This window comes from Chitinophaga pinensis (assembly GCF_007896845.1).
Classification (GTDB): Bacteria; Bacteroidota; Bacteroidia; order Chitinophagales; family Chitinophagaceae; genus Chitinophaga; species Chitinophaga pinensis_C.
Genome location: NZ_VOHS01000013.1, coordinates 57,672 through 143,500, shown reverse-complemented (window position 1 = coordinate 143,500; position 85,829 = coordinate 57,672). Strand labels below are relative to the sequence as shown.

The following is an 85,829-nucleotide window of genomic DNA, read 5'->3' as shown; positions in this document are numbered from 1 at the left end:
TTGTATGCGTACAGGCTGTAGTAGCTGATGAAAAGGGATATCTCTGGGTGGTAGATGCCGCTGGTATCGGACTGGGACCTGTTTTCAGCATAGCAACAAGTTGTGAAGATTAATCTCTCTACAAACAAGTAGAACGTATCTATCACTTTCCCGACAGCGTCACCGCAAGCGATAGTTATATCAATGATATCCGTATTGACAATACTAACGGTTGCATACATGACAAGTTCTTCAAACGGAGGGATTGTTATCCTGAATACAAATAGTGGGCAGTCACGTTTGTATTGCACCATTCTCCTTCTGTGATGTCCGATACCGCGTATCATTTCACCATGGATGGCCGGGAACTGACCAAAGCAGATGGCAGCATTCCTAAAATCAATTCTGACGGTATCGCATTGTCTCCGGATAAAGCATGGTTGTACTACAAACCACTTACTGATGACAGACTTTATCGCATCAATACCGCGTTGCTGCGTGATTTTTCCACACCTTCTCAAAAGATTGATAACGTGTGGAAGATCTTGGAAAATTCGTAACCTCTGATGGTATGGAATTCGACAAGAATGGTAATCTGTACCTTGGTGATCTTGAAAAAAGCAGTATTGTGAAAATCACGCCTGACTTAAAAATGCCATACAATCGCTGTAGATACAGTGAGGTTTTCATGGCCCGATAGCTATAGTATTTCAGCTGATGGATACCTGTATATTTCTGCTTCGCAGATAGCTCGTATGCCATGGTTTAATAATAACCAGAACCGCACTGTCTATCCTTACAAAATTTTCAGACTGAAATTGTAAGCAAATAGCATATGAACGGATAATAATCACATTGTTGTTTGTCGCAGTACAGTTACATCTGAAATAGCGCAGCTGGAAAAAGTAGCCACGGCTGATATGATATGGAATGGAGTCACTGTCACTGCTGATAAGCGGATATTTGTTGATTCCCCCGACTCGAAGGAGATAATGGCATCCGCATAGGAGAGATTCTTCCGGACGGAAAGATCGTTCCGTATCCGGATACTGACTGGAATAACTGGCAAACGGGTGCAGACGTCAATAAAAAATTCGTACGGACGAATTCCCTCCGCATAGGACCTGATGGATTACTTGGATTGTAGATACCGGTACGCCGGCAATGGGAGCGCCCCTTTACCTGACAGTGCGGCTAAGCTCGTAGCCATGATACCAGAACAATCGCATTGTACGTATCATTCCATTGGCGGGTGTTTCCACACAGGCAACATTTATTGATGATCTGCGTATGACCGGAATACAATCTATCTCACTGATGCCGGTGATCCGGCCTTGATGTAATGGATAAACAACCGGAAAGGGCAGGAGAGTCTTAACACACCATCGTTCTACAACAGACGAAAAGGCAATATGGGCAGAAGGTCATATCATGAAAGATAAAAGCGGAAAAGATGTACATATCCATGCCGATCAGCTCGAGATCTCTCCTGATGGGAAATGGCTCTATTTTCAGGCAGCAAGTGGTCCGCTATGGAAAGTCGAAACAAGATTGCTCAACAATGCAGATCTGTCAGAAAATGAGCTGCGAAGTCATGTAAGACTATTTTTCCAAACACCCTCTACAGGAGGGACCGCAATAGACGCCGCCGGTAATATCTATGTAAGTGATGTGAATAAACAACAGATTGTTCGTATCTCTCCGGAAGGAAAGCACAGGTTATTGTAAAAGATAACGCTTAAGCTGGTGTGATGCATTATGGATTGATGAAGATGGATATCTCTGGATGCCTGCCGGACAATTACATTTGCTGGCGCCATTTCTACAAGGTGTGGATAAAGTAAAATTGCCCGTTGTAATCTATAAAATGAAAATTAACGCAAAACCATTCAATAGCTGAAGATCTTAGAATATTCATATGGGGTTACAGGATGTTTCCTGTAACCTTTTTCATTTAGGAGATCCGATTATACCTGCTTACATAAGTATATTTCTCTGCCATAATAAACTAATTCTATTTTCCGTTTTTAAAGGGTATAATCAGCATGTTACAATTATATCTGGGAATCTATGTCGGAGAGACAAGTAACACATGAACGGAATCCCACACCTACATCGGAAAACCGCATTTCAAATCCACTGGACCTACGTTCTCTACAGGAACTCATCCATGAAAAGCGTTGTCTTACCCCGATAAGTCCGCATTGCGCTTCAGGGATCACGTAATAACATATCATAATTAAATAATTCTGCAAACCAATTTGCCAGACTGCTGGCCGATTACGGCATTCGTAAGGTATTATAGTCGGGCTTGCTGTAGATCGTTCTCCGGAAATGCTCTACTGTTGCTGGCTATTGTAAAGGCTGGTGCAACCTATCTGCCGTTGGATCCCGAATATCCACAGGCACGAATTGAGTTCATGCTGCAGGATGCAGGGGCTGCTTACCTGATTACATCAGAAAAATATAGTGACAGGTTTCAGACGATGGCTAAGAATATATTGATGGAAGATCTCCTGAGGCAGGCTCCTCAATATGATGTTACACCGCCGGATGTGATGATCACGATGCAGGATGTTGTCTATGTATTGTATACATCAGGCTCTACAGGACAGCCCAAAGGTGTACAGATTACACAGCTTGGTCTGGTGAATTCCTGATAGGCATGTTAAAAGAACCTGGTCTTGATCAACATGACAAGGTGCTTGCATTGACGACTATTTCCTTTGATATATCTGGTCTTGAATTATATCTCCCTTTATTAGTAGGGCGGGAAATCATCCTGACGGATGTGCAGACCTCCAGAGATACGCGTCATCTGATGGACATTGTCAGGCAACAAGGTGTAAACGGTCATGCAGGCTACACCTGCGACATGGAGAATGATGCTGGAATCTGCCTGGGAGGATCGCTTACCGTTAAAAGCGCTGATAGGTGAGAAGCCTTGTCTAAAAACTGGCAGAACGGCTGCTGGAAAAATGTGATGGTCTGTGGAATATGTACGGCCCTACGGAGACCACTGTATGGCTCACTGAAGAAGATCATATAGACGATGAAATTATTACAGTAGGCCGGCCCATCGGGAATATGTTTGCATACATATGGATAATCAGCTCCGGCAAGTACCGGACGGTACCGTGGGAGAAATCTTTATCGGTGGAGTGGGAGTCGGGGTAGGATATCTGAACAGGCCGGAACTGAATGAAGAACGCTTTATGTCTGATCCTTTTCTTCTTTGCCGGCGCCCGTATGTATAAAACAGGAGATCTCGGGAGGATCGTGAATGGAGGAGAAATCCAATGCCTCGGCAGAATGGATCATCAGGTAAAGATCAGAGGGTATCGCATTGAGTTGGGCGAAGTGGAACATGCACTCGGTAAACAGGCAGGCATCAAAGACGTGGTTGTATTGCCGAAAGATGAACGATTGATCGCCTATGTTGTACAAGAGAACGGTATTACAGCCAACTTCCCGGCATGGCAGCAGGCATTGAGAACTTCTTTGCCGGAATATATGGTGCCAAGCAATTTCGTATTGCTGCCCAGATTTCCATTATCTCCCAATGGAAAGGTAGACCGGAATGCACTGGAGGCGATGGGACAGGAGATAGAAAAAGCGAACCGTGTATACACAGCTCCCCGTACCGAACAAGAAAAGTTGATTGCAAAGATCTGGGAAGATTACCTGTACGTAGAGAAAGTGGGTATAAAAGACGATTTCTTCGAATTAGGGGTACTTCTATTGTAGCGATGCAGATCATGGCCCGCATAGAAAAAGAAATCGGGAAAAGGCTTCCGTTGGCGAGTCTGTTTACCGCCAATACGGTTGAAAAATTAGCTACTGAAATGGAACTGGATGATCAGTCCATTTCCTGGGATCTGCTGGTCCCCGTTAAACCCACCGGTACCAAGCCGCCGATATTTATCGTGAATGGTCTGGACATGAATGTGCTGCTGTTTAATAATATCGCCCGTAATATGGAGCCTGATCAGCCGGTATATGGTTTTCAGCCCCGTGGCCTCAACGGTGTTGATGAACCCTTTGAAACACTGGAAGATATGGCGGCGGAGTATATCGCTGCACTGCTCGAAAGAGATTTTCCTGATGGTTATGCTTTGGCGGGATATTCCTACGGTGGCGTAGTGGCTTATGAAATGAGCAGGCAATTACAGGCAATGGGGAAGAAAGTAAAATGCTGGCCATGTTTGATACCTACGCTTATAACAAAGGCCATTTTGAAACAGGCGTACCAAAATACATCCGTAAGATCAAACGTCAGTTCCCTAAATTCCTTTTTATTACGCAGTCTTTAATCCGGCATCCCAAAGAAACGCTGGACTATCAGCAAGCCTTTTTTGTCAGGAAATATAATGAGTTGGCCGTCTATATCGGACTGCAAAGACCTCCTGAATCAGACAGGGCAGAAGATAAGATTAACGAGAAGTATGAAGCGGCTTACCGCAAATACCATATGCAGACCTCTGATGCATGTGCCATAGATCTGTTCCGTGTGGATACCCGGCTTTACTATCTGGATGATCCGCTTTACCTCGGATGGAAGCCATATGCATTGAAAGGAATTAACGTGCATGATGTAAAAGGGGATCACAAAACATTTCTCATGCCGCCTAATGATAAAGATTTCGCTATCTTGCTGCAGCAATTGGTAGATGAGCGCATGAAAGCCTGAAACCAGTTTTAAAAACTGCTGACCTAAATGAAAAATCGTATCCTATCGTGCTCCTTAGCACTGCCTTTCCTGTTGTTAAGTTTACATAGCTCCGCACAGGACAACAATACCAGACAAAAGCGAATGAAATTGCCGCTACAGCCCGTGGGCATGTAGGTGTGGCCATGATGTCTCTGGAAAGTGGCGACACCATGACGATCAATGGACATGACCATTTCCCGATGCAGAGCGTATTTAAAGTACCATTGGCTATCGCTGTACTGGATCAGGTAGATAAGGGTAAGTTATCACTTGATCAGGTGATCCATATCACGAAGAAAGAATTACTGCCTTTTACCTGGAGTCCGATAAGGGAAAAGTATCCGGAAGGCACAGATATGAAGCTGAGAGAATTACTGACTTATACCGTATCGCAGAGTGATAATAACGGTTGCGATATTTTATTTAATCTGGTAGGCGGTACAGCATATGTTGAACAATATATCCATGGCCTGGGTATTGATAGCATCGCTATCAAAGCGAATGAAGAAAGAATGGCACAGGCATGGAAAGTACAATATACCAACTGGAGCTCACCTCTGGCGATGTTACAATTATTGAAAGGTATCCATACCGGAAAGTACCTGTCTAAAAGCAGTAATGAATTCCTGCTAAAGATCATGAAAGAAACAACGACAGGTCCTAAGAGAATGAGAGGCATGTTACCTGCTGATGCAGTAGTAGCACATAAAACCGGCTCTTCTGATACAAAGGACGGTTTGACCGCTGCTACCAACGATGCGGGTATTGTCACACTACCTGACGGCTCACACGTAGCTATCGTTGTTTTTGTCAGTGATACCAAGTGAATGAGGCTATCAGAGAAGGAGTGATCGCAAGGATAACCCGCCTTTTCTGGGATGCGGCTAACTAAGTTGTTGCTGCTTTAGCATCGCTACCCTCGATTCGTAATATTTACTCAGAAAATGATAAATCACCAGTTCATGTTTCCGCTGATTGGATGACAACATTCTGTTAAGAAACATGTGAATATAACTGGATAATAGCTCGTCCCATGTATGAACAGCCACATCTTTTATGGCTTGTCTTATGTGGGACGATCTTTTTTCCAGCAATTGAATAGCTTCTTCGATCTCATTGTCAATATCCTGTTGTGGATCCAGAAAGCTGCTTATCTGCCGCATATGCTTCCTGTAGCCGGCATTCAGTTGTGTTTGTAGTGACTGTCCTGCGCCAAATTCCCGGAAAAAGTGTTGCTGTAATCTTTTCAGATAGGTTGACTTGCGGGAAAGGGTATAACCAAAATCATCCATCAGCATATCAACTCCACGTATTGCCAGCAACCAGCGGAAATGTTCTCCCTCTTCTCCTTCCAGCAGATCTGCACAACCCAGCACCGCTTCACTATCATAACAGAAAATACGTTCACTTACAGCCATTGTGGTAGCGCCATATCTTTCCAGTTCCCGTACATAGGTATCAGTCTGTATCCTGTGGATAAGTCCCGGATCTATTGCGGCAGCTAAGCGCTCATGTAGTCCGGCAAGTACGATCGTCCAGAAATCTTTACGGTTTGCATGATGGAAGCGTATCCTGATATGATCTTCCGGATCGGTATAGCGGATGAAAAACCACTGCTCAATGACGCCGTCCCTCATCAGATGCTCCACCATTGGTTTAATAACCGTAGTCAGTATTTTCTCAGCAGTATTGATGCCGGCATATATCTTCACATATAGCCATTCACTGCCGGGAGGGAAATGTCGTTGTGGCTGATGGGGCGTCAATGCTGATGAAATGGTGACGGGTTGCAACGCATTGCTTTTAAACGGAAGAATAATCTCATTGGTAAATCTTCCCGCCTCCCCCTTTACCCAACATTGTGCGGGTGTCTGTAACACTTCCTGTAATGTCAGCTGCTCCCTTTTAAGCAGGCTAGTGACCAGCAGATGTACACAGGACGCATTTTCAAGGTCTATAAACAACTCATTGTCCCTGTCTGCTATACTTATGTACCTTGGAAGCTTTAAGGCATCTTTGATAGCCGAAAATGCCTTAAAATGCAGCTGTACGGATGCATTTTTCTGTAATGAAGGATAATCCTTACTGTGGATAAGCCAGGTGCATTTCTGCAATACGATGTGCTTATACCGTACCCTTGGCAGGAACGGCGCTTCTATTGGTAACTGCCATTGCCATCCGGTAGCATGTCGTAACTGCTGAAACTGTAGGTCACCCAGAAACTTGTATAGCGGCAGACTCCCTGTTGTAAAATTATGTGCTGTACTCAGTCTTGGAATGACTCTTTTATTGAATCGCTTCGAACGCAATATAACCTGCTCATTTTGTACGCTCACCAGCAGGTCTGTAACTGGTAGTTGTCTCTCTTCTGTCACACTGCCATTGCCCAGATAAACTATTTCATAGTCTCTCAGCTGCGGTCTTAACAGGATATTACCCGTTCTGGCCTCCGGCAGATGGATGATTTCTGCATAAATGACTCCGGGCTGCTGGCCGGCCTCTTCGTCCAGACAGTCCCTGACCAGTTGCTTTAAAGCGTTATCACCATGACAAAAGCGCCCCAGCAGATTCCCCGCAGAAGGACCTCCACAGGAGCTGAAATCAAAGAGATAATCGCCTTGATCCATAGCGGCTGCGTTCTCGCTGACAATACTCCCCATCAGGTAAAAACTGTCAGGTATGGGGGCGGTTGACGTGGTGGCCAGACTGTTGATATCATCATCAGTTAATAATACTTCCGGCTGCTGCATTTGAAGGCACTCCATATATCGCCTTAACTGAAACTGCCGCATAGTATTCCACGGGATCGTATCAGGTGTCCCCGTATTTCTGATCACGACTTCTTCCAATAAAGGGGCATAAGCCGCATAATGGCTGGTATAAGCACCATAACCAATGCCGGTCTCCGTATCCAGTGCAAGTGCCAGTGGTATTTCCTGCTCTTCATAGCGCTGACTGAAGGCTTTACAGAATTGTAGCAGATCGGGTTGCTTATTGACAACAGACAGCTTCCACAATACTTCCATCTGTGTCTGTATATCATTGATGACAGCCTCGCTGATCGTGTTGCTGGTAGTGGCCAGAAAGAGGTCAGTCTGTACCAGATCTTTGTTTTTTGTATCCGGTAATAACTGTTTTACAAGTGCATGCGTATGCAGATACTTTTCGATACCCGGTTGTGAAACGGTCAGTTGTTCCCTGATAGCACAGAGAATGTCGTATACAGGTTGTATACCTTTCAGTTTGCCCAGTTTATCTGTTAATACATGAAAGAATTCCTCACCGGTAATTGTGGGTTCCAACTCGCTGATCAAAAGTTGACTGTCAATTAGTTCGTCAATGAACGTACGCGCCTCTTCCTCCGTAATATCATCAGCTGTAATATGCTGATAAAGCATCTGTCTGGTAGCGCCCTTTTCCGCTATATCTAATATAGCTTCCAGATAAGGGGAATGATTTACCGCTGTCAGATCATACTGACGGAATTTATCTTTTACCGTGAATGCTGCATAACGGTAAGTATCTCCGGTCCTGTAAACAGAATTGTTCCGATAATAGCGTAATTGTTCCTGTACAGCTGGCATACCTGCAATCGTTTCTGCCAGTTCCGCCACATAGTTCATATCCAGCCGGCAATGCTGTTGATGTGCTGTCACAGACTGTATATATACGCTCGTGACAGATCCGGTATAACCAGTACTACAACCTGCAAATAAGCCATAAGGTGTACAGCGCGTGCTCATCCTTAACAGATAGCGGAAAAGTGATAATACCAGTTTCTCCTGATCCTTTTCACTGAAGATCTGCCCTTCCTGCCATTTCCTCAGTTCGCTGCTCAGTTCGGGGGAAGCAATGTAGATCGCCTCAGCCAGATAGGATGTAGCAAATACCTTTTTTATTTCATCAGCCAGCTCTTCATAAGGCAGCTGTAAAAAGCGGGTTAAAAATTCTATCGGCATCAGTGGAGCCCTGAGCAGATAGAAGCCTTTATTAGTTATCATAGTGATCCGGATAGAACCAATAAGTTAACTTTTATCCATATAGTGATAGCCCCCCTTAAAAGGTGATATTTCAACAACTCGAAAAAAACTACAGAAAATCCCCCTTTCCAGTGATAGAGCTGAGCGGCCTTTATCCTTATCTTTAAGAGTAATGAAACCCGAACCCTCATTGCCCAAAATAAACCTGACTGCTAAAGAACAGTATTCATTTCTTAATATTTAAACCACTTGTTAACTATGAAAAAAGCGTCAAGCAGAAAGCTGAACCTTGGCAAGATCAAGATCGCCAGATTAAGCACAACAAAGCAGGAAGTTGCCAATCAGCAAGCTAATGCGCCAACTTACACTGGTTGCAGCCTGTTTAAATGCCCTCCTCCTCCGGATGCCAGAAACTAAGTACAACAGTTTATTCAAAATCTAAAACCACATTCTTATGAAAAAGAAAGTTGAAAAGAAACTCGATCTCGGGAAGATTAAATTAGCTAATCTGAACCGTGAAAAACAGGATTCGATGAATGGTGCAGCTTTTGCTCCTACCACCACCGTACTCTCCTTTAAAGTGTGTACAGACGATATTAGCCAGGGCGCGCCAATTTGCAGCGTAGACTCCTGCCGTTTCTAATTTTATGATCATGGTGCGGTGGTGTAGTAATGCAGACCGCATCATGATTTGTTGTGATGACCGTATATGGATTATAAGAAAAGTGCCGGGAAGATCTTACAGGATATCAGCAGCTCGCTGGACAGTTTTACAGAAAAGGATGCCTCTCCCGGTTTATTAGGGGGATATACAGGCGCCGCTTTATTCTATGCTTACTACTATCAGCTGACAGAAAAGGAAGAACACCTGAACAAAATACATCAGCTGCTGGAACGTGCGGTGCATGATCTGGCGGCTACTGCATTGCCATTCTCCCATTGCAATGGTATTGCCGGAATCGTATGGGGTATACAACATCTCATAAAAGCAGGCTTTGCTGGGGAAGATGAACTGGAAGATATTTTTGAAGAAGTAGATGAAGTACTGGGAAGAGAAATGCTATCCGCTTTACAACAGGGGGGCTACGATTTTCTGCATCAGGGCCTTGGTATTGCGCTGTATTTTCTCGAAAGAAACCATTATACTGCTGCCGGCCAATGGTTGCCCGCATTGGTGGATACCTTGCAATCCACCGCTATTGAAACCTCCGCCGGTATTACCTGGAAAGATCAGCTGACCGGACTGGCCGATCGTCCTGCAGGGTTACATTCATTTAACCTCGGACTTGCGCACGGCGTACCAGCTATTATCTCTATTCTGGGAATGATCCACAGTAAAGGTATCGCCGTCTCACAGACAGAAAGTATGATCCGGAAAGGGATCAGCTGGATCGAAGCCTGCAGGAATCTTCCTGAAGAAGAAAGCACGTCTTTGTACCCGGTATTGGTGGATGAGCGACATAAGGCGCTTACTGGTAAGCAAAGCCGCTTAGGCTGGTGTTATGGCGATCCGGGCATTGCCACACTCATGCTGAATGCCGGCAGATGGCTACATGATGACTACTATGTAGAAAATGCTTTGCGCATATTTCATCATACGATCCGACATAGAAACCTCCAAAACAGTCATGTACATGACGCCTGTCTTTGTCATGGAAGCGCAGGGATTGCTCATATTTACAGACGTGCCTGGCTGCAGACAAAAGAGCCATTTTTACTCAATGGTGCAACAGATTGGTTACAACATACCTTACAGATGAATACACATAAGGAAGGCCCTGCGGGCTTCCGTTTTTATGGTAAAGATGACTACGAAAACAGCTATGGCATCCTCGAAGGCGTAGCTGGGATAGGACTTTCACTCATTGCAGCTATCGATCCGGATACAGATCCCGCATGGGACCGGTGTATCTTATTATGCTGATATTTTCCTTATATTACATATAAAGCCGGTTGCCTCTTGTAAAGTCGAATGTTACCCATTACTGTCCGCATTGGCATATTTTAAATGGATACAAATGATCCGCCTGTATTTCGTAAACAATCATCCTCTCATTCTCGAAGGTCTGCATGCATTTTTTGATGACGAAAATGACATATTGATCGCAGGACATGCCAGGAGTGGTTATGGTTGTCTTAAATTTCTGATGCACAATAGTGTTGACATCATCATTATTGATACCTGCCTGCCTGATATAGACAGCGCAGCATTGTGTGCCAACATCAGATTGGAATATCCGGCTGTAATGATATTAGTGCTCAGCTTCCTGAAAGAAGAGAGATATATTGACCGGCTGTTGCAGAGCGGCGCAAATGGATATGTACTCAATACCGCAGATAAAGAAGAACTGCTTTTTGCCGTTCATTCAGTTTATGCCGGAGCCATTTATCTCTCTCCGCCAATCAAACAGGCCATGAGCAGTGAACGGGTTGGGCTACAAAAAAATTTCCCTTCTCTGACGAGAAGGGAAAAAGAAGTGTTAAGTCTGATATCTGAAGGAAATACCAATGCTGAAATTGCAGAAAAGTTGTTTATCAGCGCAGATACTGTGAATAGTCACCGGAAAAAATTACTGGCCAAACTGGAAGTAAAGAATACCGCTATGCTGATCAAGTACGCTGTTGATAACAAACTGCTGGTCTGATCAGTTACTTACAAAAGTGATCTTTTCCACAACAACGCCCAGTTTCTTCATCGCTGAGGCATCGCTTTTCACCTTTTTATCACCGGTTACCTGATCATATAATTTAGGGTCGCTGGAGTTGTTGGCTTTGAACATGATATTCACACCTTTACCTGCGAAGGAACCTCCTTCCCAGTCTGCTATTTCTCCACCGTTATCCCATTCGAAACCATTGATTCTGAAGTCACGGCCGTTTACTTTAACTACTTTATCCAGCGGATCGCCTACTTTAATACCAAATGGCGGTTTCCATTTTGAATTCTCTTTAGTGAAAGTAACACCGGTTTTAGTCCCTTCGAATGACACTTCTATTTCATTGTCCGTATCCGGGAATATAAAATAGGCCGTACCAGCATCGTTTCCCTGAAAATCCTGTGCAGAACGTGCCACCACATTATCCTTTCCGTAAAGCGCATACAACTGTTCCGGTTCACGCACCTTGAAAACAGGTCTCACATCCCAGTTGAAATTATCTGATGAAGCACTCACTGGTGCAGCAGGTGTACTTCCGGGTTCTGCGGGTATATCATTACCACTGGCAGTAGCACTTGTCGTACTTGTAGTTGATTCGCCGGTAGTAGTAGTGGCATCCGGAGAACTGCTGTTAGCATCCGCAATAGCAGGTGTTGGCAGCTGCAATGGCGGTAGTTTAGCCGGAATAGCCCCTGTTGTATAGAGCGTCGCTTTTTCTTCAAGAAGTGCTTTGTTTTCCCCCTTAAACTTATTCACGGTATAAGTTGCCAACGGGAATACACTGTTGGTCTGCAGGTTCATCGCGCGAAGATTGGCAATGAACTGTTGCCTGTTCGTATTGCTGTACTGATACACAAATTTCAGAGAAGCATCCAGCGCAGCAGGATCTTTCACCAGTTCTGTCATTGTCTTATCAATATCCAGTCCGGCAGCGCCGCTTCTTGACATCTGTTCGGTCACAAAAACGATAAGAGAATCGTTCCTCACTTCATAACGTTTTGCAAACTTAGTGGCGTAGTCTTCTGCGATCTTGTCCTCCAGTTTTGTCTGCGCTTGTATGGTAAGGGGTAAAGTGAATGCTAATATGGCAATGATGCGTTTCATGCATGGTCGTTTTAGTAACAGGAAATTGGCCTGGTAACAACCAGACTATTACCATTACTAAATTATAGAATAATCCTGATTGTTAGTGCGGATATAGCTTTTTTACCTTGCGAACCGGCTGTAGGGTGAAGAAGACTGCCATCCCCCCGGCCAGTATCCCTGAGAGCACCGACAGTAATATTCCGTTAAAACTGTAGTTCTCCGGTAAACAGACATATACCCCGACCATAGCGGCTAACGTCAGAACCAGCGTAAATATTGCGTTAATAGTAGCGGTTTTTAGCATGAAACGCAGCTTTATCTGTTTAGATGGGATAAAGCTGACCAATTGCTCCTTTTCCAGTAATGTGGTGGTTTTGTTTAATATATCGATAGTAATAAAGAAGGGTAGCAATAATGCCATCGGTAACAGGAACCTCGCAATGGGATGCTCCCCCTGAAACAGATATACATTATTCAGATCGTCAAATCCATAATAGGGCACCAGCGCATTGATCACGAGGTTAGTGGTGAAATAAAAGATAGCCTGACGCTGCGAAAACTTCTCTAAAACACTATTGATGCGCGGGTTCATGCTGATGGTTTGTGGATAGTAAAACCTGCATTTGCTGCAGAATAGCTCTGGCTTTTTCAGCCGGGAGGAATGCCTCCTGCGAGATGAAAGAAAAGTCTGCCTGTCCGCCGAAAGTGCTGATCACAAGCGTGTTGGCGTTTCGCCATGGGAACGCTGCACTGGGACTGTAAATAGTTTCCAATACAAAGTTGTCATACTGCTCCGGAATATCCAGCCTGCCCATATTTGATAACGTGACATCGTGTGTGCCGTCTGTCTGTTTCAATAGCCTGACCATATACCTGCCTGCTGAATGAAAATAATCACTGGTGAACAGGAGTTTTCGTATATCCATTTTATCTATAGCATCTGTCAGGTCATTTTTCAGCTGACGTGCCCTGGCCCAGAAATCAGCTCCTTTTTCCGCACTGGTCGACAATTCCGCTATCGGTGCAAAAGCAAATAACTGATCCGTTTTGATCTCAGGAATAAACCTGCGGATATCTACCGGAGAGATCACTTTTTCATGAGATGCCGCTCCCATGACCTGCCGGTGAGCCTCCATAAAAGCTACCGCAAATGCAGCATGCATGCTTGTCTTTTCTGTCTTACAACAGTTGGCTAGTCGTGACGTTACATTGCTATCCATTTTCCAATGCAGGAGGTAATGATCACCGGGGACCGGGACCTTCCCGCGTGTTTTCAACCGGAGTACCAGCCAGGCAAGTCCGGACAGTAAACGCAGCCGGATCTTTAACCCGACATTGTTTATCAGTGTATTGGGTATAAATGTCAGGATATCTTCAAATGCCGGATAAGCAATCAGTCGCGTTTCCGGTTTATCCAGTACCTGCAGTAACTCCCGCATTAAAGTCAGGATAGAGCTCCCGTCACAAATGCAATGTGCACACACCAGCATCAGTTCTGATACATCTGTTGAACGGATCCATACCAGTCTGGCCAGCGGACCTTTTTCCACATCAAACGACTGTCTCCACTGTTCCGTAGATATGCGCTTCCAGTCCTCATCTGACTGACGTTCAGTAATCTGTACCGGAATAGGAGGGATCCGGGTGTCTGTTACGAAATAAGGCCTTACCTGCTCGTTTTCCCTGATCACAACACCCAGCAAAGGGTGTTTCTGCTGGATCTTTGTAAGGGCATAGGTCAATCCTTCAAGGGTGAGCTGACCACGTACCTTCGCAGTAAAAATGCAGTTCACGGTGGCCGTGCCATCCACATACATGATCCGCTCACCCAATATTAACTTTCTATTCATACGCTGGTTAAATAATTGATGACAAGGCTGCCTCCGGCGCCTGTACAGGTAATTCTTTTGTTAACAGCTCCATCGCCATTTCCCTGATAGCAACGGCATCCTGATAATCCAGTACCTGATAATTGGATACAAAAGAGAAATCAATCTGCCCTTTATAGGTGGAGGTAATAATGGTGGTTGGATTGGAAAAAGGGCCTATTACCGTCGGACTAAAAATCGTATCTATTGTAAAATGTTGATACCGTTCGGGAACGTCCAATTTCCCCATGTTAGAAAACATCAGGTCATATACCGGTTTGCCGTAAGTCAGGAACTTTCGCATATACTTAATGCCGCCATGTGCATATTCAAAAGGCAGCATAAAAGCATAAGGATTCATCTGTTTTATTTTGCGGGAAGCGACTGTCTGTAGCGCCTTCGCCCGTTGCCAGAAAGGAAGCTGTTGTGAGTTGTTGAGTGATAACTCCAGCGACAGGCCAAAAGAGAAAATCACATCTTTCCTGATCTCAGGAATAAACCGGCGTATGTCCACCGGACAAATAATTTTATTCATCGCTTTTTCTCCCTTCACCAGTTTAAATGCACGTAAGAAAGCCACACAAAGCGCTGTATTAACTGTCACCTCCTGTAGCGCACAATGCTGAAACAAGGCAGCTGATACCTGCCGGTCCAGTTTCCAGTGTAACAAATAATCCTTCTCCCGGCTGATCGGCTGCTTGCCCCGGGTATTAACCATGGCTGATACAGCAGCCAGTGCGCCCTTTATAAACAGCCCTTTCAGTTTCGCTTTAAAGATCTGCTGCTTCCCATTGAGTATATGCGCCGGTACTATATCCTGCAGGGTGGTAAAAGCAGGATGCGCGCCAATCTGTTTATCCGGGTCATCCAGTACGGCCAGTATCTCTTTTACCAACATTAACCCTCCGCCACCATCACACATGCTATGATGAAAGGTTAATATTAGTTCCGACTGCGGATCTCCCTTTAACCACGTCAGATTGATCAGGGGACCTGATTCAATATTAAAAACACTTGCCCATGCATCCCGCACCTCCTGCTGCCAGTCAACAGCAGAAGTACGCTCTTTGATGATCAGCGGTATCGGTTGATAGACCTCTGGTATTTCAAACCAGGGAGCACCGCTGGCGTCGTTGCGGACGGCTGCCCGTAACGAAGGATGCCTGGCCTGTACTTTGGCTAACGCAACAGACAGTCCGGCTGCTGTTATAACGCCATTAATGCTGATCACATACACACCGTTGAATGGGGCCGTCCCGTCTCCAAGCATGAGCCTTTCGGGAAGCAGTAATTTTCTTTTCATAACGCTGGATTTATTAAACAGATAGGGTACTTTTCTTCTCCTTTGCAAATGTTTCCAGTAATGCGACAGCCTTATCATTGCCGCCGGCTTTGATGAATGTTTCCCTGATGTATTGTGCTGATTTCCGGTACTTCGGATTATCCAGCACCTCCCACATCGCCGCTTTCAGATCAGGGACACGTAGTCTTTTATAGCGTAGTTTGATGCCACAACCTGCATTTTCAATAAGAGATGCAGTATGGAAATGATCATAGGCAATAGGTGTGATTAACATGGGGAGTCCATTCACAAAAGCATCATTCACCGTGTTAAAACCTCCATGGCAGATCACGGCCTGCATATGTGGCATTAATGCAGATTGTGGCACAAAGCCCTGTACAATGAAGTTGTCCGGCCATTCGGAAAAAATAGCGGGATCGGTAGCTGCCACAATAGTAATAGGTTCATCCGCAAATGCTTCTATCAGCTTCTGGAAAAACTCTTTCCTGATATCCACCAGCAAGGTACCCAGGGATACAAATACCTTGGGTGACATGGCCCTTGCCAGCTGATCCCAGTCAAAAGGCGTATTGTTTGGTCTGCCTTTTACCGGTCCTACAAAACGCATATGTGGCAGCGGCTCTTTACTGCCGGCAAATTCCTGCGACGTGAATACTATATTTAGTTCCCGTGAATGGATCACATATTCATCCGTATAGATCCCCAATTCTCTCTGTAATGATCTGATCAGGTTTTGCTGCCATTCAAATATCTTCGGCGACTGCATCGCATCTCCTGTTACATCAGGAGGAACCGGTGTCGTTGTTACACAGGGTATATCTTTGATATGAGCGCAAAGGGCACCGGCAAACGTGATACAGTCGCTGATGATCACATCCGGTCTGAACTCGCCTGCGATCCTTGATACCCCTGCCAGCATATATTTCGCAAAGGGGATATAGGTGTCTTCCAGCGCCAGTTTCAATGTCTCTGCACCTGATAGTTTAGGCCCCTCATCCTGCAATTTCAGTATTGCCTGTATCGCGGACTTATAAGGCGCCAGTTCTTTGTGTGGTACAATAAATTGTCCGCCGGCAGGGATATGTTCTGCTCCGAGCTCTTTCAGCCCTACCCATATCACTTCATGACCTCTGGCCAGCAGACTACCGCCTACACTCAGGGTCGGACTGATGTGCCCAAAGAACGGCGGTACTACAAACATAAATTTTGACATGTGTTGACATTGATTAATGATGGAAATGTTTAGGGATAGCCAATTCTTCCAGTAAGGCAATAGCAGTGGCGGCGCCACCTGCCTGCGCAAAGGATTGTTGTATGCGTTGTGCGGCTGTTTTGTAAGATGGATTGCTTAGTACATCCCACACTGCTTCTTTCAGATGTGTGGCCTTAAACCGCTTGTAATTCAGCCGTAAGCCGCTTGCTGCCTGTATCACTCTTCCTGCCACATGAGACTGATCATAGGCTATAGGGATAACCACCAATGGCAGGCCGTGAGATAAGGTTTCACATACGGTGTTATGACCGCCATGGCATACGACTGCATCCAGATAAGGCAGGAGTTCCAGCTGCGGAACTTTGTCCTGTACGATAAAATTGTCAGGCCACTCTTCAAAAAGACTGACAGCTGACACGACGATCACTGTGAGCGCTGCTCCTCCCAATGCGTCTATTACTTTGCCGAAAAACTCTTTTTTATAACTATGGTCGAATGTAGTACCGATAGAGACCAATATCCGCGGATGTTTATCCAGTTGCCGGAATCGCTCCCAGTCGAATGCATGAAGAGATTGTCTGTTTAGTATCACCGGACCAACAAACTTATAGTGATCAGGTAAAGCCATATCACCAAAAAATGTCTTCGAAGTGTATACCAGTGTCAGTGCCTCTGACGTAGCCACTGAAACGTCTCCCGGGATACCCAGTTCCTGTTGTAAACCCACAATCTGTCTGATCTCCCATTCATGTATACCCGGCAGATCTTCCATCATTTTGATTGCTGCAGGTGCGGTGACAGATGTCGCATAAGGGATTTTCAACTGATAGGCTGCAATCGCACCAGCAAACAACTGATGATCATGGATAATCACATCGGGCTGAAACTGGTGTAGTATATTGATGATGCCGTCATACATAAACCTGTTTAAGGGAATCAGTACTTCTTCATACAGGAACTTGATACTCTCAATACCGGAAACATTCTTTTTAGTGATCTGATCAAGGTATTGTTCATTGTCTTTTTTCGCTGCATCATCCTGATCATATCGCACGTGTAACAGTTCACCTCCTTCCGGTAATCTGCTGGCCAGCGTCGCATCAAGGCTGATCCAGCCAACCCTATGTCCGCGTCGCAGCAATGCAGCTCCCAGACTGAGCGTCGGATTAATATGTCCCATCAATGGGGGAACTATAAACGCAAAGCTTGCCATAGTCTGTTGTTGATCTGTTTGATTTTGACCTGCCATCCTTCGAAGAAATCTTTCAGTTTGCCGGCCGTTTCTGCTGGCTGTTGTATCGGCAGATTATGATCTCCCTCAATGAGGATCAGTTTTGAACGGGGTACCGTGTGATATAGCTTCCGGCCGGAAGGCAGGCAATTGGATGATTTCCCATAAATAAGCAGCGTCTCCTGTGGAATGCTGTCCAGTGCTTCAGCTGAAAAGAAGAAACGTTCATTGTGCATATCTTCCTTAATACTGGTCTGGTAGAACAGGTATTCATACATCCGGTGATTTTTATCCAGCTGCCGCTTACCTACACGCATCCGCGTCGTATCTGTGTAGTTGTTGATATAGTCCACCAGAAATTCTTTGCTGTAGATGTCAATAATGCTCAGCGTCTCGCTGTCACTGGGGTCGGGGGCTTCGATCACCGCCAGTTTTTTCACTCTTGATGGATAACGCATCGCCATTTTCATGGCTATAAGTCCACCGTAGCTGTAACCAGCCAGATAGACTGATTTCAGGCGCAATGCATCCATCAGGTCGCGGAGGTCATCTGTCATGGAAAGCAGGTCGTAACCATATTCACAGCGATCACTCATACCATGACTTTTCATGTCATATAACACAACATGAAAAGACTGCGCAAGTACAGGTGCGATATTGAAATAATACACAGAGAGATTACTGAACATACCATGGATCAATACAATAGTTTCTTTCGCACCTTTATTGTATTCCTGAATATGAACGCTCTTGTTTTTACTTTGATGACTGGCATGATTCAATGTATTTAATGATGTCATCCAGTTTAAGATTGATCAGCTGGTCAAGGTCCATACCGGAAAGCCAGCCGGTGAAGTCAATATGCTCACCAAAATGTGACTTTACTTTTTCAGAGAAAGAAACGATCTCGATGCTGTCCATCTCAAGATCTCTTGTAAAAGAACTTTCACGCGAAATATCCAGGTCTTCCACAAATTCTTCTCCGATCACTTCAGTAATGAAGGTCTTAAGCAGATTGAAGATCTGTTCGCTGCTTAAAGGCTGTTGAGTAGTTATAGCGTCCATCCTATGATATAGTTATTGTGTTTAATTGTTTGAACGGTGATATCACCAATCCTTAATTTCTCACCACTAATGCTGTCTATTTTGTATTTCTTCGGATTGCCCTGCAGCCCTTTACCAATGTATTTGCCATAGGCCTCTTTCGCTACCCAGCACCGGATGATCCATGCTGTATGATCAGCTGCTGGCAGTAAGGCCAGTTCCTCCGGGTGAAAGGCCAGTCCGATAAAACCATCCGTCTTTTCTGCTATAAGCTCTATATCAATACCGGCAGGCCTCCCTGATCGGGCAATACCAACTGCTTCCTTATCTTTATGGGCGATTGAGATGTGGATATCCTGAGTCATGGCCCCTTCGGGGAATGGTTGTCCCGACTCATCATTCCTGATCTCAAATTCTATGGGGTAATACGCTTCCTGTTTTTCTTGTTTTAACAGGGCTCTTATGGCGTCTTTTACTGCCACCCGGCTGATAATACGTTCCTTGCGTTTGTTGGGCAGCATAGCCCTTAAACTGGCCTTTTCTGCCTGATTGAAATAACGCTTCATGATGAAGTCCCACGATACAACCCTCTGATAGGCGTTACGGAACAGGAATATACCCGGTGCGATTTCTTCTGACAGACGGTTATGCAGCGGCGACATTGAAACCTTCCATAGCGGTTCATCTATTTCCAGTCTGGCATTCTGCCAGCCTCTGATGATGGCCCAGGTACGGTTATCTCTGCGGAGAATGAAATCTGCCGTGGCGGTATCGTCAGTCATGTCAGTCAACTGACAGGTACATTCAAATACTCCCTGCTGGTCTTCCATATCTTCATAAAAGATCACCTCCTGAATCTTCACAGGGAATGCGATCCTGTCTTTTTCAGTGTCAGTTGCAGCCAGAGTCCGAATAATTGCCCTGCATTATCCAGCAACGAACCTTTGCCCGTACTGCTTTCGATGATACCGGTGATTCCTTTATCTCCCACAGTGATGATCTTCCGGATACCCTGATAAGCAGGTCCGTGAAACATATGTTGCTCATAGATCTCCGTCGGAGTTCTGGTGATCTGAAGTGGTGTGCCGGTATGTAGATGAAGTGTTGGAGCGATTTCCGGTCTGTCAGTTACATGCACCAATGCATGCGCATATTTGTCAATGCTCATCGCAATAGTATGATTGCCCTGCCATTCTCCTTTAACAATCTCTCTGAAAGGTGCCGCTACATTCATCCATTGGAATACCTGTATCTGTGAGATGCTTTTCACCTTGCTGTCAGCAGCATGTTCAGCCGCGATATCGGCAAACAGTTCGAAGATCATTGTCATCGGAATAACAGGATCCATATCATCGGGGCAATGCCAGCCGGGTTTCTGCCGTAGCAGTGCATGGTCAATGAGATAAGGGGTATTTTCCAGTGAAATATTCAGCTGTCTGGACACCGGCGTCCGCCTGGGGGCAACAGTGGTTGTTGTATTGAACAAGGCAATGATCTCATCCTGTATCGCCGTAATCTCCTCGCAATTCTCCAGAAATGACTGCATCACCGGTGTTGCTGCTACAGGCATAGCCGCTCTTGCCTGCGTTGGCCGGAGATGGGCTAATGCTGTGATGTTTTTTACGATCGGTGAACCCAGTTGTAGTTTTACAGGTTTGCCTTTCGGAATTGTCTTTTCCCGTGTACTGTTGATGCCGAGAAAAGATAAGTCTACTGCTTTCCCTTCGGTAAAAAGGGCGGCCAGTACTCTTTGCAATTGTTCCAGTCCCGTGCGGGTTGGTATATTGGCAGATAATGCGCTATACGATTGCCCCTTTAATGTATCATCTACGAAGCCTGTCAGTCCTCCCGACCCCACCTGTACAAATACCCTGACACCCTGCTCATACAATTGCGTGATCAGTTGCCTGAAGCGTACCGGTTTGATCAGATGGTCTATACTAAGTTGCCTGATCGCTTCAGCATCATTGGGATAGGTACTCAGGGTAGTGGCCGACCATAAAGGAATGGTAGTTTCCTGAAAGGTGACCTGACTGATACCCTTGAGTAACATGTCCAGCTTCCCCGCCACAAAAGGAGAGTGGAAGCCGGACTGGAAAGGAAGTACCTGATGGAAAAGTTGTGCGGATCTGAGTACTGGTATCAGCTGATCTACTGCTTCATTGGTACCGCAGAGGATGACCTGCTGCGGACAATTATCCATAGAAAGATGAATATCTGCAATGCCTTCCAGCATAGGTGCTAAGCGTTCATAGCCACAGCCTACAACCAGAAAGCGGGTATTCTTTTGTTCAAATGCAGCCGGATTGAGTTCCTGTAATAACATCCTCACTGAACTTTCTGCTGCCAGTCCTGAAGATCGCCCCGCCAGCCATTCACCGAGACTATGTCCTGCATTCATGTCAGGGTATACGCCCAGTTGTTTAAGGGCTGTATCCAGTACATGACTCTTCTCCAACAGCTGCACCGCAGTATCCCATACGCCTTCTTTACTGATGGCAGATGTTGCAGTCAGCGGTAATTGGAAGTATTCCGCCACACTAGCTGTTTCTCCGCCTGCCAGTCCATCCAGTCCGGGAAAGAGAAATGCTACTTTACCGCCTTTGCTGATAAGCGGGGTATTGGTAAACCAGATATCCTGTTTATTCCGCCACGGAGAATTTCTCTCTACGATCTTGATGGCCTTGCGTATACGTTCCGGTGTAGGATCAAAAAGGGCAATACGGTAGTCTCCCTGACCGGGATCCCTTGCCTGTTGTTCCAGCGCCTGTATCAATGCCTCTTGGCTTTCTCTGGCCAGTAATAACAATGCCGGTGTAACCGGCGCGTTACCATTGAATAATTTACGGACAGGCACCAATTGTTCGCTGACGCCTTCTACGACTACATGGGCATTGATTCCTCCAAAGCCAAAAGCGTTAATGCCGGCGCGTTTTGGCAAACCTGTTTCCTGCCAGTCCAGTGGAGCAGTAACCGGTGTAAAACGCGTCTGTGCCATTATCTCAAGCGGTGTATCACAGTGCAGTGTAGGGGGGAGTTTACCATGATATAATGCCAGAGCAGTCTTAATCAGTCCCGCAATCCCGGCAGCAGGCATGGTATGCCCTATCATGGATTTAACAGAGCCAATACCTGCTTTGGGCAATTTCCCCGGCTGACCGAATACTTCCGCCAATGTTTCCAGTTCTGTCCTGTCACCCAGCGGAGTACCTGTGCCGTGCGCTTCTATATAGCCTACTTCTGCTGTTGATATGCCCGCAGCTTCCCAGGCCTGTCGGATAGCGGCTGCCTGTCCTTTTACAGAAGGACTCATCACACTGGTGCCGGCTCCGTCACTGGCTACACCGGTGCCTTTGATAACCGCATATATTCTGTCCTTGTCACGGATCGCGTCTTCCAGTCTTTTTAATACCACAAATCCGCATCCTTCTCCAATCAGCAGGCCGTCCGCTTGTTGATCGAAGGGACGGATCTGCTGACGCCGGGATAACGCGCCCAGCTGAGTAAAGATGCTCCAGAAAGGGGCATTTTGTGAGACGTGTACACCACCGGCAATAATCATGTCTGACCGGCCGGTACTTAATTCCTGTATGGCGTGATCTATGGCAAGCAATGAACTGGCACAGGCGGCGTCAATGGTGTAAGCCGCCCCGCCGAGATTCAAACGGTTGGCTACCAGAGAGGCTACCAGATTGGGGATCAGTCCCATGGCAGTATCCGGACCAAAACGTCCTTTCTGCTGCTGGAACTCCTTTTTGACTTTATCCAAAGCTTCCTGCCCCAGATCTGGCAACAGGTTTTGCAATACCTGTACGATCTGTTCTCCTGTGCGCACAATCTCAATCGCTCTGGTAGCACCCGGGCCTGTATAATTGCCTTTTCCGATGATAATGCCCGTCCTGTCCAGTGGCGCATGGCTGTCTGTTACGCCGGCATCCTGTAACGCCTGTCTGGCGAGTGTAAGGGTGAGGAGTTGTTCCGGTTCCGTCCCTTCTACCGCCAGTGGCAGAATACCAAACTGGATAGGATCAAACCAGGCATAATCATCGATAAAACCTCCTTTCCGGCAATAGAAACGATCTACATCGGTGGAACGGGTATCAAAATAACTGGCATCCAGCCGGTGGTCCGGTACAGGCTGGATAGCATCTCTTTTATGAATAATATTTTGCCAGAACGTATGTATGTCACCGGCGCCCGGGAAAATACCGGACATGCCTATAATAGCAGCGTCAATCTGTTTTTTCATTGTCACGACTTTAGTTGTGGTAATTGCCTATTCCGCCATGATCAGTACCTGACTCTCGTTGCCGTATTTCAGTTCGTTTACAAATGTTTCCATACCTGCCTGTAAGGGGATCAGGGCAATACCTCTGCGTTCGTATTCCTTTTCCAGTGTGGGCGATACCATACCGGTGCCTTTCCACGGTCCCCAGTTGATAGTAGTCACCTTTCCTTTGATCAGATTTTTCAGTTCCCACGCATATCTGTCCAGCACACTATTGGCCGCCGCATAATCGGTCTGTCCGCGGTTGCCATATACAGACGCCACGCTTGAAAAGAGTACGACAAATTGGGTATCTGCCTGTAGCTTTTCTACCAATATTCTCAGTGGTGTGACCTTGGTGGAAAACACTCTTTCAAAAGAGTCTGCTGTCTTCTGTCTGAAGAGTTTATCTTCCAGCAGTCCGGCTCCATGTACCACACCATCTATGCGGCCATGGGTCTCATACAGGGTGCTGATCAGCGTATGCAATGCTGCCTCATCTCTGAGATCCAGTGAATAATAGGATACAGTGGAACCATTCTCTTCCAGTGCCCGTATCGTTTGTAAGATCTGATTGAATTTGTGGATATCTGAAGCACGTTTTTCAATTGCAGCCGGCGTGGTGATCTCACCCTCCCTGATCAGCTGCTGTTTGATATCTTCTTTTGTTTTCAGTGCCGTATAATTCGGCAGGTCCTGTGTCCGGGGATCCTGAGAACGGCCTACCAGCACATAATGGCAGGGATAATCTTTGGAAAAGCGTACCATTAGTTCAGCTGTAATACCCTGAGCGCCGCCCAATACCAATACGACTGAATCTTCCTGTAAAGCAATGCGAGAGGTGTCGCCTGCCGGTAATTGCTTAGGCACCAGATCAAAATGTGCCGTACGCCATCATGATAAATAACTTCAGCAGGTATATCCGGATGGAGTAGTTCTCCAGTATAATAGCAGGGATCTTTTCGGGGAATAGTTGTCCTGTAAGACTGATACTTCTGCATTTTGCATGATCCCATTCCTTGTCCAGACTTTTCAGGAAACCGGGATATCCCTGCACCTCACGCAGCTGTTGTATATCACCGGTGTTCAGACCAGATATTGCATACACCCATTGTACATGCTCAGGATGCAGCTTTTTGATAGTAGCAAAAGTGGACAGTATATCCGGTCTGTCAGGAGCCGCGACCATATCGAGGATGATCAGGCCCTGATAGTATTCGAGTATATCTTTTTCGGTGATAATATCTACCTGAGCCCCTGCTTGTTCCAATAGTTTTTGATGGCCAGCGGCAGATGAGAACCATCATCTGTCACGGCAAACTTTTTACCACTGATGCTGACTGCATCTTTTCGTTGAATGCATAGGGGGTCAGTGAAAAAGTAATTCTCGACAGAGATGCTGGTGCCGGGTTGGTGATGGGGGGGATAGTCGCTTCAACAGCAACAGATGCTGTAGCAGGAGAAGAAGGTAGATTGCCTGCAATCCAGTTGACCAGTCCGTTTAAAGTTTTAATGCCTGCCAGCGCTTCTGTATTGCCTGCGGACTGGGACAGTCCGCCGATCTTCACTTTCAGCTCTCCCAGTATCTCCATACGCTTGATAGAGTCAATACTCAGATCAGCTTCCAGATCGAGATCCATACCCAACATATCAGTCGGGTAACCGGTCTTTTCACTGACGGTCAGCAGTATGGTGCTCCTGATGTCACTTTCAGTCAGGGAAGCGCCGGCAGGTGGAATATTGGTTGGTTTTTCAATAGCATGTTGTAAAGAGATACCGCCGGTTTCAGCCTGTGCCTCACTGACATTGTCAGCGATCCATTCCAGCAATCCGTTCAGCGTTTTAATACCGGCGAGTTGCTCTACTGCACCTTCATCGCCTTTACCACTTTTATTAAAGCCACCCATCTGTGTTCTCAGTTCACCGATGATCTCCATACGCTTAAATGGAATCAATGCTCAGATCTGCTTCCATATCCATTTCCATACCCAGCATTTCATGTGGATAACCTGTCTTGGCACTTACCACTTCAATGAGGATCTTTTTTACATCCTGTTTACCTTTTACAGGTTGCGTGTTGACGGATACGGTGATCTGTGTCGGAGCAGTCTCTTTTCTGGCCGGCGTAACAGGTAAGGCAGACGGTGTAGCCGGTATTTCCAGCCGGTTAATATTCGCAGGATTTTGACCCAGATAGCCAAGAATCACATCCCTCTGTGCCTGTACAAGATATTTGACGCTGTTCAGGTACTCCTGTACCATCAGTTCTGCATTACCTCCCGGTGCGACTACTGTTTGTGCAGGAACTGCTGTACGCAGCTGGATCGGTTGTAATACCGGCATCGCTCCATGTGCGGGTAGTTTACCTGCAGCAGGAACCGCCAGCTGACCATTTACATGCCAGATCGTAGCGCTCTTTTGTATTGTTCAGGGCATTCAGGTTGATGGTGTGGACATTTCTGTCTTCGAATAGCTTGTCCAGTTGCACACTTCTGCCTGTGGCCATATATTTTGCGATGGTATGCAACAGGTGTGTGATCGCAGCTGGTTCGGCATCTTCTGTATGTAGTAATACATTGTCTTTACCCACGATGGCGCGGGTTAATCCTGTCAGCACTTTACCCGGACCTACTTCTACAAAGATCCTTGCACCGTCAGCATACATCTGTTGTACCTGATCAGAGAAAGTACGGGGCTCACAAGATGTTCCGCCATACGTGTTTTAATAGCAGCAGGTGTATCCGGATATAAGGCCGCCGTTGTATTGGACCATACAGGGATAGATGTCTTATTAAATGTAGTATCTCTGATAGCGGAAGTATATAATGCGGCTGATTTCGCGATCAGCGGACTATGAAAGGCACAGGCTACTTCCATTTGTTTGAAAGAGATCTTTTGTGCTTTCAGTTCGCTCATCAGAGTTTCCATGGCCGGAGTAGTACCCGCCAATACCCATTGTTGTGGCGAATTATGATTCACTGCATAAACGCCTGACCCTGTTGTTATGAATGGAGCCAGCGCTTCTTTGGTACTGTTTACAGCCACCATGATGCCCTTATCACCTTCCACCGCCCCGAGTATGGCTTGTGCTCTTTTCTCGCTTAATGGTATCAGCTGCGTGGCCGGGAATGCACCTGCGAAACAAAGCGCGGGCAATTCACCGTAACTATGTCCTGCCACCATATCCGGCTGAATACCCAGTTCCTGTAGAAACTCCGCTATAGCCAGATCGACGATACCGAGCAAAGGTTGTGTGATACGGGTGTCTTTTATCTTTTCTTTCTGTTGGTTGATCTTCTCTTCACTGAAAGCAGCTGGGGGGAACAATAATTTCTCATACTGCGGATATAGCTTTAACAGGTTTCGCATCTGCGGGAAAGCTACAAATAGTTCTCTCGCCATATTGACGCGTTGACTGCCCTGTCCGGGAAACAGGAAAGCCACTTTCCCTTCTGATTGAGTAGTTACATAGATCTCTTTTGATGTAGCGCCAGATAAGGCCAGATCTGTTTTCAGCAGCAGATCTTCCCGTGTGCCGGCCACGACTGTCAGGCGTACAGGTGCGTTACTGTAATGATAAAGACTGTAGGCGATATCTTTTAATGGGATCTGATCATTGCCGGAGAGTATGGTATGGACTGCCTGCATCAGTTGTTTTACATCCGCATCATGCTCTCCACGGAATACAAATAACTCAGCAGGCCAGTTAGCAAAAGTAGCGGCTTTAGGACTTGTGGTCTGATCATTTCCGATAACCGCGTGGAAGTTCGTGCCGCCAAACCCGAATGCGCTGACACCTGCAAGCCGTTCTTCTTCCAGCCATACACCGGCAGTAGTGTTGAACAGGAAGGGGCTGGTTGTCTCATTATAGAAAGCATTCGGATTCCGTATATGCAGGGTAGGAGGTTTGACGCCATGATACACCGAAAGTGCTGCTTTGATAAGACCAGCGATACCGGCGGCACATTTGGTATGACCGATCTGTGTCTTTACGGAACCGAGGTAGGTTTGTCCGGCGATCGCACCTGATTGTACCAGCATATCCGACAAAGCACTCAGTTCTGTTTTATCTCCTACGACGGTACCGGTACCATGTGCTTCCACCAGTCCGAGGGCTGCAGGAGATATCCCGCTTTGTTCATATGCCCTTTCCAGTGCCTTTATTTGCCCTGCTTTACGCGGAGCAGTCAATCCTAAGCTCTTGCCATCGCTGGAGCCGCCAACGCCCTTAATAACGGCATAAACATGGTCTCCGTCGCGCTTGGCATCAGTATATCTTTTTAAAACAAGCATGGCCACACCTTCACCAAGGGCAATACCATCGGCAGCAGCATCAAAGGTCATACATCTTCCTTTGCGGGATAATGCATGTGTGCTTGCAAACATGAGATAGTCATTGATCCCGTTGTGCAGGTCTGCGGCTCCGGCCAGTACCATGTCTGATTTACCTAATATCAGTTCCTGACAGGCCAGGTCAACAGCAGCAAGTGAGGAAGCACAGGCTGCATCTACGGTATAATTGCGTCCTCCCAGATTGAGCCGGTTCGTGATACGACCGGAGATAACATTGGCCAGTACACCGGGGAAAGAGTCTTCTGTAAGTTTAGGTAGTGCATTGTCCAGTTCTTCCGGCATTTCCCCGAGAAATTGCCTGTACAGGGAGCGGAAGCCGTAATTATTGGCCAGATCATTTCCTCCTTCTGCACCAATGATCACAGAGACATCTTCTGTATTGTAGTCGCTGTGACCATAGCCGGCATTTTCCAATGCCTGTTTAGCGACAAGTAAAGCCAGCAGCTGGGTTGGGTCGATAGCAGCCAATGATTGCGGGGGGATACCAAAAGCAACCGGATCAAAATCTATACGGGGAATGAAGCCGCCCCATTTTGAAGGCGACTTATCACCATCATTGGAATTGCCGTCATAGTACAGTTCTTTGTTCCAGCGTTCGTCCGGTACTTCTGTCACGCAATCTTTACCCGCCAGTATATTGGCCCAGAACTCCTCCACATTGCGTGCACCGGGATAGATACAGGCCATGCCGATAATCGCCACGTCCAGCGCTTTTGCTGATGCAGATAAGGGTTCCGGCAAAGGAGCCGCCTGTATATAATTGAAATTCTCTTCTGCCACATCTTTATGGAGATCGGTCATTGACACGATGGCCTGTCTCATGGCAGCCACCTGACCGATCATGTACATACCATCCTGCAGCTGTTGTGCGGTGTCGATCTGTATAAGTCCGTTTTCTTTCCGCCCGACTCCTTTTGCGGCAATACGTAATCTGCCAACATTGAGGTCTTCCAGTCTGGCCCAGATCTCTTTCTTATCCAGTTGTTCATCCTGCAGTTGTTTCTTCTGTTGCTGGAAGAATGTAGTAAATGGTGATTGCAGACAGCGCGTTTCATGACCCGGTGCTGTTTCCAGTAGTACGGTACTGTTGTGCAAAATGGCCTGATCCTGAAATTGTTGGAGGATAGCGCCTGTGGCAACTGCCTCTTTGGTGTAGATATAGGCGGTGCCCATCAATACACCGATTTTGGCGCCTTTGGTAGCCAGTGAAGCTGACATCACCGCTATGAAAGCGGCAGACAGTGCATCATGAATACCACCGGCAAAGAAGATACTGAAGGCATTGGCCTGTTCTTCCTGTAACAGGCGTTCGATCTGTTTTTCCCACAATACAAGGCTGGACAGTGGCCCTACGTGTCCACCGCATTCTCTGCCTTCGAAAACAAATCTTCTTGCACCTTCCTTGATAAACATATCCAGTAAGGAAGCAGAAGGCACATGCAGGAAGGAGGTAATACCCATATCTTCCATTTCCTTTGCCTGTGAGGGACGTCCGCCGGCAATCAATACCATGGGAGGTTTTACTTCTTTGATATAGGCGATCTGCTCATCCCGCAATTCCTGTGGTGCAAATCCAAGTATACCTACACCCCATGTCTTTTTATCCGCGAGTGTTTTTGTTTGTTGCAGGAGTGTTTTAGCTGTATCACCTTTTAACAGAGACAGCGCTACAAAGGGTAATGCCCCTGCATCGACCACTGCTGCAGCAAATGCAGGAACATCACTTACGCGTGTCATCGGACCTTGTGCAATAGGGTAGGTAATGTTAAGCTCTTTTGCCAGTGCATTATCCGGAGATAATATATTGCCGGCTTTAGCTTGTGCAATATGACCACGGATCGCTTCATGCAATCCTCTGATCATCCGGTTGAGTTTCCTGTAGCGTTTCACAAGGTCAACAGAAATGGCTACATCCTGTCCGATAGGCAGCAGGCCTTTGTCCAGGTCAATGATATCAAGATATGGTGAAATGTCTTTTTGGGTGGCATTCTCCGGCAGTGCAGGAGAATTGGGGCGTATCAGTACACGGAACTGATCGATTACACGGGCTTCATTGCCATTGAGTTTTTCACAGACGTTTTTGATGGCAGCAGGTGCTTTACACTCAGGAAAAAGCAACAGCTGACTATCCAGTACAACACCCGCTGCGCCTGTGGCAATGAGTGCTGCCGTAGTATGTATGCCTGCACCGCCCTGTACCCAGATCTTAGTATCCGGGAGGGCTTTGACGATCTGTTGAAAGAGGATAAAGCTGGATTCATCTGCAACTCTTCCTGCGCCCTCATTGCCTTTTATAATGATACCATCTGCCTGTTCCTGTACTGCCTGAAGCGCTTCTGACAGAGAGTGTACCTGATAGTAGACAGTAATGTTTTTCTGCACACTGTTTCTTATAACAAAAGGAGCGATGATCAGAGTGACTTGTGCCGGTAACGAAATGTCTGCCATCTCACTAACGGAGTAGCATACACCGAATGTATGATGTTGTTGTGATAGTACGTTCAATGCATTTTCAGCAGCTACTTTATTGCGTCCGAGATGTAATACAGGGAACGCTTCTGTCTGCGCAAGGGCAAGGGCTAATGGTGCATCAGGATGCTCCATCGGGGTAATACCGATAATTGTAGGTGTATCCATAGTAGATGTTTAATAGGTAACAGGCATGACTCATCCTGACCATGATTTTTAAATCATCGTGAGATGTTATACCGCGTGTATTAATTTCAAATTTCTAAGGTATATCTGGCTGCAATTCCTCGTCATGCCCTGTCAGACGTCATTTACAAGACACAACACTCCTGTTTCTCGATTAGGATATCAGCTTTTTCATAGCGCAGAATTATATAGGCTAAACGGCCCGATCTCTCACATGAGCATTAATTATATCACTGTTCACTGTTCGTCGTGTAATCAATTTTTAATTATATGTGATAATATTTTTTTGTTGAATGTGCATTGTGAATAGTGAAATGAATTTGTAGTATACCCTTACGGGTCGCGTCTTTTCGCCGGGTTATAGGATTCATAAAATACAAATATGGTTGTTATGGTTATCTGAGATGCATTCCTCAAATGGAAGCATATGTCTTAAAGGTCTGTTAAAAATAATGAAATAAATTCTATAAAAGAAGAGGTGATGTGAATTATAAGTCGGTTAACATGAACTTAATATATACGTGCTTTTATATATCGTCTTAAAAAGACAAGTGGAACATTGCGGCATCGCGCCACTATGTTCCACTTGTTCATTTAGTTAGAAGAAGGATTAATTGTCAGCAGACATTTTACCGACAATTTTATAACCCCGTGAATTATCGGCGTTGGTTACTTCCTGATAATACATACCGTCGGGAGAAACATACAGTTGCTGACCGTTGATTTCCACACCACGACTGCCATCAGGTAATGTTGCATATACTTCATCCGCAGGAGGTACTGAACTTTCATCCTGACCATCCTGATTGTTACCTGTATTGAGTTCTCCGTTCTTACCCACTACAACATATTTTATCTGTTTATCCTGTTGTACTTCCTGATAGAAGGTCCCGTTTTTTTCGTAGTAGGTATTGCCATCGATGACAACTGTTTTTGCTCCACTCGGCAGAGATGGTATCACAACACCCATAGGTGGATCTACCACTTCATATTGTTCTGTTTGCGTTTGTGCATTTGCATAGGGACGGTAGAAGAAACCATCGGAGTAGTAATAAGGTCCCCAACCGGTATTAAAGGTCAGGAAGCCGTAAGGTAATATGCCTACGCGAAAGCCGATAGGCGGACCGTAATAACGGTAAGGACGATAATAGTAACCCGGACGGTAATAATGACCACCGTAGTAACGGGAAGGGCCATGATAATAGCCGCCACCCCAGCTCCGGTATCCACCATAACCTATACCTACTCCGATCCTTGTGGATACGCGTGGTGCAGAAACAATCTGTCTGCTCACGCCCCGTCCGACAGATACATGTCCTCCACCTCCAAAACGTCCTCTCTGGGCTGATGCGCTGTTTACTGAGCTCACGGTGGCCAGGGCAATGAGCGCGCCCAGTAAAAATATCCTGTTTTTCATTATTGATGCATTTAGTGTGGTGCCACAGCCTGATCAGTTGGCCGCAAATCAGACTGTCTTACTACGCGTTCAAAAGAGAGCTTTGTCTGCTCGCTGTTATTGATATTTAGACCCCTGTCTAACTCCGGAGTTTAACGACTAATTTTATTTTAACAATTCCTATACCAAATAATTTTTATTTGATAATCAATTAGATGTGGAAGATGAGATAGGGCAAAGCAGGAGTTGTCATTGCTGCGCAGGGAGCTATATTAGCTTAAAAACAGGTGACAACCAACCACTCTTCCGGAGTGAACAGTTGAAAGCCGGGTGGACGTAAAAAACACGGCAGTAGTGCGGGGATAAATTGCGGGGAGATAGCTTTTTGCAGACTAGTATAGCTGGTTCCGGAGTATTCTTTTGATCATATGTATGGTGCTACGGCTGATCTGGCCTTTATACCTTTCGAGGATGGCATTTTCACTTAGTCCTGCGCCAAGGTCATTCACTATCCGTAGCCATTTACTCAGGAATTCAGAGTTCGGGGTACGGTATTTCAACAGGCGGCGTACGGTTTCGATCACTGTTTTGCTCACCTGACCTTCATTGAGTTCAAAAATCTCATCAGTACTCAGGCCGAGCTCAATATCCTGCGCAACCCGGGAATAATCCTGCAGGTATTTTTCATTGGCTTCCATGACCTGTAACAGGGGATTGTCGCTGTAACGGATCACGTTATATTTTCTGGCTTGTTTATGTAACTCTGTCAATGCGTAGTTACGGGCAATATTATCGCAGATCACAAGATCCTCTTTGGTCAGTTCAAACCATTCACCTTTCACTCTTTTATGCTGAAATACGATATGCAGGCATTCTTCCAGTTCAGTCATATTCGCAGCAGCATACTGTCTGATCACCCGGAACATTACAGGCAGATGGGTATGATAGGCCGCCAGTCTTTTTTGGAGATCCTGCGTCTTGCCTATTTTAAAAAGGTTCTTTCCCGTATTGATAATATAAACACACTTTCCGATCTGTACCTGTTCCATCGGTTGATAAGTTACGAGGGTGTCATAAAAGGTTACAGCTGCAAATTGCCGATTTTTTTGAGAATCGCCCAGTTTATATGAACCGGCAGGTATCTGTTTAAACAATTATTACCAGTTATCGGGGCTGGTAATAAAATAGCTGAGGCAGGATTGGCTGCAATACCATCCTATTGTAAAGTACATCCTGTATAAAATATGGCAACTGTGAAGTTGTCGCTGCATTACGGCAAACTATAAACTTTTTCAGCCTCTCCAAAGACACTAAGACATTCATTTCGTATTCGATTGGGTATTTACCACTTAAGGTAGATTTTCCATAGGCTAGCCGTACATACCCCGTAGATAAGCCGTAGATAACCCGTATCTATAAGAATGGCTTATATACGGCTTATCTACGGCTTATCTACGGGGCATCTGCCGGATATCTTCCTGACCAGAGCCTGATGCTATCGGTATCAGGTGGCTTCATTTTCGACACGCGACCGCAACCGGTTAGAAAGAAAATTATGGGTTGAACTGCTGTCAGGGGTACATCGGGATCAGATTGATAAGGATAATATCAAATCAATAAGTGGTTGATCTTTAATTTGTTAATTCCATTATTTGAATAACTTGCAGCTATGAAACCTGCAAAAATATATGATGTCAGGGCTGGTAATCCTGACTATCATAACCTGTTATCCCCGGACAAGACATTTATTTTCTGGAACGAGTCTGCACTTAGTGACGTCACTCCGGGAGAGATTGTCTTCTTCGTTAACCGCGGGGAAAAAGAGGCGCTATATACCGTTGCGACGCCTGTTACCTGTACTGCGGTGCGTAACAAGCTGACCATGCTAAAGGAGTTTGATTACGAAAATGGTACTTATGCCGGTACGGAAGGCGACGAATTCCGCCAATATGAGGTGCAACAGGTAGCCAATATCCCCAGCGGCTGGAAATGGCAAAAGCCGCTCCGGCAGGTTGCTATTGCAAATTTGTGGAGTGAGGAGGGGGACAATACCGGCAGACTGGAAAGGATCAGTGACCTGCAGGCGCTGTTTATTGACGGTCCTGCCTTCGATGCACTGGAGGGGTATAATATGCACGTAGAGGCCATAAAGATGCCTGTTAACCAAACAAGCGTACAAATGAAACTGATTAGTCCTGTTAAAAGAAAGGAGGGCTTAAAACAGCCTCAAAACCGTATTCCGGTTAAACCAACTGTTATTCCATTTGAACATCCTTACCGCAAATTGTTAATGGCTTTACGGACAAAACCTTTCGTCTTATTAGGTGGTATCAGTGGAAGCGGAAAGTCGTGGACAGTACGTAAGCTGGCTTATATGACCTGTTCAGATCCGGTGTTGCGCACCGGCAATAGTCCGGGTAATTTTGAAATGATCCGCGTCAGACCTGACTGGCATGAACCTGATGATCTGCTGGGTTACGCGATCACCCACAACGGAATATTACGATACCATAGTACAAATCTGTTACGTTTTCTTGTAAAGGCATGGCAATATCCGGACGTCCCCTTTTTTCTATGTCTTGATGAAATGAATCTTGCGCAGACTGAACACTATTTTTCTGACTTTCTGAGTGTATTGGAGACTGTCAGAGTACACGAGGGTAAAAGAATATATGATCCATTTATCAATGCACAGGAGTTAGCGCATTACAGTTATGAAGATCATACTTTCTGGCGGCAACTGGGTTTGTCTGAAGACAATGTTTTACAACAGCATTTTCTGGAAAATGGAATCAGCATGCCAGCTAATTTATTTGTGGTAGGGACTGTTAATATGGATGAAACTACCCGTACTATCAGCACCAGAGTACTTGATAGAACCATGACTATCGAGGTAAAAATGAAATCACTACAGGAAAAACTGGTTGAAGAAACTGAAAAATGGAAATATCCACCAACTTATGAAGTCGCAGAGTGGCTTATGGCCCCTCCACTGGACAGGTTCGTTGCTTTTCAAAACCATCCTCATATTGGTATGCTTATCTCAAAGCATCTTGAGAGACTATATTTCATACTAGAGGATACAAAATTTGCATTGGGTTATCGTATGTTGCATCAGACACTGGTATACTGTTTTCTCCATTACGAAGGGACTAAAGCTGATTTACCGGCAGATTGGCTATACACCTGTCTGGATGAAGTGATCGCTATGAAAATTCTGGTAAGAATAGCCGGAGACACAGATACCTGCCATTTGCTGCTCGAACGTCTGCTACCGGAAATGGCACATTTCCCTGTCTGTCAGCAAAAATACAACGTATGCAGTCGGTTCTTGAAAATGTTGGTTATACTTCTTACTGGTAGCAAATGCATATACTATCTGTTGAACATGAGCACTTTAGTCTGGTAATAGCGCTGGCTGATGGTAGAGATGGAGCGGAATTTGAAGAAGTGGTTCAGACTGCCGGACAAAGACACCTGGCAACGAATTTAGTGACGGCATATGTTTGTTCTGTCGGCAAATGTATCTTCCGCATATGGAATCGTAAAAACCATTCATTTGAGGAGACAAGTATTCTACAGGCAAATTATCCGGTTATTTTTGATAAGATCAGGTATAAGTTTACGCTAAGCTTCCATCGGGAGGTATTACATCCTTCTGTATATACAAAGCTTGAAAGTCTGGAGAACATCTTTCAAATGCAGAAAACGAAAGAGAATAGCTATGTATCTCCCGCCGTACTTGATTTCAGGGACGAGCCGGGCGATTTTGAACTAATTCTTCATTATCAGTTCAGGACTATTCCACAGCGTGTTTCTTTCAAGTTTCAGGTCTATCCTGTAAATCTGGACTTCAAGCGGGATTTGCCTGCTATGCAGCGGAGTGTAGAGGTGATTCATCCTCGTTATTTATTGATCACCTGAAAAAAACCTCTCATCCTTTTGAGCCATGTGGTACAGACGATAGTGCCATAGTATGGTGGATCATGTTCAGAAATCTTTTTAGAAGTGTTGTAAAGAATGTTAATATGATAATTGGCGCTCCTCACAGAAGTCGGAGTTTGAAATGAAAAGCGTAAAGAGAACAGCGGTCGGCAATCCCAAAGGGAAACTTTCTGATAAGCTGAAATGTTTGTGGGCAAACCAGAACACTTCTTTAATACGGTAGCGCAAAGCCTGATGGAGGATAATTACGAGAACCGTTTTGTAAAGTATATTATTAAAGATTTCTGTCAACTTACCGGGATGTCTACAAAAAATAACCCGGGATAGCAGTTTTAAGAGAATTGCACGAGAGTATCGTATACAGCTGGAATTTTCAGAAGAAGCCCTGAGTAGTTTGCTGAAGCGAAGTTTTTTGAAAGAAATTAAACCATTTGATGGCAAGCGGCTACGTTCGCAGATCTTCCAATCACATCCGGGATATGCAGGTCTAAAAAGGGACTGGGAAACCCTGAGAAAAGGATATCAGGTATTGGATGGTTTGTATGAAATGGAATTGAAAGATGTCGGGTACATGTATAAGGTCTGGACCTTCTTCGGATTAGCAGATCTTATCAGACAAATTACAGTGTATCTCCTGAGATCCATAAAATGGCTGCGATTAAAAAACAGGATTCGGAATCGTGCCGCACAAAGATGTACAATCGAAAATGACCTTTCATTGTCCGATGACCTGGTAGTAGAATTGTATCAGGAGCCTCATCATACAGGCGATTTTATGGATACAATTGCTGGTGGTCAGCGAGAAGAAATATGCCTGCATATTATTATGAAAGTTGGATGGAAAGGTCAACACACCGACTTATATCAAACATACATATTTGATCCCAAATACAGACTGATAGGTCTAAGCAATACGATGATATTGATGTTCCTCTGGAATCGGATATCCGGCAGCTGAATAACTACATACGTGTGTTTTATACAAACCAGAGGAGGACGGCGGACATGGTTACAAAAAAGGTATAACAGCTGCCTACATACTATTTCCCGGCAGGGAAGGAGGGACTGCCTACAAGCAATATTATGATGAGGTGATTTTGACAAAGACGAGGGCGGCTTCGCTTTTCTTCCTTATCACACAGCAAAAAAGCTGCTGAAGAAGCCCTGCGCAAGCTGATTAAAGAAGATAGTAAAAAGCATTTGCAACAGTTACTAAACCCAGAAGGTCCTGCTATCAATTAATGGACGCATATGTAATTGTTATGCCTGTAAAAGTGAACGATCATACATTGATTGAAACATCCGTGTCTCAGGTGCCACTTTATATCCGCTCAGTCATCTTGATCCGGCAATAGGAGCAGGCATAGTGACTCGCATAGCGCCCTATTTTGAGGGACAAGGCATCATCTGTTACTATGACATCAGCGCGATTCAGATAAAGGCATGGCGGGATATTATCCGCCTACGCATCCTCATTCAGGGACGAAGCAGAAAGTATGTTGTACTGACCCTGAAGAATAAAGTAATGCTGGACGATTACGTCCGCATAAAAGGCATTGGCTAACAATAAACGCTATACGCAGATAAAGTTCCTGTATAATCCTGTGGGTGATTGATCAAAACAGTCACCAGTGCAGCCGTGCTGAATACTACCCGTAAATCTTCCAAAAAGGATAAGCGGAATTGCTTAAATTAGGTGTATGAACTACAAATACTTGGCAATTCCAGTGAGATTGCATTTGGGTGTATGTCCCTGAATGGCAATGCGGCTGAAAATGAATACCTGATCGCACAGGCACTTGATAAAGGCATTAATTTCTTTGATACAGCCGATCTGTATCAGCAGGGAGAGATGAAAAGCAACTTGGTAAGGCGTTAAAGGATAGACGGAATGACGCGATCATTGCCACAAAAGTGGGTAATCAGTGGCGGGCTGATGGTAGTGGCTGGGACTGGAATCCCAATCCGGAGTATATAAAAAAGCGGTGGAAGATAGTCTCCGCAGACTGAATGTCGAGTATATCGACCTTTATCAGCTGCATGGCGGTACAATGGAAGATCCTATTGATGATATTGTAGACTGCTTTGAGCAATTACAACATGAAGGGAAGATCCGCTACTATGGGATCTCCTCGATCAGACCTAATGTGATCAGGGAATGGGTACAACGATCCAATCTGAGCAGCGTGATGATGCAATACAGTGCTGGACAGACGCCCGGAGGAAGACATGTTGCCATTATTGGATAAACATAATATCGGTGTACTGGCAAGAGGCAGTGTTGCAAAAGGACTGCTGGCGGGAAAACCTGCTGAGTCATATCTGAATTATACCGCCGAAGAAGTGCATAAAATGGCCAATGCTGTGGCGCAGTTTTCGGCGGATAAGCGTACGCCGGCACAGACTGCAATGTGTTATATTCTTGGCGAGCCGGCTGTCAGAGCCGCTGTAGTAGGAATAAGAACGCTGACGCAACTGGATGAGGCGGCAGGACTGCCGTTGACCACTCCACTCACGTCAGCGGAAAGAGTATTGTTAGGATACGAGCTGGTTGCCAACTATTATGACCAGCATCGTTAATAAAGATTAGTGAATGCGGTTGCCGATACGGTAGTCCACCATCCCATTAAATTTCGGGGAAGTAATGGAGTACTGGATAGCAGAACGTTGATTGGCAGTACTTTGCGTCAGCACTCTGGCATTGGCACTGGTTCTTGCAAAACTGCCCGTATTGATATAGATATAATTGAAGATCTTGTCCAGATTGTCGTATCTTGTCCAGATTGTCGTATAGTCATTGGCCGGCTCATCAGGGGCTATACCAGTATAGTATCCGCCTGCATGGTTGGCATTTTCTGTCGCAAAGTTGATAGCATACAGATCGGCAAGGTATTGTTTGGTATGTGTGCTATCATATTTTGAGATATTGAACGTAATGAATCCCACCGGTTTACCATAAGTAGTATCTCCCACCAGTTTCACATTCATATAAGGCAACAGATTGTTCAGCGTCAATTCGCTGGCAGAAGCCGTATGAGAAGAGGTGATAAAGAAGACATTTTTGAGTGATAATCCGCCGGTATTGCCCGGGAAGGACACACTGCTTTCCAGTCCGGTACCGTCCAGATCAGCAGTCAGCTTATCATTATACTTATAGTAATACATTGGTTTGCCTGCTGCAGAAGCCGGCGCAATAGCACTATCCAGATATTCTGCGGTAGCAACGGAGCCTCCGCCATTATAACGCAGGTCTACGATCAAATTGGTGATACCGGCGGATTTAAACTTTGCAAACAGCGCATCTAATGTGCTTTTGGTCAGTGTAGCTGCGCCTTTACTATTTATAGTGTTGGTAAAGGTGTAGAAAGATTTAAACTTTGCAAACAGCGCATCTAATGTGCTTTTGGTCAGTGTAGCTGCGCCTTTACTATTTATAGTGTTGGTAAAGTGTAGAAAGAGAAATAACCTGTTTTCTGATTATTCACCGTATATACTGTATCAAACAACACCGGGTTGATACTGTAAGAGCCTGACTGTAAGCTGTAGGTGGCAACGGTACCGGTCACGGCCTTCTTACCTGTAAGGTAACGGAGGTTGAATTGTAGATGGCATTGGTTACCTTCTGTACGTTGGTGTTTGCCGTCATAGGAGATATTGCGTCTCCATTGATGGCTACGATCTCATCATCTCCGCGGTTAAGGCCTTTCTTGCCGGCAGGAGAGTTTTTATCTGCATAAAGAATGTAGAGGTAACTCTTACCATTGGCATCGGACGCATAACTGACTTCCATGCCGTAAGTACCGGTAGCGCTGACCTTGTTAAAAGTTTCAGACAGACCGTCCTGCAGGAGCTGGACAATGAACGGTTTCTGTCAAGGAAGCTGTAACGGTCCAGTACCTGACCATTGCTGACACTAGAATTTCATGGTGGCTAACAGATCGTCAGCGTGGCATAGATGCTGGCAGATGGATCCATTGTGGTACCTTTTGTACCAGAAGTAAGTTGGCAGGTTGGTTGTTTTGTTACGTCCCCCGTCTACATAAGTTACCTGCATAATGCGGTACATCAGGTATTCAGGAATCTTCGTCACTGACAACAGAAGAAAGCAGTTGGTGTGGAATTGTCGACTTTGGCGTCGTTTTTACGGCAGGCCTAAGCATGGCACTGCCAAGCACTCCAAATATCGCCATCTTCATGGCTAGCGTAAAATGTTTATTCATGTGTTCAAAAGTTCTTTAAAAGAATCCGTGTCAAATGGGACAATAAAATGAATGCTGATATGGAAGGGATTTGCATCGAACGATACTAAAACGGCAGATTTGCGCTTCTGGTATATTAATTATTCACATGTCTTTTTTGTCTGCCGGACCGCTAAAATCCATCATTTGACTACCAAAGATGGGGCAGGTTTATTTCATGACAAAAACATATTATTTTTAATAAAGATGGTGCTAAAGCTACACGAAGCTAAAACATTTTAGCCTCGCTATAGGTCATGGTATCGCCATTATAAAATAACTAGTACTTTTCCCGTGAAACGCTATTTTTACAGACTTATAAAAGCTAAAATTCCATTCAGTCTCAACATGAAAAGAGTTATCTTATCCGCCCTTATGCTGGCATCCTGCTGGGTAAAGGCGCAGACAGTCAACAGCGTAACCGATCCGGTAGAGTGGGTCAATTCTAAAGGTTCCCTCTCTACGAAATAATCCTGCCATTGCTATCCATGGGGTATGAACTTCTGGATGCCGCAGACAGGCAGAATGGGAGACGGTTGGGCTTATACCTATGCTTCTGATAAACTGCGTGGCTTCAAACAGACTCACCAGCCAAGCCCATGGATCAATGACTACGGCCAATTTGCCATCATGCCGGTAACCGGAAAGGTAAAATTCAAGGAAGATGACAGGGCCAGCTGGTTCTCTCACAAAGCAGAGGTGTCCAAACCTTACTACTATAGCGTATATCTGGCAGATCACAATGTGACTACTGAGATCACGCCTACAGAAAGAGCAGCTGCTATCCGTCTGACCTACCCTAAGACTGACAGTGCCTTCCTCGTAATCGATGCACTGGATAAAGGCTCTTATATCAAAGTTTTACAATCTGAGCATAAGATCATAGGCTATACTACCAAAAACAGCGGTGGTGTACCTGCTAACTTCAAGAACTACTTCGTACTGACTTTCGACAAGCCGTTTACCTATGTAGCTACCTTTAAGAATGGTGAGCTGAAACAAGGCGAAGCGGAAGCTCAGGACAAACACGTAGGTGCTGTAATCGGTTTTGCTACTGCAAAAGGGGAGAAAGTGAACGTAAAAGTAGCTTCTTCCTTCATCAGCCCTGAACAGGCTGAACTGAACCTGCAGAAAGAGATCGGTAACAGCAGCTTTGACCAGATCAAAGAAAAGGCAAAAGCTGCATGGAATACTGAGCTGGGCCGTATCAAGGTAGAAGGCGGTACTTCTGAACAGACCCGTACTTTCTATTCCTGCCTGTACCGTACTATGCTGTTCCCGCGTAAATTCTATGAATACGATGCGAAAGGTGCTGTAGTACACTATAGCCCATACAATGGTCAGGTACTGCCAGGTTATATGTTCACCGACAACGGTTTCTGGGATACTTTCCGTGCTACTTTCCCATTCTTCAACATGATGTATCAGTCTATGAATGCACACATCATGGAAGGTATGGTAAATGCTTACAAAGAAAGCGGCTGGTTACCTGAGTGGGCAAGCCCCGGTCACCGTGACTGTATGATCGGTTCTAACTCTGCTTCCCTGATCGCAGACGCTTACTTAAAAGGTGTAAGAGGTTTCGATATCAACACTGCTTACGAAGCCCTGCTGAAAAATGCTGATAATGCTGGTCCGCTGACTTCCGTTGGTCGTGCTGGTGTGAAATATTACAACGAACTGGGTTATGTACCTTATGATGTGAATGTTAACGAGAATACTGCCCGTACACTGGAGTATTCCTACGACGACTTCACTATCTACAAACTGGCAAAGGCGCTGAACCGTCCTGCTGCTGAAGTAGACAGATTCGCAAAACAGGCGCGTTACTACCGTAATGTGTTTGATCCGGAAACTAAACTGATGCGTGGTAAAAACAAGGATGGTAAGTTCCAGACACCATTTAACCCATTCAAATGGGGTGATGCCTTCACTGAAGGTAACAGCTGGCACTACACCTGGTCTGTATTCCACGACGTACAGGGTCTGATCAACCTGATGGGTGGTAAAGAGACGTTTGTTTCCATGCTGGATTCAGTATTCAATATGCCTCCGGTATATGATGACAGTTACTATGGTGGTACTATCCATGAGATCCGCGAAATGCAGATCATGAATATGGGTCAGTATGCACATGGTAACCAGCCTATCCAGCACATGATTTACCTGTATAACTATGCAGGTCAGCCATGGAAAGCACAGTACTGGATCAGAGAGGTGATGAACCGTCTGTATTCAGCTACTCCTGATGGTTATTGTGGTGATGAAGATAACGGCCAGACTTCTGCATGGTATGTATTCTCTTCCCTCGGTTTCTATCCGGTATGTCCGGGTACCCAGCAGTATGTAGTAGGTGCGCCTTTATTTAAAAAGACCACCGTTACTCTGGAATCAGGTAAGAAAGTGGTGATTGCCGCTCCTAAGAACAGCGATGCTAACCGTTATATCAAAGCCGTTACTGTGAATGGTAAACCTTATACCAATAACTGGCTGGATCACAATGAACTGATGAAAGGTGCTGTGATCAATGTGGATATGGATGCTGTTCCTAACAAGACAAGAGGTATTTCTGACAAGTCTGTACCTTACTCCCTGACACAGGAACTGAAATAAATAAGATAGATGAAGGGGACGAATGTCCTCCGAACGATAAAACAAAGCCCGGCTCACATAAAACGAGCCGGGCTTTGTTATTAATTAACGGATAATCATTAAATTAAACTACCAAAGAAGTATTCGATGAAGCCATATTCCCGTTTACTGTTATGGGTAATAGCCGCAACCGTATATGGTTGTGCTCCGAAACCCTACGCGACGACCAATAAATTATACCGCCAGCAGGCAAAGCAGTATGCTGCAACCCTGAAGGCAGAACCGGGAGCTATACCTTCGACCGGTGCGCCGACGGCGGTGAACTGGATCGGGACGACCAATTTTAACCTGCGTAAGCCCAATTATGTGATCATTCATCATACGGCTCAGGGCTCCTGTGATACGACCTTTAATACATTTACATTGCCCCGTACACAGGTAAGTGCACATTACGTGATCTGTAAGGACGGGACAATTAATCATATGCTGAATGATTATCTGCGGGCATGGCATGCAGGTATTGCCAAATGGGGAAATGTGACGGATATGAACTCCTGTTCTATTGGTATCGAACTGGATAATAATGGATTGACACCTTTTCAGCCCCGGCAGATTAATAGTCTGTTGACATTGCTGGATTCCCTGAAGCACCGTTTTAATATTCCTGCAGCCAACTTTATTGGTCATGGAGACATTGCTCCGGGCAGGAAGGTAGACCCAAGTGTATGGTTTCCGTGGCAGCAGCTGGCGGAGAAGGGTTTCGGATTATGGTATGGCGATACCTCAAAGATTATTGTACCGGGAGATTTCAGCAGTAAACAGGCCTTACGCATCGTAGGATATGACACCCGGGATACTGTGGCCGCTATTAAAGCGTTTAAAAGACATTTTGTGCCGACTGATACAAGCAACAGTACCAGTCTCGATGAAGGGGAGAGGAAGATCTTATTCAGTCTGATGGAAAAAAGCGAATAAACCTTTTCAATCATATACATATGCGATCCTTATTACTCCGGTCCTGTTATCTTTTAGTAATAACATGTATGATGACCGTTTCCACGTTTGCACAGAAAGGAGATTGGTATACCCTGACCACAGGAGCAGTACCGGTCTGCCACATCAAGATCGACGATGATGATCTGGCCGTGGAAAATGCAGGCTCGCCATCCAGGGAAGTAAAGCTGGCAGGCGCCGGAGGGAAAGGAAAGGCAGACGCTATGGAGCATCTTGAGGTAAGAAAGGTCAATGCCAATGGCAGGTTTTATATGATCCTGCTTTCAGAAGATGACCTGTACTTCTGCACCACCTTCAAATACTTTAAAGACCGTGATTCATTGCTGATGTACTGTGCCGACGGAGTAGATGATGGTTATAAGTCCATGCAGGATGCACTGAACGCCATCAAGAAAGATACTGGATCACATTTCAGCATTACCCTATACAGAAGAGAGCAACTGGATGTACAAAAACGTAAAACCCCGATTTCCAAGGTCACAGAAGAAGACTTCAGTGCAGGACTGACCCGTTTTTCTCAACAGATGGACCAGTTCTGGCAATACCGCGGCTATGGCCGTTACGAGCCGTTTTATATGTGGATGGGACTTATTTATGGTAATGCCTTTGGCAATGCGTTCAATGATGGCTATAGTACATTGAGTCTCGACGCGAAGAATTTAAAGATACCTATCAGTAAATATGGAGGTAATCCTACGATAAAAAAGCAATTAGAAGACGCCGGCCTTGCAGGCGCAGGAAATCAGTAGATATTTATCTTGTTCATTATCAATACTATTTGCAAATAAATAAATATTATTTCAGTCTATTTAGTCTACTCGCTTTGTAGATTACTAAATGTATGTTAATTTTGACCCCATACTTAAAGTCATACATTAAAAATGTTTATAGCCTATATGCTACATAAGGGTGCTGCAACAGGGGTCTCTCCCAACGTCGTAAATTCAATGTCCGGGTGTTGTCCCGGGATATTCTACTCTTCTTGTTCGTGCATGTAATAATGCCAGCTTCAGGTACATAAAAAATCAAAGAAACCAACTGACAGTAACTACCGGTCTTCACCGGCGGAAGGGGAATTCCTTTGCCTTGACAGATCTGTAATCCTTCTTATAACAATCTGATAAATTCTGATACAATGATCAAACAATTACACAGAACAGCCGTGATACTGTTATTGGTGTTACTGGGTCTGCAAGGGGCTCAGGCGCAGGATAACAAGATATCCGGTGTGGTAACTGCCCGTTCCGATGCACAGCGCATTCCGGGTGTTATCATTACTGTAAAGGGGAAAAACCGTGGGACAAATACAGATGCAGATGGTAAATATTCCATCGTAGCCAATCCAAATGATACACTTCACTTTTCCTTTATAGGTTACGGAGCGGTTGACCAGGTAGTAGGTACCAATAAAGTACTGAACGTAGGGCTGGAAAGCACCGAAAGCAAACTGAACGAGGTAGTGGTAACTGCATTAGGTATTTCCAGAGAAAAACGCTCACTGGGTTATGCGGTGCAGGAACTGAAATCCAAAGATATTGCTGACGCAAAAGAAACCAATCTGGTAAATGCGCTGGCAGGTAAGATCGCCGGTGTGACTGTTACCAACAGTCAGGGTAATATGGGGTCGTCCCGTATCATTATCCGTGGTGAGACTTCCATCGCAGGTAACAACCAGCCGCTTTTCGTAGTGGATGGAGTACCTGTAGATAATAGTCAGCTGGGTATCGGAACCGGTCGTGACTTCGCAAATGCGATCTCTGACCTGAACCCGGATGATATCGAATCATTAAACGTACTGAAAGGACCGAACGCTGCGGCGCTGTATGGTTCACGTGCTGCGGCTGGTGTATTGGTGATCAAGACAAAAACCGGTAAAAATGCGAAGGGACTGGGTGTGACTTTAAACTCCAGTGCGACTTTTGAAAGTCTGCTGGTGCTGCCTAAGTTTCAGGACGTATACGGACAGGGTTCCGGCGGACAGTTCTCTTATGTAGATGGTAAAGGCGGTGGATTGAACGATGGTGTGGATGAAAGCTGGGGACCTAAAATGGATGGCCGTCTGATACCACAGTTCTTCTCTAACGGTCAGCCTGCGCCTTTTGTAGCGCATCCTGATAACGTAAAAGATTTCTACGAAACAGGATATACCCTGAATAACGGCGTATCTGTAGCAGGAAACAGTGAGAAGATCGATTATCGTTTCTCTTATAATAATACCAAACAGGAAGGTATTCTGCCTAACACTGGTATTACCCGTAACTCATTCGCTTTAAACAGTACTTACCGTATTGCGCCAAAGCTGACACTGAGCACTTTCGCCAACTATACAAGAGCAGGCGCTGATAACCTGCCGGGTGTGGATGGTCGTCGTGGTAACAGCGTAACCTTACAGTTCATCTGGTTTGGTCGTCAGGTAGATACCCGTTTATTGCGTAATTATAAAGCGGCTGATGGTACCGATTACAACTGGAACCACAGCTATTACAGTAACCCGTACTGGATTCAGAACGAGAACACTGTTGGTCAGGGACGTAACCGTTTCTTCGGAAATGCACGCCTCTCTTATGAGATCACCAACTGGCTCTCTGCCAACCTGCGCGTAGGTACTGACAGCTACAATGACAAGCGTAAATACAAAGTAGCGTTCTATACTAATGGTACTCCATTCGGCTCCTATACTGAAGACAACTATGTAGTACAGGAAACCAACATCGAGTTTACCCTGAATGCGAAAAAGAAAATAAACAGCGACTTCACAATCGACGGACTTGTAGGTGTGAACGAGCGTACCAATCAGTTTGAACAGAACTATCAGCAGGCACCTAAACTGGCCGTGAGAGATGTGTACACCCTGAACAACTCAAGGGACCCATTGATCTCTACCAGCTACTTCTCCAAACTGAGAGTATATAGTGCATTTGCATCTGCTCAGCTGAGCTTCAGAGACTGGGCTTTCTTAAACGTAACAGCACGTAACGACCGCTCTTCTACACTGCCTTCAGAAAACAACTCTTATTTCTATCCTTCCGTGAATGCAGCAGTTGTACTGAGTGATGCACTGGATATCAAGAGCAATGTATTAACGAGTCTGAAAGTAAGAGGTGGATGGGCACAGGTAGGTAAAGATGCAGATCCTTACCAGCTGGTGAATACCTATCCTTTCAGTCAGCCGTTCGGTGCTTATCCTCTGCTGACCGTGAATGATAAATACCTGAAAAAAGATCTGAAACCAGAGATCACCAGAGCCAGCGAGTTTGGTCTGGAAGCAAGTTTCCTGAATGACCGTATCCACACTGATGTGACCTATTATACTTCCAGCAGTTACAACCAGATCCTGCTGGCTGACGTAAGCGCCACTACCGGTTATCTGAAAAAACTGCTGAACGCAGGTAAAATCAATAACCATGGTGTGGAAGTAACCTTAGGTGGTACACCAATCACTACACCTTCCGGTTTCATCTGGAACATCAACTTCAACTATGCGAAGAATATCAGTAAAGTGATCGAGCTGGATCAGGAAGGATACCTGAACGATTATGTACTGGGTAGCTCCGGCAACATTCAGGTACTGGCCAGCAAGGGTAAACGTTATGGCGCATTGTATGGTAAGGCATATGCACGTGATGCAGAGGGTCGTATACTGGTTAATGCAAACGGTACACCGCAGATCGCAAATGATAAAAAAGTATTGGGTTATTATACACCAAAATGGACAGGTAGTGTAAACAACGACTTCGCCTTTAAAGGCTTCACATTAGGCTTCCTGATTGATACAAGACAGGGTGGTTCTATCTGGTCAGGTACCAACTACACAGGTATCTATACCGGTGTACTGGCAGCGAGTCTGCAGGGTCGTGATGCAGAACATGGAGGTCTTCCTTACTACTATGCAGGCAACAATACCAATGGTACTGCAGTAAAACTGGCTGATCACAATGCGGCAGCACCAAACGGAGAAACTGTTTACCATGACGGTATTGTTTTCGACGGTGTAACTGCAGATGGTAAAAAGAATGAGGCGATCCTGCCAGCACAGCGTTACTATAAATCAGTATATAGTTCTTCGCTGAACGAAAGCAGCGTGTACAGCGCATCTTTCATCAAACTGCGTGAAGTAAGACTGGGTTATGCACTGCCACAGGAGCTGATCAAGAAATGGGGACTGCAGGCAGTTAATCTGACTGTGACTGCACGTAACCTCTGGTACATCGACAAGAAAGTACCTAACATCGATCCGGAAACAGCGTTCAACACAGGTAACGGACAAGGTCTTGAAACACTTCAGATCCCAACTACCCGCAGTCTGGGTCTTAACCTGAGGGTATCCTTTTAATGAACCGATTAAAGCAGTAAATCATGAAACTAGTTAAATATATATTAGGGTTGGCTGGTGCCGCAGTGATCCTGAGCAGTTGCCAGAAAGAGCTGGAGGACATCAACAAGAACCCGAATGAATCAGAACAGGTACAGCCGGATTATCTGCTGTCCAACGGTATCAAAGCAAACGTGGATACTTACTGGGGTACTGATGCGGCGATGGAAACGAGTCTGCTGTATGTACAATACTGGGCGAAGATCCAGTATACTGATCCTGACAGGTATATTCCTGCTGCGACCAGTATCCAGACGGTATGGAACAACTTTTATGCACAGGGTGTAGCAGATTTCTCTAAACTGATAGAGTTGGGAGATACATTGCACAATCCTAACTATAAAGCGACAGGTATCATCATGCGTTCGTGGATATTCCAGGTGCTGACTGATTTCTATGGTGATATTCCTTATTCACAGGCAGGACAGATTGATAAATATCTGACGCCAAAATATGATGCACAGAAAGATGTTTATCTGGGACTGCTGGCAGAGTTAAAAACTGCCTCCGGTCTGATCACACCGGGAGCAAACGCCATTGCGGGAGATATCCTGTACAATGGTGATATGAACAAGTGGAAGAAGTTTGCAAATTCATTGAGGTTGCGTATTGCATTGCGTATTTCTGATAAAGAATTTGCTGCGGCAAAAGCTGTATTCGATGAGATAGGCGCTGATGATGCTAACCTTATCGTAAGCAATAGCGATAACGCACAACTGGTATATCAGGCTTCTCCAAACCAAAACCCGGTAGCAAGGAACAGGGAAACACGTAATGATTACAGGATCAGTAAGAGCATTGTTGATAAACTGAATCAGCTGAACGACCCACGTTTACCGATCTATGGCGCTGTACCGAGAGACACAAACAAGATTGTTGGTGTAACGAATGGTCTGGCGACAGATTCTGCTGCACGCCTTGGTTTCAACAAGACTTCTGATGTAGGCGCCGTATTTACCGCGACTGCTGCACCTGCAGTATTATTCAATGCATCAGAATTATTGTTTATTAAAGCAGAAGCGGCGCAGATCGGTTTATTATCTGGTAATGCAGCCACTTTATACGCACAGGCCGTAACAGCCTCTCTTAAACAATATGGTGTAAGTGATCTGAGTGTGACTACTTATCTGGCGCAACCAGCAGTACTGTATGATGCAGCCAATTACAGAAAGTCAATAGGAGAGCAGAAGTGGCTGGCGTTGTTTGGTGACGGACTGGAAGGTTTTGCAGAGTGGCGCAGACTGGATTATCCGAAGTTGCCGGCTGCTTATACCGGTACATTGGGTGGTAAGATTCCTACAAGAATGACTTATCCTTCTTCAGAACAGGCACTGAACGGAAGCAACTATAAAGATGCGGTTGGGAGACAGGGAGCAGATGCGTTGACTACCCGTTTATGGTTTGACAAAGAATAAAGAAAGCGGGAGAGTTTTCCCGCTTGCGTAAATAAATTTCCGTTTTTGCTTTACAGAATGCGACAGGAATGTGGATTTTTGTCAAATCAGATACACACTTGTTCAATTTGTAATAGTAAAAAGTGATGAATCAGGCCCCGGTTTTTGCCGGGGCTTTTATTTTGTGATAAGCTTAGAGTACGGGTGTTCTGCCACCATCCACACAGATATTCGTACCGGTGATGTAAGCCGCAGCCGGAGTGGCCAGGAATGCTACCGCAGCGGCAATTTCTTTAGGGTCGCCAAAACGTTTCATGGGGATCTCTCTCAGATATTCTTCCTCTATACTGGTAAGTGTCGTATTACGTTTGCTGGCGTTATATTCCAGCATGGACTGCAGACGTGCCGTATTGGTCATGCCCGGCAGTACATTGTTCACTGTAATGCCATAAGGCGCCAGCTCTCCGGCCATTGTTTTGGCCCAGGAAGCGACGCCTCCGCGGATAGTGTTGGATACGCCTAAATTCTTCAGCGGCGCCTTCACAGATGTTGATACGATATTGATAATGCGGCCATAGCCGGCAGCTGTCATGCCGGCTATGACTGCCTGTACAAGTATATGATTGATGATGAGATGTTGCTGAAAGGCATCCGTGAATTCGTGGATATCGGCTTCCATAACGGGGCCGGCTTTCGGGCCACCGGTATTGTTAACAAGTATATGCACCGTTTTCTTTTCGGTAATACTTTTTATAGCCTGTTCCACTTGTTGGGTGTCACGGAAGTCAGCTACCACATAACTATGCTCCTGCAAATGGTCCGTAGCCAGTCCTGCGACTGCGGTCTTAAGACTTTCTTTATTCCTTGCCAGGAGGATGCATTCTGCGCCTAATGTAGCCAGTTCCCCGGCTGTAGCCAATCCTATTCCCTGAGTGCTTCCACAGATAACGGCGGTTTTCCCCTTTAACGATAGTTCCATACTATTAGATAACTGATAATTACACAATGATCTGCAAAAGCCGTTGAGATTGTTTTCAGCTAAGATAGCATATCCTGTCCTATTCTAAACACGTACGTATATACGCTTTTTATCAAGTATCTTACCGACACTCCAACAGAACAACATATATACTAACGCAAAGAGCAGGGATCCCGGTTTACCCGGTGCTATCGGCTGGAAGATATTTGTATTGATCCATCTGTATACGCTTATACCACCTGCCTGAAAGAAGAAGAGGAAGATGACCACTACTTCGGAGAGTAAGTAAAGGAACAGTGGGTTTTTACCAAAAACAGTAAAGAAGCTTGTCCATCCTTCCTGTTTTTTAAAGTCAATTACATAGATGAGCAAAGAGAGTATGAGTAAATCGATACCTACGGTATAAAGTACATAAGAGCTGGTCCATAGTTTCTTATTGATAGGGAATGCCATGCTCCATACCAATGCTACGAGTATCAGCAAGGCGCCCATCTGTAGTAATTTACGCAGACCTTTACCCGTTTTGCCCTCCTGCTGGATGAACAAACCTGTATAGTAACCTGCGATCACATTAACGATAGCGGGCAGTGTACTTAATAATCCTTCAGGATCGAAAGCGATACCTTCTCCATGATACAGATGGCTGTCACCCATGATCAGTTTATCAAAATGCAGGGCTGCATTACCCGTCAGACTATAGCGGTCCGCCGGATCGCCAAATGTATACATGATAGCCCAGTATCCCAGTAAGAGGACTGCGCTCACCGCCCATACTGCTTTTTTAGGCAGGTAATGGATCAGGAGGGAGGCAAAACAATAACAGAGCGCAATACGCTGTAACACACCTAGTATACGTGTATCAGAGAGCGGGATAAATTCCAGTCCTGATTCGGTATGTCTTACGAAAGGCAACCAGTACATCAGGAAACCCAGCAGGAATATCAGGAGCGTACGACGGAAGATCTTTGATAGTACGGCCGTGTTTTCCAGCTGTTGAAATTTACGCATACTAAAGCTCATAGCGTTACCCACCGCGAAGAGAAAGGAGGGGAAGACCATGTCAGTCGGCGTACATCCATTCCACTGTGCGTGGTTGAGTATGTAATAGGAGGTGTCCCAGCCCGGCGTATTCACGATGATCATAAAGCATACGGTCAGTCCCCTGAATACGTCCAGTGGCAGGAAGCGCTGCGGTGTTGTGTTATTCATAGCAATCTGTTGGATATTCTATAAATATAATACAACCATTTTACTACGCATAGTCAGAAATTTTGGCGTATCCGGAATGATTTTTTTACTTTAGTGGAAAGCATCCCCTTCGTTGAATAACAAAGTCACTATAGCAGATATTGCCCGGGAACTGAATTTAACCGGTGCAACTGTTTCCAGAGCCTTGAATAACCGCAAAGGTACGAGTGAAGAGACACGTAAGCTGGTACAGGCAGCTGCGGAGAAAATGAACTACAGGCGGGACAGAATAGCCTGGTCACTCCGGTCAGGACGTACCAACATTATCGGCGTAATCATTCCCAGTGCGGAGATTAACTTCTTCGGATCTGTTGTCCACGGTATCGAAAGTCTGGCCAACCAGCATGGCTATAATGTGCTGATATACCAGTCTAATGAAAAGCCGGAGTATGAAAAGAAGGCAATAGAAACCTTCCTGAGTACCCGAGTGGATGGTATCCTGGCGTCTATTGCCAAAGAGACCATGGAGTTCAGTCATTATCTGGAGATTACGGACCGCGGTGTACCGCTGGTCTTTTTTGACCGCGCAAATGACAGCCTGAATATTCCATCTGTGGTGGTGGATGACTTTAAAGGGGCATACTATGCGACGGAGCATCTCTTAAAGCAGGGATATACCCGTATTGCACATATTGCGGGGCAGCAGCATCTGAAGATCTTCAAGGATCGTCTGGAAGGGTATAAGGCTGCGTTGAGTGCCAACAATATTGCTTTTGACGAGTCGCTGGTCTTCTTTGGAGATGTGTCCATAAATGCAGGTCGTGAGGCAATTGCTCACCTGCTGGCGTTGAATGTCCCTCCTGATGCAGTATTTGCCGTAGAGGATTTTACTGCCCTCGGTGCTGTCAAAGAACTGAAAGACAGACAGGTAGATATTCCTGCTGACTTTGGGGTGATTGGATTTGCCAACGAATCCTTTGATGAGCATATTACGCCAAGCCTTTCCAGCATAGACCAGCAAACGGTAGAGATGGGTAAAGAGGCATTCCGTCTGCTCATGGAACTCATAGAAGGGACAGGGGCAGTCAGCACACAGGCACGTACTAAAATTGTACTGGAACCAGTACCCCGTTTCAGGCAATCTTCACAGAAGTAACGTGTCGCTTAGCTGCATTCCTATTTATCAGGTTGCCGTTTATTTTATCATATAAAGGCTTATACCGGGCACTGCCTTAGTATGGGCAGGCCCTAAACCTTGCGGGAGGGCATTTGCAAAATTGAAAGTAAACGATTACATTTATTGTCTATTCCACATTCTTTTTTCGTACAGTATTGTTTATCAATGGTTTAATGTTTAGATGCCAATAGCGTGAGTGTGCCACACTGTATTTTTGAGAGAAGTATTGTAATCGTTTACGTAAATCTTTTAACTTTGAGAATTATTCCACAAAAATTGAATTCCATGGATATATCCACAGTCAGAATATAAATGTCAACAGCGTTTCTTCATACTTAACATACAAGCTCCACACAATTGAAAAAACACATGAAAATGAAAGTATTTCTGACTGTACTGCTCGCAGCAACAATGGCCAATGTTGCTTTTGCGCAGGGACAATCCAGAGAGATCTGGTCTAAAAAGAAAGCAGCTAAATGGTATAAGCAGCATGCCTGGCAACGGGGAAGCAATTTTATTCCAAGTTATGCCATCAACCAGCTGGAAATGTGGCAGGCAGAAACCTTCGATACTGCTGTCATTAACAGGGAACTGGGTTATGCTGCAGGTATCGGAATGAATTCTATGCGCGTATTCCTGCATCATGCCGCCTGGGAACAGGATCCGGCAGGATTTAAACAACGCATCAGTACTTATCTGGACATTTCAGACAGAAACGGCATCTCCACCACCTTCGTACTGTTTGATGACTGCTGGAATAATACTTATGCCACAGGTAAGCAACCGGCACCTAAAACCGGTATACATAATTCAGGCTGGTTACAGGATCCGGGCGTACGCCGGGAAACGTCACCAGCACTGACAGATACACTGGAACGTTATGTAAAAGATGTACTGACCACCTTCGGTAATGATCAACGCATCCTGTTATGGGATCTTTATAACGAGCCGGGTAATTCTAATTATGGCGATAAAAGCATGGACCTGCTGAAGCAGGTATTTGTCTGGGCAAGACAGGTCCCTGTTACACAACCGGTATCAGCAGGTGTATGGAACAAGAGCCTGACCGACCTGAACGTGTTTCAGCTGAATAATTCAGACGTGATCACTTATCACAATTACGCAGATGAAAAAGAACATCAGCAGACGATTGACAGTCTCCGGAAGTTTGGTCGTCCGCTGATATGTACAGAATATATGGCCCGTACAAGGGGCAGCCTTTTCCAGAATATTATGCCGTTACTGAAAAAGAAAAAGTAGCTGCGTATAACTGGGGACTGGTATCTGGTAAGACCAATACGATCTATGCATGGGATACGCCGATGAAAGATGGCGGCGAACCTGCAGTATGGTTTCACGACATTTTCCGTCAGGATGGTAAGCCATACAGCACGGAGGAAGTTACAGTCATTAAATCATTGACGGGAGCGCAGTAATCTCCTTTTAGTTATATCATCAAAAAAATAAACACAGTGGAGCAAGCAAAATTAAATGCCTTTTCTCAACAGCACTTCGACCAGGAACCTATTATGGTGAGGGCGGCAGGACGTATTAACCTGATCGGAGAGCACACCGACTATAATAACGGGTTTGTATTGCCCGCTGCTATAGATAAAGCTATTTATCTGGCTATTGTAAAACGCAATGACAATAAGATCGTGCTGCATGCGCTTGATGTGAATGATCGTTATGAAGGTACACTGGACAGTCTGGTTCGCTCCCCGAAACAGTGGCCTGATTATCTGTTAGGCGTTGTACAGCAGTTACAACAGGCAGGTCATATCATCGGTGGTTTCGAATGTGCTTTTTGCGGTAATGTTCCCCTGGGCGCCGGCCTTTCATCCTCCGCAGCAGTAGAATGTGCAACCATCTATGCATTAAATGAGCTTTTCGGACTGGGAATCGGCCGTAAGGATATGACCTTGCTGGCACAGGCTGCAGAGAACCACTTTGTAGGGGTTCGTTGTGGTATCATGGACCAGTTTGCAAGCATGTTCGGTAAAAAACAACAGCTCATCAAGCTGGATTGCGCTTCACTGGATTATGAATACATTCCTTTCAATTTTGACGATGTAAGCCTGGTATTACTGGATACACAGGTGAAACACTCTCTTGCTTCTTCTGAATACAATACCCGTCGTGAAGAATGTGAAGCAGGCGTGGCGCTGATCAAAAAGCACCATCCGCATGTGAACAGTCTGCGCGATGCGAATATGGATATGCTGGATGCCTATGTAAAAGGACATAATGGAACCGTATACGATCGTTGCCGCTATGTTGTGGAAGAGATCCAGCGTTTACAGGATGCCTGTGAAGATCTGCAGCGTAATGATCTGGAAGCATTTGGTAAAAAAGTATTTGCGACACACGAAGGACTGGATAAGCTGTACAATGTCAGCTGTCCAGAACTGAACTGGCTGGCTGAATTTGCTGCCGGTCAGCAGGGTGTACTCGGTGCCCGTATGATGGGTGGCGGCTTTGGTGGTTGTACCATCAACATCGTGAAGAAATCAGCTGTACCAGCATTACTGGAAAAAGCTGCTGCCGGTTACGAACAGGCTTTCAAAACACCACTGAAAGCGTATGTAACCAGCATTGAAGATGGCTGCCGCACTGTGAATAATCTTGTAAATAACTAAGTCAATAGCAGAGGACAGTCCGTTACCATGTCCCGGACTGTCCTCCATTAAATGTTCTGAGAGAATGTCTGAAAATACCTTTGATCTGACGGCTCATCCTCATACCCGTTTAAATATTCTCACCGGAGAATGGGTATTGGTATCGCCACACCGTTCTAAACGTCCATGGCAGGGTAAAGTAGAAGCTCCTGCTTTGGCGCAGCGTCCCGCCTATGTGGAAGATTGTTATCTGTGTCCGGGCAATACCCGCGCAGATGGTACGAAAAATACACAATACGATGGACCTATTGCTTTCACCAATGACTTTTCCGCACTGCTGGCTGATACGCCAAAAGGAGAGGTGGATGAAGACGAATTGCTGATCGCACGTTCACAGAAAGGCATTTGCCGCGTGATCTGTTTTAGTCCACGTCATGACCTGACATTACCTGAAATGGAACTGCCGGATATCCGTAAAGTCGTAGACCTCTGGCACACCGAGCTGGAATCACTGGCAGCAGTACCATTTATCAAATACATACAGATCTTCGAAAATAAAGGAGAGATCATGGGTTGTAGCAATCCACACCCGCATGGTCAGATCTGGGCTTCTGAAGATGTACCGATGGAACTTGAAAAAGAAACCCGTCAGCAACGTAATTACTTCCAGCAACACGGACGCAGCCTGCTGACTGCGTATCTGGAAAAAGAACTGAAACAGGGAGAACGTATCATCGCAGAAAACGAACATTTTGTTGCGCTGGTGCCTTTCTGGGCAGTATGGCCATACGAGGCGATGATTATCAGCCGTCGTCATGTACCTAGCCTGCTGCAGTTCACAGCTGCTGAACGTGATGGACTGGCTGCGATCCTGAAAGATCTGACTACCCGTTACGATAACCTGTTTGAAACATCATTCCCATATTCCGCAGGTATGCACCAGATGCCGTTCAATGATGGTGATAGTCATCCGGAATGGCATTGGCATATGCACTTCTATCCACCATTACTGCGCTCAGCGACAGTGAAGAAATTCATGGTAGGATATGAAATGCTGGCACATCCTCAGAGAGATATTACGCCTGAATTTGCGGCGGCACGTCTCAGAGAACAGCCGGTAGTGCACTATAAGAAACAAGCCGGTGTACCTGCTTAAACTGTTTATTTTTTTGAACCAATAATGTGTGCGGGGACTGCTTTTTAGCAGTCCTTTTCTTTTAAAAAGAAAGCGGGTATATCCATCCGGATATACCCGCTTTTGCTATAATGACAGCTATCGGATTATAAAGTCACTCTGACGCCACCATAGTAGTTTCTGTCAGGAGCAGGGTTGTAGTAACGCGCACCTACTGCATTCAGGTCGTTACCAAGGTTATAGCGCTGGTTAAGCAGATTATCTGCACCGGCATATACTGCCAGCCATTTATTCACACCCCAGTTAACTTTAGCCTGTACCAGATGATATTCCTTCGCAAAAGCGGTATTGGCATCATCGAGTGGTAAACGGTCCACGAAATTATACTGACCATAGAGGGACACTCTGGCAGGCAGTTCTATCAACAGGCTGCTTGTTACAACTGTCTTAGGTACGCCGGTGAGTGCATTACCGGAGAAATCCTTTCCGGCACTGCTGTAATTGCTGAAACGGAAATGGCTGTAAGTATAACCTTCCTGTAATTGTATACCACGGAGGAAGCCCTCACGACGCGGCATCTGTAACCATGCACTTCCCTGAAACTCTACGCCTGTCTGGTTGGTGCCACCTGCGTTATTGAAAAACTCTGTGCCGTTGTCATGCAGCTTGCGTACGATCGCGTCCTGCAATTTGTAATAGAACACGGCTGCATCTGCCATAAAACGATTATTACGGGAATTCAGGCGAAGCCCGGTTTCGTAGTTCCAGCCGGTTTCTGCCTGCAGGCCTGTGTTGATAATATTATCAGAAGCCCTGACTTCCGCAATAGAAGGAGGGGAGTAGCCCCTGCTCACTGTCGCACGTGCTGCCAGTGCTGGTGTAATCAGGTAAGACAGGGAGAAGCGGGGCATCAGTTCTGCCGTGAATTTCTTTTTCCCGTCTACACCTGCCGCAACATCATTAAAATGGTAGCGGTAATAGTTCACACTGACAGCTGCTTCCGCCACCCATTGTTTACCGGGACGCAGGGTCAGACCGGTGAAGTAGAAGTATTGTCTGGCGGTGATATCACTGGCTGCCTGCAGGGTATCTCTTACCCCGGCACGGTTACCGTAGTTGTCGATGTCGGAAGTGGTCTGTTGCCATTCCACACCGGTAGTCCAGTCAAGACGCATGCCGCTGTTGCCCAGTGGCTGATCCTGCAGGGCGATATAAGTACGTGCGCCGGCAGTATTTTCGTCCCTTGCCTCATAATTGGTGATGAAGGGATTCTCGAAATGTGTATTACTGCCGTACACGGAAATAACATGTTGCCAGTGTTCAGAGAGTTGAGAGGTGTGTACCAGTCCACCGAAAGCGGTTTTATTACGGATACCGGCTTTCTGGGTGATGGCGCCAGGTAATGCAGGTGTCGCAGGACGTGCTGCCTTTGGATTGGCGTTCATCTGGGCTTCTGTCAGACCACCGGGTGTACGGTAATCCAGATCGCTGTAAAACGCAATCAGCTTCAGTTGATTGTGTGCGTTGTACTGCCACTGCTGCGCGGTTTGTATATAATACCTCTGCATGGCGCTGTTATCGCGATAGCCGTCAGAACGGTGTACCGCCTGATAGATATTCAGTTTATAATTTCCCCATTGCTGTTGCCAGCCTACCTGTTCGCGGAACAGGCCATAACTGCCTCCCTGTACATCTGCACGTAAACGGCTGCTGTCAGGCAGGGTACCTGCAGGATGCAGGAGTATCACGCCGCCTGAGTTAGCGCCGAACTGGCTGCCGTCTGGTCCTTTTAATACTTCAATCCCTTGGAAACTGCCCGGATCGGAGAGGTTCAGGTAAGAGTTACCACCTGCATCTGTCAAAGGAATTTCATCCAGATAGATCTTTACATTGCGGATGCCAAAAGGAGAGCGCAGGAGGCTTCCTCTCAGAGAAAGGCGGTAACTGCCGGGAGAGCGTTCTTCCATACGTACGCCGGGTACTGTGTTCATGGCAGGCAGCAGGGTAACACCCTGTTGTAATTGTAACTGCCGGGAAGTCAGTACAGTACTGCTGGTAGGTACCTGGAGCAGGGTAAACTGTTTACCGGGATATGCCTGAATCACTACTTCGCGAAGGCGATGCGTAGTATCAGAATATGATTGTGCGTACGTGGCCAGCGGGAATATGCCAAGCGCCAGAAGCAGTTTTTTCATCGGGTAGTGTCTTCTATTATTTCAAAGCTAATAGTATTTTCCCTATTTGACCTGCCAAATGGTATTACCGGCATCATCAGCAACCAGCAGTGCGCCGTCTGCTGCAACTGCGATGCCTACCGGACGACCGTATACTTCGCTTTTATCCGCATCCGCAATGAATCCGGTGAGGAAGTCTTCCGGACTACCAGCCGGTTTCCCATTTTCAAAAGGAACAAAGACTACTTTATAACCGGAAAGTGTTGAACGGTTCCATGAGCCGTGTTGCCCTATAAAAGCCCCGTTTTTATATTTTTCAGGCAATGCCTTGCCTTTGTAGAAGGTAAGTCCGAGGGAGGCTGTATGAGCGCCTAATGAGAGATCTGGTACAATGGTCTTATCAACCAGTGCTGGTTGTTGCTGCTCTTCCATTCTCGGATCAGGATTTTTGCCCCAGTAAGCATATGGCCATCCGTAAAAGCCCCCTTCTTTTACACTGGTCAGGTAGTCAGGTACCAGGTCATCACCCAGACCATCTCTTTCATTGACAGCAGTCCATAATATTTTGGTACCGGGGGCCCAGTCCATGCCTACGGGATTACGCAGTCCGCTGGCGTATATTCTTTCTCCACTGCCATCAGGATTGATCTCCAGAATACCGGCACGTCTGTGTTCGTTTTCCATACCATGTTCTGCATTATTACTACCTGAACCAACGCTCACGTATATTTTATTACCGGCTGCATTGGAGATGAGGTTGCGTGTCCAGTGATTGTTATAACCACCTGCAGGCAGATCGAGGATCTTTTTCCCCTGGGCAGTAATAATAGTATCACCGGTTTTGTAGGGGAACTGCATGATACCATCTGTATTGGCGACATAGAATGTTTTATCCAGTAGCAACATACCAAAAGGCTGATTCAGTTCTTTCAGGAAGACGGTCCGCAGTTCAGGCTTTCCATCCCGATCGGCATCGCGTAGCAAAGTAATACGATCTGCACTGTTGCCGAAATTCCCCGAACCAGCTCTTCCGCTGACTACATCTTTTACCTTATTGCCTACATCTGATCTGGAACTGGATTCGGCTACAAGAATATCGCCATTCGGTAACACATAGATCCAGCGGGGATTTTTAAGATCTGTTGCAAGCGCTGATACCGTCAACCCTCCGGGAGCCACAGGTGTTTTTCCATCATGCCAGCCCATTACGTTGCTGTAATTATTAACAGACTTTGTTGCATAGGGGGCAGGTAAAGAATCGGCAGCAGCGGTCGTATCTGTGTTGGCGGTACTGTCAGCGGATGACCGACTGGAAGAAGGTTGGTTGTGACAGGCAGCAAATGCTAACATTACAATGGCTGCGGGTAGTAAACATGTTCTCATGTGATTATCAGTGGTTTTCTCTATGTAAAGCGTACACAATTATTCTGCCTGAAAAAAAATTATGCACTTGCATTTGGAAATATAATTTCATGCTGTATATTTGTCTACAGATTCAGTAGACTAATAGGAATTACCACCACCCGGAGAACATTGCTGAGTACTTCTCCTTGTTTTGTCTCACCAGCAGAACAATTTTATCAGCTCGTAAAAATCAAAAACCGATTTCATTATGCAGTTGCATAACCGATTATTGATACATACATATGCAGTGGGTAGGGTGGTAATGAATGATCATATTCAATACTGTAAGGCAACTGTTTACAACAGTTGTTGCTGATCACAGAAATATCTTTTGCTATAAGCTGTAAATAAAAATGCCCGGTCAGGCCAGCGGGGAAGGTGTGTTGCAGATTTATTGGTGGTAAATTCTATGTAATATACCTCCCGCGCCCCCTGGCATAATAGCAGAATAATATTATGACATCCTCTGAGAGCAGAATAAGCTACTTACCTGCATTTAACTACCGACCTACATTATTCAGTATACAACATTTTCAACCTGTATGGTAACATCATTATTGTTACCATTAAAAGATAGTGAATACTTCCTTTAGCAAATAGGTGATCCCGATCCGGATCTCAATCTGGAATGGTAAATTTTATTGATCCTATCTCTTTTATATTCATCACTCTTTTATCTCCGGCATCAATTATTTAAAAAGTTTTTTTGTGCATTCGTATGGAAAAACATTTACGTCGCATCTATATTGTAAATGTTTATCCCATGAATGCAAGAACAATTATTAACGCAGATTTTCTCGACATTCTTTTTGATGGTCGTAATAAAGATTACGGCGCCTATGAGTTACGCAGAAGCGAAGAAAAGCGTGTACGCAACGCCATTGTAGGCACTGCTTCCATTGCATTGGTTATTATTGGTGGCTATGTGCTCAGTAATAAACTGATGGCAGCGGGAATGCATACACGAAGTGAAATAGAAACAACATCAACAGTGTTGAAAACATTGGAGATGCCGGAAGAAGCGACTGTAACTCCTCCTCCTCCGCCTGTTACTACACCACCTCCGCCGGCCCGTTCATCCGTTGCTTTTGTTACACCTACTATTACGGATCAGGATATAGCGGAGAATGAAACAGAAGTGCCGAAAATGGATGATATCGGCAACAAAGCTATTGGTGTTGCTAATACTGTAGGTGATGATGTAAACGGTATTGAAAGCCCGTTTGAAAATGGCGTCCTCGGCGGAACTAATGTTGTAGAAGCACCTAAAGTAGAAGAGAAAACTACCATTTTTACATTCGTAGAAATTATGCCAAGCTTCCCCGGTGGTGAAGAAGCATTGTCTAAATTCCTCCAGAAAAACCTCAGATATCCCCGCCTTGCGCAGGAAACCGGTATCGAAGGAAAGGTCTTCGTTCAGTTTGTTGTCAATACAGATGGAAGGATCAGTGATGTACAGACTGTAGGTGCTACAAAAGGTGGCGGACTGGAAGAAGAAGCTGTAAGAGTCGTAAAGATGATGCCAAACTGGAAACCTGGCAAACAGAACCGCGAGCCGGTAATGGTAAGATTTAACCTGCCTATTGGTTTTCACCTCGCAGAGTAAAATCACTGATTTCTTTTTAGCAGATATTATTACTCATTTAACCTTATTATTCTCTCAACATGCCCCAAATCAACGGGGGACTTGCAACAAGCCGCAGCGTAGTGCTGCGGCTTACTTGTTTTAATAAGTTTGCATTCTACTTTGTAACTATTTTATATTATTTTTAGCTCCCGGTTGGCAAAGGCTCTTTTAATATTACGAAATTAAGTTATGGAAGCACCGGTTAATAATACCTTACAGTTGTTCAAGAACCTGGTTGGCACCAAGTTCCAGTTATACAATAGTCTTTTTACCGCATTACCTTTTCATAAGGTAGAGAGAACCGGCGTATTTCTGTCATTATTTCTTATCCACTGTGAAGAAGGGTACGCGAAAGAAAAAAGTCCCCAGGAAATTCTCAATTCTTATTTTCAGCAGTATACCTCCTGCAGCAATGAACAGCAAAAGCTGGATCTTATGTTCCGCTTTGTGCAGTATGCTGAGCGTCAGGTAGTATTGTTTGATGCGCTTGAAGATGCAGCATTCCGTCAGATTCATGATGTGCACGGAGCAGGTACCCTGAGTCACCTGTTGTCGGAAATCACCTCAGAACAGGCGGGAGAACAACTGGCGAAGAAGCTGCAGGATTACTCCGTACGACTGGTACTGACTGCGCACCCCACACAGTTCTATCCCGGTGGCGTACTGACCATTATCAATGACCTGTCAAGAGCATTGATTAATGACAGTACCGCTCAGGTAAATGCATATCTCCAGCAGTTAGGTAAAACACCTTTCTTCAAAAAGGAAAAGCCAACGCCTTATGACGAAGCTATCAGCCTGATCTGGTTTCTGGAAAATACGTTCTACCCTGCCGCCGGACGAATTATTTCAAAACTTAAGTCACAGTTCCCCGCTGCTGTCAATAGTAACAACCCTGTTATCAGGATGGGCTTCTGGCCGGGAGGAGACCGTGATGGTAACCCGTTTGTAACGGCTGATATTACCCTGCGTACCGCAGAGGCATTAAGGGGTGGTATTATTAAGTGTTACTATCTCGATGTGCGCCGTCTGAAACGTCGTCTGACTTTCAAAGGCATTGAGCAGGAGCTGAATATACTGGAAGAAAAGCTGTACAATAATCTCTTTATTCCGGGACACAAAACCAACATATCTCAAAAAGAAATACTGGATACCCTCGCAAGGGTCCGTATTATACTCATAGAAGAAAACAACGGCCTGTTCCTCACCATGCTGGATGACCTTGTAAGTCGTGTGGAACTGTTCGGTTTGTTCTTCGCCACACTGGATATCCGTCAGGATAGTTCTGTGCATGGTCCGTTACTGGATTGTATCGCAGAGAAAACTGACCTGCTGCCTAAGAATTATAAGGATCTCCCCGATAATGAGAAGATCACACACCTGCTGAATATCAAAGAAACCGCGAATCCGGATGTGCTGGAAGATCCACTGCACAAGGATACATTGGCTACGATTGCAGCGGTGAAAGATATCCAGCAGAACAACGGTGAATTCGGTTGTCACCGCTACATTATCAGCCATAGCATGAATGCTCTGAACGTCATGGAGGTATTTGGCCTGTTCCTCGCTTCCGGATGGCAGAAAGACAGTCTCAGCGTAGATATCGTTCCTCTGTTTGAAACCATCGATGACCTTCGTCAGGCAGGTAATGTAATGCGTGAGCTGTATAATAATGCCGCTTACAGAGAACATCTCAAGAAACGCTATAATAAGCAGACAATAATGCTTGGTTTCTCTGACGGTACCAAAGATGGTGGTTACCTGATGGCTAACTGGAGCATCTATAAGGCGAAACAGGAACTCACCCGTATCTCCAGAGAATATGAAATCGACGTTGTCTTCTTTGATGGCCGTGGGGGTCCTCCGGCAAGAGGTGGTGGTAAAACACACCAGTTCTATGCTTCTATGGGACGTGATATTGCCAATGAAGAAATTCAGCTCACCATACAGGGACAGACCATCAGCTCGAACTTCGGAACAGTTGATTCTGCCCAGTTCAATATTGAGCAACTGGTGCACGCCGGTATCGCCAATGAACTGTTCTCTTCCCGCGAAGTGACGCTTTCTGAACAGGAAGAGTCATTATTGCAGACATTAGCGGATGAAGGGTATGTAGCATTCAATAAACTGAAGCATCACCCCGACTTTCTGGATTATCTGGATTTTGCCAGTCCCTTAAGGTATTATGCAGAAACCAATATTGGTAGCCGTCCATCGAAAAGAAACGCAGCTGCCAAATTGAATCTCAATGATCTGAGAGCAGTGCCTTACGTAGGTGCATGGAGCCAGCTGAAACAAAATGTACCTGGCTATTATGGTGTGGGTGCCGCATTGGAAGCGATGGAAAAAGCAGGCAAATGGAACGAGCTCAGACAATTGTATAAAGAATCCCTTTTCTTCCGCACGCTGCTTGGTAACTGCCAGATGGCGATGAAGAAGAGTTATTTCCCGCTCACCGCTGCATATGGCAAACACCCCCGCTTTGGTGAAGTATGGAATATGATTCATGATGAGTACAAACGTACCCGCTCCCTGATCCTCAAACTGGTAGGCGAAACGGAACTGATGGCTGCTTATCCGATAGATGCATTATCCATCCAGATGCGTGAGCGTATCGTACTGCCACTGCTTACTATACAGCAGGCTGCACTGGCACGTATACGTGAACTGAATGAAGCCGGTAATGGCGATGGGCTGAAAGAAACTTACGAAAAACTGGTCGTACGTTGCTCCTTCGGTATTATCAACGCCGGTAGAAATTCTGCTTAATCCGTTTATTACACACTTGTCATAAGTAAACGCTCAATGCATTGCATTGAGCGTTTTACATTCTGCAATTTTTGCGTAAATTAACGCAGGGAAGATCACTGAACATTTTTATTAACCCATTCCCTTCAACATGTCAGGAAAGCTAAGGCACTATTAAACCAACATCATTATGCATCTAACGGCAAGGGAAACTGAAAAACTATTGTTATACCTGGCAGGAGAACTTGCTGAGAAGAGAAAGGCCAGGGGACTCAAACTGAATTATCCGGAAGCAATTGCACTGATCAGCAGCCGCCTGCAGGAAGCTGCAAGAGATGGTCAGACCGTGGCACAACTGATGCAGTACGGAGCTACTATCCTCACCCGGGAAGATGTCATGGAAGGCATTCCGGAAATGATTGACGAAATTCAGATAGAAGCTACTTTTCCGGATGGTTCAAAACTGGTAACAGTACACCATCCCATCAGATAAAATACCCTCATCAACCAATATCTAACTCTTTATTGCTTGCGTATGATACCAGGTGAATATTTTATAGCGCCCGGCGTTATTGACGCCAACAGTGGCCGCAAAGTTGCATCCGTCCGTGTCGTTAATACCGGCGACAGACCTGTGCAGATCGGTTCCCATTGCCATTTTTTCGAAGTGAACAGGATGCTCTCCTTTAATAGGGAAACTGCTTTCGGTATGCGCCTGAACATTGCGGCTGGTACAGCCGTGCGGTTTGAACCCGGAGAGGAAAAGACAGTAGAACTGGTCAGCCTTGGTGGTAACCGCCGTGCATTTGGCATGAATAACCTCGTGAATGGGACTACTATCGGCGACGAAGCGCGTGATAAAGCCATGCAACAGGTCATACAGCAACAATTTAAACATCAGCCGGAATGAGTCTTAAAATAAACCGCGACCGCTATGCGGCCATGTATGGTCCGACAACAGGTGATAAGGTACGCCTCGGTGATACGGACATCATCATTGAAATAGAGCATGATCATACCGTATACGGTGATGAGGCGAAATTTGGCGGCGGAAAGACCATCCGTGATGGAATGGCACAATCTTCTACCGCTACCCGCGAACAGGGCGTGTTGGATATGGTAATCACCAGTGTAATGATCATTGACCACTGGGGTATTGTGAAAGCAGATATCGGCATCAAAGACGGTCGTATCGTAAAGATCGGTAAGGCCGGTAATCCAGATACCATGGACGGAGTAGATCCTGATATGATCATCGGCGCCAGTACAGAAGTACATGGCGGCGCTGGTCTGATCGCTACGGCCGGTGGTATCGATACACATATCCATTTTATCAGTCCGCAGCAGATCACACATGCCCTGCACAGCGGTATTACAACGATGATTGGTGGTGGTACCGGACCGGCAGACGGCACCAATGCCACTACTGTAACACCGGGTAAATGGTTCATCCGGAAGATGCTACAATCTGCTGATGCCTTTCCTATGAATCTGGGATTTCTCGGAAAAGGGAATTGTGCTACAGATGCTCCCTTATGGGAACAGATAGAAGCCGGTGCTCTGGGGCTTAAAATACATGAAGACTGGGGCTCTTCTCCGGCGGTTATCAATGCCTCTCTGAAAGCAGCTGATAAATATGATGTACAGGTTGCGATCCATACAGACACCCTGAATGAATCCGGTTTTCTTGAAGATACAATCAAAGCCATTGATGGTCGGGTCATCCATACCTATCACACAGAGGGTGCCGGTGGCGGTCATGCTCCTGATATCATCAAAGCGGCTATGTACCCCAATATCCTGCCTTCTTCTACCAATCCTACCAGACCTTATACCGTTAATACGATCGACGAACATCTGGACATGCTGATGGTCTGTCATCATCTGGATAAAAGTGTACCGGAAGATGTGGCCTTTGCCGATTCCCGTATCCGTCCGGAGACTATAGCCGCGGAGGATATCCTGCATGATATGGGCGTATTCAGTATGATGAGCTCTGATTCTCAGGCAATGGGACGTGTGGGAGAGGTCATCATCCGTACCTGGCAGACGGCGGATAAGATGAAGAAACAAAGAGGGGCACTGAAAGAAGATGAGGGAAAGCAGCACGACAATTTCCGTGCAAAACGATACGTCGCGAAATACACGATCAATCCGGCTATTACCCATGGTATTGCCACACATGTCGGTTCACTGGAACCCGGCAAACTGGCGGATATCGTATTGTGGAAGCCCGCCTTATTCGGCGCCAAGCCGGAAATGATCATCAAAGGAGGCATGATTATCTGCAGTCGTATGGGAGATCCGAATGCCTCCATACCGACGCCGCAACCTGTGATGTACAGGGAGATGTTTGGGGCCTTCGGTGGTGCTTTGCATAAAACCTGTGTGACCTTTGTATCACAGGCTGCAGCAGGAAAGAATATCGCGCAGGAATATGGATTACAGAAGATCATATTGCCGGTAAAGAACTGCCGCAATATTGGCAAGAAGGATATGGTGCATAACGACAGTACACCCGAAATAACTGTCAATCCGGAAACCTACGAAGTAACAGCAGACGGGCAGGTACTGACCTGCGAACCCGCAATGGTGGTGCCGCTTGCGCAACGTTACTTCCTGTTTTAAACACTGATATGATCATTATAGAAAAAATAGAAGGCAATATCGTCACTTGTCCGACAGAACCCCGGATCACTGATCCTTTGCAGCTGGAATGGTTTGAGACAGGGAAACGCGTATTGCGCCGCTATACGCTGGGGGGACAGGAAGTGGCCCTGCGCTTTATGCGGGAAGCACCTATGCTGCAACAGGGAGATATTGTGTGGATGGACGATAAAAGAGCTATTGTGGTCAGTATTCTGCCGGCTCAGGCTATTGTACTGCGACCCGTAACAATGACCGATATGGCTGCCATCTGTTATGAGATCGGGAATAAACACCTGCCGCTTTTTCTGGATGGAAATGAGGTGCTGGTGCCTTATGAAGAACCTTTATTCCGCTGGCTGGAAGCAAAAGGATATACGCCGGCAAAGGAGCTCCGGACACTGACCAATATGCTCAGAAGTAACGTTATCCCACATGAACATGGGGGCTCGGGTTCTCTCTTCAGTAAGATTATGCAGCTGGCAGGAAAATAAACCATTATGCACAACTGGTTACCATACCTTTTACACTTAAGCGATCCTACTTTGCCGATAGGGGCGTATACGCATTCCGGCGGATTGGAAACCTATGTGCAACAGGGACTTGTCAAAGATGGCCCGGGCGCAGCTGCTTTTATCCGCAATATGCTTGAACACAATCTGCCTTACAATGATGCATTGTTTGCCGTACTGGCTTATCGTGCTGCATTGGAAGGGGATGTCGCGGGCATTGTTGCCCTTGATGAGGAATGTACTGCTTTAAAGGCGCCGCAGGAATTACGCATGGCCAGTCAGAAACTGGGTGTCCGGCTGCTGAAATTGTTATCGCCGATGGTGGTACATACGACCGGTGAAAGCTATATGGCGCAGATAAAAACAGGAAAAGCTCTTGGACACTATTGTCTGGTATTCGGTGTATATGCTGCATTGTCCCATATCCCACTGGAAGAAGCATTAACTGCTTTCTACTACAATGCGGCCACTGGTATGGTTACAAACAGTGTAAAGCTGATTCCTTTGGGGCAGCAGCAGGGGCAGCAGATCCTTTTTGAACTATTGCCACAGTTACCTCTGCTGGTAACGCGTACACTCACTATACCCCGCGATATGGCCGGACGTTGCAGCTTCGGATCTGATATCCGCAGTATGCAACATGAACGTTTGTACTCGAGATTATACATGTCCTGATGGCGATATGTACGTACAGGCGTATTGTATATTTTCATTTTTGTAAACAGAAAGACAATGGAAGCACGCAGATATATCAAAATAGGCGTAGCCGGCCCTGTGGGTGCAGGCAAAACTGCATTGATAGAAAGACTGTCCAGACAACTGCATCAGCAGTATAGTCTGGCGGTGATTACAAACGATATCTACACAAAAGAAGATGCTGAATTTCTGGTGACTAACAGTCTCCTGCCTGCTGAAAGGATTATAGGCGTGGAAACAGGTGGTTGTCCGCATACGGCGATCCGGGAAGATGCCAGTATGAACCTTGAGGCAGTGGAAGAAATAGCCACCCGCTTTCCGGATGTGGAGATCATCTTTATTGAAAGCGGAGGAGATAACCTTTCGGCCACTTTCAGCCCTGATCTGGCAGACGTGACCATCTTCGTTATCGACGTTGCAGAGGGTGATAAAATACCACGTAAAGGCGGACCGGGTATTACCCGTTCTGACCTGCTGGTGATCAATAAGATAGATCTGGCCCCATACGTAGGAGCGAGTCTGGAAGTGATGGAGCGGGATGCCCGTAAGATGCGTCAGGGACGTCCTTTTGTATTTACCAATCTGATGACATTAGATGGTCTGGATACTGTGATCGGCTGGATCAGAAAATATGCTTTACTGGAAGCCGTGGAGGAGCCGGCATTGCTGCAATGACCAGCGAACTGGATATCAGGGCTGCCACCAGAGGAACACATACTTATCTGCAACACTGTTATTTTACCCGGCCTTTTAAGGTGGCGGATATCAGCGGTAGCAGAACAGGCGATCTGCATCTGACCATGATGACAGCTTCGCCGGGTATACTGGATGGTGATTTTTACCAGATTGCGGTCAGTCTGGAAAAGGATAGCTCCGTGCATTTATATACACAGGCGTATCAGCGGATTTTCAACATGCAGAACGGTGCAAAACAACGACTGCTGGTGAAGATGGCAAAGGGTAGTAGTCTGTATTATCTGCCTCATCCATCGGTGCCTCATGAAGCGTCTGTATTTGACAGTGTAAGTCGTATAGAAATGGAGGAAGATTGTCGCTTGCTGTGGGGGGAGATCATTACCTGCGGAAGAAAGCTGAACGGAGAAATATTCCGTTGCCGTTATTACCGGAATACATTGGAGTTATGGCAACACAACCGTTTATTATTCAAAGATGTAACAGTGTTAGAGCCGGCGGTGATACCACCTGTAAGTATGGGACAATGGGAAACGTATTCACATCAGGCATCCCTGTTATGGTATGACAAACAACAGGATATGACGGCAATGGGAGACATTATACATGAATGTCTGTCCGCCGAAAAAAATATTACTGCCGGTGTATCCCGTACTGCTTCAGGCGCTTTGTTGTTGCGGGTACTGGGGCAGGGAGGAGAACAGTTATATGAGCTATTTAAAAAAATAGCCCTGTTGGCAGGTGCAGAAAGAAAACTTTAAAACCAGAGATGTATGCATACTGAACTGCAGGTATTGATACTGACAGCAATTACGATCAGCTGTCTGCATACGGTGACGGGGCCCGATCACTACCTGCCTTTTATTGCCCTGAGCAGGGTAAGAGGCTGGAGGGTAGGGAAGACGGTGGCCTGGACCTTATTGTGTGGTATTGCGCATGTGGGGAGCTCTGTGTTGCTTGGGCTGCTGGGTATTGGGCTGGGGTGGTCTTTGTCCGGCATCAGCGGACTGGAAGAGCTGCGGGGCGGACTGGCAGGATGGGCGCTGCTTACATTTGGATTATTGTACACTATCTGGGGGCTGAAACGGGCCTGGAGCAATAAAATACACAAACATTTTGACGTTTATGATAATGGAGACATCTACGTGTATGAACATAAACACGGGCAGATTGTTTATCCACAGGAGAGAATGAAAGTCACCCCCTGGGTAATGCTGATCATTTTTGGGTTAGGTCCCTGTGAACCATTGATCCCGTTGCTGACTTACCCGGCGGCGCAGCATTCCATATATGGTATGACCCTGTTGATAGTGAGTTTTACGTTGTTTACACTGCTGACAATGACGGGAATGGTGTTATTAGGTTATTATGGGTTTTCTGTGTTGAAAACCAGTCGTTTGGAGCGATATGTGCATGCCCTTGGAGGGTTAACCATCCTGATATGTGGCATAGGAATGGTGTACCTTGGATGGTAAGATTTAAGGAAAATTTAAGAGTAGCCCAAACATTGCATTTATCGCGGATTCTAATGTACAAATGGCGGCAATTGGCATAGGATGTTCATAGTTTTGTCAGGACCGGTAATAGTATTTGCAATTGGTAATTGATAATTCGTACTTTTACTTCATTCTTTTAGGCACTTACACGATAATTTATGGCACAAAGCGTATTCGATTTTGGCATGATTGGTCTTGGCGTAATGGGGCGTAACCTGTTACTGAACATGGCTGATCATGGTTTTTCCGTTATTGGTTTTGATAAAGATAGTACCAAGACCGGGGCTCTGGAATCGGCTGCTACAGCTGGCACTACTGTAAAGGGAGTGGCAGAACTGGCAACCATGGTACAGTTACTGGAGCGTCCGCGCAAGCTGATGATGTTGGTACCAGCCGGTCAGCCGGTGGATGATGTGATAGAATCACTGATCCCGCTGCTGGAAAAAGGTGATGTTGTGATCGACGGTGGTAACTCACATTATACAGATACATTACGCAGAGTAAAATACCTGCGCGAAAAAGGTATTCATTTCATGGGCATCGGCGTATCAGGTGGTGAGAAAGGCGCCCGTACGGGACCTAGCATCATGCCGGGTGGCGATAAAGAAGCTTATGAAAAAGTAAGACCAATGCTGGAAGCAATTTCTGCAAAGGTAAATGGTGAACCATGTGTTGCTTACCTCGGTAGGGAAGGTGCTGGTCACTATGTTAAAATGGTGCACAATGGTATCGAGTATTCCATCATGCAGCTGATCAGCGAAGCATATGCATTGCTGAAGCAGGCAGGACTGGATAACGACCAGTTGCACAATATATTCAAAACCTGGAATGAAGGTGATCTGCAATCTTTCCTGATTGAGATCACAGCAGATATCTTCCTGCAGAAAGATGACAAAACCAGCGCAAGACTGGTAGATGTAATCTCTGATAAAGCAGGTTCAAAAGGTACTGGTAAATGGACTTCTCAGGATGCAATGGACCTGCCGGTAGCTATTCCGGTGATCGATACAGCAGTTGCACTGCGTACTGTATCCGGTTACAAAGAAGAGCGCGTACAGGCGGCGGCTTTATATAAGTCACCAGATGCAAAACTGAATGTACCGGTAGAGACATGGATCCAGCAGGTACATGATGCATTACACTTCGGTATCATCATCAGCTATGCACAGGGGCTGGCGATGCTGCATCAGGCATCCAAAGAGCTGCAGATGGAAATTCCTTTACCGGAAGCAGTGAAAGTATGGAGAGGCGGTTGTATCATCCGTTCTACCCTTCTGGAAGTATACACACAAGCTTACAAAGCATCTCCGGAATTACCTAACATCTTACTGGACAAGAACATTGCAGCCCTCGTAGAAGGCGCGATCACCAATACACGTGCCGTAGTAGCACAGGCTGCACAGACAGGCGCTATCGCAGCCGGTACCATGTCAGCACTGGCTTACTTCGACGCATACCGCACAGAGCGTATGCCGACCAATCTGGTACAGGCACAACGCGACTACTTCGGTGCACATACCTATCAGCGTATAGATACAACTGGTAGTTTCCATACCGTTTGGGGAGAATAAAAAGTATTGAGTGTCCGTCCATATGAGACGGACACTCAGCTATAAAATATAGTTGTTATGCAGAATCATAAACGTCCGCCTGCTTCCATCATCTTCATCTTCGGCGGCAGCGGCGACCTGAATTACAGAAAACTTTCGCCGGCTTTATACAACCTGTTCCTCGATAATTACATGCCGGAAAAATTTGCAATTGCCGGTATTGGCCGTAGCCCGTATGACAATAGCGCTTACAGGGAACGTCTACTCGATGGTGTCAAGAAGTTCTCCCGTCGTAAAGGAGAGCAGAATGGCCACTGGGACGATTTCAGCCAGCATGTGACCTATTTGCAGATGGATGCGGAAGACAGATCCGCTTACAGCGCTATCACTGATTATGTAAAGGCAAAAGAAGAAGAGTGGGGTGAACATCCTAACGTGATCTTCTACCTGTCAGTTGCTCCGCAGCTGATGCCTGCTATCGCACAGAAACTGGGTTCCCTGAACCTGTGCAGCGATAAACACAGCACCCGTATCGTGGTAGAAAAACCATTCGGTCATGACCTGCAAAGTGCGCATGAACTGAATGAACTGCTGTTAAGCATGTTCTCTGAAGAACAGATCTATCGTATTGACCACTACCTTGGTAAAGAAACCGTACAGAACCTCATCGCGCTGCGTTTTGCCAATGCGCTGTTTGAGCCTTTATGGAACCGTAACTATATAGATCATATACAGATCACTGCTTCTGAAACCGTAGGTCTCGAAGGTCGTGGCGGTTACTACGAGAACTCCGGTGCACTGCGCGATATGGTGCAAAACCACATCCTGCAGGTAATGTGTATGATCGCTATGGAAGCGCCTGTATCATTCGATGCAAACGAGATCCGTAACAAGAAAGTAGACGTACTGAACGCAATCCGTAAGTTCACCAAGGATAAGATCCATGAGAACGCTGTACGTGGTCAGTATTCTGCGGGCTGGAGACAAGGAAAACAGATGCCCGGCTACCGTGAAGAGAAAGGTGTAGATCCTGAATCCGCAACAGAAACTTACGCAGCTGTTAAATTCTTTATCGACAACTGGCGCTGGCAGGGTGTACCGTTCTACGTACGTACCGGTAAGAACATGCACCAGAAAGCAACCAATATTACCCTGCAGTTCCGTCAGGCACCGCATTACGCGTTCCCGGCTGAATCAGCAGAAACATGGCGTCCAAACCGCCTGACCATCAGCATCCAGCCTGAGATGGATATCCGTATCCGCTTTCAGGCAAAACGCCCGGGTCAGAGCATGGAACTGGATCCTGTAGAAATGGTATTCAACTTCGATCGTCAGTATGGTGATGATCATGCGCCTGAAGCGTATGAAACATTGCTCCTCGACGTAATGGAAGGTGATGCTACCCTGTTCATGCGTGCTGACCAGGTAGAAGCTGCCTGGAAAGTGGTAATGCCGATCCTGGAAACATGGGAATCCCGCACACCGGTTGATTTCCCTAACTACGCTCCTGATTCCTGGGGCCCTGAAGATGCAGACGCCATGATCGCGAGAGATGGACATGCCTGGATCAATCTACCTAAATAAGAGAAATGGAATTACACATAGCAAAGAACACCCAGGAACTGAGTGAAAACCTGGCAGCCTGGATCAGCAATTACATTCAGGAAGTGTTACAGGACCAGCCCATCTTTACATGGGCACTCTCCGGGGGAAGTACGCCAAAGGCATTATACACGCTGCTCACAAAAGAGCCTTATAAATTGATCATTCCATGGGAGAAAATTCACTTCTTCTGGGGCGATGAAAGGGCTGTACCTTTTGAAGATGAGCGTAATAACGCCCGCATGGCTTACGAAACCCTGCTGGACGTAGTAGGCGTACCTTCAGAAAATATCCATGTTATGCGCACGGATATCGAACCAGAAGCCGCAGCAAAAGAATATGAGTCTATCCTGAAGAAATACTTCGAAGACAGCAATACCACTTTTGATCTCGTACTGTTAGGTATGGGTGATGACGGACATACCCTGTCCCTCTTCCCGGGCCTGCCAATCGTACACGAAAAGAAAGCATGGGTAAAAGCCTTCTTCCTGCAGGCACAGGATATGTATCGTATCACACTGACGGCTCCTGTTGTAAATGAAGCTGCCTGCGTAATATTCATGGCTACTGGTAACGGTAAAGCCCTGACGCTGAAAAGTGTAATAGAAGGCGACTTCGATGCTGAAAAATTCCCTTCCCAGCTGATCCGTCCGCAGGATGGAGAACTGCACTGGTTTGTGGATGAAGCAGCAGCAGGTGCACTGGAGATGTAAACAAAATCAACAGGATAGTCACTGACTGCCAACTGAAAATAACCAACAGAACAGGCTGTTTGCCATACGGTAAACAGCCTGTTTTTATTTCTACACAGCATCACCCCATTCCCACTTCCGCATTCCTTTGAAGATACTACCGGTTCAGGTGCAGATGCTATTAGGAATTGATACCCTGTCATTTTATATTTAAGTATCGTTTATCAATTACGGTCTCTTACTATCAACTACTGTTATGAAAAAGATCATTCTCTATGCAGCCGCATTCCTGTTGGGCTGTGCGCCTCTGGCCGCTCAGAAATATACCGCAGACTGGGCCTCGCTTAATAAGCGTGGTATACCTGCCTGGTTCAATCAGGCTAAATTCGGCATCTTCATCCACTGGGGTGTATATGCGGTACCTTCTTTTGCAGTGGTAGGTCCGGGTGGCTATTCGGAATGGTATTGGTATCAGCTGGATGGCGCCAATGATGAAACACATAAAAAAGTACGTGCCTTTCATGACCAGAACTATGGAAAGGATTTTGGCTATCAGCAGTTTGAATCACAGTTTAAGGCGGAACTGTTTGATCCTGCACAGTGGGCAGACGTATTCAAACGTTCCGGTGCTAAATATGTCGTATTGACTTCTAAACACCATGAAGGATATTGCCTGTGGGATAATAAACAGGCAGACTCCGTGTGGGGCAGACCATGGAACGCAGTGACTGGTACGCCTAAAAGGGATCTCCTCGGTGATCTGACCAGTGAAGTAAGAAAAGCCGGACTGAAAATGGGATACTATTACTCCTTATACGAATGGTTCAATCCTCTCTGGAAGAAAGATAAAGCCAGCTATGTGAAGAATGTAATGACACCTCAGTTCAAAGACCTCGTTACCCGTTATAAACCTTCTGTAATCTTCTCCGACGGAGAATGGGAACAATCAGATACCGCATGGCACAGCGCTGAATTACTGGCGTGGTTATTCAATGAATCACCGGTAAAAGACGAAGTAGCTGTAGACGATCGTTGGGGTAGTAATACAAGAGGCCATAACAACGGCGCTACCTATCTGACTTCTGAATATGGTAGCGGTATGCAACCGGGTGTGGTATGGGAAGAAAGTCAGGGTATCGGCAATTCCTATGGTTACAACAGAATGGAGACTGTAAATGACTACAAAAAGAGTAATGATCTGGTGGTTTTACTGGTAGATATCGTGTCCCGTGGTGGCAATCTCTTATTGGATATCGGTCCCACCGCTGACGGCAGAATACCTGTAATTATGCAGCAACGGCTGGTAGACATCGGCGCATGGCTGGAGACCAATGGCGAGGCAATTTACAATACAACGCCATGGAAAGAAACACGCCAGTGGAGTGCAGGCAACCGGCCGGTAGTAAAAGAAGCCAGCTTTATGTCAGACTATAACGTCGCCAGGATGATAAAGCCTTCCACAGAGTACGCGCATATCGAAATGTTTTTTACTAAAAAAGAGAACGCTTTGTATTGCATCGCAACAGGTTATACACCACAACTGCGTATTAAAGACTTCACACCGGCTAAACAGGCGAAAGCCACTATACTGGGTGCTAATAAAGCAATCAGCTGGAAGCAGCAGGGAAAAGATTGCATAGTAGATCTGTCAGGCTTACGTCCGGGAGATATCGGTAACAATCTGTTCGTGGTGAAGATCCGGTAATTAATCTCCCGCTTTAATAAAGCGTTTTACAAATATTTTCTGAGCGCCCTCGTATATCACACACAGGTATACGCCGGGCGCTATTCCTTTTAAGGAATAAGTCTGTCGTACGCTGGTCAGGGGTGCTGCAAAGAGGGTGCGACCATTCATATCAGTAATACGTATGCGGAAGTCTCCCAGTCTTTTGCTGATGAGGGTCAGGGCTTGTCCGGCAGGAACCGGGAATAAGTGGAAATCCTGATTGATAAGCAACTGTACGGATTGTATATCAGAATAGATCACCCGGCCATCTGTCAGCTCCAGTTTTACCCTGTAATAGAAAATACCGGAACGCCCCGGAATGTCTTTGAAAATATAGGTGTCTTCTGTCGCAATATCCTGTGAGGATAGCATGATAAAGTCGTTGCCTTGCAGCCTTTCCCACGAAACTTTCTTTATCCGCAGCAAAGAACTCAATACCACAGAAATATCGATGCTGTTATCTTCCATTACATCGGCTAATACCTGCCGGAAAAAACAGCTGACGCCCTGTTGATCGTAGTTGTAAGTGCTGCTTTGCAAACCGGTCCATCCGTCTTTATGCACCGGACGTATGGTGATATATGGCGTAGGTAACTGACTTTTAGGGATAGAAAGTGTGGTTTTATCGGTTAGTGTCAGACGGGAAAGTGTCTGGCCTGTCATTGTTTGTACATCATAGGCGGCTGCATTCTTTACACCCTGCCAATAAACCAGCAAACTATCCGGACAGTTAAAACCGATGTTGATCGCTATGGGTGAAGAGATGTTGAAAGGGCTGCTGATCCAGCTGGTGTCAGCAGTGGTGATACGCAAAAGTCCCTGACTGAAGACAGCAGGAATGTTCCAACGGGTATTACCGGCCGACAAAGGAATATTGGCCGCGATGGTGGTCCAGGTAGCACCGCTGTCTATACTGAAAGCGAGGGTGCCATTACCTGTGTGCAGGGTACGCCAGCGAACAGAAATGTTGTTGCCGGAACTGAGTTGTTCACCTGCCGCCGGATATTGCCACTCAAAGGAAGATACCGGTACAAACTGGTAGGCCAATGAAAAACGCTGTGAATTACCTGACCGGAGCTGATTGGCCCGTACGACCAATTGTCCTTTCCCTGCGGTTGGAAAATCGATGGTGATCTGTTCAATATTATTCAGTGTATCCCGTCCCTGATAGGCAGGCTTCTTTAGTGAATCTACATGTGGATAAGTGCTCAATACCCACGGGAGATGCTGTTTCCCCGTTTCTGACACAAAAGAAAAGTCCAGGTCATTCAGTAATGCCTTTACCGCCAGTTCTGACGCAGAAGGGTCATTCCAGACAAGTGTCGCTTTTAGCCGGGCTGTGTTGGCCGGAATAGTCAGGGGAAAGCTGGCATTGTTATTCGCAGCAACTACACCGTTGAATACACTTTTGTCTTTTACCGTCTGTACGGCCGCCAATGCATTAAGAATACCAAAGCCACTGCTATAATCCGGACCGGGCGTGCCGGTATCATCCGCACTATTAATCAATATGGCTTTCAACATTGCAGCAGATGGTCTTACACCATATGTCTGCTGATACGCTTCCTGTGTCAGTGTCGCAATACCGGTGGTAGTTGCAGCGGCATCAGAAGTACCGGCCTGTCCGAAAGCAACGATCTGTGGGGCAATACGTCCGTCGAAAGCAGGCCCTTTAGAACTGAGTACAGGTACAAAGTAATTGGTATCTACGCCACCGGCAATAAGCACATTTTTGGATTGTTTGAAAGTGCCACTCAGGTTGGCATAGCCTGTTATCCCTTTATAAAGCCCTTCCTGCGGGGCCGTGTTTCCGATATTACCGGAAGAAAAGACATGCAGCAGTGTGTCCAGTGTAAACACCTGTGCATCATATGCTACCGCTTCTGTAGCATATTGGTTTTCAATGGTGGTACCGTATGAGTGGTTTTGCAGACTGATACCTGCATTTTTGAAGTAATCATTGGGATCGGGTAAGAGACGCAGATAGTCAGAAGAACTCAGTCTCGCTTTGACAGCAACCCCTTTTCCTCTTAGTCCTGTATTGCCGGCTCCTGCGATAAGCGTAGCCATCATGGTCGCGTGTGGATTCAGGGTACTGGCTGCCAGCGGAGAAGGTACAGACTTGCCTGACAGGTCAATATCTGTCGTATCAAATAGTTCCTCTTTTATGCCCACTACCTGCTGTTCTCCCTGTAAGGCGGGGTATTTCTGCTGCAATGCGTTAATAAAGTCGATAGAGGGCAATGCATTGTTGATGACCACCTCTGTATGTGGTGTGCGTAACCTGTCTGCAAAACGCAGCTGTTCCTGTGCGGTAAACAATGCCCAATCTTTCTTTTGCACTACTGCCAGTGCAACAGGGTAATCCGTCGCAATACTGAAAGGACGGCAATAGCGCAATTGCCGGATATCCTGTGTATAAGACACCTGCACCCGTATACTGTCCTTTAGAGATGTATTACTCAATTCCTTTATCAGGGGATCACTACATTTCCAGTTGTAATTCGCTTTATTGATAGTGAGGACTTTTTTTGTTTCGCTGGTATCAAATCTGATATCCTGCAGTATATGGTGTTCTCTGCTTAATGAGCGGACCAGTCCATGTCTGGACAGTACTTCATTGCCGGGAAAATCTTTAAATCTGACCAGAAAATAAGGCGAAGCCTTACCTGTCGTATCTGCATACAGGATACTGATACTGTCAATGCGCAGACGTTCCTGTGCAAATAGTTGAAATACAATGCATAGGTGAAGTAAAAGGAAGAGGCTGAATTTCAGCAGGCGGGCATTCATGGATGGGCAACAATTTTAGTTTTGGTAGAGAGAATGAATGTAGTAAAAAAAATAGGAATCAGGAATTACAAATCAGAAATTCGGGTCAACAGGGAGGTCTCATAAAAGGCAAATGGGCACTTCAGATATTGAAGTACCCATTTGCCTTTTTATTTGTCTGGAAACAGATATAGCGAAGCGTCTACGACCATTTATCGATACTGATCGTTTCCATTTCATTGCTATTCAGTAATGTACCTACCTGTGTACTCGGATAGATCTCTTCAAAAGTCTTCACCTGATTCATAAACACACGACGGGAAATATGACCACGGGTGATGTGGTGTGGTGTTTCCAGTCCGGCGGCAGCAGCAAGTTCGATTGCGCTTTCTATCGTATCCTGATGATAGTTGGCCACACGATGTTTTTTATCATCCACTACCAGACCAGCCATCAGCCATTTGTCCTGTGTAGCTACGCCGGTCGGACACTTGTTTGTATTACATACCAATGCCTGTATACAACCCAGCGCCATCATCATCGCACGTGCACTGTTGCAGGCGTCAGCACCTAATGCCATTGCACGGAGCAGGTGATAACCGGTAAGTATTTTACCAGACGCGATTAGTTTTACTTTATGACGGATATTGTAGCCGGTCAGGGTATCATGTACAAAGGCCAGTGCATCCATCAGCGGCATACCTACTGAGTTGGAGAATTCAGGAGGAGCCGCGCCGGTGCCACCTTCACCACCATCAACAGTAATAAAGTCCGGATAAAAGCCGGTTTCCAGCATCGCTTTACAGATCGCATGGAACTCTCTTTTTTGTCCGATACAGAGTTTGAAACCCACAGGTTTACCATTACTCAGCTGACGCATACGGGAGATGAATTGTACCATCTGTCTCGGGGAGCCGAAGGCGGTATGGTAAGGAGGAGAAGCAACCGTTGTATGCGGTTTTACGTGACGGATCGCTGCAATCTCAGGTGTGTTCTTGGAGGCTGGCAATATACCACCGTGTCCGGGCTTTGCACCTTGTGATATTTTCAGCTCGATCATTTTGATATTAGGCAGGGCACATTTTTCAGAGAACAATTGCTCATCGAAGTCACCTTGCGCATTACGACAACCGAAATAACCGGTACCGATCTGCCAGATAATATCACCGCCCTGATTCAGGTGGTGCTCACTGATACCACCTTCACCGGTGTTATGTGCAAAACCGCCCAGTTTGGCGCCTCCGTTCAATGCCTCTACCGCATTGGAACTGAGTGAACCATAACTCATGGCAGACACGTTCAGGATACTGGCAGAATAAGGCTGTTTACAGTCACTGCCGCCAATCAGTACCCTTGGGTCTTTATTCATACTCTCAAATGCCCTTGGCGAGATGGAATGTGCCATCCACTCGTAACCCTCGGCATACACATTAAACTGAGTACCAAATGGTTGAGAGTTTAATTCCCTTTTTGCACGCTGATAGATAGTGGAACGGTCAACACGGTTGATCGGACTACCATCGATATCGCTCTCTACGAAATACTGATAGATTTTTGGACGGATGTCCTCCATAAAATAACGTAAACGACCCACAATCGGATAGTTACGCATAATAGCATGTCTTTTTTGGGTGATATCCACCAATCCGGTGATAATCAACGGCGCAACCGGCACCAATAACCACCATGCCCAGGGAAAAAAGTATCCCAAACCGGTTATAAAAGCCAGGCTGACTAATGTAAAAGCAATAAATCCTTTCATATATAAGCTCCCTTTAATTAGAGGCTAAGATAGGAAAAATCAGATCAGCTTACTGTCCTTTAACACAGTGGTTATCTTTATAATGATTTCATTCTTTGTGTTTTCGAAAGTGCGTATATCCTTATTGACTATCCAGCTGGAAACGGTGACTTTCAGATTGGCGCCGTCTATATTTGAGAACCAGATATCTGGTTCCCTGCTTTCAGACAGGTTATCTACGTCTTTTAATGCTGTGGCGATCAGTTGTTTTATCTGCGGCGTATTCTCATTTGCCGCCGGTACATTGAACGTGATTTCTGCCCGTCTTTCCGGTGTCAGGGAGTGGTTAATGATAGGTTTCTGAAAGATTTCCTTGTTGGGGATAATGACATGCAATCCGTCCATTGTGCGGATCAGCGTGGATCGCAGCTGTATTTCCTCCACATTACCCGTAAACCCATTGGTTTCTATCTGATGACCAACCTCAAAGGGGCGGCGGAAGGTGATAAATATACCGGAAATGAAATTGGCGGTAAGGTCCTGAAAGGCAAATCCTAAAGCCAGACCAATGATACCGGCACCGGCCAGCAGAGATGACACCGCTTTTTCCAGTTTCAATACATCGAGCGCCACAAACAAACCGATCAGCGTGACCAGTACGGATATCAGATTGGCAAATAATCCGCTGAGGGCTGGTGTATGCGATACCTTTAATACGAATTTATATACCAGTAATTTAATCAGTCTGGCGAGAAAAAAGAAAGCAATTACCACCAGTAAGGCAACAGCCATATTGGGTAGCATTTTAATCCCCGCGGCCGTCCATCTGTGCAGTTTATCAAATATCAGATCTCCCCAGTTCGTATAATCGGTATTCATAATGAAGCATTTTTAAATGAGTAGATAAGTATGTTATCGTAATAACTGTGCCATCCGGATAAAAAACGTAAACTGCGGAAAAACTTACACGATATCCGTTTGTTTTAAGAGGGTATCGCATTATCTTACAGGGATTAACTTCGTTCAGCTTATGCATTTTCGCCAATTATTACTAGCATGCGGACTATTCGCCGGCGCAGCAGCACCGGTGCATGCACAGGCGCCATTTGACGCCTCCAGGATTAAAGTTTCATGGGAAGTCGTGGAAAACAATCATCAGGGGAAAGCGCAGTTCTTATCTGCATTTACGTTGGTCAACAACAGTAAAGTTCCCTTCCCTGCGCAGGGCTGGCAATTGTATTTCAACTTCGTGCGGTCTGTTAAACCCGGTCCTGTTGCAGGAGGGGTGAGTGCCGCGCATGTGAATGGTGATTTGTACAAACTGACACCTGTTGCCGCCGCAAAAGGGATTGCTCCCGGCGATTCCCTGCGTATTGAAATGGTAGCAGATGCATGGGCCGTGAACTTTACGGACGCGCCGGATGGATTGTATCTCGTGTGGGATAAAGAACCTGCTAAAGGATATCGTATGAATCCTCTGGAAGTACGTCCTTCTACACAACCTAAACAATATCTCCGTTTCCCGGGCGATAAAACAGCCCTGACCACTGCTGCAGATGTATTTGAGCAGAATAAGAATATCAAAGATATACCAGTTGCACAACTGCCGGCGGTATTCCCCACTCCGCAGGAAGTGATACCCGGTTCAGGTACTTACACCTTGCAACCCGGGCTGCATATCAGTGCAGCGCCTGCTTTTGCAAAAGAAGCGGCGTATCTGGCAGGTGAACTGAATACACTTTTCGGCACAACACCAGCCATCGGAGAAGGAAATGGTATTGCCCTGCAACAGGATGCCAGCCTCGCAAAAGAAGCATACACGCTGACGATTACTACCGATGGTATTGTTATCAAAGCCGCCGATGCAGCAGGTGCTTTTTATGGTATTCAGACTTTGAAAAGCATCCTTCCTGCCAACTCATGGGCGGTTAAACAAAAGTCGATAACAATAGCTGCTATGCAGGTAAAAGATGCACCGCGTTATGGTTACCGTGCCTTTATGCTCGATGTGTCGCGCAACTTCCACAGCAAACAGGATGTACTGCGTCTGCTGGAAGTAATGTCTCTCTACAAACTGAATGTATTCCACTTCCATCTGACAGACGATGAAGGCTGGAGAATCGAAATACCTTCTTTGCCTGAATTAACACAGGTGGGTGGCCGTCGCGGACATGGTGTAGATGAAAAAGAATCACTGATGCCCTCTTATGGTTCCGGACCTGATGTAAATGATGCTGCAGGTAGCGGCTTCTTTACCAAACAGGACTTTCTGGAAATTCTCAGATACGCGACCGATCGTCACATCACTGTGATCCCCGAGATAGAAACACCCGGTCACGCACGAGCTGCTGTGAAAGCAATGGAAGCGCGTTATGCAAAATTTCAGGCGCAGGGCAAAACAGCAGAAGCCACACAATATCTGCTGTCTGATCTGCAGGATAAATCAGAATATCATTCTGTGCAGAACTGGAATGATAACGTGATCAACGTGGCATTACCATCTGTATATACCTTTCTGGATAAAGTAGTAGAAGAACTGCAGGCATATTACAAAGAAGCAGGTGCTCCGCTGGAATATGTACACATGGGCGGTGATGAAGTACCTGCCGGTGTATGGCAGAAATCACCTGTTGTACAGGAACTCATGCAGAAAGATAAATCCATTAAAAATACAGATGACCTGTGGTATTATTACTACGGAAAAGTGTACGATCTGTTGAAAGCCCGCGGACTGAAGCAATACGGATGGGAAGAAATGGGTATGCGCAAAACTGCTGTTGATGGCAAACCACACAATATTCCTAATCCACAATTCAGCAACAATGAATTCATGGTCGATGTATGGAATAATGTGATGGGTGGTGGCGCAGAAGATCTGGCCTACAGACTGGCAAATGCCAACTATAAAGTGGTATTATCCGGAGTGAGCAACATGTATTTTGACATGGCTTATATGAAGAGTTTTGAAGAACCGGGTTTCTACTGGGGTGGATTTGTAGATATCGACAAACCGTTCTACTTCATACCGGAAGACTATTACAAAAACGCTAAAGTAGATGCATTGGGCAATCGCCTGAATCCGGCTACATTCCTTGGAAAAGATAAACTGACTGCATACGGTGCAGATAATATCGTTGGTGTACAGGGCCTGCTGTGGAGTGAAACAGTGAAGAATTCCGACAGAATGGAATACATGATCCTGCCGAAATTATTCGGTCTGGCTGAACGAGCATGGGCGAAAAATCCTGAGTGGGCAACGGAGAAAGACAGTGCACGCAGTGAAGAACTGTATGGTAAAGCATGGGACACTTTCGTGAATGTAGTGGGCAAAAAAGAACTGGTAAGACTGGATCATTATAACGGTGGATATAACTATCGTATACCAACACCGGGCCTGAAACTGACCAATGGTAGTGTTGCTGCGAATATCCAGCTGCCCGGTTTTACCATCCGTTATACTACTGACGGTAAAGAGCCTAACGGCAAGAGTAAGGTATATACCGGACCAGTTGCCGATAAAGGTACCCTGAAGTTCAAAGCATTTGATACCCGTGGCAGAAGCAGCAGAACAGCTTCGACGGTAAATCCGTTGAGGGCACAGACACTGTCTACTGATGGGGTCAGGAAATAAATATGCAGCTCTTTAATAAAAAACGGGGCGCTTCAGCGATGAAGTGCCCCGTTTTTTATTAATCCGGCTTTAATGTCGCTTAAAAAACACTTAAATCCTTTACGTAATTGTCGGCTACTTATAGTAAATTTGCATAATAAATGGGCACGCTCCCGCCTGAACCTACTACAACACCACAATATTGCCACTTTAAAATCAGAAGTATATGTCAAAGATCATGATAGCTGTTGATCTTAGCAGCTATTCTGCAGGCGTTGTAGCTGCAGGTATAGAATTGGCCAGAAGTACAAAAGCTCCGGTAGTATTATTGACCATCCTTGATAAAGCAGGAGAAGTAGTGCCGCTCATTGAAGCCGCAGGCGCAAGTTCAGATGAGCTGAACACACACCTGAAACAGGTTGTATCCAGCCTGGAAGTATACAAAGACACTTATCCCGACGTAGACATCTCTGTCAGTGCCGTATTGGGCGCTCCAAATGAAGACATTCTGGAACAGGTTACAGAACAGGGAATCAGCACACTGGTAATGGGTACACACGGTCGTACAGGGCTTGATCACCTGCTGATTGGCAGTACAGCCGAGTTTGTAATCAGACACGCACAGGTACCCGTATTGGTCGTTCCATACAAGCGTTCAAAGCATTAAAATCTCATTAAAGTAGCCGTCCTGCCGGTTTCGCCTTTCAACTTACCCGTAGTTTTGTTGTTAATGTTTCTGTAGATAACATTTTTGCAATTAACTATAACCTGTAATGTATGGCGTTGAAAGATAGATTGAAATTAGGACCACTATTGAGAAAACTGCATTGGAAAGAATTACTCGCAGTATTGTTTATACTGCTGGCGATTTACTTCTTCCGGCAGCAAAGGCATGAATTATATTCGCTTGGACCTGCTATAGAACGGGCTGACCGTCTCTGGGTGATTATAGGCGTCCTGCTGACAGGAGGCTATATACTGCTGCAGGCATTGATGTACAGATATAGCTTCCAGTCAGTCGGCAGTCAGCTTGACCTGAACCGTGGAACAGAATTGTTCCTGAAAAGAAACCTGTTGAGCATATTCCTGCCTGCCGGTGGTGTGAGCTCTCTGGCTTATATGCCGCAGAGCCTCCGGCGTAGTCATATCAACAAGCAGCAGGTGCATCAGGCTTCCGGTATCTACGGTTTTACCGGTATCTTCTCTGTTTTTCTGGTGGGTATTCCTGTCGTTGGATATGCCATCCTGCACGATGAATCTATGGCAGAAGCAGTCGGCGGACTGATCGCCATCTGTGCTGTGCTGGGCGGTGTAGTGTGGATTGTACGTTCTATACAACAACGGGGAGCCGCTTATAATCTGCTGGCAAAATATCTGCCCAATGCCGTACGTCATGTAGATGAGATTTTCGCATTTAACCTTCATCGTACTTCATTTGTCAATACAATTCTGGTATCAGCCGGTATTGAGATCGTAGGGATCGCACACCTGTATATCAGTATGAAGGCAACAGGTGCAACGCCCTCTTTGGAAGCTGCCTGTGTGGGATATATTGTGGCCACTATCTTCCTGATCGTCTCTCCGTTTTTACGTGGTCTGGGAGCGATAGAATTGTCGCTTGCCTATCTGTTGACCAATTATGGCTTCTCTTCGCTGCAAGCGCTGGAAATAACCTTATTATACCGTCTTTTTGAATTCTGGCTGCCGTTAATGGCAGGCGTAGTCGCTTTTATCCTGAAAGGAAG

The 85,829-nt window shown here is 45.8% G+C and carries 70 protein-coding genes and 3 pseudogenes (1 of these 73 only partly in view); 45 read left to right on the top strand and 28 right to left on the bottom strand.

Features of this window, described 5'->3' with window-relative positions; translation table 11 throughout:
* Nucleotides 1-305 precede the first annotated feature (305 nt).
* From FEF09_RS15200 to bla, 8 genes are all read left to right on the top strand, one after another.
* Entirely contained in the window at nt 306-539 is a 234-nt protein-coding gene (locus FEF09_RS15200) for an L-dopachrome tautomerase-related protein (RefSeq protein WP_146305910.1), read from the top strand.
* An 871-nt stretch (nt 540-1,410) separates the two neighbouring features.
* Complete coding sequence (locus tag FEF09_RS15195) at nt 1,411-1,707, top strand: SMP-30/gluconolactonase/LRE family protein (RefSeq protein ID WP_146305909.1); 297 nt, start codon at nt 1,411-1,413, stop codon at nt 1,705-1,707.
* A gap of 617 nt (nt 1,708-2,324) precedes the next feature.
* A complete protein-coding gene (locus FEF09_RS15190) occupies nt 2,325-2,639 on the top strand; it encodes an AMP-binding protein (RefSeq protein ID WP_186774355.1) in 315 nt (104 codons plus the stop codon).
* 5 nt (nt 2,640-2,644) lie between these two features.
* Nucleotides 2,645-2,917: a hypothetical protein gene (locus FEF09_RS15185; RefSeq protein WP_146305907.1), complete on the top strand. Its 273-nt coding sequence runs from the start codon at nt 2,645-2,647 to the stop codon at nt 2,915-2,917.
* Nucleotides 2,918-3,180: 263 nt separating this feature from the next.
* Nucleotides 3,181-3,726, top strand: a complete 546-nt coding sequence (locus FEF09_RS15170; RefSeq protein WP_146305904.1) for an AMP-binding enzyme — start codon at nt 3,181-3,183, stop codon at nt 3,724-3,726.
* Nucleotides 3,727-3,737: 11 nt separating this feature from the next.
* Nucleotides 3,738-4,292 carry a thioesterase domain-containing protein gene (locus tag FEF09_RS15165; protein WP_186774354.1) on the top strand — a complete coding sequence of 185 codons (555 nt, stop codon included), beginning with the start codon at nt 3,738-3,740 and terminating at the stop codon, nt 4,290-4,292.
* Nucleotides 4,181-4,669: a hypothetical protein gene (locus tag FEF09_RS15160; protein WP_146305902.1), complete on the top strand. Its 489-nt coding sequence runs from the start codon at nt 4,181-4,183 to the stop codon at nt 4,667-4,669. Before FEF09_RS15165 ends, FEF09_RS15160 begins: the two co-directional genes overlap by 112 nt.
* A 164-nt stretch (nt 4,670-4,833) precedes the next feature.
* The gene (bla, locus tag FEF09_RS15155; RefSeq protein ID WP_261387513.1) at nt 4,834-5,517 is read left to right on the top strand and encodes a class A beta-lactamase, subclass A2; all 684 of its coding nucleotides are present in this window, start codon (nt 4,834-4,836) and stop codon (nt 5,515-5,517) included.
* 57 nt (nt 5,518-5,574) lie between these two features.
* Here the strand turns inward: bla and FEF09_RS15150 are convergent, their stop codons facing one another.
* A complete protein-coding gene (locus tag FEF09_RS15150; RefSeq protein WP_146305900.1) occupies nt 5,575-8,691 on the bottom strand; it encodes a lantibiotic dehydratase in 3,117 nt (1,038 codons plus the stop codon).
* Nucleotides 8,692-8,928: 237 nt separating this feature from the next.
* Between FEF09_RS15150 and FEF09_RS30755 the strand changes: the two genes are divergently transcribed.
* The 4 genes from FEF09_RS30755 to FEF09_RS15135 all read left to right on the top strand — a co-directional run bounded on the left by FEF09_RS30755 (nt 8,929) and on the right by FEF09_RS15135 (nt 11,315).
* Nucleotides 8,929-9,087, top strand: a complete 159-nt coding sequence (locus tag FEF09_RS30755) for a hypothetical protein (protein ID WP_012789110.1) — start codon at nt 8,929-8,931, stop codon at nt 9,085-9,087.
* A 37-nt stretch (nt 9,088-9,124) separates the two neighbouring features.
* Entirely contained in the window at nt 9,125-9,313 is a 189-nt protein-coding gene (locus FEF09_RS15145) for a hypothetical protein (RefSeq protein WP_146305899.1), read from the top strand.
* 66 nt (nt 9,314-9,379) lie between these two features.
* Complete coding sequence (locus FEF09_RS15140) at nt 9,380-10,594, top strand: lanthionine synthetase C family protein (RefSeq protein WP_146305898.1); 1,215 nt, start codon at nt 9,380-9,382, stop codon at nt 10,592-10,594.
* 94 nt (nt 10,595-10,688) lie between these two features.
* Nucleotides 10,689-11,315 carry a LuxR C-terminal-related transcriptional regulator gene (locus FEF09_RS15135; protein ID WP_146305897.1) on the top strand — a complete coding sequence of 209 codons (627 nt, stop codon included), beginning with the start codon at nt 10,689-10,691 and terminating at the stop codon, nt 11,313-11,315.
* Here the strand turns inward: FEF09_RS15135 and FEF09_RS15130 are convergent, their stop codons facing one another.
* From FEF09_RS15130 to FEF09_RS15075, 18 genes are all read right to left on the bottom strand, one after another.
* The gene (locus tag FEF09_RS15130; RefSeq protein ID WP_146305896.1) at nt 11,316-12,431 is read right to left on the bottom strand and encodes a hypothetical protein; all 1,116 of its coding nucleotides are present in this window, start codon (nt 12,429-12,431) and stop codon (nt 11,316-11,318) included. It abuts the gene before it with no gap.
* Nucleotides 12,432-12,513: 82 nt separating this feature from the next.
* Complete coding sequence (locus FEF09_RS15125; protein WP_146305895.1) at nt 12,514-13,005, bottom strand: hypothetical protein; 492 nt, start codon at nt 13,003-13,005, stop codon at nt 12,514-12,516.
* On the bottom strand, nt 12,986-14,263 hold the full coding sequence (locus tag FEF09_RS15120) for a condensation domain-containing protein (RefSeq protein WP_146305894.1): 1,278 nt from the start codon (nt 14,261-14,263) through the stop codon (nt 12,986-12,988). The genes FEF09_RS15125 and FEF09_RS15120 overlap by 20 nt, the downstream gene beginning before the upstream one ends.
* A gap of 7 nt (nt 14,264-14,270) precedes the next feature.
* Nucleotides 14,271-15,584, bottom strand: coding sequence for a condensation domain-containing protein (locus FEF09_RS15115; RefSeq protein WP_186774352.1), 1,314 nt, complete (start codon nt 15,582-15,584; stop codon nt 14,271-14,273).
* A gap of 13 nt (nt 15,585-15,597) precedes the next feature.
* On the bottom strand, nt 15,598-16,797 hold the full coding sequence (locus FEF09_RS15110) for a glycosyltransferase (protein WP_146305892.1): 1,200 nt from the start codon (nt 16,795-16,797) through the stop codon (nt 15,598-15,600).
* Nucleotides 16,798-16,810: 13 nt separating this feature from the next.
* Nucleotides 16,811-18,010: a glycosyltransferase gene (locus tag FEF09_RS15105; RefSeq protein WP_146305891.1), complete on the bottom strand. Its 1,200-nt coding sequence runs from the start codon at nt 18,008-18,010 to the stop codon at nt 16,811-16,813.
* Nucleotides 17,989-18,828 (bottom strand): alpha/beta fold hydrolase, encoded by an 840-nt coding sequence (locus FEF09_RS15100; protein ID WP_146305890.1) that lies wholly within the window; start codon nt 18,826-18,828, stop codon nt 17,989-17,991. Before FEF09_RS15100 ends, FEF09_RS15105 begins: the two co-directional genes overlap by 22 nt.
* Nucleotides 18,785-19,093, bottom strand: coding sequence for an acyl carrier protein (locus tag FEF09_RS15095; RefSeq protein WP_146305889.1), 309 nt, complete (start codon nt 19,091-19,093; stop codon nt 18,785-18,787). Before FEF09_RS15095 ends, FEF09_RS15100 begins: the two co-directional genes overlap by 44 nt.
* Nucleotides 19,081-19,935, bottom strand: a complete 855-nt coding sequence (locus FEF09_RS33080; protein ID WP_261387512.1) for a 4'-phosphopantetheinyl transferase family protein — start codon at nt 19,933-19,935, stop codon at nt 19,081-19,083. Before FEF09_RS33080 ends, FEF09_RS15095 begins: the two co-directional genes overlap by 13 nt.
* Nucleotides 19,932-23,321, bottom strand: a complete 3,390-nt coding sequence (locus FEF09_RS15090) for a type I polyketide synthase (RefSeq protein WP_261387511.1) — start codon at nt 23,319-23,321, stop codon at nt 19,932-19,934. The genes FEF09_RS33080 and FEF09_RS15090 overlap by 4 nt, the downstream gene beginning before the upstream one ends.
* 27 nt (nt 23,322-23,348) lie before the next feature.
* Nucleotides 23,349-24,209, bottom strand: a complete 861-nt coding sequence (locus tag FEF09_RS33075) for an SDR family NAD(P)-dependent oxidoreductase (protein ID WP_261387510.1) — start codon at nt 24,207-24,209, stop codon at nt 23,349-23,351.
* A 4-nt stretch (nt 24,210-24,213) separates the two neighbouring features.
* Nucleotides 24,214-24,609, bottom strand: a complete 396-nt coding sequence (locus FEF09_RS33070; RefSeq protein ID WP_261387509.1) for a hypothetical protein — start codon at nt 24,607-24,609, stop codon at nt 24,214-24,216.
* 40 nt (nt 24,610-24,649) lie between these two features.
* Entirely contained in the window at nt 24,650-25,276 is a 627-nt protein-coding gene (locus FEF09_RS33065) for an acyl carrier protein (RefSeq protein WP_261387508.1), read from the bottom strand.
* A 4-nt stretch (nt 25,277-25,280) separates the two neighbouring features.
* Nucleotides 25,281-25,682: a hypothetical protein gene (locus FEF09_RS33060; RefSeq protein WP_261387507.1), complete on the bottom strand. Its 402-nt coding sequence runs from the start codon at nt 25,680-25,682 to the stop codon at nt 25,281-25,283.
* A 19-nt stretch (nt 25,683-25,701) separates the two neighbouring features.
* A complete protein-coding gene (locus FEF09_RS33055) occupies nt 25,702-26,004 on the bottom strand; it encodes a hypothetical protein (RefSeq protein ID WP_261387506.1) in 303 nt (100 codons plus the stop codon).
* Nucleotides 25,974-30,329 (bottom strand): beta-ketoacyl synthase N-terminal-like domain-containing protein, encoded by a 4,356-nt coding sequence (locus tag FEF09_RS33050; protein ID WP_261387505.1) that lies wholly within the window; start codon nt 30,327-30,329, stop codon nt 25,974-25,976. Before FEF09_RS33050 ends, FEF09_RS33055 begins: the two co-directional genes overlap by 31 nt.
* A gap of 628 nt (nt 30,330-30,957) precedes the next feature.
* On the bottom strand, nt 30,958-31,764 hold the full coding sequence (locus tag FEF09_RS15080; protein WP_146305888.1) for a DUF6515 family protein: 807 nt from the start codon (nt 31,762-31,764) through the stop codon (nt 30,958-30,960).
* 371 nt (nt 31,765-32,135) lie between these two features.
* Nucleotides 32,136-32,792 (bottom strand): GIY-YIG nuclease family protein, encoded by a 657-nt coding sequence (locus tag FEF09_RS15075; protein ID WP_146305887.1) that lies wholly within the window; start codon nt 32,790-32,792, stop codon nt 32,136-32,138.
* 620 nt (nt 32,793-33,412) lie between these two features.
* Between FEF09_RS15075 and FEF09_RS15070 the strand changes: the two genes are divergently transcribed.
* The 5 genes and pseudogenes from FEF09_RS15070 (at nt 33,413) to FEF09_RS15055 (ending at nt 38,268) form a co-directional block, all read left to right on the top strand.
* Nucleotides 33,413-35,152, top strand: a complete 1,740-nt coding sequence (locus tag FEF09_RS15070; protein WP_146305886.1) for an McrB family protein — start codon at nt 33,413-33,415, stop codon at nt 35,150-35,152.
* Nucleotides 35,110-35,667: a hypothetical protein gene (locus FEF09_RS15065; protein WP_146305885.1), complete on the top strand. Its 558-nt coding sequence runs from the start codon at nt 35,110-35,112 to the stop codon at nt 35,665-35,667. The genes FEF09_RS15070 and FEF09_RS15065 overlap by 43 nt, the downstream gene beginning before the upstream one ends.
* 1,387 nt (nt 35,668-37,054) lie before the next feature.
* Nucleotides 37,055-37,252, top strand: coding sequence for a hypothetical protein (locus FEF09_RS15060; RefSeq protein ID WP_146305884.1), 198 nt, complete (start codon nt 37,055-37,057; stop codon nt 37,250-37,252).
* Nucleotides 37,253-37,384: 132 nt separating this feature from the next.
* Complete coding sequence (locus tag FEF09_RS33045) at nt 37,385-37,567, top strand: aldo/keto reductase (protein WP_261387504.1); 183 nt, start codon at nt 37,385-37,387, stop codon at nt 37,565-37,567.
* 106 nt (nt 37,568-37,673) lie between these two features.
* A pseudogene (locus FEF09_RS15055) lies at nt 37,674-38,268 on the top strand (aldo/keto reductase).
* Nucleotides 38,269-38,274: 6 nt separating this feature from the next.
* Here FEF09_RS15055 and FEF09_RS15050 read toward each other — a convergent pair.
* Nucleotides 38,275-39,009, bottom strand: coding sequence for a S41 family peptidase (locus tag FEF09_RS15050; RefSeq protein WP_261387515.1), 735 nt, complete (start codon nt 39,007-39,009; stop codon nt 38,275-38,277).
* A gap of 241 nt (nt 39,010-39,250) precedes the next feature.
* On the bottom strand, nt 39,251-39,523 hold the full coding sequence (locus tag FEF09_RS15045; protein ID WP_261387514.1) for a PDZ domain-containing protein: 273 nt from the start codon (nt 39,521-39,523) through the stop codon (nt 39,251-39,253).
* Nucleotides 39,524-40,274: 751 nt separating this feature from the next.
* On the opposite strand from FEF09_RS15045, the gene FEF09_RS33040 reads away from it, so the two are divergent.
* From FEF09_RS33040 to FEF09_RS15020, 6 genes and pseudogenes are all read left to right on the top strand, one after another.
* On the top strand, nt 40,275-40,397 hold the full coding sequence (locus FEF09_RS33040; RefSeq protein WP_261387503.1) for a hypothetical protein: 123 nt from the start codon (nt 40,275-40,277) through the stop codon (nt 40,395-40,397).
* A gap of 21 nt (nt 40,398-40,418) precedes the next feature.
* Nucleotides 40,419-42,539 (top strand): annotated as a pseudogene (locus FEF09_RS15040) (GH92 family glycosyl hydrolase); the annotation flags it as partial.
* 126 nt (nt 42,540-42,665) lie between these two features.
* A complete protein-coding gene (locus FEF09_RS15035; RefSeq protein ID WP_146305881.1) occupies nt 42,666-43,493 on the top strand; it encodes an N-acetylmuramoyl-L-alanine amidase in 828 nt (275 codons plus the stop codon).
* A gap of 68 nt (nt 43,494-43,561) precedes the next feature.
* Nucleotides 43,562-44,281, top strand: coding sequence for a hypothetical protein (locus FEF09_RS15030; RefSeq protein WP_146305880.1), 720 nt, complete (start codon nt 43,562-43,564; stop codon nt 44,279-44,281).
* A 386-nt stretch (nt 44,282-44,667) separates the two neighbouring features.
* On the top strand, nt 44,668-47,865 hold the full coding sequence (locus tag FEF09_RS15025) for a SusC/RagA family TonB-linked outer membrane protein (RefSeq protein ID WP_146305879.1): 3,198 nt from the start codon (nt 44,668-44,670) through the stop codon (nt 47,863-47,865).
* A 23-nt stretch (nt 47,866-47,888) separates the two neighbouring features.
* Nucleotides 47,889-49,319, top strand: coding sequence for a SusD/RagB family nutrient-binding outer membrane lipoprotein (locus FEF09_RS15020; protein ID WP_146305878.1), 1,431 nt, complete (start codon nt 47,889-47,891; stop codon nt 49,317-49,319).
* Nucleotides 49,320-49,491: 172 nt separating this feature from the next.
* Here the strand turns inward: FEF09_RS15020 and FEF09_RS15015 are convergent, their stop codons facing one another.
* Nucleotides 49,492-50,277 carry an SDR family oxidoreductase gene (locus FEF09_RS15015; RefSeq protein ID WP_146305877.1) on the bottom strand — a complete coding sequence of 262 codons (786 nt, stop codon included), beginning with the start codon at nt 50,275-50,277 and terminating at the stop codon, nt 49,492-49,494.
* Between the two features lie 84 nt (nt 50,278-50,361).
* Nucleotides 50,362-51,486 (bottom strand): acyltransferase family protein, encoded by a 1,125-nt coding sequence (locus tag FEF09_RS15010; RefSeq protein WP_146305876.1) that lies wholly within the window; start codon nt 51,484-51,486, stop codon nt 50,362-50,364.
* Nucleotides 51,487-51,598: 112 nt separating this feature from the next.
* Here FEF09_RS15010 and FEF09_RS15005 point away from each other — a divergent pair, with 112 nt between their 5' ends.
* From FEF09_RS15005 to FEF09_RS14990, 5 genes are all read left to right on the top strand, one after another.
* Nucleotides 51,599-52,621, top strand: coding sequence for a LacI family DNA-binding transcriptional regulator (locus tag FEF09_RS15005; RefSeq protein WP_146305875.1), 1,023 nt, complete (start codon nt 51,599-51,601; stop codon nt 52,619-52,621).
* A gap of 396 nt (nt 52,622-53,017) precedes the next feature.
* The gene (locus FEF09_RS15000; RefSeq protein ID WP_261387501.1) at nt 53,018-53,902 is read left to right on the top strand and encodes a glycoside hydrolase family 2 TIM barrel-domain containing protein; all 885 of its coding nucleotides are present in this window, start codon (nt 53,018-53,020) and stop codon (nt 53,900-53,902) included.
* Entirely contained in the window at nt 53,827-54,078 is a 252-nt protein-coding gene (locus FEF09_RS33035; RefSeq protein ID WP_261387500.1) for a hypothetical protein, read from the top strand. The genes FEF09_RS15000 and FEF09_RS33035 overlap by 76 nt, the downstream gene beginning before the upstream one ends.
* Nucleotides 54,079-54,114: 36 nt before the next feature.
* Nucleotides 54,115-55,281 (top strand): galactokinase, encoded by a 1,167-nt coding sequence (gene galK, locus FEF09_RS14995; RefSeq protein ID WP_146305874.1) that lies wholly within the window; start codon nt 54,115-54,117, stop codon nt 55,279-55,281.
* Nucleotides 55,282-55,345: 64 nt separating this feature from the next.
* Entirely contained in the window at nt 55,346-56,416 is a 1,071-nt protein-coding gene (locus FEF09_RS14990; RefSeq protein ID WP_146305873.1) for a UDP-glucose--hexose-1-phosphate uridylyltransferase, read from the top strand.
* A gap of 125 nt (nt 56,417-56,541) precedes the next feature.
* On the opposite strand, the gene FEF09_RS14985 is transcribed toward FEF09_RS14990, so the two are convergent.
* Both FEF09_RS14985 and FEF09_RS14980 read right to left on the bottom strand, forming a co-directional pair.
* Nucleotides 56,542-58,590: a TonB-dependent receptor gene (locus tag FEF09_RS14985; protein ID WP_146305872.1), complete on the bottom strand. Its 2,049-nt coding sequence runs from the start codon at nt 58,588-58,590 to the stop codon at nt 56,542-56,544.
* A 42-nt stretch (nt 58,591-58,632) separates the two neighbouring features.
* On the bottom strand, nt 58,633-59,952 hold the full coding sequence (locus tag FEF09_RS14980; protein ID WP_146305871.1) for a PQQ-dependent sugar dehydrogenase: 1,320 nt from the start codon (nt 59,950-59,952) through the stop codon (nt 58,633-58,635).
* Nucleotides 59,953-60,736: 784 nt separating this feature from the next.
* Here FEF09_RS14980 and FEF09_RS14975 point away from each other — a divergent pair.
* The 14 genes and pseudogenes from FEF09_RS14975 to FEF09_RS14910 all read left to right on the top strand — a co-directional run bounded on the left by FEF09_RS14975 (nt 60,737) and on the right by FEF09_RS14910 (nt 75,940).
* Nucleotides 60,737-61,579 (top strand): energy transducer TonB, encoded by an 843-nt coding sequence (locus tag FEF09_RS14975; RefSeq protein ID WP_186774350.1) that lies wholly within the window; start codon nt 60,737-60,739, stop codon nt 61,577-61,579.
* A gap of 210 nt (nt 61,580-61,789) precedes the next feature.
* Entirely contained in the window at nt 61,790-64,369 is a 2,580-nt protein-coding gene (locus FEF09_RS14970; RefSeq protein WP_146305869.1) for a phosphoenolpyruvate carboxylase, read from the top strand.
* Between the two features lie 169 nt (nt 64,370-64,538).
* Nucleotides 64,539-64,841, top strand: a complete 303-nt coding sequence (ureA, locus tag FEF09_RS14965) for an urease subunit gamma (RefSeq protein WP_089809655.1) — start codon at nt 64,539-64,541, stop codon at nt 64,839-64,841.
* A gap of 42 nt (nt 64,842-64,883) precedes the next feature.
* Nucleotides 64,884-65,180 (top strand): annotated as a pseudogene (gene ureB, locus FEF09_RS14960) (urease subunit beta); the annotation flags it as partial.
* A gap of 74 nt (nt 65,181-65,254) precedes the next feature.
* Nucleotides 65,255-66,976 (top strand): urease subunit alpha, encoded by a 1,722-nt coding sequence (ureC, locus tag FEF09_RS14955; protein WP_146305867.1) that lies wholly within the window; start codon nt 65,255-65,257, stop codon nt 66,974-66,976.
* Between the two features lie 8 nt (nt 66,977-66,984).
* Nucleotides 66,985-67,488, top strand: coding sequence for an urease accessory protein UreE (gene ureE / locus FEF09_RS14950; RefSeq protein WP_146305866.1), 504 nt, complete (start codon nt 66,985-66,987; stop codon nt 67,486-67,488).
* A 6-nt stretch (nt 67,489-67,494) separates the two neighbouring features.
* Nucleotides 67,495-68,181 carry an urease accessory protein UreF gene (locus FEF09_RS14945; protein WP_146305865.1) on the top strand — a complete coding sequence of 229 codons (687 nt, stop codon included), beginning with the start codon at nt 67,495-67,497 and terminating at the stop codon, nt 68,179-68,181.
* A 57-nt stretch (nt 68,182-68,238) separates the two neighbouring features.
* Nucleotides 68,239-68,877, top strand: a complete 639-nt coding sequence (gene ureG, locus FEF09_RS14940) for an urease accessory protein UreG (RefSeq protein ID WP_089809644.1) — start codon at nt 68,239-68,241, stop codon at nt 68,875-68,877.
* A complete protein-coding gene (locus FEF09_RS14935) occupies nt 68,874-69,656 on the top strand; it encodes an urease accessory protein UreD (protein ID WP_146305864.1) in 783 nt (260 codons plus the stop codon). Before ureG ends, FEF09_RS14935 begins: the two co-directional genes overlap by 4 nt.
* 12 nt (nt 69,657-69,668) lie before the next feature.
* Nucleotides 69,669-70,370: a sulfite exporter TauE/SafE family protein gene (locus FEF09_RS14930; protein ID WP_146305863.1), complete on the top strand. Its 702-nt coding sequence runs from the start codon at nt 69,669-69,671 to the stop codon at nt 70,368-70,370.
* A gap of 179 nt (nt 70,371-70,549) precedes the next feature.
* A complete protein-coding gene (gndA, locus tag FEF09_RS14925; RefSeq protein WP_146305862.1) occupies nt 70,550-71,962 on the top strand; it encodes an NADP-dependent phosphogluconate dehydrogenase in 1,413 nt (470 codons plus the stop codon).
* A gap of 57 nt (nt 71,963-72,019) precedes the next feature.
* Nucleotides 72,020-73,525 (top strand): glucose-6-phosphate dehydrogenase, encoded by a 1,506-nt coding sequence (zwf, locus tag FEF09_RS14920; RefSeq protein ID WP_146305861.1) that lies wholly within the window; start codon nt 72,020-72,022, stop codon nt 73,523-73,525.
* A gap of 5 nt (nt 73,526-73,530) precedes the next feature.
* Nucleotides 73,531-74,256 carry a 6-phosphogluconolactonase gene (pgl, locus tag FEF09_RS14915; protein WP_146305860.1) on the top strand — a complete coding sequence of 242 codons (726 nt, stop codon included), beginning with the start codon at nt 73,531-73,533 and terminating at the stop codon, nt 74,254-74,256.
* 235 nt (nt 74,257-74,491) lie between these two features.
* Nucleotides 74,492-75,940: an alpha-L-fucosidase gene (locus FEF09_RS14910; protein ID WP_146305859.1), complete on the top strand. Its 1,449-nt coding sequence runs from the start codon at nt 74,492-74,494 to the stop codon at nt 75,938-75,940.
* Here the strand turns inward: FEF09_RS14910 and FEF09_RS14905 are convergent, their stop codons facing one another.
* The 3 genes from FEF09_RS14905 to FEF09_RS14895 all read right to left on the bottom strand — a co-directional run bounded on the left by FEF09_RS14905 (nt 75,941) and on the right by FEF09_RS14895 (nt 81,353).
* On the bottom strand, nt 75,941-78,754 hold the full coding sequence (locus FEF09_RS14905; RefSeq protein ID WP_146305858.1) for a S8 family peptidase: 2,814 nt from the start codon (nt 78,752-78,754) through the stop codon (nt 75,941-75,943). It lies immediately after the preceding gene.
* Between the two features lie 181 nt (nt 78,755-78,935).
* On the bottom strand, nt 78,936-80,495 hold the full coding sequence (locus tag FEF09_RS14900; protein ID WP_146305857.1) for an FMN-binding glutamate synthase family protein: 1,560 nt from the start codon (nt 80,493-80,495) through the stop codon (nt 78,936-78,938).
* A 39-nt stretch (nt 80,496-80,534) separates the two neighbouring features.
* Nucleotides 80,535-81,353: a mechanosensitive ion channel family protein gene (locus tag FEF09_RS14895; RefSeq protein WP_146305856.1), complete on the bottom strand. Its 819-nt coding sequence runs from the start codon at nt 81,351-81,353 to the stop codon at nt 80,535-80,537.
* A gap of 151 nt (nt 81,354-81,504) precedes the next feature.
* Between FEF09_RS14895 and FEF09_RS14890 the strand changes: the two genes are divergently transcribed.
* From FEF09_RS14890 to FEF09_RS14880, 3 genes are all read left to right on the top strand, one after another.
* Nucleotides 81,505-84,105, top strand: coding sequence for a family 20 glycosylhydrolase (locus tag FEF09_RS14890; RefSeq protein WP_146305855.1), 2,601 nt, complete (start codon nt 81,505-81,507; stop codon nt 84,103-84,105).
* A 205-nt stretch (nt 84,106-84,310) separates the two neighbouring features.
* Nucleotides 84,311-84,751 carry a universal stress protein gene (locus FEF09_RS14885; protein ID WP_146305854.1) on the top strand — a complete coding sequence of 147 codons (441 nt, stop codon included), beginning with the start codon at nt 84,311-84,313 and terminating at the stop codon, nt 84,749-84,751.
* A 110-nt stretch (nt 84,752-84,861) separates the two neighbouring features.
* Nucleotides 84,862-85,829: the 5' end (the start) of a phosphatidylglycerol lysyltransferase domain-containing protein gene (locus FEF09_RS14880; protein ID WP_146305853.1), read on the top strand. Its footprint extends 1,618 nt past the window's final position; 968 of the gene's 2,586 nt are visible here — the first part of the coding sequence; it begins with the start codon at nt 84,862-84,864; the stop codon falls past the right edge of the window.

Coding starts and splice junctions, on each gene's coding strand:
- FEF09_RS15200 (WP_146305910.1), top strand. CDS start 306: ATGTCCGATACCGCGTATCATTTCACCATGGATGGCCGGGAACTGACC.
- FEF09_RS15195 (WP_146305909.1), top strand. CDS start 1,411: ATGAAAGATAAAAGCGGAAAAGATGTACATATCCATGCCGATCAGCTC.
- FEF09_RS15185 (WP_146305907.1), top strand. CDS start 2,645: ATGTTAAAAGAACCTGGTCTTGATCAACATGACAAGGTGCTTGCATTG.
- FEF09_RS15170 (WP_146305904.1), top strand. CDS start 3,181: ATGAAGAACGCTTTATGTCTGATCCTTTTCTTCTTTGCCGGCGCCCGT.
- FEF09_RS15165 (WP_186774354.1), top strand. CDS start 3,738: ATGGCCCGCATAGAAAAAGAAATCGGGAAAAGGCTTCCGTTGGCGAGT.
- FEF09_RS15160 (WP_146305902.1), top strand. CDS start 4,181: ATGTTTGATACCTACGCTTATAACAAAGGCCATTTTGAAACAGGCGTA.
- bla (WP_261387513.1), top strand. CDS start 4,834: ATGATGTCTCTGGAAAGTGGCGACACCATGACGATCAATGGACATGAC.
- FEF09_RS15150 (WP_146305900.1), bottom strand. CDS start 8,691: ATGATAACTAATAAAGGCTTCTATCTGCTCAGGGCTCCACTGATGCCG.
- FEF09_RS30755 (WP_012789110.1), top strand. CDS start 8,929: ATGAAAAAAGCGTCAAGCAGAAAGCTGAACCTTGGCAAGATCAAGATC.
- FEF09_RS15145 (WP_146305899.1), top strand. CDS start 9,125: ATGAAAAAGAAAGTTGAAAAGAAACTCGATCTCGGGAAGATTAAATTA.
- FEF09_RS15140 (WP_146305898.1), top strand. CDS start 9,380: ATGGATTATAAGAAAAGTGCCGGGAAGATCTTACAGGATATCAGCAGC.
- FEF09_RS15135 (WP_146305897.1), top strand. CDS start 10,689: ATGATCCGCCTGTATTTCGTAAACAATCATCCTCTCATTCTCGAAGGT.
- FEF09_RS15130 (WP_146305896.1), bottom strand. CDS start 12,431: ATGAAACGCATCATTGCCATATTAGCATTCACTTTACCCCTTACCATA.
- FEF09_RS15125 (WP_146305895.1), bottom strand. CDS start 13,005: ATGAACCCGCGCATCAATAGTGTTTTAGAGAAGTTTTCGCAGCGTCAG.
- FEF09_RS15120 (WP_146305894.1), bottom strand. CDS start 14,263: ATGAATAGAAAGTTAATATTGGGTGAGCGGATCATGTATGTGGATGGC.
- FEF09_RS15115 (WP_186774352.1), bottom strand. CDS start 15,584: ATGAAAAGAAAATTACTGCTTCCCGAAAGGCTCATGCTTGGAGACGGG.
- FEF09_RS15110 (WP_146305892.1), bottom strand. CDS start 16,797: ATGTCAAAATTTATGTTTGTAGTACCGCCGTTCTTTGGGCACATCAGT.
- FEF09_RS15105 (WP_146305891.1), bottom strand. CDS start 18,010: ATGGCAAGCTTTGCGTTTATAGTTCCCCCATTGATGGGACATATTAAT.
- FEF09_RS15100 (WP_146305890.1), bottom strand. CDS start 18,828: ATGACATCATTAAATACATTGAATCATGCCAGTCATCAAAGTAAAAAC.
- FEF09_RS15095 (WP_146305889.1), bottom strand. CDS start 19,093: ATGGACGCTATAACTACTCAACAGCCTTTAAGCAGCGAACAGATCTTC.
- FEF09_RS15090 (WP_261387511.1), bottom strand. CDS start 23,321: ATGAAAAAACAGATTGACGCTGCTATTATAGGCATGTCCGGTATTTTC.
- FEF09_RS33065 (WP_261387508.1), bottom strand. CDS start 25,276: ATGGAGATCATCGGTGAACTGAGAACACAGATGGGTGGCTTTAATAAA.
- FEF09_RS33060 (WP_261387507.1), bottom strand. CDS start 25,682: ATGCCGGTATTACAACCGATCCAGCTGCGTACAGCAGTTCCTGCACAA.
- FEF09_RS33055 (WP_261387506.1), bottom strand. CDS start 26,004: ATGTATGCTGACGGTGCAAGGATCTTTGTAGAAGTAGGTCCGGGTAAA.
- FEF09_RS33050 (WP_261387505.1), bottom strand. CDS start 30,329: ATGGATACACCTACAATTATCGGTATTACCCCGATGGAGCATCCTGAT.
- FEF09_RS15080 (WP_146305888.1), bottom strand. CDS start 31,764: ATGAAAAACAGGATATTTTTACTGGGCGCGCTCATTGCCCTGGCCACC.
- FEF09_RS15075 (WP_146305887.1), bottom strand. CDS start 32,792: ATGGAACAGGTACAGATCGGAAAGTGTGTTTATATTATCAATACGGGA.
- FEF09_RS15070 (WP_146305886.1), top strand. CDS start 33,413: ATGAAACCTGCAAAAATATATGATGTCAGGGCTGGTAATCCTGACTAT.
- FEF09_RS15065 (WP_146305885.1), top strand. CDS start 35,110: ATGCATATACTATCTGTTGAACATGAGCACTTTAGTCTGGTAATAGCG.
- FEF09_RS33040 (WP_261387503.1), top strand. CDS start 40,275: ATGAAAAGAGTTATCTTATCCGCCCTTATGCTGGCATCCTGCTGGGTA.
- FEF09_RS15035 (WP_146305881.1), top strand. CDS start 42,666: ATGAAGCCATATTCCCGTTTACTGTTATGGGTAATAGCCGCAACCGTA.
- FEF09_RS15030 (WP_146305880.1), top strand. CDS start 43,562: ATGATGACCGTTTCCACGTTTGCACAGAAAGGAGATTGGTATACCCTG.
- FEF09_RS15025 (WP_146305879.1), top strand. CDS start 44,668: ATGATCAAACAATTACACAGAACAGCCGTGATACTGTTATTGGTGTTA.
- FEF09_RS15020 (WP_146305878.1), top strand. CDS start 47,889: ATGAAACTAGTTAAATATATATTAGGGTTGGCTGGTGCCGCAGTGATC.
- FEF09_RS15015 (WP_146305877.1), bottom strand. CDS start 50,277: ATGGAACTATCGTTAAAGGGGAAAACCGCCGTTATCTGTGGAAGCACT.
- FEF09_RS15010 (WP_146305876.1), bottom strand. CDS start 51,486: ATGAATAACACAACACCGCAGCGCTTCCTGCCACTGGACGTATTCAGG.
- FEF09_RS15000 (WP_261387501.1), top strand. CDS start 53,018: ATGAAAGTATTTCTGACTGTACTGCTCGCAGCAACAATGGCCAATGTT.
- FEF09_RS33035 (WP_261387500.1), top strand. CDS start 53,827: ATGTACAGAATATATGGCCCGTACAAGGGGCAGCCTTTTCCAGAATAT.
- FEF09_RS14990 (WP_146305873.1), top strand. CDS start 55,346: ATGTCTGAAAATACCTTTGATCTGACGGCTCATCCTCATACCCGTTTA.
- FEF09_RS14985 (WP_146305872.1), bottom strand. CDS start 58,590: ATGAAAAAACTGCTTCTGGCGCTTGGCATATTCCCGCTGGCCACGTAC.
- FEF09_RS14980 (WP_146305871.1), bottom strand. CDS start 59,952: ATGAGAACATGTTTACTACCCGCAGCCATTGTAATGTTAGCATTTGCT.
- FEF09_RS14975 (WP_186774350.1), top strand. CDS start 60,737: ATGAATGCAAGAACAATTATTAACGCAGATTTTCTCGACATTCTTTTT.
- FEF09_RS14970 (WP_146305869.1), top strand. CDS start 61,790: ATGGAAGCACCGGTTAATAATACCTTACAGTTGTTCAAGAACCTGGTT.
- ureA (WP_089809655.1), top strand. CDS start 64,539: ATGCATCTAACGGCAAGGGAAACTGAAAAACTATTGTTATACCTGGCA.
- ureC (WP_146305867.1), top strand. CDS start 65,255: ATGAGTCTTAAAATAAACCGCGACCGCTATGCGGCCATGTATGGTCCG.
- ureE (WP_146305866.1), top strand. CDS start 66,985: ATGATCATTATAGAAAAAATAGAAGGCAATATCGTCACTTGTCCGACA.
- FEF09_RS14945 (WP_146305865.1), top strand. CDS start 67,495: ATGCACAACTGGTTACCATACCTTTTACACTTAAGCGATCCTACTTTG.
- ureG (WP_089809644.1), top strand. CDS start 68,239: ATGGAAGCACGCAGATATATCAAAATAGGCGTAGCCGGCCCTGTGGGT.
- FEF09_RS14935 (WP_146305864.1), top strand. CDS start 68,874: ATGACCAGCGAACTGGATATCAGGGCTGCCACCAGAGGAACACATACT.
- FEF09_RS14930 (WP_146305863.1), top strand. CDS start 69,669: ATGCATACTGAACTGCAGGTATTGATACTGACAGCAATTACGATCAGC.
- gndA (WP_146305862.1), top strand. CDS start 70,550: ATGGCACAAAGCGTATTCGATTTTGGCATGATTGGTCTTGGCGTAATG.
- zwf (WP_146305861.1), top strand. CDS start 72,020: ATGCAGAATCATAAACGTCCGCCTGCTTCCATCATCTTCATCTTCGGC.
- pgl (WP_146305860.1), top strand. CDS start 73,531: ATGGAATTACACATAGCAAAGAACACCCAGGAACTGAGTGAAAACCTG.
- FEF09_RS14910 (WP_146305859.1), top strand. CDS start 74,492: ATGAAAAAGATCATTCTCTATGCAGCCGCATTCCTGTTGGGCTGTGCG.
- FEF09_RS14905 (WP_146305858.1), bottom strand. CDS start 78,754: ATGAATGCCCGCCTGCTGAAATTCAGCCTCTTCCTTTTACTTCACCTA.
- FEF09_RS14900 (WP_146305857.1), bottom strand. CDS start 80,495: ATGAAAGGATTTATTGCTTTTACATTAGTCAGCCTGGCTTTTATAACC.
- FEF09_RS14895 (WP_146305856.1), bottom strand. CDS start 81,353: ATGAATACCGATTATACGAACTGGGGAGATCTGATATTTGATAAACTG.
- FEF09_RS14890 (WP_146305855.1), top strand. CDS start 81,505: ATGCATTTTCGCCAATTATTACTAGCATGCGGACTATTCGCCGGCGCA.
- FEF09_RS14885 (WP_146305854.1), top strand. CDS start 84,311: ATGTCAAAGATCATGATAGCTGTTGATCTTAGCAGCTATTCTGCAGGC.